The 105,743-nt window shown below is 72.6% G+C and carries 104 protein-coding genes, 1 pseudogene and 1 riboswitch; of the genes and pseudogenes, 55 read left to right on the top strand and 50 right to left on the bottom strand.

From position 1 onward, the window contains the following. Positions 1–119 precede the first annotated feature (119 nt). Positions 120–401, bottom strand: a complete 282-nt coding sequence (locus tag AC069R_RS22340) for a GlsB/YeaQ/YmgE family stress response membrane protein (RefSeq protein ID WP_478768555.1) — start codon at positions 399–401, stop codon at positions 120–122. 167 nt (positions 402–568) lie between these two features. On the opposite strand from AC069R_RS22340, the gene AC069R_RS22335 reads away from it, so the two are divergent. Continuing rightward, entirely contained in the window at positions 569–910 is a 342-nt protein-coding gene (locus AC069R_RS22335; RefSeq protein WP_478768585.1) for a DUF3099 domain-containing protein, read from the top strand. A gap of 208 nt (positions 911–1,118) precedes the next feature. Then, positions 1,119–1,337, top strand: a complete 219-nt coding sequence (locus AC069R_RS22330) for a hypothetical protein (protein ID WP_397986618.1) — start codon at positions 1,119–1,121, stop codon at positions 1,335–1,337. A gap of 66 nt (positions 1,338–1,403) precedes the next feature. On the opposite strand, the gene moaA is transcribed toward AC069R_RS22330, so the two are convergent. The 3 genes from moaA to AC069R_RS22315 form a co-directional block, all read right to left on the bottom strand. Then, positions 1,404–2,393 (bottom strand): GTP 3',8-cyclase MoaA, encoded by a 990-nt coding sequence (moaA, locus tag AC069R_RS22325; RefSeq protein ID WP_478768554.1) that lies wholly within the window; start codon positions 2,391–2,393, stop codon positions 1,404–1,406. 158 nt (positions 2,394–2,551) lie between these two features. Beyond that, entirely contained in the window at positions 2,552–4,180 is a 1,629-nt protein-coding gene (locus AC069R_RS22320) for a solute symporter family protein (protein WP_478768553.1), read from the bottom strand. Then, on the bottom strand, positions 4,177–4,575 hold the full coding sequence (locus AC069R_RS22315; RefSeq protein WP_478768552.1) for a DUF485 domain-containing protein: 399 nt from the start codon (positions 4,573–4,575) through the stop codon (positions 4,177–4,179). The genes AC069R_RS22320 and AC069R_RS22315 overlap by 4 nt, the downstream gene beginning before the upstream one ends. Before the next feature lie 271 nt (positions 4,576–4,846). On the opposite strand from AC069R_RS22315, the gene AC069R_RS22310 reads away from it, so the two are divergent. Both AC069R_RS22310 and AC069R_RS22305 read left to right on the top strand, forming a co-directional pair. Further along, positions 4,847–6,397: a S8 family peptidase gene (locus tag AC069R_RS22310; protein ID WP_478768551.1), complete on the top strand. Its 1,551-nt coding sequence runs from the start codon at positions 4,847–4,849 to the stop codon at positions 6,395–6,397. Positions 6,398–6,548: 151 nt separating this feature from the next. Further along, complete coding sequence (locus AC069R_RS22305) at positions 6,549–7,940, top strand: CoA transferase (protein WP_478768550.1); 1,392 nt, start codon at positions 6,549–6,551, stop codon at positions 7,938–7,940. A gap of 179 nt (positions 7,941–8,119) precedes the next feature. Here the strand turns inward: AC069R_RS22305 and AC069R_RS22300 are convergent, their stop codons facing one another. Next, positions 8,120–8,830, bottom strand: coding sequence for a VIT1/CCC1 transporter family protein (locus tag AC069R_RS22300; protein WP_478768549.1), 711 nt, complete (start codon positions 8,828–8,830; stop codon positions 8,120–8,122). Positions 8,831–9,008: 178 nt separating this feature from the next. On the opposite strand from AC069R_RS22300, the gene AC069R_RS22295 reads away from it, so the two are divergent. The 5 genes from AC069R_RS22295 (at position 9,009) to AC069R_RS22275 (ending at position 13,963) form a co-directional block, all read left to right on the top strand. Continuing rightward, on the top strand, positions 9,009–9,992 hold the full coding sequence (locus AC069R_RS22295) for a DEDDh family exonuclease (protein ID WP_478768548.1): 984 nt from the start codon (positions 9,009–9,011) through the stop codon (positions 9,990–9,992). Between the two features lie 205 nt (positions 9,993–10,197). Then, positions 10,198–10,431: a hypothetical protein gene (locus AC069R_RS22290; protein ID WP_020939201.1), complete on the top strand. Its 234-nt coding sequence runs from the start codon at positions 10,198–10,200 to the stop codon at positions 10,429–10,431. Positions 10,432–10,508: 77 nt separating this feature from the next. Further along, the gene (locus AC069R_RS22285) at positions 10,509–11,306 is read left to right on the top strand and encodes an SURF1 family cytochrome oxidase biogenesis protein (protein WP_478768547.1); all 798 of its coding nucleotides are present in this window, start codon (positions 10,509–10,511) and stop codon (positions 11,304–11,306) included. A gap of 81 nt (positions 11,307–11,387) precedes the next feature. Continuing rightward, the gene (locus AC069R_RS22280; RefSeq protein WP_478768546.1) at positions 11,388–13,202 is read left to right on the top strand and encodes a glycoside hydrolase family 15 protein; all 1,815 of its coding nucleotides are present in this window, start codon (positions 11,388–11,390) and stop codon (positions 13,200–13,202) included. Between the two features lie 5 nt (positions 13,203–13,207). Continuing rightward, a complete protein-coding gene (locus AC069R_RS22275; protein WP_478768545.1) occupies positions 13,208–13,963 on the top strand; it encodes an SDR family oxidoreductase in 756 nt (251 codons plus the stop codon). A gap of 183 nt (positions 13,964–14,146) precedes the next feature. Here AC069R_RS22275 and amaP read toward each other — a convergent pair whose 3' ends face one another. The 5 genes from amaP to AC069R_RS22250 all read right to left on the bottom strand — a co-directional run bounded on the left by amaP (position 14,147) and on the right by AC069R_RS22250 (position 16,434). After that, a complete protein-coding gene (gene amaP, locus AC069R_RS22270) occupies positions 14,147–14,737 on the bottom strand; it encodes an alkaline shock response membrane anchor protein AmaP (protein WP_478768544.1) in 591 nt (196 codons plus the stop codon). Continuing rightward, positions 14,734–15,339, bottom strand: coding sequence for a DUF6286 domain-containing protein (locus AC069R_RS22265; protein WP_478768543.1), 606 nt, complete (start codon positions 15,337–15,339; stop codon positions 14,734–14,736). Before AC069R_RS22265 ends, amaP begins: the two co-directional genes overlap by 4 nt. Beyond that, positions 15,336–15,701, bottom strand: coding sequence for a hypothetical protein (locus AC069R_RS22260; protein ID WP_478768542.1), 366 nt, complete (start codon positions 15,699–15,701; stop codon positions 15,336–15,338). Before AC069R_RS22260 ends, AC069R_RS22265 begins: the two co-directional genes overlap by 4 nt. Positions 15,702–15,706: 5 nt before the next feature. Continuing rightward, positions 15,707–15,883, bottom strand: a complete 177-nt coding sequence (locus AC069R_RS22255; protein WP_478768541.1) for a hypothetical protein — start codon at positions 15,881–15,883, stop codon at positions 15,707–15,709. Between the two features lie 77 nt (positions 15,884–15,960). Beyond that, entirely contained in the window at positions 15,961–16,434 is a 474-nt protein-coding gene (locus tag AC069R_RS22250) for an Asp23/Gls24 family envelope stress response protein (RefSeq protein WP_471067380.1), read from the bottom strand. An 87-nt stretch (positions 16,435–16,521) separates the two neighbouring features. Between AC069R_RS22250 and AC069R_RS22245 the strand changes: the two genes are divergently transcribed. Next, complete coding sequence (locus AC069R_RS22245) at positions 16,522–17,232, top strand: nucleopolyhedrovirus P10 family protein (protein ID WP_478768540.1); 711 nt, start codon at positions 16,522–16,524, stop codon at positions 17,230–17,232. Positions 17,233–17,247: 15 nt separating this feature from the next. Here AC069R_RS22245 and AC069R_RS22240 read toward each other — a convergent pair whose 3' ends face one another. The 3 genes from AC069R_RS22240 to AC069R_RS22230 form a co-directional block, all read right to left on the bottom strand. After that, a complete protein-coding gene (locus tag AC069R_RS22240) occupies positions 17,248–18,051 on the bottom strand; it encodes an enoyl-CoA hydratase/isomerase family protein (RefSeq protein ID WP_478768539.1) in 804 nt (267 codons plus the stop codon). Positions 18,052–18,168: 117 nt separating this feature from the next. Then, positions 18,169–18,390 carry a helix-turn-helix domain-containing protein gene (locus AC069R_RS22235; RefSeq protein ID WP_004002281.1) on the bottom strand — a complete coding sequence of 74 codons (222 nt, stop codon included), beginning with the start codon at positions 18,388–18,390 and terminating at the stop codon, positions 18,169–18,171. A gap of 335 nt (positions 18,391–18,725) precedes the next feature. Further along, positions 18,726–20,324, bottom strand: a complete 1,599-nt coding sequence (locus AC069R_RS22230; protein WP_397986601.1) for an ABC-F family ATP-binding cassette domain-containing protein — start codon at positions 20,322–20,324, stop codon at positions 18,726–18,728. Positions 20,325–20,546: 222 nt separating this feature from the next. Here AC069R_RS22230 and AC069R_RS22225 point away from each other — a divergent pair, with 222 nt between their 5' ends. Further along, positions 20,547–20,960, top strand: a complete 414-nt coding sequence (locus AC069R_RS22225) for a VOC family protein (protein ID WP_478768538.1) — start codon at positions 20,547–20,549, stop codon at positions 20,958–20,960. A 21-nt stretch (positions 20,961–20,981) separates the two neighbouring features. Here the strand turns inward: AC069R_RS22225 and AC069R_RS22220 are convergent, their stop codons facing one another. The 3 genes from AC069R_RS22220 to AC069R_RS22210 form a co-directional block, all read right to left on the bottom strand. Beyond that, entirely contained in the window at positions 20,982–22,544 is a 1,563-nt protein-coding gene (locus AC069R_RS22220) for a hypothetical protein (protein WP_478768584.1), read from the bottom strand. A 429-nt stretch (positions 22,545–22,973) separates the two neighbouring features. After that, positions 22,974–24,101 carry an alpha/beta hydrolase gene (locus AC069R_RS22215; protein WP_478768537.1) on the bottom strand — a complete coding sequence of 376 codons (1,128 nt, stop codon included), beginning with the start codon at positions 24,099–24,101 and terminating at the stop codon, positions 22,974–22,976. Positions 24,102–24,254: 153 nt separating this feature from the next. Continuing rightward, positions 24,255–24,935, bottom strand: a complete 681-nt coding sequence (locus AC069R_RS22210; RefSeq protein WP_478768536.1) for a class II aldolase/adducin family protein — start codon at positions 24,933–24,935, stop codon at positions 24,255–24,257. Between the two features lie 195 nt (positions 24,936–25,130). On the opposite strand from AC069R_RS22210, the gene AC069R_RS22205 reads away from it, so the two are divergent. From AC069R_RS22205 to cobI, 10 genes are all read left to right on the top strand, one after another. Beyond that, complete coding sequence (locus tag AC069R_RS22205; protein ID WP_478768535.1) at positions 25,131–25,886, top strand: lysozyme; 756 nt, start codon at positions 25,131–25,133, stop codon at positions 25,884–25,886. A 154-nt stretch (positions 25,887–26,040) separates the two neighbouring features. Beyond that, a complete protein-coding gene (locus AC069R_RS22200) occupies positions 26,041–27,303 on the top strand; it encodes an inorganic phosphate transporter (RefSeq protein ID WP_478768534.1) in 1,263 nt (420 codons plus the stop codon). A gap of 31 nt (positions 27,304–27,334) precedes the next feature. After that, positions 27,335–27,562, top strand: a complete 228-nt coding sequence (locus AC069R_RS22195) for a hypothetical protein (RefSeq protein ID WP_397986595.1) — start codon at positions 27,335–27,337, stop codon at positions 27,560–27,562. 205 nt (positions 27,563–27,767) lie between these two features. After that, a riboswitch (cobalamin riboswitch) is annotated at positions 27,768–27,910 on the top strand. Positions 27,911–28,009: 99 nt separating this feature from the next. Beyond that, positions 28,010–28,963, top strand: coding sequence for a cobalamin biosynthesis protein (locus AC069R_RS22190; RefSeq protein WP_478768533.1), 954 nt, complete (start codon positions 28,010–28,012; stop codon positions 28,961–28,963). Beyond that, complete coding sequence (locus AC069R_RS22185; protein ID WP_478768532.1) at positions 28,960–30,468, top strand: cobyric acid synthase; 1,509 nt, start codon at positions 28,960–28,962, stop codon at positions 30,466–30,468. Before AC069R_RS22190 ends, AC069R_RS22185 begins: the two co-directional genes overlap by 4 nt. Beyond that, entirely contained in the window at positions 30,465–34,118 is a 3,654-nt protein-coding gene (cobN, locus tag AC069R_RS22180; protein ID WP_478768531.1) for a cobaltochelatase subunit CobN, read from the top strand. Before AC069R_RS22185 ends, cobN begins: the two co-directional genes overlap by 4 nt. A 169-nt stretch (positions 34,119–34,287) precedes the next feature. Beyond that, positions 34,288–36,288 (top strand): putative cobaltochelatase, encoded by a 2,001-nt coding sequence (locus tag AC069R_RS22175; protein ID WP_478768530.1) that lies wholly within the window; start codon positions 34,288–34,290, stop codon positions 36,286–36,288. Next, a complete protein-coding gene (cobO, locus tag AC069R_RS22170; RefSeq protein ID WP_478768529.1) occupies positions 36,288–36,887 on the top strand; it encodes a cob(I)yrinic acid a,c-diamide adenosyltransferase in 600 nt (199 codons plus the stop codon). The genes AC069R_RS22175 and cobO overlap by 1 nt, the downstream gene beginning before the upstream one ends. Further along, positions 36,884–38,266 (top strand): cobyrinate a,c-diamide synthase, encoded by a 1,383-nt coding sequence (locus AC069R_RS22165; protein ID WP_478768583.1) that lies wholly within the window; start codon positions 36,884–36,886, stop codon positions 38,264–38,266. Before cobO ends, AC069R_RS22165 begins: the two co-directional genes overlap by 4 nt. Beyond that, positions 38,263–38,994, top strand: coding sequence for a precorrin-2 C(20)-methyltransferase (gene cobI / locus AC069R_RS22160; protein ID WP_397986589.1), 732 nt, complete (start codon positions 38,263–38,265; stop codon positions 38,992–38,994). Before AC069R_RS22165 ends, cobI begins: the two co-directional genes overlap by 4 nt. A 23-nt stretch (positions 38,995–39,017) precedes the next feature. On the opposite strand, the gene AC069R_RS22155 is transcribed toward cobI, so the two are convergent. Then, positions 39,018–39,749: a ZIP family metal transporter gene (locus AC069R_RS22155; protein ID WP_478768528.1), complete on the bottom strand. Its 732-nt coding sequence runs from the start codon at positions 39,747–39,749 to the stop codon at positions 39,018–39,020. A 143-nt stretch (positions 39,750–39,892) separates the two neighbouring features. Here AC069R_RS22155 and cobM point away from each other — a divergent pair, with 143 nt between their 5' ends. From cobM to cobC, 6 genes are read left to right on the top strand one after another with little or no spacing between them, the layout of a single operon-like run. After that, positions 39,893–40,759, top strand: a complete 867-nt coding sequence (gene cobM / locus AC069R_RS22150) for a precorrin-4 C(11)-methyltransferase (protein WP_478768582.1) — start codon at positions 39,893–39,895, stop codon at positions 40,757–40,759. Continuing rightward, positions 40,756–41,994 carry a precorrin-6y C5,15-methyltransferase (decarboxylating) subunit CbiE gene (gene cbiE / locus AC069R_RS22145; protein WP_478768527.1) on the top strand — a complete coding sequence of 413 codons (1,239 nt, stop codon included), beginning with the start codon at positions 40,756–40,758 and terminating at the stop codon, positions 41,992–41,994. Before cobM ends, cbiE begins: the two co-directional genes overlap by 4 nt. Beyond that, the gene (cobJ, locus tag AC069R_RS22140) at positions 41,991–43,694 is read left to right on the top strand and encodes a precorrin-3B C(17)-methyltransferase (protein WP_478768526.1); all 1,704 of its coding nucleotides are present in this window, start codon (positions 41,991–41,993) and stop codon (positions 43,692–43,694) included. Before cbiE ends, cobJ begins: the two co-directional genes overlap by 4 nt. Continuing rightward, positions 43,691–44,278, top strand: coding sequence for a precorrin-8X methylmutase (locus tag AC069R_RS22135; protein ID WP_478768525.1), 588 nt, complete (start codon positions 43,691–43,693; stop codon positions 44,276–44,278). The genes cobJ and AC069R_RS22135 overlap by 4 nt, the downstream gene beginning before the upstream one ends. Then, positions 44,275–45,198, top strand: coding sequence for a sirohydrochlorin chelatase (locus AC069R_RS22130; protein ID WP_478768524.1), 924 nt, complete (start codon positions 44,275–44,277; stop codon positions 45,196–45,198). Before AC069R_RS22135 ends, AC069R_RS22130 begins: the two co-directional genes overlap by 4 nt. Beyond that, positions 45,188–46,246 (top strand): Rv2231c family pyridoxal phosphate-dependent protein CobC, encoded by a 1,059-nt coding sequence (gene cobC / locus AC069R_RS22125; RefSeq protein ID WP_478768523.1) that lies wholly within the window; start codon positions 45,188–45,190, stop codon positions 46,244–46,246. The genes AC069R_RS22130 and cobC overlap by 11 nt, the downstream gene beginning before the upstream one ends. 342 nt (positions 46,247–46,588) lie before the next feature. Here the strand turns inward: cobC and AC069R_RS22120 are convergent, their stop codons facing one another. The 5 genes from AC069R_RS22120 to AC069R_RS22100 all read right to left on the bottom strand — a co-directional run bounded on the left by AC069R_RS22120 (position 46,589) and on the right by AC069R_RS22100 (position 51,291). Beyond that, positions 46,589–47,551, bottom strand: coding sequence for an SCO1860 family LAETG-anchored protein (locus AC069R_RS22120; RefSeq protein WP_478768522.1), 963 nt, complete (start codon positions 47,549–47,551; stop codon positions 46,589–46,591). A 159-nt stretch (positions 47,552–47,710) separates the two neighbouring features. Further along, positions 47,711–48,802 (bottom strand): amidohydrolase family protein, encoded by a 1,092-nt coding sequence (locus AC069R_RS22115; RefSeq protein ID WP_478768521.1) that lies wholly within the window; start codon positions 48,800–48,802, stop codon positions 47,711–47,713. 17 nt (positions 48,803–48,819) lie between these two features. Next, complete coding sequence (locus AC069R_RS22110; protein WP_478768520.1) at positions 48,820–49,614, bottom strand: amino acid ABC transporter ATP-binding protein; 795 nt, start codon at positions 49,612–49,614, stop codon at positions 48,820–48,822. Next, on the bottom strand, positions 49,611–50,444 hold the full coding sequence (locus AC069R_RS22105) for an amino acid ABC transporter permease (protein ID WP_478768519.1): 834 nt from the start codon (positions 50,442–50,444) through the stop codon (positions 49,611–49,613). The genes AC069R_RS22110 and AC069R_RS22105 overlap by 4 nt, the downstream gene beginning before the upstream one ends. Before the next feature lie 4 nt (positions 50,445–50,448). After that, complete coding sequence (locus AC069R_RS22100; protein WP_478768518.1) at positions 50,449–51,291, bottom strand: basic amino acid ABC transporter substrate-binding protein; 843 nt, start codon at positions 51,289–51,291, stop codon at positions 50,449–50,451. 159 nt (positions 51,292–51,450) lie between these two features. On the opposite strand from AC069R_RS22100, the gene AC069R_RS22095 reads away from it, so the two are divergent. From AC069R_RS22095 to thpD, 6 genes are all read left to right on the top strand, one after another. Beyond that, positions 51,451–52,551, top strand: a complete 1,101-nt coding sequence (locus AC069R_RS22095) for a pyridoxal-phosphate-dependent aminotransferase family protein (RefSeq protein WP_478768517.1) — start codon at positions 51,451–51,453, stop codon at positions 52,549–52,551. Positions 52,552–52,626: 75 nt separating this feature from the next. After that, positions 52,627–53,181, top strand: coding sequence for a DinB family protein (locus AC069R_RS22090; protein WP_478768516.1), 555 nt, complete (start codon positions 52,627–52,629; stop codon positions 53,179–53,181). A 255-nt stretch (positions 53,182–53,436) separates the two neighbouring features. After that, complete coding sequence (ectA, locus tag AC069R_RS22085) at positions 53,437–53,955, top strand: diaminobutyrate acetyltransferase (protein WP_478768515.1); 519 nt, start codon at positions 53,437–53,439, stop codon at positions 53,953–53,955. Between the two features lie 13 nt (positions 53,956–53,968). Beyond that, positions 53,969–55,240, top strand: a complete 1,272-nt coding sequence (ectB, locus tag AC069R_RS22080; protein WP_478768514.1) for a diaminobutyrate--2-oxoglutarate transaminase — start codon at positions 53,969–53,971, stop codon at positions 55,238–55,240. A 72-nt stretch (positions 55,241–55,312) separates the two neighbouring features. Next, positions 55,313–55,723, top strand: coding sequence for an ectoine synthase (locus AC069R_RS22075; RefSeq protein WP_397986574.1), 411 nt, complete (start codon positions 55,313–55,315; stop codon positions 55,721–55,723). 6 nt (positions 55,724–55,729) lie between these two features. Beyond that, entirely contained in the window at positions 55,730–56,623 is an 894-nt protein-coding gene (gene thpD / locus AC069R_RS22070; protein ID WP_478768513.1) for an ectoine hydroxylase, read from the top strand. Positions 56,624–56,694: 71 nt separating this feature from the next. Here the strand turns inward: thpD and AC069R_RS22065 are convergent, their stop codons facing one another. The 3 genes from AC069R_RS22065 to AC069R_RS22055 form a co-directional block, all read right to left on the bottom strand. Further along, entirely contained in the window at positions 56,695–57,747 is a 1,053-nt protein-coding gene (locus AC069R_RS22065; protein WP_478768512.1) for an aminotransferase class V-fold PLP-dependent enzyme, read from the bottom strand. Positions 57,748–57,857: 110 nt separating this feature from the next. After that, positions 57,858–58,577: a DsbA family oxidoreductase gene (locus AC069R_RS22060; RefSeq protein WP_478768511.1), complete on the bottom strand. Its 720-nt coding sequence runs from the start codon at positions 58,575–58,577 to the stop codon at positions 57,858–57,860. Positions 58,578–58,652: 75 nt separating this feature from the next. Further along, the gene (locus tag AC069R_RS22055; protein ID WP_478768510.1) at positions 58,653–58,781 is read right to left on the bottom strand and encodes an N-acetyltransferase; all 129 of its coding nucleotides are present in this window, start codon (positions 58,779–58,781) and stop codon (positions 58,653–58,655) included. Between the two features lie 310 nt (positions 58,782–59,091). Here AC069R_RS22055 and AC069R_RS22050 point away from each other — a divergent pair, with 310 nt between their 5' ends. From AC069R_RS22050 to AC069R_RS22040, 3 genes are all read left to right on the top strand, one after another. After that, positions 59,092–59,862 (top strand): IclR family transcriptional regulator, encoded by a 771-nt coding sequence (locus tag AC069R_RS22050; RefSeq protein WP_478768509.1) that lies wholly within the window; start codon positions 59,092–59,094, stop codon positions 59,860–59,862. Positions 59,863–59,940: 78 nt separating this feature from the next. Beyond that, complete coding sequence (locus AC069R_RS22045) at positions 59,941–60,411, top strand: GNAT family N-acetyltransferase (protein ID WP_478768508.1); 471 nt, start codon at positions 59,941–59,943, stop codon at positions 60,409–60,411. Between the two features lie 104 nt (positions 60,412–60,515). Then, complete coding sequence (locus tag AC069R_RS22040) at positions 60,516–61,973, top strand: peptidoglycan D,D-transpeptidase FtsI family protein (protein ID WP_478768507.1); 1,458 nt, start codon at positions 60,516–60,518, stop codon at positions 61,971–61,973. A 64-nt stretch (positions 61,974–62,037) separates the two neighbouring features. Here AC069R_RS22040 and AC069R_RS22035 read toward each other — a convergent pair whose 3' ends face one another. Beyond that, the gene (locus AC069R_RS22035) at positions 62,038–62,835 is read right to left on the bottom strand and encodes an HAD family acid phosphatase (RefSeq protein WP_478768506.1); all 798 of its coding nucleotides are present in this window, start codon (positions 62,833–62,835) and stop codon (positions 62,038–62,040) included. A gap of 233 nt (positions 62,836–63,068) precedes the next feature. Further along, the gene (locus AC069R_RS22030) at positions 63,069–64,232 is read right to left on the bottom strand and encodes a hypothetical protein (RefSeq protein WP_478768581.1); all 1,164 of its coding nucleotides are present in this window, start codon (positions 64,230–64,232) and stop codon (positions 63,069–63,071) included. A 137-nt stretch (positions 64,233–64,369) separates the two neighbouring features. On the opposite strand from AC069R_RS22030, the gene AC069R_RS22025 reads away from it, so the two are divergent. The 7 genes from AC069R_RS22025 to AC069R_RS21995 all read left to right on the top strand — a co-directional run bounded on the left by AC069R_RS22025 (position 64,370) and on the right by AC069R_RS21995 (position 71,799). Next, on the top strand, positions 64,370–65,206 hold the full coding sequence (locus AC069R_RS22025) for an NAD-dependent epimerase/dehydratase family protein (protein WP_478768505.1): 837 nt from the start codon (positions 64,370–64,372) through the stop codon (positions 65,204–65,206). Positions 65,207–65,546: 340 nt separating this feature from the next. Further along, positions 65,547–66,314, top strand: a complete 768-nt coding sequence (locus AC069R_RS22020; protein WP_478768580.1) for a DeoR/GlpR family DNA-binding transcription regulator — start codon at positions 65,547–65,549, stop codon at positions 66,312–66,314. 80 nt (positions 66,315–66,394) lie between these two features. Further along, positions 66,395–67,765, top strand: coding sequence for an ABC transporter substrate-binding protein (locus AC069R_RS22015; protein WP_478768504.1), 1,371 nt, complete (start codon positions 66,395–66,397; stop codon positions 67,763–67,765). Next, the gene (locus AC069R_RS22010; RefSeq protein ID WP_478768503.1) at positions 67,762–68,697 is read left to right on the top strand and encodes a carbohydrate ABC transporter permease; all 936 of its coding nucleotides are present in this window, start codon (positions 67,762–67,764) and stop codon (positions 68,695–68,697) included. The genes AC069R_RS22015 and AC069R_RS22010 overlap by 4 nt, the downstream gene beginning before the upstream one ends. Further along, entirely contained in the window at positions 68,694–69,518 is an 825-nt protein-coding gene (locus AC069R_RS22005; protein WP_478768502.1) for a carbohydrate ABC transporter permease, read from the top strand. The genes AC069R_RS22010 and AC069R_RS22005 overlap by 4 nt, the downstream gene beginning before the upstream one ends. After that, a complete protein-coding gene (locus AC069R_RS22000) occupies positions 69,515–70,504 on the top strand; it encodes a zinc-dependent alcohol dehydrogenase family protein (protein WP_478768501.1) in 990 nt (329 codons plus the stop codon). Before AC069R_RS22005 ends, AC069R_RS22000 begins: the two co-directional genes overlap by 4 nt. A 95-nt stretch (positions 70,505–70,599) precedes the next feature. Beyond that, positions 70,600–71,799, top strand: coding sequence for a TerD family protein (locus AC069R_RS21995; protein WP_478768500.1), 1,200 nt, complete (start codon positions 70,600–70,602; stop codon positions 71,797–71,799). A gap of 57 nt (positions 71,800–71,856) precedes the next feature. Here AC069R_RS21995 and AC069R_RS21990 read toward each other — a convergent pair whose 3' ends face one another. The 3 genes from AC069R_RS21990 to AC069R_RS21980 form a co-directional block, all read right to left on the bottom strand. Beyond that, on the bottom strand, positions 71,857–73,437 hold the full coding sequence (locus tag AC069R_RS21990; protein WP_478768499.1) for a TROVE domain-containing protein: 1,581 nt from the start codon (positions 73,435–73,437) through the stop codon (positions 71,857–71,859). A 253-nt stretch (positions 73,438–73,690) separates the two neighbouring features. Continuing rightward, positions 73,691–75,142 carry an alkaline phosphatase PhoX gene (locus AC069R_RS21985; RefSeq protein WP_478768498.1) on the bottom strand — a complete coding sequence of 484 codons (1,452 nt, stop codon included), beginning with the start codon at positions 75,140–75,142 and terminating at the stop codon, positions 73,691–73,693. A gap of 457 nt (positions 75,143–75,599) precedes the next feature. Then, positions 75,600–77,024, bottom strand: coding sequence for a hypothetical protein (locus AC069R_RS21980; protein WP_478768497.1), 1,425 nt, complete (start codon positions 77,022–77,024; stop codon positions 75,600–75,602). A 265-nt stretch (positions 77,025–77,289) separates the two neighbouring features. Here AC069R_RS21980 and AC069R_RS21975 point away from each other — a divergent pair, with 265 nt between their 5' ends. Beyond that, positions 77,290–79,113 carry an endonuclease/exonuclease/phosphatase family protein gene (locus tag AC069R_RS21975; RefSeq protein ID WP_478768496.1) on the top strand — a complete coding sequence of 608 codons (1,824 nt, stop codon included), beginning with the start codon at positions 77,290–77,292 and terminating at the stop codon, positions 79,111–79,113. Between the two features lie 10 nt (positions 79,114–79,123). Here AC069R_RS21975 and AC069R_RS21970 read toward each other — a convergent pair whose 3' ends face one another. From AC069R_RS21970 to AC069R_RS21945, 6 genes are all read right to left on the bottom strand, one after another. Continuing rightward, positions 79,124–79,861: an SRPBCC family protein gene (locus tag AC069R_RS21970; RefSeq protein WP_478768495.1), complete on the bottom strand. Its 738-nt coding sequence runs from the start codon at positions 79,859–79,861 to the stop codon at positions 79,124–79,126. A 10-nt stretch (positions 79,862–79,871) separates the two neighbouring features. Next, positions 79,872–80,492, bottom strand: a complete 621-nt coding sequence (locus AC069R_RS21965) for an ArsR/SmtB family transcription factor (protein WP_478768494.1) — start codon at positions 80,490–80,492, stop codon at positions 79,872–79,874. 99 nt (positions 80,493–80,591) lie between these two features. Continuing rightward, positions 80,592–81,140, bottom strand: a complete 549-nt coding sequence (locus AC069R_RS21960) for a DUF3618 domain-containing protein (RefSeq protein ID WP_478768493.1) — start codon at positions 81,138–81,140, stop codon at positions 80,592–80,594. After that, positions 81,137–81,562, bottom strand: a complete 426-nt coding sequence (locus AC069R_RS21955; protein ID WP_397987323.1) for a phage holin family protein — start codon at positions 81,560–81,562, stop codon at positions 81,137–81,139. Before AC069R_RS21955 ends, AC069R_RS21960 begins: the two co-directional genes overlap by 4 nt. A 60-nt stretch (positions 81,563–81,622) precedes the next feature. Then, the gene (locus AC069R_RS21950; RefSeq protein WP_478768492.1) at positions 81,623–82,318 is read right to left on the bottom strand and encodes a hypothetical protein; all 696 of its coding nucleotides are present in this window, start codon (positions 82,316–82,318) and stop codon (positions 81,623–81,625) included. Then, complete coding sequence (locus tag AC069R_RS21945) at positions 82,315–82,455, bottom strand: hypothetical protein (protein ID WP_397986552.1); 141 nt, start codon at positions 82,453–82,455, stop codon at positions 82,315–82,317. Before AC069R_RS21945 ends, AC069R_RS21950 begins: the two co-directional genes overlap by 4 nt. A 168-nt stretch (positions 82,456–82,623) precedes the next feature. Here AC069R_RS21945 and dapA point away from each other — a divergent pair, with 168 nt between their 5' ends. Continuing rightward, the gene (gene dapA / locus AC069R_RS21940; RefSeq protein ID WP_478768491.1) at positions 82,624–83,523 is read left to right on the top strand and encodes a 4-hydroxy-tetrahydrodipicolinate synthase; all 900 of its coding nucleotides are present in this window, start codon (positions 82,624–82,626) and stop codon (positions 83,521–83,523) included. A gap of 34 nt (positions 83,524–83,557) precedes the next feature. Continuing rightward, positions 83,558–84,064: an HAD domain-containing protein gene (locus AC069R_RS21935; RefSeq protein ID WP_478768490.1), complete on the top strand. Its 507-nt coding sequence runs from the start codon at positions 83,558–83,560 to the stop codon at positions 84,062–84,064. A gap of 52 nt (positions 84,065–84,116) precedes the next feature. Here the strand turns inward: AC069R_RS21935 and dapD are convergent, their stop codons facing one another. The 11 genes from dapD to AC069R_RS21880 form a co-directional block, all read right to left on the bottom strand. Further along, a complete protein-coding gene (dapD, locus tag AC069R_RS21930) occupies positions 84,117–85,103 on the bottom strand; it encodes a 2,3,4,5-tetrahydropyridine-2,6-dicarboxylate N-succinyltransferase (RefSeq protein WP_478768489.1) in 987 nt (328 codons plus the stop codon). 81 nt (positions 85,104–85,184) lie between these two features. Next, entirely contained in the window at positions 85,185–85,715 is a 531-nt protein-coding gene (locus tag AC069R_RS21925; RefSeq protein ID WP_478768488.1) for a TetR/AcrR family transcriptional regulator, read from the bottom strand. After that, complete coding sequence (locus tag AC069R_RS21920) at positions 85,715–86,038, bottom strand: DMT family transporter (protein ID WP_478768487.1); 324 nt, start codon at positions 86,036–86,038, stop codon at positions 85,715–85,717. Before AC069R_RS21920 ends, AC069R_RS21925 begins: the two co-directional genes overlap by 1 nt. A gap of 180 nt (positions 86,039–86,218) precedes the next feature. After that, a complete protein-coding gene (locus AC069R_RS21915) occupies positions 86,219–86,551 on the bottom strand; it encodes a metal-sulfur cluster assembly factor (protein ID WP_478768486.1) in 333 nt (110 codons plus the stop codon). Then, the gene (sufU, locus tag AC069R_RS21910; protein ID WP_037656711.1) at positions 86,548–87,015 is read right to left on the bottom strand and encodes a Fe-S cluster assembly sulfur transfer protein SufU; all 468 of its coding nucleotides are present in this window, start codon (positions 87,013–87,015) and stop codon (positions 86,548–86,550) included. Before sufU ends, AC069R_RS21915 begins: the two co-directional genes overlap by 4 nt. A gap of 17 nt (positions 87,016–87,032) precedes the next feature. Further along, complete coding sequence (locus tag AC069R_RS21905; RefSeq protein WP_478768485.1) at positions 87,033–88,289, bottom strand: cysteine desulfurase; 1,257 nt, start codon at positions 88,287–88,289, stop codon at positions 87,033–87,035. Further along, the gene (sufC, locus tag AC069R_RS21900; protein WP_128789526.1) at positions 88,286–89,050 is read right to left on the bottom strand and encodes a Fe-S cluster assembly ATPase SufC; all 765 of its coding nucleotides are present in this window, start codon (positions 89,048–89,050) and stop codon (positions 88,286–88,288) included. Before sufC ends, AC069R_RS21905 begins: the two co-directional genes overlap by 4 nt. 7 nt (positions 89,051–89,057) lie before the next feature. Beyond that, positions 89,058–89,375: a bifunctional 3-phenylpropionate/cinnamic acid dioxygenase ferredoxin subunit gene (locus tag AC069R_RS21895; protein WP_397986545.1), complete on the bottom strand. Its 318-nt coding sequence runs from the start codon at positions 89,373–89,375 to the stop codon at positions 89,058–89,060. Beyond that, the gene (sufD, locus tag AC069R_RS21890; protein ID WP_478768484.1) at positions 89,372–90,556 is read right to left on the bottom strand and encodes a Fe-S cluster assembly protein SufD; all 1,185 of its coding nucleotides are present in this window, start codon (positions 90,554–90,556) and stop codon (positions 89,372–89,374) included. The genes AC069R_RS21895 and sufD overlap by 4 nt, the downstream gene beginning before the upstream one ends. Before the next feature lie 57 nt (positions 90,557–90,613). Continuing rightward, a complete protein-coding gene (gene sufB / locus AC069R_RS21885) occupies positions 90,614–92,035 on the bottom strand; it encodes a Fe-S cluster assembly protein SufB (protein ID WP_355323241.1) in 1,422 nt (473 codons plus the stop codon). Continuing rightward, entirely contained in the window at positions 92,032–92,766 is a 735-nt protein-coding gene (locus AC069R_RS21880) for a helix-turn-helix transcriptional regulator (protein ID WP_478768483.1), read from the bottom strand. Before AC069R_RS21880 ends, sufB begins: the two co-directional genes overlap by 4 nt. A 182-nt stretch (positions 92,767–92,948) precedes the next feature. On the opposite strand from AC069R_RS21880, the gene AC069R_RS21875 reads away from it, so the two are divergent. The 4 genes from AC069R_RS21875 to AC069R_RS21860 are packed head-to-tail and all read left to right on the top strand — an operon-like array spanning position 92,949 to position 96,557. Next, positions 92,949–93,764: an AAC(3) family N-acetyltransferase gene (locus AC069R_RS21875; RefSeq protein WP_478768482.1), complete on the top strand. Its 816-nt coding sequence runs from the start codon at positions 92,949–92,951 to the stop codon at positions 93,762–93,764. 30 nt (positions 93,765–93,794) lie between these two features. Further along, the gene (locus tag AC069R_RS21870) at positions 93,795–94,718 is read left to right on the top strand and encodes an ABC transporter ATP-binding protein (RefSeq protein WP_478768481.1); all 924 of its coding nucleotides are present in this window, start codon (positions 93,795–93,797) and stop codon (positions 94,716–94,718) included. After that, a complete protein-coding gene (locus AC069R_RS21865) occupies positions 94,715–95,488 on the top strand; it encodes an ABC transporter permease (protein ID WP_478768480.1) in 774 nt (257 codons plus the stop codon). Before AC069R_RS21870 ends, AC069R_RS21865 begins: the two co-directional genes overlap by 4 nt. Before the next feature lie 58 nt (positions 95,489–95,546). Then, positions 95,547–96,557, top strand: a complete 1,011-nt coding sequence (locus AC069R_RS21860) for a COX15/CtaA family protein (protein ID WP_478768479.1) — start codon at positions 95,547–95,549, stop codon at positions 96,555–96,557. Between the two features lie 23 nt (positions 96,558–96,580). Here the strand turns inward: AC069R_RS21860 and AC069R_RS21855 are convergent. The 3 genes and pseudogenes from AC069R_RS21855 to AC069R_RS21845 all read right to left on the bottom strand — a co-directional run bounded on the left by AC069R_RS21855 (position 96,581) and on the right by AC069R_RS21845 (position 98,685). After that, a pseudogene (locus AC069R_RS21855) lies at positions 96,581–97,215 on the bottom strand (nucleotidyltransferase). Positions 97,216–97,318: 103 nt separating this feature from the next. Further along, positions 97,319–97,639, bottom strand: a complete 321-nt coding sequence (locus AC069R_RS21850; protein ID WP_397986537.1) for a hypothetical protein — start codon at positions 97,637–97,639, stop codon at positions 97,319–97,321. 89 nt (positions 97,640–97,728) lie between these two features. Then, positions 97,729–98,685, bottom strand: a complete 957-nt coding sequence (locus tag AC069R_RS21845; RefSeq protein ID WP_478768579.1) for a heme o synthase — start codon at positions 98,683–98,685, stop codon at positions 97,729–97,731. A gap of 435 nt (positions 98,686–99,120) precedes the next feature. Here AC069R_RS21845 and tkt point away from each other — a divergent pair, with 435 nt between their 5' ends. The 5 genes from tkt to pgl all read left to right on the top strand — a co-directional run. Further along, positions 99,121–101,208: a transketolase gene (gene tkt / locus AC069R_RS21840; protein WP_478768478.1), complete on the top strand. Its 2,088-nt coding sequence runs from the start codon at positions 99,121–99,123 to the stop codon at positions 101,206–101,208. A 33-nt stretch (positions 101,209–101,241) separates the two neighbouring features. After that, complete coding sequence (gene tal, locus AC069R_RS21835) at positions 101,242–102,360, top strand: transaldolase (RefSeq protein ID WP_478768477.1); 1,119 nt, start codon at positions 101,242–101,244, stop codon at positions 102,358–102,360. Position 102,361: 1 nt separating this feature from the next. After that, complete coding sequence (gene zwf / locus AC069R_RS21830; protein ID WP_397986534.1) at positions 102,362–103,900, top strand: glucose-6-phosphate dehydrogenase; 1,539 nt, start codon at positions 102,362–102,364, stop codon at positions 103,898–103,900. After that, complete coding sequence (gene opcA / locus AC069R_RS21825; RefSeq protein ID WP_478768476.1) at positions 103,897–104,982, top strand: glucose-6-phosphate dehydrogenase assembly protein OpcA; 1,086 nt, start codon at positions 103,897–103,899, stop codon at positions 104,980–104,982. Before zwf ends, opcA begins: the two co-directional genes overlap by 4 nt. Next, positions 104,979–105,743, top strand: a 765-nt coding sequence (gene pgl, locus AC069R_RS21820; protein ID WP_478768475.1) for a 6-phosphogluconolactonase, incomplete at its 3' end; no start/stop codon positions are given. The genes opcA and pgl, both read left to right, overlap by 4 nt.

Raw genomic sequence — 105,743 nt, 5'->3', positions numbered from 1 at the left:
GGCGGGCGGCTCGTCGCCACGGCCCCCCCCCCCCCCCCCCCCCCCCCCCCCCCCCCCCCCCCCCCCCCCCCCCCCCCCCCCCCCCCCCCGCGACCGCGGTACCCGGACCCGTCGAGTACTCAGACCCGCTGGCGTTTCCTCCTGCCCAGCGTCGCCATGTAGAGCGAGTCGACCACGGCGACGATGATGATCGCGGCCACCAGCTGGAAGATGTGGCGGCTCCAGTCGATGCCTCGGGTTTCGCGGACGTTCAGCGCGGCGGCGATCGCGTTGCCCGCGATGGCGCCCAGCATGCCGCAGAGAGTGGTCAGCCAGAGGGGGCTGTGCTGCCTGCCCGGAATGACCGCCTTGGCGATCACGCCCAGCACGAATCCCACGATGATCGCCCACAACCAGCCCATGGCTGCCTCCTCGTCCGGATCGACGTGAGCTTTACGCCAGTGTCGGCCGGGGCCTCCCGGCGCGCATGTCGGGTTCCGCCGCACGGCAGAGGGCGTTGCCGCAGGCAGCGGGCGACCCGGTCTCGTCGGCCGGGTGGACGCGGCGTACCGTAAGACCCGTGAAGGCGATGCGGAAGCAGCACGGCGACGGCGGCCAGGTGTTCCGGATCACCGGCGCCCGGACCGGTCTCGCCGAGGACGTGCGCGGCCGGCAGCGGCGGTACGTCATCTCGATGGGGATCCGTACGGTCGCGGTGATCCTCGCGGCCACCTTGTGGAATGTCGAACGGCCCTTCGCCATCGTGGCGTTGGTGGCCGGGGCGATCCTGCCCTATATCGCCGTGGTGATCGCGAACGCGGGGCGTGAGCGGCCGCCCTCCCTGCCCTCGACGTTCGTCACCGCGCCCGTGCGCCCGGTGATCGGGCCGCCGCGCGGCGAGGACGAGCAGCCCCCGCGTGATCAGGGCTGACGCGAAGGCAGTGGACGCCGGTCACACCGGATGCTCAAGAAAAGCTCAGAATCAATCACGCAGTTCCGGTGCCGGGCGACGGGTCTGCCGTGACATACTGCGTAAGCGCTCCGCATCCCCCGTCGGAGCGACGGACCGACGCCGGGCAGCTCCCCCCGTGGCTGCTCGGCGTCGCCTCGTTCTGCACCCGATCTGGTGAGACGAATCAGTGAGTGACGAGACCCCCATCTGCTCCGCCAAGGGCTGCCGCACCGCCGCCGTGTGGGTGCTGGCCTGGAACAATCCGAAGATCCACACGCCGGAGCGGCGCAAGACCTGGCTCGCCTGCGAGGAGCACCGCGAGCATCTGTCGACGTTCCTGGGTGTACGGGGGTTCCTGAAGGACGTCGTGCGGCTCGACGAGTGGGAGCGGCAGAGCGGGAGTTGACGCCCGCGGGCGGTCCGGGCACCGGCCCCTATGCCGCCCCCGTCGTCGTCCCCGTTGCCGCCGCGCTCAGCCGCCGATCGCCGACATCGGGCGGTCCGGCTGGACGAAGGACGGGTCGTCCAGGCCCGCGCCCGCCTTCTTGCCCCACATCGCCACGCGCCACAGGCGGGCGATCTCCTCGTCGGGCGCGCCGGAGCGCAGGGCGCCGCGCAGGTCGGTCTCCTCGGTGGCGAACAGACAGGTGCGTATCTGGCCGTCGGCGGTCAGCCGGGTGCGGTCGCAGGCCGCGCAGAACGGGCGGGTGACCGAGGCGATCACCCCGACCCGGTACGGGCCGCCGTCCACCAGCCAGCGCTCCGCCGGTGCCGAGCCGCGCTCGCCGGCGTCCTCGGGGGTGAGGTCGAAGCGGGTGCGCAGGGAGGCGAGGATGTCGCCCGCGGTGACCATGCCCTCGCGCTTCCAGCCGTGCTGGGGGTCCAGGGGCATCTGCTCGATGAACCGCAGCTCGTAGTCGTGTGCGATGGCCCAGGCCAGCAGGTCGGGGGCTTCGTCCTCATTGAGCCCCGGCATCAGCACGGTGTTGACCTTGACGGGGGTGAGGCCGGCCGCGCGGGCGGCGCGGAGTCCTTCGAGGACGTCCTTGTGGCGGTCGCGGCGGGTGAGGGTCTTGAAGACATCGGGGCGCAGGGTGTCCAGGGAGACGTTGACCCGGTCCAGGCCCGCCGTCTTCAGGGCGGCGGCGGTGCGGCCGAGGCCGATGCCGTTGGTGGTGAGGGACATCCGCGGGCGCGGGGCGAGGGCCGCGACGCGCTCGACGATGCCGACCAGGCCGGGGCGCAGCAGGGGTTCGCCGCCGGTGAAGCGGACCTCCTCGACGCCGAGCAGGCGCACCGCGATGTCGATGAGGCGGACGATCTCGTCGTCACTGAGCAGGTCGGGCTTGGCCAGCCACTGCAAGCCCTCCTCGGGCATGCAGTACGTGCAGCGCAGATTGCACCGGTCGGTCAGCGAGACCCTCAGGTCGGTGGCCACGCGGCCGTACGTGTCGATGAGCACGTGGGCCCCCTCCCTCGTCCATCGGTGATGTTTTCCCTGTCATCTGCGAGCCTACGTGACGCCACTGACAGCGGCACCGGCCCGATCGAACGAGGTGTCCGGCGGCCGCGTCGTAGGACCGTACAGGCCGCGGCCGCCGTACGACGGTCGTATGCGGGTCAGTGCGCGCCGGTCCCGGTCAGGGAGCGCACCTCCAGTTCCGCGTACTTGCCGGCGTCCGGCACCTCCTTCGACAGCAGGGTGCCCAGGGCGCCGAGCAGGAATCCGACGGGGATGGAGACGATGCCGGGGTTCTCCAGCGGGAACCAGTGGAAGTCGGTGCCGGGGAACATCGAGGCCGGGCTGCCGGAGACCACCGGGGAGAACAGCACGAGGCCGACCGCGGTGGCCAGGCCGCCGTAGATCGACCACAGGGCGCCGGCGGTGGTGAAGCGCTTCCAGAAGAGGCTGTAGAGGATGGTCGGCAGGTTTGCGGAGGCGGCGACGGCGAAGGCGAGCGCCACCAGCCCCGCCACGTTGAGGTCGCGGGCCAGGGCGCCGAGGACGATGGAGACCGCGCCGATGCCGACGCTCGCCCAGCGGGCCGCGCCCAGTTCCTGCCGTTCGGTGGCGCGTCCCTTCTTGATGACGTTCGCGTAGATGTCGTGTGCGAAGGAGGAGGACGAGGCGAGGGTGAGGCCGGCGACGACGGCGAGGATGGTGGCGAAGGCGACGGCGGAGATGGTGGCGAGCAGGACTGCGCCCCAGGTGGAGTCGGTCCCGCCGAGGTGCAGGGCGAGGAGCGGGGCGGCGGTGTTGCCCGCCTTGTTGGAGGCGGTGATCTCGGCGGGTTTGATCAGCGCGGCGGCGCCGAAGCCGAGGGCGAGGGTCATCAGGTAGAAGACGCCGATCAGGCCGATGGCCCAGATCACCGACTGTCGGGCGGCCTTGGCGGTGGGCACCGTGTAGAAGCGGATCAGGATGTGCGGCAGGCCCGCGGTGCCGAGGACCAGGGCGAGGCCGAGGGAGAGGAAGTCCAGCTTGGTGGTGCCGGTGGCGCCGTACTTCAGGCCGGGCCGCAGGAACGACGCGCCCTTGCCGCTGTTGTGGGCGGCCCGGCCGAGCAGGTCGGAGACGTCGAAGTGGAACTTCACCAGGACCAGGAAGGTCAGCAGGACGGCGCCGGTCATCAGCAGCACCGCCTTGACCATCTGGACCCAGGTGGTGCCCTTCATGCCGCCGATGGTGACGTAGACGATCATCAGGACGCCGACCAGGGCGACGATGCCGATCTTGCCCAGGTCGCTGGTGATGCCGAGGAGCAGGGAGACCAGGACGCCCGCGCCGGCCATCTGGGCGAGCAGGTAGAAGATCGACACCACGATGGTGGACACGCCGGCGGCCGTGCGCACGGGGCGCTGGCGCATCCGGTAGGCGAGCACGTCGCCCATCGTGTAGCGACCGCAGTTGCGCAGCGGTTCGGCGACCAGGAGCAGCGCGACGAGCCAGGCGACCAGGAAGCCGATGGAGTAGAGGAAGCCGTCGTAGCCGAACAGGGCGATGGCGCCGGCGATGCCGAGGAAGGACGCGGCGGACATGTAGTCGCCGGAGACGGCGAGGCCGTTCTGGAAGCCGGTGAACTGGCGCCCGCCCGCGTAGAAGTCGGCGGCGTCCCTGGTCTGGCGGCCCGCCCATGCGGTGATGACGAGGGTGGCGGCGACGAAGACGGCGAACAGGGTGACGATCAGCGTCCGGTGCTCGCTCGCCTCGCCTGCGGCCAGCAGGGCGCGGTGGGTCAGGGGGCTCATTCGGCGGCCTCCGTACAGGGCTTGGCGCCCTCCATGAGGGACTCGGTGCCTTCCATGCGGGACTTGATGGCCCGCGCCTTCGGGTCGAGCACGGCCGCGGCGTGCCGGGCGTACCACCAGGCGATGAGGAAGGTGGTGAGGAACTGGGCGAGGCCGAGGACCAGGGCGACGTCGAGGTTGCCCAGGACCCTGGTGCCCATGAAGTTCCCGGCGTAGTTGGAGAGCAGGACGTACAGCAGGTACCAGGCGATGAAGACGACGGTCAGCGGGAAGGCGAACGAGCGGTGTGCGCGGCGCAGTTCGGCGAAGTCCGCGCTGCGCTGCACCTCGGCGAACTCCTCGGTGGCGGGCAGGCCGGTCTTCGGGGTGGCGGGGGGCGGTGTCTCGGTGGCCACGGGTTCTCCTCGCGGGTGCGGTCGGGCAGGGCGGCCGGGGCTCGATGGTGCTAGCGCTCTTGGCCCGGGTCCACGGCGCCACGCGCAGGCGGATTCAAGTCCTACGAGTTCTTTCGCAAGCGATCCGCAAGCGATCTGATTGAGTCATTGCCAAGTCATTGCCGGTCATAGAGAGGACGGGTTAGGTTCCGCCTGCACCACTCGTCATGTACCTGCCCGAGCGCCGATCGGTGTTCGGGCAGCCCCTGTATCCGGATGAAGTGGAGAACCCATGGCTCGTCTGCGCCCCGGACGCCGGCCCGCGCTCGCCGTGCCGGCCGTGCTCTCGCTGACCGCCTCGCTCGGCTTCCTGCCCGCCACGGCCTCGGCCGCGCCCGCCCCGGCCACCACGGCGACGGCACGAGCGGCAGCGGGGACCCCGGCGGCGGCCGGCCCCGCCCTGTCGTACGTGGTCAACACCCGCACGGACCGCCGTACGCTCGCCTCGGTGCGCCGGGAGATCGGCCGCAACGGCGGGACACTGGTGGCCGGTTACGACCGGATCGGCGTGCTCGTCGCGCACTCCGCGAACCCGGACTTCGCCCGGCTGATCCGCGCGGTGCCCGGCGTGGCCTCGGCCGGTGCCACCCGGCACACCCCGCTGGCCTCCGCGTCCACCGCCGACATGGGCACGCCGCAGGTGCTCGGCGGCGCGCAGGCGGCCGCGGCCGGCGCGGCGGCGACCGGGGACCAGGACCCGCTGGAACCGCTCCAGTGGGACCTGCCCGCCATCAAGGCGGACAAGGCGCACGAGAAGACGCTGGGCAGCCCGAGGGTCACGGTCGGGGTCATCGACACCGGCGTGGACGACACCCACCCGGACATCGCGCCCAACTTCGACCGCGCCGCCTCCGTCAACTGCGTGTCGGGCAAGCCGGACACGACCGACGGGGCCTGGCGGCCCAGCGCCTCGGAGAGCCCGCACGGCACGCATGTGGCCGGCGAGATCGCGGCGGCGCGCAACGGTGTCGGCATGACGGGCGTGGCGCCGGGCGTGAAGGTGGCCGGCATCAAGGTGGCCAATCCGGACAGCTACTTCTACGCCGAGTCCGTGGTCTGCGGCTTCGTCTGGGCGGCCGAGCACCACGTGGACGTGACCAACAACAGCTATTTCACCGACCCCTGGTACTTCAACTGCACCACCGACTTGGACCAGAAGGCGCTGGTGGACGCCGTCGACCGGGCCTCGCGGTACGCGGAGCGGCGGGGCACGGTCAACATCGCGGCGGCGGGCAACGAGAATTACGACCTGGCCGCCCGCTCGATCACCGACCCGCAGTCGCCGAACGACGGCACCGCGTCGGACCGGGTGATCGACCCGCGCCGCTGCTTCGACATCCCGACCCAGCTGCCGGGTGTCGTGACGGTCGCGGCGACCGGCGCGAAGGGCCTGAAGGCGTCGTACTCCAACTACGGCCGGGGCGTCATCGACATCGCCGCGCCCGGCGGTGACTCGACGGCCTACCAGAAGCCGGCGCCCCCGGCGACCAGCGGTCTCATCCTGGGCACGCTGCCGGGCGGCAAGTGGGGCTACATGGCCGGGACGTCCATGGCGACCCCGCATGTGGCCGGTGTCGCCGCATTGATCAAGTCAACCCATCCGTACGCGTCCCCTGCTCTCGTCAAGGCACTGCTGTACGCGGAGGCCGACGCCACGCCGTGCACGGACCCGTACGACATCGACGGCGACGGCAAGGTCGACGCGGTGTGCCAGGGCCCGGCGAACCGCAACGGCTTCTACGGCCGGGGCATGGCCGACGCGCTGGCCGCGGTGACCGATTAGCGCCTCGTACGGGCGGGAGGTCCGCACGGTCCCGGCCGCCCGCCCGTACGGCGTAATCCGGCCGCCGCACGCACATCGACACGCCGCCGCACGCACAGCGGCACCGGGTCCACCATGGGGATTGATTGAATCAATAGTGCATAGTGCAGTCATGACGGATATCGCGTTCGCATGGACCGCGCTGGGCGGCGACCCCGCCCTGCTCCCTCGGGTGACGACGGTGGAGCGCCCCGGCCTCCTCGCGGCCCGCCTTCCCGTACGGCGGCTCGCGCGTGCCTGCGTCGGCGCGTGCGCCCTGGCCGCCGCCGAGCTGGCGGCCCGCCGGACCGGACGCGGCGAGGTGCCCGGAGTCCGGGTCGACGACGGCGCCGTGGCGGCGGCGTTCCACAGTGAGCGGCTGCTGCGGGTGGACGGGCGGGCGCCGGTCTCCTTCGCGCCGCTGTCGCGGTTCTGGCGCACGTCCGACGGCTGGGTGCGCACCCACGCCAACTACCCGCACCACCGGGCCCGGTTGCTCGACGCGCTGGGCCTGCCCGCGGACGCCGCGCCCGAGGCCGTGGCCGCCCAGCTCGCCGAGCGCACCGCGCGCGGGACCGAGGAGACGGTCACCGCCGCCGGGGGGCTCGCGGTGGCCCTGCGCACCCCGGCCCAGTGGCGGGCGACCGAACAGGCCGGCCAGGTGGCCGCCCGCCCGCTGGTGGAGCGCTCCCTGCTCGGCGCGGCCGCCGGGCGCCCGCTCCCGCCGCTCGACCCGGCCGCCGGGACGCTGCTGCCCGCCGCCGGGGTGCGCGTCCTGGACCTGACGCGGGTGCTCGCGGGCCCGGTCGCCACCCGCACCCTGGCCCTGCTGGGCGCGGACGTGCTGCGGGTGGACGCGCCCTGGCTGCCCGAACTCCCCGACCAGCACGCCGACACCGACTTCGGCAAGCGCTCCGCCACCCTGGACCTGGGCGCGCGAGGCGACACCCTGGAGGAGCTGCTGACCGGGGCGGACGTCGTGGTCACCGGCTACCGGCCGGGCGCGCTCGACCGCTTCGGCCTCTCCCCCGAGGTGCTGGCCGAGCGGCACCCCGGTCTGGTGGTGGCGCAGGTGTCGGCGTGGGGCGCGTACGGGCCCTGGCGGGGGCGGCGCGGCTTCGACAGCCTGGTGCAGGTCGCCACCGGCATCGCGGCGATCGAGGGTTCGGCGGAGGAGCCCGGCGCGCTGCCCGCGCAGGCCCTGGACCACGGCACCGGCTATCTGCTGGCGGCGGCCGTCCTGCGGGCGCTGACCGAGCGGTCGTACGACGGTGTGGGCCGCACGGCCCGGCTGGCGCTGGCCCGCACGGCGCTCTGGCTGATGGACGGGGTGCCGGGCGACGCCCCGCAGGACCGCGAGGCGGAGGATGCCGCGCACGGCTCCCCGGACGCCTGGCTCGCCGAGACCGGCAGTGCCCTCGGCCGGCTGCGGCACGCCCTGTCCCCGGTGAACTTCGCGGGCGGGCCCACCGCTTGGGCCCGGCCGCCGGCGCCCTGGGGCTCGGACCGCGCCGCCTGGGCGTGAGGCAGCGGCCCTCCGGGCGAGCGGAGCCGCCTCGACGTGCGGCCGGGGCGGCTCGACGTGCGGCCGGGGCGCGTGGGCCTGCGGCCGGGGCGCCTGAGCGTGCGGCCGGGGGCACTAAGACATGAGGGGCGGTCATTTCGCCGTGCAGATGGGCCGCTTGAGGCCGAAGTGCAGGACGGTCAGACGCCGACCGCTCCCAGCAGGCTACCCGCCGCGTACGTGACCGCCATCGCCAGCGCCCCGCCCCCCACGTTGCGCAGCACCGCCCGCCGGGGGGCGGCGGCGCCGAGGCGGGCGCTGGTCCAGCCGGTGAGGACGAGCGCGGCCAGCACGGAGACCACGGTCACCGGCAGCCGCCAGCCGGCCGGGGGCAGCACGATGGCCAGCAGCGGCAGCAGGGCGCCCACGGTGAAGGCGAGGAAACTCGCCCAGGCCGCGTGCCACGGGTTGGTCAACTCGTCGGGGTCGATGCCCAGCTCCACACTGGCGTGGGCGCGCAGCGCGTCCCGCTCGGTGAGCTGCTCGGCGGCCTCGCGGGCCACCTCCTCGGACAGCCCGCGCGCCTGGAGCATGTCGGTCAGCTCGCGCAGTTCGGCCTCGGGTTGCTCGCGCAGTTCCCGTTTCTCCACGGCCAGCGCGGCCAGCTCGGAGTCGCGCTGGGTGGAGACGGAGACGTACTCGCCCGCCGCCATCGACATCGATCCGGCGAGCAGTCCGGCCAGGCCCGCGGTGAGCAGGGCGGCGCGGCTCCCGGTCGCCCCGGCCACGCCGACGACGAGGCCGGCCGTGGAGACGATGCCGTCGTTCGCGCCCAGTACGGCGGCGCGCAGCCAGTTCAGCCGCGAGCCGAGCGCGCCGCCGTGGTTCTCCTCGTGCCTGGGTTCCGTCACAGCAGGGAGGATCGCACCCGCGGGCCTGCCCGCGCCGCCGCGACGCTCCAGCCGGTGACAACGGGCCCGGCGGTAAGGGCCGTTCGGCACGGGCGGGTTCCGGACCGGTACCCGCCCGTGCCGGACCGGGGGCCCTGCGGGGCGGAGATGTCGGTGGTGGCCCGTATCCTCAATGACCATGCTCGAAGACCGTGCGACCGCAGTGTCCTCCCCCACCCAGTGGCCGGCCGCGTATCCCCGGGGATACGCGGTCGTTGACGTGGAGACCACCGGCCTGGCCCGGCACGACCGGATCATCTCCGCCGCCGTCTACCGGCTGGACGCGCGCGGCGAGGTCGAGGACCACTGGTACACCCTGGTCAATCCGGAGCGCGATCCGGGGCCCGTGTGGATACACGGTCTGACGAGCGAGGTGCTGGAGGGCGCGCCGCTGTTCGCGGACATCGCCGAGGAGTTCGCGGCCCGCCTGGACGGCCGGGTGCTGGTCGCGCACAACGCGGTCTTCGACTGGCAGATGATCGCACGGGAGTACGCGCGCGCCGAGCGCCTCGCACCGGTGCGGCAGCGGCTGTGCACCATCGCGCTGTCGAAGGAGCTGGGGCTGCCGCTGCCCAACCACAAGCTGGAGTCGCTCGCCGCGCACTTCGGTGTGGTGCAGCAGCGGGCGCACCACGCGCTGGACGACGCGCGGGTGCTCGCGGAGGCGTTCCGGCCCAGCCTGCGGGCCGCGGCGGCGGGCGGCGTACGGCTGCCGCTGCTGGAGTGCCGCCCGCTGACGGAGTGGTCCGACACCCCGGTGCCCCGGCAGTCCTCCGGCGGCTACGGCGGCTACCGGGCGGGCAGTTGGCGCCCCGCCCGCAAAAGGCCCGCATGCCCCTATCCCAACCCAGGTCGCTATGAAGACGGCAAACCGCTCAAACAGGGCATGCGGGTGGCGTTCTCCGGTGACACCTCGACCGAGCGGGAGCTGCTGGAGGACCGGGCGACCGAATGCGGGCTGCATGTGGCGTCCAGCATCTCCCGGCTGACCAGCCTCCTGGTGACCAACGACCCCGACTCGGGCACCTCCAAGACGGTCAAGGCACGGCAGTTCGGCACGCCCGTCGTGGACGAGGCGGCGTTCGGGCAACTGCTGCGGGATGTCGAGCCCGCGGACGAGTAGGACCGCGGGCGGGTAAGGCGGGTGCCGCGGACAGGCGGGACCGGCGCCACGGACGGGTGAGGGCGATGCCACGGACGGGTGAGAGCGGCGCCGCGGAGGCGTGACGCGGACCTCACGGACGGGTGATCGTACGAAAGGGTGATTGACGCACGACTCACCCGGCGGCCGCTCGCCCGGATCCTCCCGACGGCTCACCCTGTGGCGCATGGCGAGATGCGAAGTTTGCGGCAATGACTACGGGATGACCTTCGAGGTCCACGCGCAGGGCGCGGTCCATGTCTTCGACTGCTTCTCCTGTGCGATCCACCGCATGGCCCCGATCTGCGAACACTGCCGGGTGCAGATCATCGGGCAGGGCGTGGAGGTGGAGGGCCACTGGTACTGCGGCGCGCACTGCGCCCGCGCGGAGGGCCGTACGGGCGTCGTCGACCGGGTGTGAGCCCGCGGACGTACGGCACCGGGTGTGACCCGGTACCCGCCTGAATGCACCCCGCGGCCCGGATGTACCGTCGTGGGGTGCATCGCTACCGCTTCCTGTTGTCCCTCCAGTGGGTCATCCTCACCATCGTCGCGATCGCGTTGATCCCGACGATGATCAAGCTGGGTTTCTGGCAGAAGCACCGCTACGAGGAGCGCACCGCGCGCAACGACCTCGTCTCCTCCGCGCTGCACGCCAAGCCGGTCCCCGTCGAGCGGCTGTCCTCGCCCGGACACGCCGTGACCCGGACCGAGAGGTACCGCACGGTCACCGCGACCGGCACCTTCGACACCGCGAAGACGGAGGTGGTCCGGCGCCGGACCAACGCCGACGGCGATGTCGGCTACCACGTCCTCACCCCGTTCGTCCTCACCGACGGCAAGGTGCTGATGGTCAACCGCGGCTGGATCGCCTCGGGCGCGTCCCAGACCGCCTTCCCGAAGATCCCCGCGCCGCCCGCGGGACGGACCACCATCAGCGGGCGCCTGATGGCCGACGAGACCACCGCGGCCAGCGGCATCAAGAACCTCAAGGGCCTGCCCGACCGGCAGATCATGCTGATCAACAGCACCGAGGAGGCGCACCGGCTCGGCGTGCCGGTGCTCGGCGGCTACATGGAGCAGACGGCGCCCGCGCCCAAGGGCGGCTCCCCGGAGCAGATCTCCGACCCCGGCACCGAGGACGCCCCGCTGAACTACGCGTACATGATCCAGTGGTGGCTGTTCGCGGCGGCCGTCCCGGTCGGCTGGTGGTTCCTGCTCCGCCGGGAGGTCCGGGACCAGGAGGAGGCCGCGGCGGCGCCGCAGCCGCAGGAGGGCGAACCGGCCGCGGTCTGAGGGCACGGGCGCGCGGCGTTGTTTTCACTCCCCCGGCGCACCACCTGATTGGCCCCCCGGTCCGCCGGGAAACCGCAACCCGTGAACGCCCGTAGCAGTGCCCGTATCGAGGACTACGCCCTCATCGGCGACGAGCAGACCGCGGCGCTGGTCGGCAGGGACGGCTCGATCGACTGGCTGTGCCTGCCCCGCTTCGACTCCGGCGCCTGCTTCGCCCGGCTGCTGGGCGAGGACGAACACGGCCACTGGCGGATCGCGCCCAAGGCGCCCGGCGGCGACGGCATCTGCACCCGCCGCGCCTACCGCCCCGACACCCTCGTCCTGGACACCGAGTGGGACACGCCCGACGGCACGGTCCGCGTCACCGACCTGATGCCGCAGCGCGAGCACGCCCCCGATGTCGTCCGGATCGTGGAGGGCGTCAGCGGCCGGGTCACCGTGCGCAGCACGCTGCGGCTGCGCTTCGACTACGGCTCGGTCATGCCATGGATGCGCCGCAGCGACGGCCACCGGGTGGCGGTCGCCGGCCCCGACTCGGTGTGGCTGCGCTCCGAGCCCGCGGTGCGCACCTGGGGCGAGGACTACGGCACCCACTCCGAGTTCACCCTCGGCGAGGGCGAGCGGGTCGCGTTCGTGCTCACCTGGCACCCCTCCCACGAGCGGCGCCCCCCGCTCATCGACCCGTACGAGGCCCTGGAGAGCAGCGTCACCGACTGGCGGCGCTGGGCCCGGCGCTGCCGGTACGACGGCCCGCACCGGGACGCCGTCGTCCGCTCCCTGATCACCCTCAAGGCGCTCACCTACGCCCCGACCGGCGGGATCGTCGCCGCGCCCACCACCTCGCTGCCCGAGCGGCTGGGCGGGGTGCGCAACTGGGACTACCGGTACTGCTGGCTGCGCGACTCCACCCTCGCCCTCGACGCGCTGCTCACCGCGGGCTACCAGGAGGAGGCCGAGGCCTGGCGCAACTGGCTGCTGCGCGCGGTCGCCGGCAACCCCGCCGCCCTCCAGATCATGTACGGCGTCGCGGGCGAACGGCGCCTCGGGGAGGCCGAGCTGCCCTGGCTGCCCGGCTTCGCCGGCTCCTCCCCGGTGCGCACCGGCAACGGCGCCGTGGAGCAGCTCCAGCTCGACGTGTACGGCGAGGTGATGGACTCGCTGTCGCTGGCGCGCGCCGCGGGCCTGCCCGTCCGGCCGCACATGTGGTCCATCCAGCGGGCGCTGATGGACTTTCTGGTCTCGGCGTGGCGGCAGCCGGACCAGGGCCTGTGGGAGGTGCGCGGCGGGCAGCGGCACTTCGTGCACTCCAAGGTGATGGTGTGGGTGGCCGCCGACCGGGCGGTCCGCACCCTCGAACAGCGCCAGGAGACCAGCGGTGACCTGGAAGGCTGGCGGCGGCTGCGGGAGGAGGTGCACCGGGAGGTCTGCGAGAAGGGCTACGACCCGGAGCGCAACACCTTCACCCAGTCCTACGGCTCCCGCGAGCTGGACGCCGCCCTGCTGCTCATCCCGCGCGTCGGCTTCCTGCCACCGGACGACCCGCGGGTGATCGGCACGGTCGACGCCATCCGCGCCGACCTCGCCCACGACGGCTTTCTGCGCCGCTACGACTCCGAGGAGGGCGGCGACGCGGTGGTCGACGGGCTGCCGGGCGGCGAGGGCGCCTTCCTGGCCTGTTCGTTCTGGCTGGTGGACGCGCTGCACCTGACCGGCCGCCCCAAGGAGGCGCGGGAGCTGTTCGAACGGCTGGTGCGGGTGACCAACGACGTGGGACTGCTGGCCGAGGAGTACGACCCCGGCGCGGACCGCCAGCTGGGCAACTTCCCGCAGGCGTTCAGCCATCTCGGACTGGTGAACTCCGCCCTCACACTGTTCGGGACGCAGGAGGCAGGATAGGGGTCATGGATCTTGGACTGAAGGACCGGGTGTACATCGTCACCGGGGCCACCCGCGGCCTGGGCAACGCGGCCGCGCGGCAGCTCCTCGCGGACGGCGCGAAGGTGGTGATCACCGGCCGGGACGAGCAGCGGGCCGCGGCGGCCGCCGCCGAACTGGGCCCGGACGCGCTGGGCGTGGCCATGGACAACGCCGACGAGCAGGCGCCCGAGCGGCTGATCGCGGCCGCCCGTGAGCACTTCGGCGGCTTCCACGGGGTGCTGGTGAGCGTGGGCGGCCCGCCGCCCGGCTTCGTCGCCGACAACACCGACGAGCAGTGGCGCGCCGCGTTCGAGTCCGTCTTCCTCGGCGCGGTGCGGCTCGCCCGCGCGGCGGCGGCCGAGCTGGACGAGGGCGGGGTCATCGGCTTCGTGCTGTCCGGCTCGGTGCACGAGCCGATCCCGGCCCTGACGATCTCCAACGGCCTGCGCCCCGGACTGGCCGGCTTCGCCAAGTCCCTCGCGGACGAGCTGGGCCCGCGCGGCATCCGGGTGCTGGGCCTGCTCCCGGCCCGCATCGACACGGACCGGGTGCGCGAGCTGGACTCCCTGTCCGCCGACCCGGAGGCCACCCGCGCCGCCAACGAGTCCCGGATCCCGCTGCGCCGCTACGGCACCCCGGAGGAGTTCGGGAAGGTCGCGGCCTTCCTGCTGTCCCCGGCGGCATCGTATCTGACGGGGATCATGGTGCCGGTGGACGGCGGGATGCGGCGCGGGTTCTGATCCGAGGGGGCCGCGCGGTGCTGATCTGGAGGGGGCCGCGCGGTTTTGATCTGAGGGGGGCCGCGCGGTGCTGATCCCGAACGGGCCCGCGCGGTGCTGATCCCGAACGGGCCCGCGCGGTGCTGATCCCGAACGGGCCCGCGCGGTGCTGATCCCGAACGGGGCCGCGCGGCCGGCGGCCCGTCAGGTGACCCGTTCCGCCCGGTGCCTGACCGCGCCGAGGCGGACGTCCGTCGGCAGGGCGGGCAGGCCCGCCGATTCGCGGGCGTGGGCCAGGGGCCCGGTGGTGAAGTCGGCCAGCGCCCTCGACGGGTCCACCTCGGGGGCCAGCCGCAGCCGGGCCCGCGCCCTGGGCTTCCTGCGCCGGCCACGCAGCCGTACCCGTGCGTGGGCGACGCCGGAGGCCGTGGCGGCCTCCTCGGCCAGGGCGCTCTCCAGTGCCCTGGCCCGCAGGACGGCGAAGGCGCCGTCGCCGGTGTCCACGCGGATCTCGGCGAGGCGGGGCCGGCGCAGGATCGCGCTCAGCCACCACAGGGCCAGCAGGACGAGGACGGCCAGGGCGGCGATGAGCGCCGGCCACCACCAGCGGGCCCCCCGGTAGCGGGTGCGCTCGGCGCGGCTGAGCAGGACGTCGTGCGGGCCGCCGTGGATCCACCAGGAGGGCGGCCGGACGCCGAGGCCGACGGCGAGGACCGCGCCGCCGAGGGCGAGCAGGATCAGTCCGGCCAGGGCGAGCAGGGCGCGGTTGAGTCCGCCGGAGCGCATCGCCGTCATCCCTTCCGCGGCGCCCGGACCACCCGCAGGGCGAGCCGGGGCGCATGGGTCAGGCCGAGGCCGTGGACCGCCTCGGTGAGGGTGGTGTCCAGGTCGGCGCGTACGTCGTCCGGTGCGCGGAAGTGCGAGACGGCGCGGACGGCGGCCTTGCGGCGGCGCATCCGCACCCGCACGGACCGTACGCCGGACACGTCCATGGCGCGATCGCGCAGCACCTGGGCCGCCGCGTCCCGCTGGAGCGCGGCGCGGACGTCCGGGTGCGGGCGGCGCATCGGCAGCAGGGAGCGCAGTCCCGGCGTGAGCGCGAGGGCGAGCAACCACAGGCCGACGGCCGCCGCGAGCGCCGCGCCGGCCAGCACCCAGGTGTCGTCCAGGGGCCGTTCGGCCAGCTCGCGGGCGAGGGCGCGGCGCCAGCGCATCGCGGGCCGGTGCGCGCGGACCGCGGCGATGTCGTAGAGCAGCAGGCCCGCGCCGGCCAGCAGCAGGACGGCGACGATGCCCGCGGGGACCCGGCGCGGCGCCCAGAAGCGACCGCTGCCGCCCGCGTCCGCGGGGGCGCCGGTGGTCTTGTCGAGGGTCGTGGCGGCCTCTGCCCGGCTCATCGGATCCTCCCGGCCCCGGCCGCCGACGGGTGCAGCCGCTCGACGCCGACGACGACCTCGGTGACCGTCATGTTCACCAACGCGCCCACCCGCTCGGTCACTTGGCGGCGCACGGCGGCGCAGCGGGCGCCGATGTCGCACGGGTAGCCGAGTTCGAGGTCGACGCGGACGCGGGCGGTGTCGTGGTGGACGGCCACCGTGGCGTGCGGCGGCCCGGCGGCGGCGGGCGGCGGGCCCACCGCCTCGCGGGCGGCCTGCGCGGCGACCTTCGCCACCACCCGGTCGGCGATACGGGTGGCGCCCCGTTCCGCGGGCGGCACCCGCGCGGGTGGCTGTCGTACCGCGTCGGTCCCGGTGGTCACGGCGCTCACCGCCGGTCGCGACCGAAAAAGTCGCCGAGGTCCAGATCGCCCTCCGCGAACCGGCCGACCACGAAGCCGACGGCGCCCAACGCCGCCACCAGCAAAAACGCGCCGAACCCGCCGAAGTACCCGGCGAACCCCAGCGCCATTCCGGCGATCAAGCCGACCATGGCCATGCTCATTCAGCGCTCCTCAGTCCGTCAGGTTCGTCAGGTGCACGAGGCAGTCCGTCGGGTGCACGAGGTCCGGGCGTGCCCGGTCACTGGATCCGGGGCTCCGGCTCGTCCTCGTCCTCCTCGTCGGGCAGCTTGACGTCGCTGACCGCGATGTTGACCTCGACGACCTCCAGTCCGGTCATCCGCTCGACCGCGGCGACCACGTTCTCGCGCACCGCGCCGGCGACCTCACGGATGGAGACGCCGTAGTCCACCACGATCTCCAGGTCGAGGGCGGCCTGCACCTCGCCGACCTCGGCCTTCACGCCGCGGGTCACCGACTTGGAGCCGCCGGGCACCCGGTCGCGCACGGCGCCGAGGGTGCGGGCGAAGCCGCCGCCCATCGCGTACACACCGATCACGTCCCGTGCGGCCAGACCGGCGATCTTCTCGACCACGCCGTCCGCGATGGTGGTCCGGCCACGGGTGGCCGCGTCCCCGCCACCGCGCCGGACGGCCTTCCGGGTCGACGTGTGCGGCTCGCCGCCGCCTTCGGGGGTCGTCGTCATGTCGGTCATCGCCGTACGTCCCTTTCGGTCGTCGTCCTTCGACCACCGTAAGCAAGGTTGCGCGACCGCGCGCCGGGGATGCGGCAGGCTGGAGGAATGACGGACGGGTGGACCAAGGTCGTACGGGACCATGTGGGGCTCGGCAGGCTGCTGCCGCTGGGCGGGCCGGAGGACGGCGCCTGGATCGCGGAGGACGCGGCGCGCGCGGCCCTGCGCCGGGCGGCGGCGGACGGCATGCCCGGTGTGCGGCTGGGCGCGCTGCGGATCGGGCTCGCCGACCCGTCGCGGGCCGCCGAGCCGGTCGTACCGGCTCCGCCGAGCGCGCTGCCACCGGGCTCCCTCCGGGTGACGGCCGACTGCACGGCGGGCTTCGCCGACCCGCTGCCGGAGACCGCCGCGCGGCTGCGGAAGCTGCTCGCGACGGCGGCGGCCGAGCGCCTCGGCCTGGTGGTGACGGAGGTGGATCTGCGGATCACGGATCTGCTGGAGCCGGACGGACGGCTCGTGGAGGTGCGGCCGCCGCAGCCGCCGGCGGCACAGGAGCCGGCGACGCTGTCCGAGGTGCGCGCGGCCGAGGCGGCCCTCGCGGTGCCGGGGGTGGTACGGCTGACCGGGCCGGGGCGGGCGGTGCACGTCGAGGAGCGGACGGACGGCACGGCCGCGCCGGCCCACCGCCATGTGCGGGTGGACCTCGCCACCGACGCGACCCACCGGACCGTGGAGGTGGCCCGGCGGGTGCGCGCGGCCGTACGGAACGCGCTGGAGGACAGACCGACGGTGGCCGTCCTGGTCACGTCGGTGGGATAGGGCTGCTGAGGGTGCTTATTCGCCGATGCCGGCCAGCTCCCGCAACCGGCGTGCCTGGGCCGCGCGCTCGGCGGCGCGCTGTTCGTCGTACGAACGGCCGGCCGCGCCGCTGAGCAGGGCCTTGGTCTCGACCACGGCGTCCCGCGGCGCGGCCAGCAGCGCGGCGGTCAGGTCGCGTACGGCGCCGTCGAGTTGCTCCGCCGGGACGGCCAGGTTGGCCAGGCCCGAGGCCACCGACTCCTGGGCGCCGACGAACCGCCCGGTCACGCAGATCTCCAGCGCGCGGGCATACCCGACCAGGCCGACCAGCGGGTGCGTGCCGGCCAGGTCGGGGACGATGCCGAGGCTGGTCTCGCGCATCGCGAACTGCACGTCGTCGGCGACGACCCGCAGATCGCAGGCGAGCGCCAGCTGGAAGCCGGCCCCGATGGCATGTCCTTGGACGGCGGCGACGGACACGATGTCATTGCGTCGCCACCAGGTGAACGCCTCCTGGAATTCGGCGATGGTCGCGTCGAGCCCGGCGTCGTCCCGGCGCGCGATATCGGTGAAGGTCGGCTCGCCCGGAATCCCCTCCGGGGTGAACATCTGCCGGTCCAGCCCCGCGGAGAAGGACTTGCCCTCGCCGCGCAGCACCACGACACGGACGGAGCCCGGCAGCAGCCGCCCGGCCTCGGCGAGCGCCCGCCACAGGGCGGGGCTCTGCGCGTTGCGCTTGGCCGGGTTCGTCAGCGTCACCGTGGCGAGCGCGTCGTCGACGGTGAGCCGTACGCCGTCCTTGTCGAGTACAGGAGCGAGGTCCTGGTCGGGCGTGGCCATGGGGCGCCTCCGATGGGTGCGGTCAGCGAAGCAGAGCTAAGTGACTGCACAGTAACCACCCGGCCGGTCGGAGCGCCGACCGGGTGGCCACCATCGAAGCCGATGGGCCGCCCGGAGTCAGGACGATGCGGCCTTCTTGCCCCGCGTCGCTCCGCCACGCCCTCGCAGCGTGACGCCCGACTCGCTGAGCATCCGGTGCACGAAGCCATACGAGCGGCCGGTCTCTTCGGCCAGTGCCCGGATGCTCGCACCGGAGTCGTACTTCTTCTTCAGGTCTGCCGCGAGCTTGTCGCGCGCGGCGCCGGTCACCCGGCTGCCCTTCTTCAGAGTCTCGGCCACCCGTGCCTCCTCATGGGAAGTGCGCTCTGGTCTCCTCATGATCACCCCTCCGGGGCCCGATGGCCACCCATTCGGCAAGGTCGGTGGGACATCGTTGTGACGACAGGAGCCGATCCGCACAAGCGGAATATCCGATTCCAGTGGTCGCCGTCGACAGGGCCGAACGGGTGGGTTCGCGAAGTACCAGGTCAGAGACGCGCCACGGCCGACCCCTTGCTGGACAAAGGATCGGCCGGGAAATCGGTGTACGACACACCCTGGTATGAGGAGATCTCACACAGATGGCGGATCACGGCTCGGCCGAATGATCCATACTCAGCGGATCGGACCGCCGGTCACGCCAGGGCGACGAGATCCGCGTAGTCGGAGCCCCACAGGTCCTCCACGCCGTCGGGCAGCAGGATGATCCGCTCGGGCTGGAGCGCCTCCACTGCGCCCTCGTCGTGGGTGACGAGGACGACCGCGCCCTTGTAGGTGCGCAGCGCGCCGAGGATCTCCTCGCGGCTGGCCGGGTCGAGGTTGTTGGTCGGCTCGTCCAGCAGCAGCACGTTGGCGGAGGAGACCACCAGGGTCGCGAGCGCGAGCCGGGTCTTCTCGCCGCCGGACAGGACGCCCGCGGGCTTGTCCACGTCGTCGCCGGAGAACAGGAAGGAGCCGAGCACCTTGCGGACCTCGACCAGGTCCATGTCCGGGGCGGCCGAGCGCATGTTCTCCAGGACGGTGCGCTCGGGGTCGAGGGTCTCGTGCTCCTGCGCGTAATAGCCGAGCTTGAGTCCGTGACCGGGGACGACCTTGCCGGTGTCGGGCTGCTCGACGCCGCCGAGCAGCCGCAGCAGGGTCGTCTTGCCCGCGCCGTTCAGACCGAGGATGACGACCCGCGAGCCCTTGTCGATGGCGAGGTCGACGTCGGTGAAGATCTCCAGCGAGCCGTACGACTTCGACAGGCCCTCGGCCATCAGCGGGGTCTTGCCGCAGGGCGCGGGCTCCGGGAAGCGGAGCTTGGCGACCTTGTCGGACTGGCGGACCGCCTCCAGACCGGAGAGCAGCTTGTCGGCGCGGCGGGCCATGTTCTGCGCGGCGACGGTCTTGGTGGCCTTGGCGCGCATCTTGTCGGCCTGCGCGTTCAGGGCGGCGGCCTTCTTCTCGGCGTTGGCCCGCTCGCGCTTGCGGCGCTTCTCGTCGGCCTCGCGCTGCTGCTGGTAGAGCTTCCAGCCCATGTTGTAGACGTCGATGTTGGAGCGGTTGGCGTCCAGGTAGAACACCTTGTTGACGACCGTCTCGACCAGGTCGACGTCGTGGGAGATCACGATGAAGCCGCCGCGGTAGGTCTTCAGGTAGTCCCGCAGCCAGGCGATCGAGTCGGCGTCGAGGTGGTTGGTGGGCTCGTCCAAGAGCAGGGTGTCCGCGTCCGAGAACAGGATCCGGGCCAGCTCGATACGGCGGCGCTGACCGCCGGAGAGGGTGTGCAGCGGCTGGCCGAGCACCCGGTCGGGCAGGTTCAGCGCGGCGGCGATGGTGGCGGCCTCGGCCTCGGCGGCGTACCCGCCCTTGGTGAGGAACTCCGTCTCCTGGCGCTCGTACTGCTTCATCGCCTTGTCGCGGGTGGCGCCCTTGCCGTTGGCGATCCGCTCCTCGTTCTCGCGCATCTTGCGCAGCAGCACGTCCAGGCCGCGGGCGGACAGGATGCGGTCGCGGGCGAGGACGTCCAGGTCGCCGGTGCGGGGGTCCTGCGGGAGGTAGCCGACCTCGCCGGAGCGGGTGATGGTGCCGGCCGCGGGCATGCCCTCGCCGGCCAGGCACTTGGTGAGGGTGGTCTTGCCTGCGCCGTTACGGCCGACGAGGCCGATGCGGTCGCCCTTGGCCACCCGGAAGGTGGCGTTCTCGATGAGGATGCGGGCGCCGGCGCGCAGCTCGATTCCGGTGGCGGAGATCACGGACAGACTCCTGGGCGTACAGAGGTTGGCGGGTGGGCGGCTGAGGACGTTCCCGCCGTCTAATGCGCGAGGAGAATGGCCATGGGAGAAGTCTAACGGGGCCGTGCAAGCCGTTTTCCCGTGTGCGGGCCTCGGGGTCTCGGGGCCGCATCCCCGGACGGCGGAGGGGGGAGAACTCTCCGGTGGTTCCGGAGTCCGGGAGTTCCGGGAGGAGTGATCCCTATGGCGTCGATGGGTGGGGGGCGGCCGGGCATCTGCCCCACGCTGCTGTACACGGACGCGAAGGCGGCGATCCGGCAGCTCACGGAGGGCCTCGGCTTCACCGAGCTGACCGTGTACGAGGCGGCCGACGGCACGGTGCTGCACGCCGAGCTGGTCCAGGGCAACGGCGCGGTGATGATCGCCTCCAGAAGCCGCGGCGGCCCGTTCGAGGCGGCGATGCGGGACGCCGGGCCCGCCGGGGTCTACGTCGTGGTGGACGACGTGGACGCCCATCACCGGCGGGCCGCGGCGCACGGTGTGGAGATCCTGATGCCCCCGACGGACCAGGACTACGGCTCGCGGGAGTACCTGGCGCGGGACGTCGAGGGCAACATCTGGAACTTCGGGACGTACGCGCCGGAGCTGGGCGTCTGAGCCGCCCTCCGGCGCGGCCCCTCAGCCGCCGGTGTGCACCTGGAACGCGGCCCGGCGCACGGCCTTGGCGAGGGCCGGGTCGGGGTGGGCGGCGGCGAGGGCGACCAGGACCTGCACGGTGCGCGGGTGGCCGACGGCGCGGACCTCGTCGAGCAGCCGGGGCACGGTGGGCTGCACCGCGGACTCCAGGTGCCGGACCAGCATCGGCGCCTCGCCGTGGTCGGCGACGGCCGCGGCGGTGTCCACCCAGAGCCAGGTGGCCTCCTCGCGGGTCAGCACCTCGTGGGCGTCCTCCGGGTCGAGGCCGTCGTGCTCGGCCAGCCACAGCAGGGCGTACGGCCGCAGCGTCGGCTCGTCGACGACCGCGCGCACCTCGGGCTCGGCGGGGGCGCCGACCACGCGCAGCGCCTCGAAGGCCAGCCCGCGCAGCAGGGCGTCCTCGCCGCGGGCGGCGTCGATCAGTTCGGCGACGGCGCTGCCGACGGTGCGGGCGGCGAGCCAGGCGCGGTACTCGGCGCGGGCCGCGTTGGGGCGCAGCTGGGCGCAGCCGCGCAGCATGTCCTCGGCGGACTGCTCGATGTTGCCGGCCGGGCTCTGCGCGGCCACGCAGATCTGCTCCAGCTTGACCCACACCGCCCAGCTGCCCAGCGGGGTGAGGGTGGCCTGGCCGGCGCCGCAGGTGAGGGCGCCGACGCTGGCGAGGGCGGCGAGCGCCCAGTCGAGGAGCGGCGCGAGGGAGGCGGTCGGGGCGTCCGGCGCCTTGGCGGGCCCTACGGTGGCTGGCGGGGCGACCGGGGTTCCGGCGGGACCGGAGGCGGCGGGCGGGGCGACCGGCGTCCCGGCGGGACCGGAGGCAGCCGGGGCGACCGGCGTCCCGGCGGGCGCGGTATCCGGGGTTCCGGCGGGCTGGGCAGCGGCGGGCGCGGTGTCCGGAGTTCCGGCGGGACCGGAGGCAGCCGGGGCGACCGGCGTCCCGGCGGGCGCGGCGGGCGCGGCGGGCGCGGCGGGCTCGGCGGGCTCGGCGGGCTCGGCGGGGGGCGCGATACCGGGGGTTCCGGTGGATCCGGTGGGCCCGGTGGGGGGCTCGGTGCCGGGCTCGTAGGAGACCTCGCAGCGTTCGGTGCGCAGTTCGATGACCCGCTGCTGGAGCAGGTCGAGCAGCTGCTCGACCGGGACGGGTCCGGCGGACAGCTGGAGGAAGGAGAGCACCTGCGGCATGGCGGAGACGGCCTCCGCGACGGCGGCCGGCTCGTGCCCCGCGGGTTCGGGCAGGGCGAGCGACCAGGCGTCGAAGAGGGCGACCCAGCCGCGCAGCACGGCGCTGTCGTCCCGGTCCCAGGCGCGCAGCCGCCAGCCGGGGCGCGCGCTGTCGCCGTGCACCTCGACCAGTCCGGCCAGGCGTGCGGTGTCCCAGTCGGCGCGGACCTGCTCGGGGGTGAGCCCGAGGTCGGCGGCGGCACGGTCGGCGGTGGCGGCGGAGAGGGTGGCCTTGCCGTCTGCGGTGGCGGCGTCACGGCCGGGGCCCAGGGCGTTGTCCGCCCAGCGGGCGACGCGGACCGCGCCGGCCAGCTGGGTGCGGGCCATTTTCGCCAGCTCGGCGGCGGCGGGGGTGCCCTCCGGCGGCCGGGGTGCGGCGCGGCGCGGGCGCCGCTGGTTCACAGCTCTGGGGGCGGCGGCCAGGGGTCGAGGTCGGACGAGTCGGAGCCTGGAGTCGCGCGGGATACGGGACGTCACAGGGGCAGTCTTCCGGTTGACGGTCCGAAAACCCAAACGGAATGTCACGGCGGGCGACGGGACGGGCCGACGCACCGGGTTCCGAAGGGGGTGGACCGGCGGGTTTCGGCCAACCGCATGGTCACAACCGGAAGGCCCCCGGCCGTCCGCCGCGCGCCCGGTGCGCCCCGGCGTACGCCGTCACATCGGCGGGGTCGCATCAGGCCGCGTCAGGTCACGACGACAAGGTCACCGCATCGGGTCGCGTCGGGTCACCCCAGCAGCGTCACACCAGCAGCGTCACATCAGCGGCGTCAGGAAGCGCCGCAGCCGCTCCTCGTACGCCTTGGGGTCCGGGTTCCACATCGCCGCGTGCGGGGCGTCCGGCACGGTGTGCAGGGCGACCCGGTCGGGGCGGCGGGCGGCGAGCAGCCGGGAGAACTCCCAGGGGGCGACCCGGTCGCCGGGGCCGTGGACGATCAGCGTCGGCACGGCGAGCCGCTCGGGGTCGGTGATCTCGGCGACCCGGTCGGCATGCAGCCCCGCGCGGCCCTGGGCGGCGCGGACCGCGAGCGGCAGCAGCGGGGCGGGGGTGTGCCGGGCGCGGGCGAGGGCGCGCAGCGTGGCCTCCCAGCTGAGCACCGGCGAGTCGAGGATCAGCCCGGCGACGCGGTCGCGCACGGCGGAGTGCTCGGCGGCGCGCAGCGCCATGGTGGCGCCGGTGGACCAGCCGAGGAGGACGACGCGGCGGGCGCCGTAGCGCACGGCGTAGCGGATCGCCGCGTCCACGTCGCGCCACTCGCTCTCGCCGAGGTGGTTCAGGCCGTCGGCGGGGCGGGGCGCGCCGAGGTCGCCGCGGTAGGCGAGGGCCAGCACCGGAAGGCGGCGGCCGCGCAGGAAGCCCATCACGTTCATGGTGTGCTCGCGGGTGGTGCCCAGGCCGTGCACGGCGATCACCCAGGTGTCCCGGTCGCCGGGCAGGAACCAGGCGGGCAGCGCGCCGAGTTCGCCGGGCACGTCCACGTCGGCGTGGTCGAGGCCGAGCGCGGTGCGCGGGTTGCCGACGTACAGGTTGGGGGTGAGCCACACCTGGTCGCCGGGTGCGAGGGTGCCGTGCGTCACGCCGTCCAGGCGGCGTACGACGGTGTCGGCGGTGTGCGCCGCCGCCCGCAGGACGGGCCCCACGACTGCGTGCGAACCGTCGCCCGCGAGGCCGTAGGTGCCGGGGCGCAGCGAGGCCAGGTCGCGGGTGAGCGTGATCTGGCCGGCCGCGGTGCCGTGCACGGTGAGCCGCGGTTCGGTGGGCAGCGGCCGGCTGCCGGACACCTTCAGCGCGACATCGCTGGCGAGCCGCCCGGCGGCCACGGATGCCAGGCCGGCGGCCACGACGGCGGTGACCGCGGCGGCGGTCGCTTTGAGGGGGCGCACGGCACCAGTGTCACGGGGGGTGCGGTGCCCGGCCAGTGGAGAGGCGGGGTGGAGTGATGGGGGGAGATACCGGGATGAAAGGTGCAGGGCCGAGGTCAGGTCGCGGAGCGGAGAGCTGAGCGGGGCGCCGCTCGGGGAGCTGTGGGACACGGGTCACCTCCGTTGGCCGTATCCCTTCAGGCGTTCCCCGACTTCGGCGAGTTGTGCCTCCGTCAGCAGAGACGGGGTCAGCCCCGGCACCGAGGAGGCGGTCAGCCAGAGCCGGCACATCCACTCCAGCTGGGCGGTGCGGTCGTACGCCTGGTCGAGGGTGGCGCCGTAGGTGAGGGTGCCGTGGTTCTGGAGGAGGCAGCCGGAGCGGCCGTCGAGGGCCTGGAGCATGTGCGCGGCCAACGCGTCGGTGCCGTAGGCGGCGTACGGCGCCACGCGTACGGGTCCGCCGAGGGCGGCGGCCATGTAGTGGACCAGCGGCAGCTCGGGCACCAGCATGGAGACCGCGGTGGCGTGCACGGCGTGGGTGTGGACGACCGCCTGTGCGCCGGTGGTGCGGTAGACCGCGAGGTGCATGGGCAGCTCACTGGTCGGCACCAGCGTGCCGAGCACCTGACGGCCGGTGAGGTCCACGCCGGTGATGTCGTCCGGGGTGAGCCGGTCGTAGGGCACACCCGAGGGGGTGACCAGTACCACGTCCCCGACGCGCGCGGAGACATTCCCGGAGGTGCCGACGACCAGCCCGTCGGCGACGCTCCGCCGCGCCGTCGCCACCAGCTCCGCCCACCGCCGGGCCGCTTCCCCGCCCGCTTCTCCGCCCGTCTCCCGCAGCTTGGAGGTCATGTCCGCGATCCTGCCAGCCGCTTGTACACCAGGTGGCCGGTCGCCGCATTTCCGCCCGCGGTTTCGCACCCCCAAAAGGGTGTATATCAGGCCAAACGCTAAAAATCTCCCCAGATTCAACGATCAGCGGCCCTTGAATGAGCCCTCCTGCCCGCCGGGCGATCCGGTCGTCCGTCATTTCCGGGGAGTTGGCACATGGCCCGTGACCGCATCCACCTCCGCCGCCGCGCCGGTGCCCTCGCGGCGACCGCGGCGGCACTCGCCCTGACCTGCGCCACCGCCGCCGCGGCCGGTCCCTCGGACCGGATCGCGAGCCTGCCGAAGGGGCACGACGTGTCGTCCCACCAGCGGAACGTGGACTGGCCGGCCGCCCGGTCCGGCGGGGCGCGCTTCGTCTACGTCAAGGCGACCGAGTCCACGGGCTACCGCAACCCCTATTTCGACCAGCAGTACGACGGTGCGCGCGACGCCGGGCTGATCCGCGGCGCCTACCACTTCGCGCTGCCCGACAGGTCCTCCGGCGCCCGGCAGGCCAGGTACTTCGTGGCGCACGGCGGCGACTGGCGGCCGGACGGCTGGACGCTGCCGCCCGCGCTGGACATCGAGTACAACCCGTACAGCGCGAAGCACCCCTGCTACAGGCTGGGCTGGAAGCGCATGAAGTCCTGGATCTGGTCGTTCAGCGACGAGGTGGTCCGCGAGACCGGCCGCCGTCCCGTGATCTACACCACGGCCCACTGGTGGAAGCAGTGCACCGGCGACAGCCACGCCTTCGCCTCCCGCCACCCCCTGTGGGTCGCCAGCCACGGCTCCTCGGGACCGGGCAGGCTGCCGGGCGGCTGGCAGTCCTGGACCTTCTGGCAGTACGCCACCGCGGGCCGGCTGCCGGGTGACCAGAATCTCTTCAACGGCAGTTCCAGCGGGCTGCGGACCTTCGCCGCGGGCTGGTAGCCCAAGGGGCGCATGGGCACGTCCGGTTCGGAGCGGGGAAGCGGAGCCGCACACCCCCGTTGCGGACACCCCCGTGCCCGCCCCAGTTCATCTTCCGTTCACCCAGGTTGCCTACGTTCATCCGGACAACGACCTCGAACGATTGCCTGGGTAAATGGAAAGCTTCTCGCTGATCCTCGCGATTGTGGTGGTTACCGCACTCGCGTTTGATTTCACGAACGGTTTCCACGACACCGCGAACGCGATGGCCACCACCATCTCCACAGGCGCGATGAAGCCGAAGCTCGCGGTAGCCATGTCCGCCACCCTCAACCTGGTGGGCGCCTTCCTCTCCGTGGAGGTCGCCAACACGATCTCCAAGGGTCTCGTCGACGAGAGCGGCATCCGTCCCGAAGTCATCTTCGCCGCCCTGGTCGGCGCGATCCTCTGGAACCTGCTGACCTGGCTGGTGGGCCTGCCCTCCAGTTCCTCGCACGCGCTGATGGGCGGTCTGATCGGCGCGGCCGTCGCCTCCGCCGGATTCGGCGCCGTGCACGGCGGCGTGCTGGTCACCAAGGTGCTGCTGCCCGCGGTCGCCGCGCCGGTCGTGGCCGGTGTCGCCGCGCTGGTGGCGACCCGGTTCTCCTACGCCGCCGGCGACAAGACCGGGGGCGAGGCCACCCGCAAGGGCTTCCGCGCCGGCCAGGTCGCCTCGGCCGCGCTGGTCTCCCTCGCGCACGGCACCAACGACGCGCAGAAGACGATGGGCGTCATCACCCTCGCGCTGATCGCGGGCGGTGCCATCGCCCCCGGCTCCAACCCTCCCACCTGGGTGATCCTTTCCGCGGGCCTGGCCATCGCGCTCGGCACCTACATCGGCGGCTGGCGCATCATCCGCACGATGGGCACGGGCCTGACCGATCTGGAGCCCCGTCAGGGCTTCGCCGCGCAGACCAGCGCCGCGACCGCCATCCTGGCCTCCTCCCACCTCGGCTTCTCCCTCTCCACCACCCACGTCGTCTCCGGCGCGGTGATGGGTGCGGGCCTCGGCCGCAAGGGCGGTGTGGTCCGCTGGTCCACCGCGACCCGGATGACCGTCGCCTGGGTGCTCACCCTGCCGGCCGCCGCGCTGGTCGGCGCGGGCGCCGAGGCCGTCACCGAACTCGGTGACGGGGGCACCGCCGCGGTCGCCGTCTTCCTGGTCGCCGCGAGCGCCTGGATCTACAAGCTGTCCCGGCGCGAGGTCATCGACCACACCAACGTGGTCGCCGAGCCGGCCGCGGAGCCGTCCGGCGTGGTGACCACCGCCATCGCCGCGGTGACCCCGCCGCCCGCCGGCTCGATCGCCGACGACCTGACGGCCACCATCCCCGCCCCCGCGCCGGTCCCGGCCGCCGAGCAGACGGCCTCCGCCGTCCCGCCGGCCGCCACCGTCTGACCCCCAGCCCGTTCACCAAGGAAGCAACCCCATGAAGATCGACTGGGCGGCCATCGGCTCCGTCTTCGGCGTCAGCCTCGCCTTCACGGTGGGCCTGGTGGTCCTGTTCACCCTCGGCATCAACGGCCTGGCCCGGCGCGAGAAGGCCGCGGCCGAGGGCGGCTCCGCCACGCTCGCCGTCACCGGCGCCTACGTCTGCTTCGCGGCCTGCGCGGCGGCGGTGGCGTACGGCATCCTCCTGATCGTCTCCAAGTCCTGAGCCGTCAGGGCCCCGCAGCGCCCTGACACCGAAAGCGTCCTGGCACCGAAAGGGCCCTGACCTCGAAGGTGTCACGGCCCGCACCACCCCGGCAGTCCCCCAGGCTCCCCTCCGCCACCCGCGGCAGGGGAGCCTTCGGCATGCCCGGCCACCCCGCGCGGTGTGGGGATCTGCACACTCCCGCAGGTCAACGGCAAGTTGACGGCCGTTCCGGGCGCATGGTGGACTGCCCACGCCATCTACGGCAGCAGGAGAGGAAGCCGGTGCGAATCCGGCGCGGTCCCGCCACTGTCACCGGGGAAGAACCCCCGGAGAGCCAGGAACTCTCGCCGCCGGATCACGTCGAACCAGGGCGCGGACACCCTGAGTGAGGACACATCGCCATGCTCGGCTGCCGAACGACCAGTACCAGGACCACTGTCGCGGTGCCCACGGCCGGCTGAGCCGATGGCCGCCGATCGCAGTTACGCGTACGGCGCCGCCGCCGGACTCCTCGGCGACCTCCTCCTCGGCGATCCCCGCCGCGGGCATCCGGTCGCCGCGTTCGGGCGTGCGGCCGCCGCCGTGGAAGGCGCGTTGTGGCACGACCACCGCGGCTGGGGCGCCCTGCACACCACCGTGTGCGCCGGTGGCGCCGTCGCGCTCGGAGCGCTGGCCGCACGCGTCGCCCGCCCCTCCCCCACCGCCGCCGTCGCCCTGACCGCCGCGGCCGCCTGGTCCGTCGTCGGCGGCACCTCCCTCGCCCGCGAGGCGCGGGCGATCGGCCGCGCCCTCGCGGCCGGGGACGTCGAGGCGGCCCGCGCCCGGCTGCCGCACCTGTGCGGCCGGGACCCGCAGGCGCTGGACGCCGACGGGATCGCGCGGGCCGTGGTCGAGTCGGTCGCCGAGAACACCTCCGACGCGGTCGTGGGCGCCCTGGTGTGGGGCGCGGCCGCCGGGGTGCCGGGGCTGCTCGGCTTCCGGGCCGTCAACACCCTGGACGCGATGTCGGGTCACAAGTCCCCCAGGTACCGCCGCTTCGGCTGGGCGTCCGCGCGCCTGGACGACGTGGCCGGCTGGCCGGGGGCCCGGCTGACCGCCGTACTCGCCGCCGCGGCCGGACCCGATCCGCGCGGCGCCGTACGGGCCTGGCGCGCGGACGCCCGCCGGCATCCGAGCCCCAACGCCGGTCCCGTGGAGGCCGCTTTCGCGGGCGCCCTCGGTGTGCGCCTGGGCGGCACCCTCTCCTACGGCGGCCGGACCGAGCACCGTCCCGTGCTCAACGGCGTCACGGGGCGGGCCGTCCGGGTCCCCGACATCGAGCGCGCGGTACGGCTCTCCCGCCGCGTCGGCCTGCTCGCGCTCGGCACCACACTCGCCGCGCGCCACCTCGTCAACGGGCTGAAGGGACGCGGGAAGTGAACGGTGGTCTCCTCGTCGCCGGCACCACCTCCGACGCAGGCAAGAGCGTCGTGACGGCCGGGATCTGCCGGTGGCTGGTGCGCCAGGGCGTGAAGGTCGCGCCGTTCAAGGCGCAGAACATGTCCCTGAACTCCTTCGTCACCCGCGAGGGCGCCGAGATCGGGCGCGCCCAGGCCATGCAGGCCCAGGCCTGCCGGATCGAACCGACCGCGCTGATGAACCCGGTGCTGCTCAAGCCGGGCGGCGAACAGAGCAGCCAGGTGGTGCTGCTGGGCAGGCCGGTGGGCGAGCTGAGCGCGCGCGGCTACCACGGCGGGCGCCAACAGCGGCTGCTGGGAACGGTTTTGGACTGCCTGGCCGAGCTGCGCGGGCAGTACGACGCGGTGATCTGCGAGGGCGCGGGCAGCCCGGCCGAGATCAATCTGCGCCGCACCGACATCGTCAACATGGGCATCGCGCGCGGCGCCCGGCTGCCCGTGCTCGTCGTCGGCGACATCGACCGCGGCGGCGTCTTCGCCTCCTTCTTCGGCACCCTCGCCCTGCTCTCGCCCGAGGACCAGGAACTGGTCGCCGGGTTCCTGGTGAACAAGTTCCGCGGCGATGTCTCGCTGCTGGAACCGGGCCTGGACATGCTCAAGGGCCTCACCGGGCGCCCGGCGTACGGCGTGCTGCCCTTCCAGCACGGTCTCGGCATCGACGAGGAGGACGGCCTGCGCGTCTCGCTGCGGGGCGCGGTGCGCGAGTCGGCCACAGCTCCCCCGCTCGGCGCGGACGTGCTGCGCGTCGCCGTCTGCGCGATCCCGCTGATGTCCAACTTCACGGACGTGGACGCGCTGGCCGCCGAACCCGGCGTCGTGGTGCGCTTCGTGGACCGCCCGGAGGAGCTGGCCGACGCCGATCTGGCCGTCGTCCCCGGCACCCGCGGCACGGTCCGGGCGCTGCGGTGGCTGCGCGAGCGCGGCCTCGCCGGCGCGCTCGCCCGCAGGGCCGCCGAACACCGGCCCGTGCTCGGCATCTGCGGCGGCTTCCAGATCCTCGGCGAGCACATCGAGGACGAGGTCGAGTCGCGGGCCGGGGCGGTCACCGGACTCGGACTGCTGCCCGTGCGGGTGCGCTTCGCCCGCGAGAAGACCCTCGCCCGCCCCCGTGGGCAGGCCCTCGGCGAACCGGTCGAGGGCTACGAGATCCACCACGGCGTCGCCCGGATCGACGGCGGCGAAGCCTTCCTGGACGGCTGCCGGGTGGGCACCACCTGGGGCACCCACTGGCACGGCGCACTGGAGTCGGACGGCTTCCGCCGGGCCTTCCTGCGCGAGGTGGCCGCCGCCGCGGGCCGCCGCTTCGTGCCCGCGCCGGACACCTCCTTCGCCGCGCTGCGTGAGAAGCAGCTCGACCGGCTCGGCGACCTGATCGAACAGCACGCGGACACGGACGCGCTGTGGCGGCTCATCGAGTCCGGCGCGCCGCAAGGACTGCCCTTCATCCCACCGGGAGCGCCCGCATGAGCACAGTGTTGTTGTTGTCCACCGCCGACACCGATCTGCTGGCGGCGCGGGCGTGTGGCGCCGGCTATCTGATCGGCAACCCCACCCGCGTCGACGTCGCCGGGGAGCTGCCGCGGCTGCTGGCCGGCGCCGACCTCGCCGTCGTACGCCTCCTCGGCGGCAAGCGCGCCTGGGAGGACGGGCTGGCCGCGCTGAAGGCGTCCGGTGTCCCGGCGGTGCTGCTGGGCGGCGAGACGGTGCCGGACGCGGAGCTGATGGCCGAGTCGACCGTGCCCGCCGGGGTGGTGGCGGAGGCGCTGCGCTACCTGGTCGAGGGCGGCCCGGACAATCTGCGGGAGCTGTCCCGGTTCCTGTCCGACACCGTGCTGCTGACCGGCGAGGGCTTCGAGGAGCCGCGCCGGATGCCGGAGTACGGCGTCCACGGCGCCTACGAGATCCAGGACGGCCGCCCGACGGTGGGCGTGCTGTTCTACCGGGCCCATGAACTCAGCGGCAACACCGCCTTCGTGGACACCCTGTGCGCGGCGATCGAGGCTCAGGGCGCCAACGCCCTCCCGGTGTACTGCGGCTCGCTGCGCGGCGCGGACGCCGGGCTGTACGAGCTGCTGGGCCGGGCCGACGCGCTGGTGGCCACCGTGCTCGCGGCCGGCGGCACACACGCCTCCGAGGCGTCGGCGGGCGGCGACGAGGAAGCCTGGGACATCGGCGCCCTCGCGGATCTCGACATCCCTGTGCTGCAAGGGCTCTGCCTCACCTCCTCGCGCGCCGCGTGGGACGCGTCGGACGCCGCGCTCTCCCCCATGGACGCGGCGATGCAGGTCGCCATCCCGGAGTTCGACGGCCGACTGATCACCGTGCCGTTCTCCTTCAAGGAGCAGGGCCCCGACGAGGTCCCGGTGTACGTCGCCGACCCCGAGCGGGCCGCGCGGGTCGCCGGGATCGCCGTGCGCCACGCGCGCCTCGGGTACAAGCCGAACGCCGCCAAACGCGTCGCCCTCGTCTTCACCGCGTACCCGACGAAGCACTCCCGCGTCGGCAACGCGGTCGGCCTGGACACGCCCGCGTCGGCGGTCCGGGTGCTGGACGCGCTGCGGGACGCCGGGTACTCGCTGACCGAATACCCCTCCGGCGGCGACGAGTTGATCCACCGGCTGATCGAGGCCGGCGGGCACGACGTGGAGTGGCTGACCGAGGAGCAGCTGGCCGCCGCGCCCGCGCGGGTGCCGCTGGCCGACTACCGGGCCTGGTTCGAGAGGCTCGACCCCGAGCTGCGGGAGGCGATGACCGAGGCGTGGGGCGAGCCGCCGGGCAACCTGTACGTGGACGGCGACGACATCGTGCTCGCCTCCCTTCGGTTCGGCAACGTGGTCGTGATGATCCAGCCGCCGCGCGGCTTCGGCGAGAACCCGATCGCGATCTACCACGACCCCGACATGCCGCCCTCCCACCACTACCTGGCGGCCTACCGCTGGCTGGAGCACAGCTTCGGCGCGGACGCGATCGTGCACATGGGCAAGCACGGCACCATGGAGTGGCTGCCGGGCAAGGGCCTCGGCCTGTCCCGCGGCTGCGCGCCGGACGCGGTGCTCGGCGAACTCCCGCTGATCTACCCGTTCATCGTCAACGACCCCGGCGAGGGCACCCAGGCCAAGCGGCGCGGGCACGCCACCGTGGTGGACCACCTGGTGCCGCCGATGGCCCGCGCCGACACCTACGGCGACCTCGCCAAGCTGGAACAGCTGCTGGACGAGTACGCGCTCGTCTCCGACCTCGACCCGGCGAAGGCGCCGGCCGTCCGCGCCCAGATCTGGACCCTGGTCAAGGCCGCCGAGCTCCACCACGACCTGCATGTGGACGAGCAGCCGGACGACGAGGCGTTCGACGAGTTCGTGATGCACATCGACGGCTATCTGTGCGAGATCAAGGACGTGCAGATCCGCGACGGGCTGCACATCCTCGGCGGCGGCCCGGTCGGCGAGCCCCGCGTCAACCTCGTCCTCGCCGTGCTGCGCGCCTCCCAGGTGTGGGGCGGCCGGGCGAATGCGCTGCCCGGCCTGCGGGCCGCTCTCGCCGAACATTTCGGGCTGGTGGAGAAGGAGTTGCTGGCCGGGCCGGGCGCGCCCGTGAAGGTGCCGGTGGAGCTGACGGACCTGGTGGCGGGGCCGGCGCGGACGGCCGCCGACGCGATCGATCTGCTGGAGGGGCTGTGCCGGCGGATCGCGGAGGGCATGGAGGCGCGCGACTGGGCGCGCGAGGCGGTGCGGGGCGTCGTACGGGGCGTGCTCGGCGGTGTCGAACTCCCGGACGCGGTGGCCGTGCTGGAGTTCGCCTGCGACGAGGTCGTGCCCCGGCTCGCGCGCACCACGGACGAGATCGGGCACATCCTGCGGGCGCTGGACGGCGGTTACGTCCCGGCGGGCCCGTCCGGTTCGCCGACCCGCGGCCTGGTGAACGTGCTGCCGACCGGCCGTAACTTCTACTCCGTCGACCCCAAGGCGATCCCGTCCCGGCTGAGCTGGGAGGTCGGGCAGTCGCTCGCGGACTCGCTGGTGCAGCGGTATCTGGCCGACACCGGCGCGTACCCGAAGTCCGTCGGCCTGACGGTCTGGGGCACGTCCGCGATGCGCACCCAGGGCGACGACATCGCCGAGATCCTGGCGCTGCTGGGCTGCCGTCCGGTCTGGGACGACGCCTCGCGCCGGGTGACCGGCTTCGAGGTGATCCCGCCGGCCGAGCTGGGGCGCCCGCGCATCGACGTCACGGTCCGCATCTCCGGCTTCTTCCGGGACGCGTTCCCGCACGTGGTCGGGCTGATCGACGACGCGGTGCGCGCGGTGGCCGAGCTGGACGAGCCGGCCGAGGCCAACTACGTACGGGCGCACGTGGACGAGGACAGCGCCGGGCACGGCGACCGGCGCCGGGCCACGGCCCGCATCTTCGGCTCCAAGCCGGGCGCGTACGGCGCGGGGCTGCTGCCGCTGATCGACGCGCGGAACTGGCGCTCGGACGCGGACCTCGCCGAGGTGTACGCGGTGTGGGGCGGCTACGCGTACGGCAGGGGCCTGGACGGGCGGGCGGCGCGCGGGGACATGGAGACGGCGTTCAAGCGGATCGCGGTGGCGGCGAAGAACGTCGACACGAGAGAGCATGACATCGCGGACGCCGACGACTACTTCCAGTACCACGGCGGCATGGTCGCCATGGTGCGGCACCTGACGGGGGCCAACCCCGAGGCGTACGTGGGCGATTCGGCCGTGCCGGACCAGGTGAAGACGCGCACGCTGGGCGAGGAGACGCACCGCGTCTTCCGGGCGCGGGTGGTCAACCCGCGCTGGATGGCGGCGATGCGCCGGCACGGGTACAAGGGCGCCTTCGAGATGGCGGCGACCGTGGACTACCTGTTCGGGTACGACGCCACGGCGGGCGTGGTGGACGACTGGATGTACGAGAAGCTGTCCGCCGAGTACGTCTTCGACCCGGAGAACAGCGCCTTCATGCGGCAGTCGAATCCCTGGGCTCTGAGAGGCGTCACCGAACGCTTGCTGGAGGCCGCCGACCGGGGCCTGTGGGCGGAGCCGGACCAGGAAACCCTGGACCGGCTCCGGGCGACCTACCTCAAGCTTGAGGGAGATCTGGAGGGAGACGAGTGATCTCCCGGGGAAACCCCGCAGCGGCGGGGACCACACCGAGTAGGACTTGGACCCGGAGAAACGGGACGGACCACCCCCGCAGCGGCAGGGAGCACGCCGCTACTTTGACCGGCCATCGGCCTGGCCACGGGCCGCTCCACCCTGATCCACCCGAAGGAGTGATCACCGCATGAGCACGCCCTATCCCTTCACTGCTGTCGTCGGGCAGGACGATCTGCGGCTGGCCTTGCTGCTCAACGCCGTCAGCCCCGCGGTCGGTGGAGTCCTGGTCCGGGGCGAGAAGGGCACCGCGAAGTCGACGGCGGTACGGGCCCTGTCCGCGCTGCTGCCCGCGGTGGCCGTGGTGCCCGGATGCCGGTTCTCCTGTGATCCGGGGGCGCCGGATCCGGGGTGCCCGGACGGGCCGCACGAAGCGGGGCCCGGTGCCGAACGGGCCGCGCGGATGGTCGAGTTGCCCGTCGGCGCCTCGGAGGACCGGCTGGTCGGGGCGCTGGACATCGAGCGGGCGCTCGCGGAGGGCGTGAAGGCGTTCGAGCCGGGCCTGCTGGCCGACGCGCACCGCGGGATCCTGTACGTGGACGAGGTCAACCTCCTCCACGACCACCTGGTCGACCTGCTGCTGGACGCGGCGGCGATGGGCGCCTCGTACGTGGAGCGCGAGGGCGTGTCCGTGCGGCACGCCTCGAAGTTCCTGCTCGTCGGGACCATGAACCCGGAGGAGGGCGAGCTGCGGCCGCAGCTGCTCGACCGGTTCGGGCTGACCGTGGAGGTCGCCGCCTCGCGGGAGCCGGACCAGCGGGTGGAGGTCGTACGACGGCGCCTCGCGTACGACGACGACCCCGCCGCCTTCGCCGCGCGCTGGGCCGGCGAGGAGGCCGCCGTACGGCAACGGATCGTCGCGGCACGGGAGTTGCTGCCCCAGGTGCGCCTGGGTGACGCGGCGCTGCGGCAGATCGCGGCGACCTGCGCGGCCTTCGAGGTGGACGGCATGCGCGCCGACATCGTGATGGCGCGCACGGCGACCGCGCTGGCGGCGTGGGCGGGGCGGACCGACGTGCTCGCCGAGGATGTGCGCCAGGCCGCGCTGCTGGCCTTGCCTCATCGTCGGCGTCGTGCGCCCTTCGACGCCCCCGGACTCGACGAGGACAAGCTGGACGAGACGCTGGAGCGGTCCGCCGGGCAGGACGGGGACGGCGACGACGATCCCGACGGCCCCGGCGGGGGCGGGCAGCCCGCGCCCGAGTCCGGTCCCGAGGGCGGCGGGGACTCCGCCGCGCGGCCCGAGGCCGGTGAGGGCGGGGAGTCGCGGCCCGCCGGTGCCGGTGCGGGTGAGCAGGCTCCGGTGCGGGCGGCCGAGCCGTTCCGGACCAAGGTGCTCAGCGTGCCCGGCATCGGGGAGGGTGCCGCCGGGCGGCGTTCGCGGGCGCGGACCGAGCACGGGCGCACCACAGGCGCGCGGCGACCGCAGGGCGCCCTGACCAAGCTGCACCTGGCGGCGACCGTGCGGGCGGCGGCGCCGTACCAGCGGGCACGGGGGCGCAGCGGGCCGGGGCTGGTGATCCGCCGGGACGATCTGCGGCAGGCCAGCCGGGAGGGGCGCGAGGGCAACCTCGTGCTGTTCGTCGTGGACGCCTCGGGGTCGATGGCGGCCCGGCAGCGGATGGGCGCGGTGAAGGGTGCCGTGCTGTCGCTGCTGCTCGACGCGTATCAGCGGCGGGACAAGGTGGGTCTGGTGACCTTCCGGGGCTCGGGCGCGGACGTGGCGCTGCCGCCGACGTCCTCGGTGGACGCGGCGGCCGTACGGCTGGAGTCGCTGCCCACGGGGGGCCGTACCCCGCTCGCGGCCGGGCTGCTCAAGGCGCACGAGGTGCTGCGGGTGGAGCGGCTGCGGGATCCGGCGCGGCGGGCGCTGCTGGTCGTCGTCACGGACGGCCGGGCCACGGGTGGTCCGGAGCCGGTCGCGCTGGCCGGGCGGGCGGCGCGGCTGTTCGCGGCCGAGCAGGTCGCCTCGGTGGTCGTGGACTGCGAGTCGGGGCCGGTGCGGCTCGGGCTTGCCGGGCAGCTCGCGGGTGAACTCGCCGGTACGGCGGTCACGTTGGACGAGTTGCGGGCGGACGCGATCGCCGGGTTGGTGCGGGATGTGCAGGGGACGTCGAGGAGGGCCGCGTAGTGCCGCAGGGACAGCCGAGTGTCGTACCGGACGACGGTCTGACGACCCGTCAGCGTCGTAACCGGCCGCTGGTCGTGGTGCACACGGGCGTCGGCAAGGGGAAGTCGACCGCCGCGTTCGGGCTGGCGCTGCGGGCCTGGAACCAGGGGTGGCCCATCGGGGTGTTCCAGTTCGTCAAGTCGGCGAAGTGGAGGGTCGGCGAGGAGAACGCGCTGCGGGTGCTCGGTGCCTGTGGCGAGGGCGGCCGCGTGGACTGGCACAAGATGGGCGAGGGCTGGTCCTGGGTGCAGCGGGACGCGCAGCTGGACAACGAGGAGAAGGCGCGGGAGGGCTGGGAGCAGGTCAAGCGGGACCTGGCGGCCGAGACGTACCGGTTCTACGTGCTGGACGAGTTCGCGTACCCGATGCACTGGGGTTGGGTGGACACCGAGGAGGTCGTTCAGGTGCTGCGCGACCGGCCCGGCACCCAGCATGTGGTGATCACCGGGCGGAACGCGCCGGCCGCGCTCGTGGATTTCGCGGATCTGGTGACCGACATGTCCAAGGTCAAGCACCCCATGGATGTGGGGCAGAAGGGGCAGAAGGGCATCGAGTGGTGACATCGTCGGTGCCCCGGCTGGTCATCGCCGCGCCCTCGTCGGGCAGCGGCAAGACCACCGTGGCCACGGGGCTGATGGCCGCGTTCGCCGCGCGGGGGCTCGCCGTGTCCCCGCACAAGGTCGGGCCGGACTACATCGACCCCGGATACCACGCGCTGGCGACCGGGCGGCCGGGGCGGAACCTGGACGCGTACCTGTGCGGACCGGAGCTGGTCGCGCCGCTGTTCCTGCACGGGGCGCGGGGGTGTGACCTCGCCGTGGTCGAGGGCGTGATGGGGCTGTACGACGGTGCGGCCGGGGAGGGTGAGCTGGCGTCCACCGCGCACGTGGCGAAGCTGCTGGGGGCGCCGGTGGTGCTGGTGGTGGACGCGTCCGCGCAGTCGCGGTCGGTGGCGGCGCTGGTGCACGGGTTCGTGTCCTGGGATCCGGGGGTGCGGGTCGGGGGCGTGATCCTGAACAAGGTGGGGTCCGGGCGGCACGAGGAGTTGTTGCGGGAGGCGCTGGACTCCGTGGGGGTGCCGGTGCTGGGCGCGCTGCGGCGGGCGCGGCCGGTGGAGACGCCGTCGCGGCATCTGGGGCTGGTGCCGGTGGCCGAGCGGCGGGCGCTTGCGGTGGACGCCGTTTCGGAGATGGCGGCGCTGGTGTCCCGTGGCTGCGACCTGCCCGCACTGGAGCGGCTGGCGCGCACCGCGGGGCCCGTCCCAGGCGACCCCGCCCCCTGGACCCCCGCCTTGCCGCCCACCCACGACCACCTGTCTCGGCCGGCTGAAAGGCCCAGACCCAGAATCGCCGTCGCCGGAGGTCCCGCCTTCACCTTCTCCTACGCCGAGCACGCCGAGCTGCTCACCGCCGCCGGAGCCGAGGTCGTCGTCTTCGATCCGCTGCGGGACGAGGAACTGCCCGACGCAACCGCCGGGTTGGTCATCGGTGGCGGGTTTCCCGAGGTGTACGCGGCCGAGTTGTCCGGCAATGAGCCGTTGCGCAAGGCCGTCGCCGAACTCGCCGCGGCCGGGGCGCCGATCGCGGCCGAGTGCGCCGGACTGCTGTATCTGTGCCGGGAGTTGGACGGCCGTCCGATGTGCGGCGTGCTGGACGCCACCGCGCGGATGGCGGAGCGGCTCACGCTCGGGTACCGGGACGCCGTGGCCGTCGGGGACAGCGCGCTGGCCGCCGCCGGGACGCGGATGCGGGGGCACGAGTTCCACCGCACCGTGGTGGAGCCGGGAGCCGGTGCCGTGCCCGCCTGGGGGATCCGGGGCCGGCAGCGGCGGGCCGAGGGTTTTGTACAGCGGGGCGTGCACGCGAGTTATCTGCACACGCACTGGGCGTCCGAGCCCGGCGTGGCCCGTCGGTTCGTGGAGAGGTGCCGGACGTCATGAGCAGCAGGCTGATCGGTGTCGGGGTCGGCCCCGGAGACCCGGAGCTGGTGACCGTGAAGGGGGTCAACGCGCTGCGGGCGGCCGAGGTGGTCGTCGTACCCGTGATGGACAGCGGGGAACGCGGGCGGGCCGAGGCGACCGTGGCGCACTACGTGTCCGGCGAGAAGATCGTCCGCGTGGTGTTCGCGCTGAACGAGCGGAGCGACCGGGCGCGCCGGGAGGCCGCCTGGGACGCGGCGGGCGCGCGGGTCGCGGAGCTGCTGGGGCGGCACGGCTCGGTCGCGTTCGCCACCATCGGGGACCCGAACGTGTACTCGACGTTCACGTATCTCGCGCAGACCATCGCGGAGCTGGTGCCGGGCGTCGTCGTGGAGACCGTGCCGGGGATCACCGCCATGCAGGATCTCGCGGCGCGCTCCGGTGCCGTGCTGACCGAGGGCACCGAGCCGCTGACGCTGGTGCCGGTGACGGCGGGCGCGGCGGTGCTGGAGGAGGCGCTGGCCGGTCCGGGGACCGTCGTGGCGTACAAGTTCGGGCGGCAGGCCGCCGAGGTCGCCGGGGCGCTGGCGCGGGCCGGGCGGCTCGACGACGCGGTGTGGGGTTCGGCGCTGGGGCTGCCGGAGGAGTCGGTGCGGCCCGCGGCGGAGCTGGACGGTTCGCCGCTGCCGTATCTGTCGACGCTGATCGCGCCGCCGCGGCGGGACGGCGGGCGGGGCGGGAAGCTGTGAGCGGTGTCCGGCGGCCGGCGCGGTCAGCCGGAGATGCCGACCACCAGCCAGATGAACGCGGCTCCGGCGACCGTGCACAGCAGGGTGGAGCGGGCGGGGTGCTCGTGGTGGGCCTCGGGCAGGATCTCGGCGGCGGCGAGGTAGAGCAGGACGCCGCCGAAGAGGCCGAGATAGCCGCCGAGCACCGGTTCGGGAATGTGGAAGAAGACGGTCGACAGCGCGCCGATCAGGGGTGCGCAGGCGTCCGCGACCAGCATGCCGATGGCGCGGCGGCGGGCGTTGCCGTACAGGCTGGTGATGGTGAAGGTGTTGAAGCCGTCGGCGAAGTCGTGGGCGATCACGGCGAGCGCGACGGCCGTGCCCATGCCGCCGCCGACCTGGAAGGCGGCGCCGATCGCGACGCCGTCCATGACGCTGTGGCCCACCATGGCGCCGGCCGCCGTGAGGCCCACCTCGGGCGCCCGGTGGTGGTCGTGCTCGTCCCCGCCGTGGGCGGCCTGGCGCGCGGCGAGGGTGCGTTCCACGAGGTGGGCCAGGAGGAAGCCGGTCACGAACAGCAGCAGGGCCGCGGGGACGCCGAAGATCTCGCGGTCGGCGGCGCGCAGCGCCTCCGGCAGCAGGTCGAGGCCGACCACGCCCAGCATCAGACCGCCGGCGAGTCCCAGAACGAGATGCCGACGGTCGGTCACTCGCTGAGCCGTCCAGCCGCCGGCCAGCGTCATCAGGAACGCGCCGAGCGCGACGAAGACCGCCATAGGCACTTGCTATCCGATGAAGGCGCCTTCGCGCACATCGGGCACCTCGCATATCGCCTCGCATTCTGACATTTCACCCCGCTACTGCCGTGTGCTTTCCGTACGAGAGGACTTTTCCGATGGCCGACGCTTCCGCAGATCCGATGGCCGACGCCCCCACAGGTCCGGCGGCCGAGGCCCCCGCGGAGGCGCCCGCCGGGGCGCCCCTCGGCAAGGTGACCTTCGTCGGAGCGGGCCCCGGCGCCGCCGATCTGCTGACCTTCCGGGCCGCGCGGGCGATCGCCGAGGCGGACGTGGTGATCTGGGCGGCGAGCCTGGTGCAGGCGGAGGTGCTGGAGCACGCGCGCGCCGACGCGGAGGTGCTGGACTCGGCGGCCATGTCCCTGGAGCAGGTCGTCGCGGTCTACGCGCGGGCGCACGCCGAGGGCCTGAAGGTGGCACGGATCCACTCCGGCGATCCGGCGCTGTGGGGCGGCACCCAGGAGCAGCTGGACCGGTGCGCGGAGCTGGGCATCGCCACCGAGGTGGTGCCCGGCGTGTCGGCGTTCTCCGCGGTGGCCGCCCTGGCCGGGCGCGAGCTGACGATCCCCGAGGTCGCGCAGTCCGTCGTGCTGACCCGGCTCGGCGGCGGCAAGACGCCGATGCCGCCCGGCGAGGAGGTGCGCGAGTTCGCCCGGCACGGCACCACGATGGCGGTGTTCCTGTCGGCGGCGCGCAGCGGTCAGCTGGTGCGGGAGCTGCTGGAGGGCGGCTATCCCACGTCCACGCCGGTGATCGTCGCCTACCAGGCGACCTGGCCTCAGGAACTGGTCGTGCGGTGCACGGTCGGCACGCTGGAGGAGACGGTCAAGGAGCACAAGCTCTGGAAGCACACGCTGTTCCTGGTCGGGCCCGCGCTGGCCGCGCGGGGCACCCGCTCGCACCTGTACCACCCCGGTCACTTCCACGGCTTCCGCAAGGCCGACCCGCAGGCGCGGCGGGAGCTGCGCGAGCGGGGGGCGGGCAGGTGATCACCGTCGTCGGTACGGGGACCGGGGCGCCGCTTCCCGAGGACGTGGCGGACGGCGCGGCGCTCGTCGTCGGCGGGCGGCGGCATCTGGACGCGGTACGGCTGCCCGCCGGGGCGGAGCGGGTGGTGCTCGGGCCGCTGGCGCCCGCCCTGGACACCATCGCCGGATATGTCGCCGAGGAGCTGCCGGTCCTTGTGCTGGCCTCCGGGGACCCCGGTTTCTTCGGGATCGTCCGGGCGCTCGGCGAGCGCTTCGGGCCCGAGCTGCTGTCGGTGCGGGCCGGGGTCTCCTCGGTGGCCGCCGCGTTCGCCCGGCTCGGGCTGCCCTGGGACGACGCGGTGGTGGTCAGCGCGCACGGCAGGGATCTGCGCACGGCCGCGAACGTCTGCCGCGCGCATCCGAAGGTCGCGGTCCTCACGGGTCCGGGCGCGGGCCCGGCCGAACTGGGCGCCGCGCTGGCCGGGCGGGACCGGACCCTGGTGGTGGCCCGCGCGCTGGGCGACCCGGAGCACGAACGCGTGGAGCGGGTGACGCCCGCGCAGGCGGCGGCGCGGGACTGGGGTACGGCGGTGAGCGTGGTGCTGTGCCTGGCGGAGCCCTCGGCGCCGGGCCCGCTGCGCACCGTCGCCGGGGTGCCCGCGGGTCCTGCCGGATGGGCCCTGCCGGAGGCCGGGTTCGCCCACCGCGATTCCATGATCACCAAGTTCGAGGTGCGCGCGCTCGCGCTGGCCCGGCTCGGGCCCCGGCTCGGGGATCTGGTGTGGGACGTCGGCGCCGGGTCCGGGTCGGTCGCGGTGGAGTGCGCGCGGCTCGGTGCGGCCGTGGTCGCGATCGAGAAGGCCGCGGACGGGGTGGCCCGGATCCGGGAGAACGCGCGCGCCCACGGCGTGGAGGTGGACGTCGTGCACGGCAGGGCGCCCGAGGCGCTGGCCGCGCTGGCCGACGACCCGGACGCCGTGTTCATCGGCGGCGGGGGCGCCGGGCTGCCCGCCGTGATCCGGGCGTGCGCGCGGCGTGCGCGCCGGTCCGTGGTGGTGGCCATGGCCGCCCTGGACCGGGTGCCCGCGGCCCGCGAGGCGCTGACCGGCGCCGGCTTCGGCTGCGACGGCGTGCTGCTCCAGTCCGCGCGGCTCGCCCCGCTGCCGGGGGACGTGACCCGGCTCGCGGCGACCAACCCGGTGTTTTTGCTCTGGGGCGTCAGAACCCCCGCAACCGTAGAAGGAGTTGACCAGTGATCGGCCTGATTTCCGCCACCGCGGCGGGGGCGGCGGCACGGGACCGGCTGGCCGCGGCCTGGCCGGACCGTACGCGGGTGTACGAGGGACCGGCCGGGGAGGCGGTACGGACCGCGTTCGCCGAGTGCGAGCAGCTGGTGTGCTTCCTGGCGACGGGCGCGACGGTACGACTGCTCGCGCCGCTGCTCGCCGGCAAGGCGGCCGACCCCGGTGTGGTCTGTGTGGACGAGGGCGGCCGGTTCGCGGTGTCGCTGCTCGGCGGGCACGGCGGCGGCGCCAATGAACTCGCGCGCGAGGTGGGCGGGTTGCTGGGAGCCGAGCCGGTGGTGACCACCGCCACGGACGCCGTCGGGCTGGCCGGCCTCGACACGCTCGGCCTGCCCTGCGAGGGTGCGGTCGCCGCCGTGTCCCGCGCCCTGCTGGACGGCGAACCGGTCGCGCTCGTGCGGGAGTCGGCGTGGCCGCTGCCGCCGCTGCCGGTCGCGCCGCAGGGGTCGTACACGATCCGGCTCACCGACCGGGACGTCGAACCCGGCGAGCGCGAGGTGCTGTTGCGGCCGCCGTCCCTCGTCGTCGGGGTCGGCGCGTCCAGGGGCGCGCCGGTGGACGAGGTGCTCGGGCTGGTCGAGGAGACGCTGCGGGAGGCGGGGCTGTCCCCGCGGTCCGTCGCCGAACTCGCCACCGTGGACGCCAAGTCCGGGGAGCCGGGCATCGTGGGGGCGGCCGAGCGGCTGGGCGTGCCCGTGGTGACGTACTCCGCCGGGGAGCTGGCCGCCGTCGAGGTGCCCAACCCCTCCGCCGCGCCGCTCGCGGCCGTCGGCACCCCCTCGGTCGCCGAGGCCGCCGCGCTGCTCGGCGGCGGTGAACTCCTCGTCCCCAAGCGGAAGTCGGGCGCCTCCCCGGCGATGGCGACCTGCGCCGTGGTGCGCCGGCCGGGGCGCGGGCGGCTCGCGGTGATCGGGCTCGGACCCGGCGCCCGCGATCTGCTCACCCCGCGCGCGACGGCCGAGCTGCGCCGGGCCTCGGTGCTGGTCGGGCTCGACCAGTACGTGGACCAGATCCGCGATCTGCTGCGGCCCGGCACCCGCGTGCTGGAGTCCGGGCTCGGCGCCGAGGAGGAGCGGGCCCGCACCGCGGTGGAACAGGCCCGGCGGGGGCACGCGGTCGCGCTGATCGGCAGCGGGGACGCGGGCGTGTACGCCATGGCCTCGCCCGCGCTCGCCGAGGCGTCCGACGACATCGACGTGATCGGGGTGCCCGGAGTGACGGCCGCGCTGGCCGCCGCCGCGATCCTGGGCGCGCCGCTGGGCCACGACCACGTCTCCATCAGCCTCTCGGACCTGCACACGCCGTGGGAGGTCATCGAGCGGCGGGTGCGGGCGGCGGCCGAGGCGGACCTCGTGGTCACCTTCTACAACCCCCGCTCGCGGGGCCGCGACTGGCAGCTGCCGAAGGCGCTCGGCATCCTCGCCGAGCACCGCGCGCCGGCGACGCCCGTGGGTGTCGTGCGCAACGCCTCGCGGCCGGACGGGTCGAGCCGGGTCACCACGCTCGCCGGGCTCGATCCGGCGAGCGTGGACATGATGACGGTCGTCACCGTGGGCAACACCGCGACCCGGACCGTCGCCGGGCGCATGGTGACCCCGCGCGGCTACCGCTGGCAGAGCGGGCAGCCGCGGGAGACCGAGGAGGCCCGGTGAACCGGATCGTGCACCCCATCGAGCAGGAGTCCTTCCGGCGGCTGCGCGCCCGCCTGGACACCTCCCACCTCCCGCCGCTGACCCGCGCGGTGGTGGAGCGGGTCATCCACTCCGCCGCCGACCTGGAGTACGCGAGCGACCTCGTCCTGGCCGAGAGCGACCTGGTGCCGGCGCATGCCGCGCTGCACGCCGGGGCGCCGGTCGTGGTGGACGTGGAGATGGTCGCCGCCGGCATCACCCGGCGCCGGACCGTGTGCCGGCTGAAGGACGCCACGTCCGGTCCGGGCCTTACCCGTTCGGCGCATGCGATCCGGCTCGCCTACGAGGAGGTCGGGCCCGGCGCCCTGTGGGTGATCGGCTGTGCGCCGACCGCCCTGGAGGAGCTGCTGACCCTGGACGCCGACCCGGCGCTCGTCATCGGCCTGCCCGTCGGCTTCGTCGGCGCGGCCGAGTCCAAGGCCGCGCTGCGCGAAAGCGGGCTGCCCGCCGTGAGCAACGTGTCCGAGAAGGGCGGCTCGGCGGTCGCGGCCGCCGCGCTCAACGCCCTGCTGTACCAACCGATTCCGTCCGAGGAGACCCTGTGAACACCCCGCCCGCCCTGCTCATCGCCGGCCATGGCACCCGTGACGACGCCGGAGCCGAGGCGTTCCGCGCCTTTGTGCGGGAGCTGGGGCGCCGCCGTCCCGACCTGCCCGTCGCGGGCGGCTTCATCGAGCTGTCCCCGCCGCCGCTCGGCGACGCGGTGGCCGAGCTGGTGGAGCGGGGCGTACGCCGGTTCGCGGCCGTGCCGCTGATGCTGGTGTCCGCCGGGCACGCCAAGGGCGACATCCCGGCCGCGCTGGCCCGTGAGAAGGAGCGGCATCCGGGCATCTCGTACACCTACGGCCGCCCGCTGGGCCCGCACCCGGCGCTGCTGGACGTGCTGGAGCGGCGCCTGGACGAGGTGATCGGCGACCAGGACCGCGCCGAGGTGACCGTGCTGCTGGTCGGCCGCGGCTCCACCGACCCGGACGCCAACGCGGAGGTGTTCAAGGCGGCCCGGCTGCTGTGGGAGGGCCGGGGGTACGCCGGGGTGGAGACGGCGTTCGTGTCCCTCGCGGCGCCGGACGTGCCGAGCGGCCTGGACCGCTGCGCGGCGCTGGGGGCGCGGCGGATCGTCGTGCTCCCCTACTTCCTGTTCACCGGGATCCTGCCGGACCGGGTGCGGCGGCAGACCGAGGAGTGGGCCGCCGCGCACCCGGAGACCGCCGTGTCCTCGGCCGATGTCATCGGTCCCGAGCCGGAGTTGCTGGACCTGGTGCTCGAACGGTACGAGGAGGCGGTCCAGGGTGATCTGCGGATGAACTGCGACTCGTGCGTGTACCGGATCGCGCTGCCGGGCTTCGAGGACAAGGTGGGCCTGCCGCAGCAGCCGCACTTCCACCCGGACGACGACGACCACGGCCATGGGCACGGTCACGGGCACCACCACCACGGCGGACACACGCACAGCCATGCCCACTGAGGACTCCCCCGGCTTCGACCTGCGCCATCACGGGGACGCCGAGGTACGGGACGACGGCGCGGCGCTGGTCGACCTCGCCGTCAACGTACGGGCGGACACGCCCCCGCCGTGGCTGCGGGACCGGATCGCCGCCTCCCTGACCTCCCTCGCGGCCTACCCGGACGGGCGGGCCGCGCGGGCGGCGGTGGCGGCGCGGCACGGGCTGCCGGTGTCGCGGGTGCTGCTGACCGCGGGCGCGGCTGAGGCGTTCGTGCTGCTCGCGCGCGCCCTCAAGGTCCGCCAACCGGTCGTCGTGCACCCGCAGTTCACCGAGCCGGAGGCGGCGCTGCGGGACGCCGGGCACACGGTGGAGCGGGTGCTGCTGCGGCCCGAGGACGGCTTCCGGCTGGATGCCGCGCTGGTGCCGGAGCGGGCCGACCTGGTGGTGATCGGCAATCCGACCAACCCGACGTCGGTCCTGCACCCGGCCGCGGTGATCGCCCGGCTCGCCCGGCCCGGACGGGTGCTGGTGGTGGACGAGGCGTTCATGGACGCGGTGCCGGGCGAGCGGGAGGCGCTGGCCGGGCGGACCGACGTGCCCGGTCTCGTGGTGCTGCGCAGCCTCACCAAGACCTGGGGGCTCGCGGGTCTGCGCATCGGCTATGTGCTGGCCGAGCCCGAGATCGTCGCCGGGCTGGAGCGGGCCCAGCCGCTGTGGCCGGTGTCCACCCCGGCGCTGGCCGCGGCCGAGGCGTGCGTGTCGCCGCGCGCCCTGGCGGAGGCGGGGCACGCGGCGCACCGCCTCGCGGGCGACCGGGCGCACCTGGTCGCCGGCCTGTCCGCGCTGGCGCCCCGCGGGGTGCGGGTCGCGGGACCGGCCGAGGGCTCCTTCGTGCTGGCCCGCGTCCCGGCGGCGGCCACCGTACGGCGCCGACTGCGCGACCTCGGCTACGCCGTGCGCCGCGGGGACACCTTCCCCGGCCTCGGACCCGACTGGATCCGCCTCGCCGTCCGCGCCCGCCCCACGACGGACGCCTTCCTGACCGCGCTGTCGGCGGCCCTCGCCTGACGGGGGCCGCCCCGGCCACGGGGGACACCAAGTCCGCGCCGGAGCACGGGCGTCGGCGGAGGTGGGAGGGCGGAGGTGGGAGGGCGGATGCGGGGCAGCGGACGCGCGACGGCGGACGCCGGACGCCGGATGCGGGGCTCCTGACGCGGCGCGCCGGATACCGGACGCGCGACGGCGGACGCGGGACGCCGGATGCCGGAGGCGCGACAGCGGACGCGCGGAGGCGGACGCGCGACGGCGGCGGACGCGCGGAGGCGGACGCGCGGAGGCGAACCGCCGGGCGGGACCGGCGAGGCTCCCCCGGCCTCTCCGGTCCCGCTCCGCACCTCCCCCTGCCGTCGGTCAGCTCCTGCGGCGGCGGGTCAGCAGCACCGCGCCCCCGCCCGCCGCCAGCAGCGCCACCGCGCCGCCCGCGATGTACGGCGTGGCCGGGTTGCCGCCCGTCTCCGCGAGGTTGGTGTCCGAGGCGCCGCCCTGCGGTTTCACGTCGGAGACCGGGGCGGCGTCGGACTTGGTGCCGGAGGCCGAGCCGGGCTTGGTGCCGGAACCGGGATCGTGGCGCTGCGTCGGGGGCTTGGCGGGCGGGGCCATCGGGGACTCGCAGGTCGCCTTGGCCAGCGTGACCGTGCCCTCGACGTCCGCGACGTTCAGCTTCAACGGGTTGACGGACACCTTCAGTTGCAGCGCGGTCGCCGCCGCCGTACGGGAGGTGGTGCTGTGCTGCGCGAGGTCGAGGCGGACCTCGCCGACGCCGGGCACCTTGACCTCGGCCGGGCCCCCCGCGGTGACCGTGATCCGGCGGCCGAGGACGGTGACCGTGCCGAGGATCTTCGCGTCGGCGCTGGGCATCTTGCCCACCTCGCAGGTGGCCTGCGCAGTGACGGTGTCCACCTCGATCAGGGACAGCAGGGGCAGGCCGGGGACGTGCAGCTTGGCGTGCACGAGGCGGACGGAGCCCTCGGCGCGCCGGGCGGTGACGGTGGCACGGGACTGGGCCACGTCCGCGCTGAGGACGGTGAACGGATCGCCGCCCGCCACCCCGTCGAGCCGGGCGGACAGGGCGGTCCGGTCGGCGCTCCGCGGTGCCTCGACCTCGTTGAGGGAGACGGCGAGCGGCACGTCGATGGACTTGTCGAGCAGGGACACGTCGAGCCCGGTGTGCAGGACGGAGGCGGTGGCGCGGCCGGGGTTCTCGGTCGCGTGCGCCGCGCCCGCGCCCAGGACGGCGGGCGCGGTGGCCAGCGCGGTGACGGTCGCCGCGGCGGCCAGACGGCGCACGGGCATACGGAAGTTGGTGCTGTTCAAGGCGGTGGGACCCCCCACTTGAATTGCTTGGGACCCGTCAACCTTGTCGTCAGTGTGGGTGAACGGTCAGCAAACCTCGGTCACTTCACTCAAACGTGGAAATTCCGCACACCTCTTCGAATCGCCATGCACACGCGTTCCCTCCCGTGGCCGCCGCCGCTACTCCACCACCGCCCCGTTCAGCACCACCCGCCGCGGCGCCGCCAGCACTCCCACGTCGGCCCGCGGGTCCCCGTCGTACACCACGAGGTCCGCGGGCGCGCCCTCCTCCAGGCCGGGCCGTCCGAGCCAGGCGCGCGCGGACCAGCTGGTCGCCGCGAGCGCCTCGACGGCCGGGATGCCCGCGGTGACCAGCTCGGCGACCTCCGCCGCGACCAGGCCGTGCGGCAGCGAACCGCCGGCGTCGGTGCCGACGAACACCGGGATCCCGGCGTCGTACGCGGCGCGCACGGTGTCGTAGCGCCGCTCGTGCAGCCGGCGCATATGGGCCGACCAGGCGGGGAACTTGCTCTCGCCGCCGGCCGCGAGCTGCGGGAAGGTGGCGATGTTGACGAGGGTGGGGACGATGGCGACGCCCCGCTCGGCGAACAGCGGGATCAGGTCCTCGGTGAGGCCGGTGGCGTGCTCGATGCAGTCGATGCCCGCCTCGACCAGGTCGCGCAGCGAGTTCTCGGCGAAGCAGTGCGCGGTGACGCGGGCGCCCAGCCGGTGGGCCTCGGCGATCGCGGCCTCGACCGCCCCGCGGGGCCAGCAGGGGGAGAGATCGCCCACCTCGCGGTCGATCCAGTCGCCGACCAGCTTGACCCAGCCGTCGCCGCGCCGGGCCTCTCGGGCGACGTAGGCGACGAGGTCGTCCGGCTCGATCTCCCAGGCGTAGTTGCGGATGTAGCGGCGGGTGCGGGCGATGTGCCGGCCGGCCCGGATGATCTTCGGCAGATCGGCGCGGTCGTCGATCCAGCGGGTGTCGGAGGGCGAGCCCGCGTCCCGGATCAGCAGGGTGCCCGCCTCCCGGTCGGTGAGCGCCTGCTTCTCGGCGGTCTCCGCGTCGACCGGGCCGTGCGCGTCCAGGCCCACATGGCAGTGGGCGTCGACCAGGCCGGGCAGCGCCCAGCCCTCGACGGTCCGGATGTCGCGGGCCCCGGCGGGACGGTCGTACGACACCCGGCCACCGACCACCCACAGCTCGTCGCGTACGTCCTCGGGCGTCACGAGGACCCTGCCCTTCACATGCAGCACCGGCTGATCGCTCATACCGGCACCTTAGAGGGCTACACCCGCCCGGTTCCCCCCGCGTCCGGAAGGTCCTCCTCCACCTCGGCCATCGCCGGGTCGAGGAGGCGGGAGAGGAAGTGCCGGGTGCGCTCGTGCCGCGGGGCGCCGATGACCTGCTCGGGGCGCCCGTCCTCCACGATCACCCCGCCGTCCATGAAGACGACCCGGTCGGCGACCTCGCGCGCGAAGCTCATCTCGTGGGTGACGACCATCATCGTCATGCCGTCCCGCGCGAGGGACCGCATCACCGCGAGCACGTCGCCGACCAGCTCGGGGTCGAGCGCCGAGGTCGGCTCGTCGAACAGCATCACCTCGGGGCCCATGGCGAGCGCGCGGGCGATGGCCACGCGCTGCTGCTGACCGCCGGAGAGCGCGGAGGGGTGGGCGTCGGCCTTCTCCGCGAGGCCCACGCGGGCCAGGTTCTCGGCGGCCACGCGCGCGGCCGTCGCCTTGTCCCGGCCCAGCACCCGGCGCTGCGGCAGGGTGAGGTTCCCGGTGACGCTGAGGTGCGGGAAGAGGTTGAACTGCTGGAAGACCATGCCGATCCGGCGGCGGACGGCGTCGATGTCGACGTCCGGGTCGGTGATCTCGGTGCCGCCGACGAAGACCTGCCCCCCGGTGGGCTCCTCCAGCAGGTTCACGCAGCGCAGCAGCGTGGACTTGCCGGAGCCGGACGGGCCGATGACGCAGACGACCTCGCCCTGGCCGATCTCCAGGTCGATGCCGCGCAGCACGTGGTTGTCGCCGAAGGACTTGTGCAGCCCCTGGACGCGGATCTCGGGGGTGGTCACCTGGTCTCCTTGAGGGCCTTGCGCTCCATGCGGCGCACGACGAGGCCGAGCGGGATCGTGATCAGCAGATAGCACAGGCCCGCGACCAGGATCGGCGTGGAGTTGGCGGTCTGGCTGGCCAGGTCGTTGCCGAACTTGGACAGTTCGCGCTGCTCCAGGGTGACCCCGAGGAACAGCACCAGCGAGGAGTCCTTGAACAGCTGGACGAGTTCGTTGGTCAGCGGCGGCAGGATGATGCGGAAGGCCTGCGGCAGGATGATCGAGACCATGGCCCGCGCGGGCGAGAACCCGAGCGAACGGGCCGCCTCCGTCTGCCCCTTGGGCACGGCCTGGATGCCGGCGCGGATGGTCTCGGCCATGTAGGCGGCGGAGACCAGGCCGAGCGCGACGGCGACCTTGCCGTAGGTGCCGCCCGGATACTGGACGGTCGGGAAGGCCAGCGGCACGCCGACGCCCACGAAGATGAAGATCAGCAGCGCGGGCAGGCCGCGGAAGATCTCGATGTAGATGCCGGCGAGCCAGCGGTAGGGGCCCACGGAGGACAGCCGCATCAGGGCGAGGACCATGGCGAGGGCCAGGCCGACGACGAACCCGGACAGCGTGTACAGCACGGTGTTCTTCAGGGCGACCGTGATGAGGTCGGGGAACAGCTGCTTGGCGATGCCGGGCTGTGCGAACTGGTTCTGGAGCCGCCCCCAGTCCGCGGTGAGCGCGAAGGCGATCACCGCGGCGGCGAGGAGGGCGTACTGGGCGCCGCGCGAGAGCTTGCGCTTCTGCGTGCGCGACAGCCCCGTGCGCTTCGGCTGGATGCCGGTGTCCGTGTCGGCCATGGGGTCAGGAACCGGCCGGGGAGGCGACGGAGGCGTCGTACGGGCCGATCCACTTCTCGTAGATCTTCTTGTAGGTGCCGTCCGCCTTGGCGTCCTTGAGGGCCTTGTTGATGGCGTTCAGCAGGGGCTTGTTGCCCTTCTTGACCGTGAAGCCGTACTGCTCGCCGGTCTTCAGGTTGTCGACGACCTTGAACTTGTCGGCGTTGGCCTTGTCCTTCAGCCAGCCCTGGACCACCGGGTAGTCGATGACGACGGCCTGGACCTGACCGGTGCGCAGGCCGTTGAGGACCGCGTCGGAGGAGGCGAAGGAGACCGGGTCGAGGCCCTTCTTCTTGGCGAAGTCCTCGCCGGTGGTCTGCGCCTGGGCGCCGATCTTCTTGCCCTTGGCGCCGGCCAGCGAACCGATGCCGCTGTTCTTGGCGACCAGCACGGCCTGGGTGGCCTCGAAGTACGGGTCGGAGAAGTCGACGTTCTTCGCGCGCTCGGGGGTGATGGTCATACCGGCGGCGGCCACGTCGCACTGGCCGGAGTTCAGGAAGGCGCCGGTCTTGAAGTTCTCGAACGGCGTGTCCACGATCTGCTGCTTGACGCCGAGGTCCTTGGCGACGAGGTCGATCAGGGAGACGTCGAAGCCCTGCACCTTGCCGCCGACCACCGACTGGAACGGCGGGTAGGGCAGGTGGGTGCAGGTGGTGAGCCGGCCGGCCTTGGCCAGGTGGACACCGCCCGCCACGGTCTGCCCGCTCCCCGAGCCGCCGGAGGAGCAGCCCGCCACGACGAGCACGAGGCCCGCGGTCGCGGTGGTGGCGGCCAGCAGGCGGGTCCGGCGTCCGAGGGGCGTTTTCATGGGGGAAGTCTCCTGAGGGGGGAAGGATAGGTTCCGATTATAAGGAAATGTTTGGGTATCTCAAACCAAACCCATGGCCTTGGGGGGCCTGGACCTAAGATCGGGGGGAGCAGACCGCTGCGACCCCCGCGAACCGCCCGACGAAGAGAGAGCACCGCCGTGACGCACCCCCTCCTCGACCTGCCCCCGCTGACCGCGCGGCGCTTCGCCGCCATCGAGGACCGGGTGGCCCGGCTGCTGGACACCCGGCAGGACGTGCTGATCACCCAGGGCGAGGCGCTGCTGCCGCTGGAGGGCGCGATCCGCGCCGCCGCCGGTCCGGGCACGGTGGCGCTGAACGTGATCACCGGCCCCTACGGGCAGACCTTCGGCGACTGGCTGCGGGACGCGGGCGCGACCGTGTACGACCTCGCGGTCCCCTTCCACACGGCGGTGCGGGCGGAGCAGATCCGTGCCGCGTTCGCCGAGCACCCGGAGATCGACTTCGTCTCGCTGGTGCACGCGGAGGCGGCGACCGGCAACACCAACCCGGTCGCGGAGATCGGCGCGGCGGTACGGGAGCAGGGCGCGCTGTTCTATCTGGACGCGGTCGCCTCGGTGGGCGCGGAGCCGGTGCTGCCGGACGCGTGGGGCGTGGACCTGTGTGTGATCGGCGCGCAGAAGGCGATGGGCGGCCCGGCGGGCGTGTCGGCGATCTCGGTGAGCGAGCGGGCCTGGGCCCGGATGGCGGCGAACCCGAACGCGCCGCGCCGCTCCTACCTCTCGCTGCTGGACTGGAAGGAGCGCTGGCTGGACGCCGGCCGCACGGCGCTGCCGCACGCCCCGGCGCAGCTGGAGATGCTGGCGCTGGACGCCTGTCTGGAGCGGATCGAGGAGGCCGGTCCGGACGCGGTGATGGCCCGCCACTGGCGTGCGGCCGAGGCGACGCGGGCGGGGGCGCTGGCCCTCGGCGGCGGCCTGGAGCCGTACGTCCACGACGCCGCGGACGCCGCCCCGGTCGCCACTACCCTGCGCGTCCCGCCGTCGCTGACGGCCTCCGCTCTGGTCGCCGCCGCGCTGGCCGCCGATCCCGCGCTCCCGCTGGCCGCGGGCGGCGGCGCCCTGGCCAAGGAGATGATCCGGGTCAACCACTACGGCCCCGACGCCACCGAGTCCGCCGTCCAGGCCGCGCTGGCCGCCCTGGGCACGGCCCTCGCCGCACAGGGCGCCACGGTGGACCCGGCCGCCGCGCGCCGGGCCGCGGAGCAGCCCTGGCGCTGACCGCCACCAGGTCCCGGCGACGGCCCGTGCCCCGAGGCGCGGGCCGTTGTCGTACCCGGCTGCCATGCTGCCCCCATGACCACCGATCACACTCCGCACCCCGCACCCGCCGTGCGGCCCCCGGCCCTGCCCGACGGCCGCCCGGTCCCCCTGCCGACCGGCCCCGAGCGCCCCATGCTGGAGAGCTGGCTGGACTTCCACCGGGCCACGCTGGAGCTGAAGTGCCGCGGCCTGTCCGACGGGCAGGCGCGGACCGCCTCGGCCGAGCCCTCGGAGCTGACCCTGCTGGGCCTGGTGCAACACCTCGCGGAGGTCGAGCGGACCTGGTTCCAGCGGGTGCTGGCCGGGCTCGATGTGCCGCCGGTGTTCGAGGAGGAGTCGGGTTACGCCCTGGACCCGGCGCGCGGGCTGGACGAGGCGCTGGCCGTCTGGCACCGGGAGATCGCGCGCGGCCGCGAGCTGTGCGCCGGGCGGCCACTGGAGGCCACCGGACGGATCGCCGACGGGCCGATGGCGGGGGCGGAGGTCAGTGTGCGGTGGGTGCTGATCCACCTCGTCGAGGAGTACGCCCGGCACAACGGACACGCGGACATTCTCCGTGAACGAATCGACGGTGTCACCGGAGCCTGAATTCAATTTAGTTTCACAATTCCCGCCAATTTCCCGGATGGCAGCTTCCCATAGTCTTCTGCCCGCTTTTTGCGAGGCTAAACGGGGCAGTTTTCCGGGAGGTTTCCGACGGTTTCGACGGTGTGACACACTCCACAGGGCGGGCGTTTTGCCCCACTTTGCCGTGGGGCAATCCGGGCATCTTGTACCACGCGTCGAATTATGCCTCAGTCACGGTCGTGCATTTCTTAATTCACCTCGCTAAATTCGTGCCGCATGACTGCCGCACCCGCAGACCTACTCATAGACCGACCGGCAACAGCCGACGGCGCCGCGCTCTGGCGCCTCGCCAAAGACTCCGGAAAGCTCGACCTCAACTCGTCCTACAGCTATCTGCTGTGGTGCCGGGACTTCGCCGGCACCTCGGCGGTGGCGCGTGGTGCGGACGGCACGCCCGTCGGATTCGTCACCGGCTACGTGCGGCCCGACCGCCCGGACACCCTGCTCGTCTGGCAGGTCGCCGTGGACCCCGCGTACCGCGGTCACGGCATCGCCGCCGCCCTGCTGGACGGACTGACCGCGCGGCTCGCCGCCGAGCGCGGAGTCACCGGCGTCGAGACCACCATCACGCCCGGCAACACCGCATCCGAGCGGCTGTTCACCTCGTTCGCCGAGCGGCACGGCGCGCACCTCACCCGCGAGGTGCTGTTCCCCGCCGAGCTGTTCCCTGACGGCCCGCACGACAGTGAAGTCCTGTACCGCATCGGCCCGTTGACCGATTCCCCCGCCCACTGAGGAGCGCATCACCGTGACCATCACCCAGCCCGACCTCAGCGTCTTCGAGACCCTCGAATCCGAGGTGCGCAGCTACTGCCGCGGCTGGCCCACCGTGTTCGACCGCGCGCAGGGCAGCCGGATGTACGACGAGGACGGCCATGCCTACCTCGACTTCTTCGCCGGTGCCGGATCACTCAACTACGGCCACAACAACCCGGTGCTCAAACGGGCGCTGATCGATTATCTGTCGCGGGACGGGGTCACCCACGGCCTGGACATGTCGACCACGGCCAAGCGCTCGTTCCTCCAGACCTTCCAGGACCTGGTGCTGCGCCCGCGCGACCTGCCGTACAAGGTCATGTTCCCCGGCCCGACCGGCACCAACGCCGTGGAGTCGGCGCTGAAGCTGGCCCGGAAGGTGAAGGGCCGCGAGGCCATCGTGTCCTTCACCAACGCCTTCCACGGCATGTCCCTGGGCTCGCTCGCGGTGACCGGCAACGCCTTCAAGCGGGCCGGCGCCGGCGTCCCGCTGGTGCACGGCACCCCGATGCCGTTCGACAACTACTTCGACGGGACCGTCCCGGACTTCCTGTGGTTCGAGCGGCTGCTGGAGGATCAGGGCTCCGGTCTGAACAAGCCGGCCGCGGTGATCGTGGAGACCGTGCAGGGCGAGGGCGGCATCAACGTGGCCCGGCCCGAGTGGCTGCGCGCGCTCAAGGAGCTGTGCGAGCGGCAGGACATGCTGCTGATCGTCGACGACATCCAGATGGGCTGCGGCCGTACCGGCGCCTTCTTCTCCTTCGAGGAGTCCGGGATCACCCCGGACATCGTCACGGTGTCGAAGTCCATCAGCGGCTACGGCCTGCCGATGTCGCTGTGCCTGTTCAAGCCCGAGCTGGACGTCTGGGAGCCGGGCGAGCACAACGGCACCTTCCGTGGCAACAACCCCGCGTTCGTCACCGCCGCCGCAGCCCTGGAGACCTACTGGACCGACGGCTCGGCCATGGAGAAGCAGACCCGCACCCGCGGCGAGCAGGTCGAGCAGGCGCTGATCTCCATCACCGAGGAGAACCTCGCCGACGTCAAGGAGTACCGCGGGCGCGGGCTGGTGTGGGGCTTGGAGTTCCACGACAAGGACCGCGCCGGACGCATCGCGCGGCGGGCCTTCGAACTGGGGCTGCTCATCGAGACCTCGGGACCGGAGAGCGAGGTCGTCAAGCTGCTGCCGGCCCTGACCATCACCCCCGACGAGCTGGACGAGGGTCTGAGCATGCTCGCCCGCGCCGTGCGGGAAACCACCTGAACCACCTGAACCACCTGAACCACCTGAAGCAGTCCGTCTGACCGCAACGTCCGACCAGGAGGAAGCACCACCGTGATCGTCCGATCGTTCAAGGACATCGAAGGCACCGACCGGCACGTCAAGTCCAAGTCGGGCACCTGGGAGAGCAAGCGCATCGTCCTGGCCAAGGAGCGGGTCGGCTTCTCCGTGCACGAGACCATCCTGTACGCGGGGACCGAGACGCACATGTGGTACGCGAACCACATCGAGGCCGTCGTCTGCACCAAGGGCGAGGCCGAGCTGACCGACCGCGAGACCGGGAAGACGTACACCATCACGCCCGGCACCATGTACCTCCTGGACGGGCACGAGCGGCACACGCTGCGTGTCAAGGAGGACTTCCACTGCGTCTGCGTGTTCAACCCGCCCGTGACCGGGCGGGAGGACCACGACGAGAACGGCGTCTACCCGCTGCTCACCGAGCCCGAGCCCGAGGAGGTGTGAGGAATCATGACCACCGCCACCGTGAAGGACCTCTACCCGACCCGCGGCGCCACCGAGGTGACCGTCCCCCGCCAGGACCCCGTGCTGTGGGGTGCCCCGGACACTCCGGGGCCGATCGCGGCGGCCGAGCTCCAGTCGTACGAGCGTGACGGCTTCCTCGCCGTCGACCAGCTGATCGGGCCCGACGAGGTCGAGGTCTACCGGCAGGAGCTGGACCGGCTGGTCACCGACCCGGCGATCCGCTTCGACGAGCGCTCCATCGTGGAGCCGTCGTCCCAGGAGATCCGCTCGGTCTTCGAGGTGCACCGGATCAGCGAGGTGTTCGCGGGCCTGGTGCGCGACGAGCGCGTGGTCGGCCGGGCCCGCCAGATCCTCGGCTCGGACGTGTACGTCCACCAGTCGCGGATCAACGTCAAGCCGGGCTTCGGCGCGAGCGGCTTCTACTGGCACTCGGACTTCGAGACCTGGCACGCCGAGGACGGTCTGCCGAACATGCGCACGGTGTCCGTCTCGATCGCGCTGACCGAGAACTACGACACCAACGGCGGTCTGATGATCATGCCGGGGTCGCACAAGACGTTCCTGGGCTGCGCCGGCGAGACGCCCAAGGACAACTACAAGAAGTCGCTCCAGATGCAGGACGCGGGCACCCCGTCCGACGAGGCGCTCACCGAGCTGGCGGGCGAGTACGGCATCAAGCTGTTCACCGGCAAGCCGGGCTCGGCCACCTGGTTCGACTGCAACTGCATGCATGGCTCCGGCGACAACATCACGCCGTTCCCGCGCAGCAACGTCTTCATCGTGTTCAACAGCGTGGAGAACGCGGCGGTGGAGCCGTTCGCCGCGCCGGTGCGCCGGCCGGAGTTCATCGGCGCGCGCGACTTCACCCCGGTGCGGTAGGCGCTCCCGATCACCGGGCCGGGCCTTCACGTGTGGGACGGGAGGCCCGGCCCGGTCATGTCACGGGGGGCCTATCCGGCCAGCGCGTCGAGCAGCCGGTCCACGTCCGCCGCCGTGTTGTACAGGTGGAAGGACGCGCGCAGATTGCCCGCCCGGTCGGACACCTGGATGCCGGCGCGGCCCAACTCGGCCTGCCTCGCGCCGAGTCCGGGCACGGAGACGATCGCCGAGCCGGGCGCGGGCAGCGGCTCCTGCCCCAGCCGGGCGAGTCCGTCCCTGAAGCGGTCGGCGAGCGCCAGGTCGTGCGCGTGGACGGCGGCCACGCCCAGCTCCTCGATCAGGGTGAGCGAGGAGTACACCCCGCTGTAGGTGAACAGGCCGGGGCTGACGTCGAACCGGCGGGCGGAGCGGGCGAGTTCGGCGACCGGGCCGTAGCAGCTGTCCCAGGGGTGCTCGGCCGCGACCCAGCCCGCGAGCAGCGGGGTCAGCCCGCCGAGGGCCTCGGGGACGACGAGGAACGCGGCGCCGTGCGGGCCGAGCAGCCACTTGAAGGTGGTGGTGACGGTGTAGTCGTAGCCGTCCGCCTCGATGGGCAGCCAGCCGGCGGCCTGGGAGAAGTCCACGTAGGTGCGCGCGCCGTGGGCGCGGGCCGCGGCGCGCAGGGCGGGCAGGTCGGCGATCCGGCCGTCGGCGGACTGCGCGGCGCTGACCGCGACCAGCGCGGTGCCGGGGCGCACGGACTCGGCGAGCCGCTCCAGCGGTACGGCGCGCACCTTGAGGTCGCCGCGCACGTGGAAGGGGTTCACCACGGAGGTGAAGTCGTCCTCGGCGGTGAGGACTTCGGCGCCCGCGGGCAGGGAGGCCGCGATCAGGCCGGTCTGCGCCGCGACCGAGGGACCGGCCGCCACCCGGCTCACCGGGACGCCGGCCAGGCGGGCGAAGGCGGCGCGGGCGCGTTCGACGTCCTCGAACAGCGGGTCCAGCGGACGGCCCGCGGCCCGGATCGCCATCGCCTTCTGGAGCGCGGTGAGGGTACGGGCCGGGAGCAGACCGCTGGTCGCGGTGTTCAGGTAGGTGTTCTCCGGGCGGAACTCGGCGCGGACGAGGCTCTCGAAGGTCTCCATGAGCCCACTGTGCGGCTCGGGAAGGTCCCCGTCCATCGCGTCTTGCTACGGGAACGGGCCAAGGGCTGCTTATACGACCGCACCGAGCTGGGGTTTCGTACCCCGCCCGGTCAGCCCTTCGGCGGCACCGCGCATCCGTCCGGCCCGCAGGCCGCGGCGTCGCCCTGATCGACCGGCTTCAGCGGGGCACGCTCGCCCCAGGCCTGGCCGAGCGCCTGGGTGAAGACCTCGGCGGGCTGGGCGCCGGAGACGCCGTACTTCCGGTCGAGCACGAAGAAGGGGACGCCGTTCGCGCCCAGCTCGGCGGCCTCGCGCTCGTCCTCGCGCACGGCGTCGGCGTATGCCCGCGGGTCGGCGAGCACCGCGCGCGCCTCGGCCGCGTCGAGCCCGGCCTCGGTAGCCAGTTCGACCAGCCGCTCGTCGCCCTCGGCGAAGACGGACCGCTCCTCGGCGAAGTTGGCCCGGTACAGGACCTGGAGCAGCGCGTCCTGCCGGCCGCGGTCCTTGGCCAGGTGCAGCAGGCGGTGCATGTCGAAGGTGTTGCCGTGGTCGCGGCCTCGGGTGCGGTAGTCCAGGCCCTCGGCGGCGGCCTGGGCGCCGAGGTTGTCCTCGCCGGCCTCGGCCTGCGCCTCGCTCATGCCGTACTTCCTGGTCAGCATGGTGAGCACGGACTCGACATCGCCCTTGGCGCGGCCGGGGTCCAGCTCGAAGGAGCGGTGCACCACCTCGACGTCCTCCCGGTGCGGGAAGGCGGCGAGCGCCTTCTCGAAGCGGGCCTTGCCCACGTAGCACCAGGGGCAGGCGATGTCGCTCCAGATCTCGACGCGCATGTCTTCGGCTCTTTCCAGGTCGTACGGGTACGGAGGCGATCTCCGCCAAGTACGTGAACATTCAAATGCCGCGGCTCATTCCCCGGAGGGCACGGTGTACTGCAGAAACAGGTGGTGGTCCCCCGCGGCGGGCGGGTTCACCGGGTCCGGCACCCAGCCCAGCCGGGCGTAGAAGCCCTGGGCCCGCAGGTTGTCCACGTGCACGTCGAGCACCGCCGTACGCCGCCCGCCACTCCCCCACGCATGCCGCGTGCAGCACCGTACCGATGCCGCCCCGCCAGTGATACGAAGAACGCGCGCGCAGGTGCAGCGCGGTGATGGTCTCGGCCTCGGCGGGCAGCGCGGGGCGGATCTTCAGGGTGTTTCCGGGTTCGCTGGTCATGGGGCGGGGGACGCCGTGCCCGTGTCGGTGATTCCCGGAGGTTCTTTACACTGAACGCCGTCTGCGAGGCTGGACGTTCTGGCTCGGAGGCGACGGATCTCGGTCCTCGTCGAAGCGGAGGGGTCAAGGGCGATGACGGCAGGCGACGCAGGCGGGGCGCAGGTCAAGTCCGCGGTACGGACGGTCGAGCTGCTGGAGTACTTCGCCGGCCGCCCCGGCATGCACTCCCTCGCGGCCGTGCAGGAGGCCGTCGGCTACCCCAAGTCCAGCCTGTACATGTTGCTGCGCACGCTGGTCGAGCTGGGCTGGGTGGAGACGGACGCGACGGGCACGCGGTACGGCATCGGGGTGCGGGCGCTGCTCGTGGGCACCTCGTACATCGACGGCGACGAGGTGGTGGCCGCCGCCCGGCCGGCCCTGGACCGGCTGGCCGAGGACACCACCGAGACCATCCACCTGGCCCGGCTCGACGGCACCAGCGTGGTCTACCTCGCCACCCGCCCCTCCCAGCACTACCTGCGCCCCTTCACCCGCGTCGGGCGCCGCCTCCCCGCCCACTCCACCTCCCTCGGCAAGGCGATCCTCGCCACGTACCCCGACGACCAGGTGCGCGCGCTGCTGCCGCCGGAGCTGCCCGCGCTCACCGAGCACACCGTCACCGACCGGGAGCGGCTGATCGAGGAGCTGCGCCGGGTGCGGGAGCAGGGCTTCGCCGTCGACCGCGAGGAGAACACGGTGGGGCTGCGCTGCTTCGGCGTCGCGCTCCCGTACCGCACCCCCGCCCGCGACGCCGTCAGCTGCTCGGTGCCGGTGGCCCGGCTGACCCCCGCCCGTGAACAGGCGATCAGAAACGCGCTGTTCGAGGCCCGCGACCGGCTGGCCCTGGCCACGCGCAGGCTCTGAGCGCGGGACGCGCCCGGACGGCGGGCCGGGCGCGGCGGGCCCCGGCGCGGCGGTCGTACCGCCGTAGTCTCGGGCACCATGGAGATCGCGCTGCGGACCGTTCGCGACGAGGACCTGCCGCTGTTCTTCCGGCACATGACCGACCCGGTGGCCCTGCGGATGGCAGCGTTCGGCCCCCCGGACCCGGCCGACCGGCACGCCTTCGAGGCCCGGTTCAAACGGATCCGCGCGTCCTGCGACGTCCTGCGCACGGTGGTGGCCGACGGGCGGGTGGCCGGCAGCGCGGCGGTCTACGGGGAGCCCGGCGAGCGCGAGGTGACGTACTGGATCGACCGCGCCTACTGGGGCCGGGGCGTGGCGACGGCCGCGCTGTGCGCCCTGCTCGCCGAGGTCCCCGAGCGGCCGCTCTACGCGCGGGCGGCGGCCGACAACGCCGCCTCGCTGCGGGTGCTGGCCAAGTGCGGCTTCCGCGAGTCCGTCCGGGCACGGGGCTTCGCCAACGGCCGGGGCGCGGAGATCGAGGAGATCGTGCTCGTCCTGGACGCGTAAGAACGGGATGAACGGGGGTGCTTGGGATGAACGGGACATGAGAAATACGGCCGCCGGGGAACGTTCGTGCCCTTCCCGGTCGTCTTCCGTGCGGGATGAACGGGATGAACAAGACGATCAGGCGAGCCTCCGTCTTCACACTGCTGCTCGTGATCGCCCTGCTGGCCAGGGCGACCTGGGTGCAGTTCTACGACGGCAAGGCCCTCGCGGACGACACGAACAACCGGCGCAACGCGATCGAGACGTACTCGCGGCCGCTCGGGAACATCATCGTGGCCGGAAACGCCATCACCGGCTCGGCCCGGACCAAGGGAGGCGACCTCGCCTACAAGCGCACGTACAAGGACGGCAAGCTGTACGCGGCGGTGACCGGCTACGCCTCGCAGGCGTACGCGCCCACCCAGCTGGAGGGCATCTACGCGGATCTGCTCAACGGCACGGATCCGGGCCTGAAGACGGTGATGGACACCCTCACCGGTGAGCGCGCCGACCCCGGCGACGTGATCACCACCATCGACCCGGCGGTGCAGAAGGCCGCCTATGAGGCGCTCGGCGACAAGAAGGGCGGGGCCGTCGCCATCGACCCGAAGACCGGCCGCATCCTGGCCGCGGTCTCGACACCGTCGTACGACCCCTCGGCCCTCACCGACGCGAACACCGCCGGCGGCGCCTGGAAGCGGCTGAACGCGGACCCGGACAAGCCGCTGACCAACCGCGCGCTGCGCCAGCCGCTGCCGCCCGGCTCGACGTTCAAGCTGGTCGTGGCCTCGGCCGCGCTGGAGAGCGGGCTGTACAAGAGCGTGGACGAGCACACCGACAGCCCCGACCCGTACCGGCTGCCGGGCACGGTGACCGACATGCACAACGAGAACCGCTCGGCGCCGTGCCGCAACGCCCCGATCCGGGTGGCGCTCCAGTACTCCTGCAACAACGTCTTCGCCAAGATGGCCGTCGATCTCGGCCAGGACAAGGTGCGGGCGATGGCGGAGAAGTACGGCTTCAACGACGACCACCAGGACGTGCCGGTGCGCGCCTACACGAGCGTGTACCCGAAGGACATGAACGCGTCCTCGACCGCGCTGACCGGCATCGGGCAGTACAACGTCACCGCGACCCCGCTCCAGATGGCCATGGTCTCCGCGGCCATCGCCAACGGCGGCGAGCTGCCCTCGCCGCACATGGTGTCCCGGACCGTGGACAGCGGCGGCGACGTGGTGCACGACTACGACGCCGACACCGGCTCCAAGCGGATCATCAGCGCCCGGACCGCGGCCCAGCTCCAGTCCGCCATGGAGACGGTGGTCAAGGACGGCACCGGCACCAACGCGCTGATCGACGGCGTGACCGTCGGCGGCAAGACCGGCACCGCGCAGCACGGCGAGAACAACAGCAAGACGCCGTACGCCTGGTTCACCTCGTTCGGCAAGTCCGACAGCACCGGCAAGGAGGTGGCCGTCGCGGTGATGGTCGAGCAGTCGGACGCGGCGCGCTCGGAGGTCAGCGGCAACGGGCTGGCGGCGCCGGTGGCGCGGGCGATGATGGCGGCGGCGCTGAAGAAGTGAGCGCGGGCGCACCGGTGCCGGACGGGCACCGGTGCGCCGGCCTCCGGCAAAGGTCCGGGAGACCTCAGCCGACGAAGTACGTGGGGTTCGGCAGCTTGTACGTACGGCCGGAGTAGCCGCCGTCCAGGTCCGAGTACTGGTCGCCGAAGTCGGCGATGATCCGGTAGCCGAGGTCCTTCTCGATGTGCTCGCGGGTACCGGCCTTGTACTGGACGGTCGTGCACGTCCAGGTGCCCGGCGTGGCGCAGTCCTTCAGGTAGGCCGGCGGGTTGGCCGAGTCCTTGAGGAACATGTGGGCGGCGTCCAGGTTGACGTCGGCGCCGACCTTCTTCAGGTTGGTGACCGCGGCCGCGCGCTGGGCCTCGGTGAGACCGGAGTTGTAGAAGACCGTGACGCCCTTGGCCGCGGCGTACCGCACCAGCTCGGGGCTGCCGAAGACGGCGGGCCGGTTGGCCTGGTTGACGTAGTCGTTCCAGGTGGCCGAGTTGTAGCCGTAGTTGTTGCGCTTCTCGTAGTCGAGGCTCAGCAGCAGCGTGTCGTCGATGTCGAACATGACGGCCGGCTTCTGGTGGTGCGCACGCGCGGTACGGGCGGCCCGGTCGATGTACTTCCTGGCGTCCGCGTCGATCCGCGCCAGGTCCTTGGCGTACGGGCTGGTCGGCGACGCCTGGTAGACGCCGTTGCTGTCGGCGGTCGTGCCGTAGTAGGTGTCGATGTCCTTCGTCAGGAGCCCGATGTTGTAGGGCTCGTGCGTGGAGTTGGCCGTCGACTGACCGGCCGTGGCCGCGCCCGCGCCGTACAGGGCGGCACCGGCGACGACACAGGCGGCGCCGGCGGCGGCCGCTCTGAGGGACTTCCGCATGGATTCTCCGGATCTGGTGGCTAGAGTGATTGACCAGGTCACGGACTGTCTACGCGCATAACTAGCGGTACCGCGAGGCCTGTTATCCGATCGATACGGACGCCTTTTTCCAGCCACGTCCGGGCGCCGCTCCGGAACGCCGGGTTCCGGGGCGCGGACCGGGACATCTCGGGCCGACCGCTACCCGGCCGCGCCACGACGACCTGCGCCCCTGGTCCAAACGGGCGGCTCCGTCAGTGCGCCGCCAGCGCCTCGCGCACCGCCGTGAGGTCCCCGTCCGAGGCCAACCCGGCGTGATACAAACGCAGTTCGGTGGCTCCGGCCGACCGTGCGCGGGCCGCGTCCGCCGCGAGGGTGCGGGGGCTGCCGCCCATCCCGGAGACCACGGTGAAGTTGGCGGCCAGCACATGCCGTTCGCCCGCATGCGCGGCGAAGGGCGCGAGGAGGTCCGTGCCCGCGGTGCAGGGGACCACGACGCCGTCGGCCACGGAGAGGATGTGGGCGGGATCGACGCCCGCGTTCGCGCCGCAGTGCTCGGGGACGGGGTCGGCGTGCAGCAGGACCTGGAACCCGGCGGGCGCGGCGGCGCGTACGGCGGCCACGGCCCGCTCCTGGAGGGTGCGGGCGGCCGTGTTCCGCCAGGCCCGGACGGTGGCGGCCCGCTCCTCGCCGAGCAGTTCCGCCACCATCGGCAGCCCGCGGTCGGCCGCCGCGCCCCGCCACAGCGGCTCCAGCGCCGCCCGCACGGCCGAGGCCAACTCCCCGGCGTCCAGGCCGTGTTCGCCGTAGCCCGTGCGGCAGGAGGGGCAGAAGCACAGGGACATCAGGTACTCCCCGGCCTCGCCCAGGGGCACGCCGGAGATCTTGTCGTGGGCGTGCAGGTGCGGCAGTCCGTACCAGCCGAGCGACTCCAGCTCGGTGCCCCGCGCGCCGGGGCGTACGGCGGCCTCGGCGGCGAGGTCGGTGAGGTAGGCGCGGGTGGCCTCCTGGGCGATGCAGGGCGCCCAGGGGTAGCGGTCACCGTAGGCGTTGACGACGGAGGTGTCCGGATGGTCCGCGCCCAGGCGGGAGTTGTGGGCGAGGACGACCCAGGTGTGGACGGCGAGACCGGCGTCGGCGAGCGCCCGCGCGGCCTCGCCGTGGGCGTCGCCGGGGGCCCAGCGGCCGGCCGGGCGGGGGCGCAGCGCGCGGCCGGTCCAGCGGTCGCCCGGCGGGTAGAGGACGGCCGCGTGCTCGGCGGTGACGATGCGGTGGCGGGGGTGGCGCGGGGTCAGGGCGCGGGTGGAGTGGTAGGCGGCGGCGAGGGTCACCTGCTCGACGCCGAGCCCGGCGATGCGGGCGGGGGCGTCGGGGTCCCCGTTGACGTCCCAGGGGTAGACGAACGCGGCGGCCTTCACCCGGACTCCTCCAGCGTACATTCTTGTGACCGTCGTCCATATTCATGAACGGCCTCACGCTAGGGGCCCCGCGGGGGAGGGTCAAGGACGATGAACTCCGGTCCCGCGCACGGCCCCTGACCCGAAGGAGACCGAGGATGCCCGCACCCCGTACCGTCCTGCTCACCGGTGCCGCCGGCCGGATCGGCACCCTGATGCGCTCCCTGCTGCCCCAGTACGGCTACACCCTGCGCCTGTTCGACGTCCGGCCCGTCGCGGACGCGCCGGACGCGATCACCGCCGGCCTCGGGGACACGGAGGCGCTGCGCGAGGCGGTGCGGGGCGTGGACGCGGTGCTGCATCTGGCGGGCATCTCGCTGGAGGCGCCCTTCGAGAAGATCCTGAGGTCGAACATCGAGGGCACGTACCGCCTGTACGAGGCCGCGCGCGAGGCCGGCGTGCCCCGGATCGTGTTCGCCTCCTCCAACCACGCCGTCGGCTTCACCCCGGTACCGCGCCCCGGCGAGCCGCGGATCCCGGTCGGCACCCCGCACCGCCCGGACACCTTCTACGGCCTGTCGAAGTCCTTCGGCGAGGACCTGGCCCAGCTCTACTGGGACAAACACGGCCTGGAGACCGTCTCGGTACGCATCGGCTCCTGCTTCCCGGAGCCGGACAGCGTGCGCGGCCTGTCCATCTGGCTCAGCCCGGCCGACGGCGCCCGCCTCTTCCACGCGGCCCTGACCGCCGAGGGCGTCGGCCACACCGTGGTCTACGGCTCCTCCGCCAACACCCGCCTGTGGTGGGACCTGAGCAGCGCGCGGGCCCTCGGCTACGAGCCGCGGGACGACTCGGAGCCGTACGCCGCGAAGCTCCTCGCCGAGCAGGACGAGCCGGGCGCCGCCGGCCCACTCGATCCCGCCGACTCCGCCGGCCCCGCCGAGCGGCTGCTGGGGGGCCGCTTCATCACCGACCCGCCGGTCTGGCCGTACTGAGCCGCACGCAACCGCACGGAACCGCACCGAGCCGCACCACGCCGTACCGAGCCACACGGCACCACACCGCGCCGAGCCGTACCGCGGCCGTACCCCGCCGTGCCGATACGGACGTACGGGCGCCGAACGGGCCCGTAGGCCGCCGTATACGGGCACGCGGGCCGCCCGTTTCCCCTCCGGCCCGCGCCGCCGCGCAGGTCCGCGGCGGGCACCGCGCCCGGCAAACGGGCCCAAGCGGGCAGCATCGGCCGGGCAACAAGCCTGGTCAGGGCGGCGGACCGGCGGTACAACTTCCCCCATGGGCCCGAACGGGCAGTTCCGCGGGGAGGCGGGTGACGAGATGACCGGAACGGCGGAGGAACGCCGCCGCGAGATCGTGCGGGCCGCGCGGGCCACCGGCGCGGTCGATGTCACCGCGCTCGCCGCCCGGCTGGGCGTGGCCAAGGAGACCGTCCGGCGCGACCTGCGCGCCCTGGAGGACCACGGGCTGATCCGCCGCACCCATGGCGGGGCCTACCCGGTGGAGAGCGCCGGCTTCGAGACCACGCTGGCGTTCCGGGCCACCAGCCAGGTGCCCGAGAAGCGCCGGATCGCCGCCGCGGCGGCCGAGTTGCTGGGCGACGCCGAGACCGTCTTCGTCGACGAGGGCTTCACCCCCCAGCTCATCGCCGAAGCCCTGCCCAGGGACCGGCCGCTGACCGTGGTCACCGCGTCCCTGCCGGTCGCGGGCGCCCTCGCCGGGACGGACCACATCCAGGTGCTGCTCCTCGGCGGCCGGGTGCGGGCCGGCACGCTGGCCACCGTGGACCACTGGGCGACGACGATGCTGTCCGGCTTCGTCCTCGACCTCGCTTACGTCGGCGCCAACGGCATCTCCCGCGAACACGGCCTGACCACGCCCGATCCGGCGGTCGGCGAGGTCAAGGCGCGGGCGCTGCGGGCGGCGCGGCGCGCCGTGTTCGCGGGCGTGCACACCAAGTTCGGCGCGGCGAGCTTCTGCCGGTTCGCGGACGTCGGCGCGCTGGAGGCGATCGTGACCAGCACCCTGCTCCCCGCGGCCGAGGCCCACCGCTACGCCCTGCTGGGCCCGCAGGTCATCCGGGTCTGAGATCCCCGAACCCCGTCCCACCCATGGGCATGCCCGCCCACCGAACACCCCTTATCTCCCCATACATCCAGGAGTGATCCATGCGCACCCCGAGCCGACGGAGGCCACGAGCCGTGCTCGTCCTGGCCGCCGCAGGGACGCTGCTCACCCCCCTGCTGTCCGGCTGCTGGGTCGGCGCGGGCGGCGGCGGATCCGGCGGCGACTCGATCAACGTACTGATGGTCAACAACCCCCAGATGGTGGAGCTCCAGAAGCTCACCGCCTCGCACTTCACCAAGGAGACCGGCATCAAGGTGAACTTCACCGTGCTGCCGGAGAACGACGTCCGCGACAAGATCAGCCAGGACTTCGCCAACCAGGCGGGCCAGTACGACGTCGCCACCCTCTCCAACTACGAGATCCCGATCTACGCCCGCAACGGCTGGCTGCGCCCGATGGACGCCTACGTGGCGAAGGACCCGTCGTACGACGAGAAGGACATCCTCGCGCCGATGCGCCAGTCCCTCACCGGCGACGACGGCAAGCTCTACGGGCAGCCCTTCTACGGCGAGTCGTCCTTCCTGATGTACCGCAAGGACGTGTTCGCGGCGAAGGGCCTGACCATGCCCGCCCACCCCACCTGGCAGCAGGTGGCCGACCTCGCCGCGAAGGTGGACGGCGCGAAGCCCGGCATGCGGGGCATCTGCCTGCGCGGGCTGCCCGGCTGGGGCGAGATGGCGGCGCCGCTGACCACGGTCGTGAACACCTTCGGCGGCACCTGGTTCGACAAGGACTGGAAGGCCCGGCTGGACTCGCCCGCCTTCGAGAAGGCGACGAAGTTCTACGTCGGCCTGGTCCGCGCGCACGGCGAGTCCGGGGCCGCGCAGTCCGGGTTCGCCGAGTGCCTGAACGACATGACGCAGGGCAAGGTCGCCATGTGGTACGACGCCACCTCCGCGGCCGGCTCCCTGGAGGCGAAGGGCTCCCCGGTGAAGGGCAAGCTCGGCTACGCCCCCGCCCCCGTCGAGCGGACCGCGTCCTCCGGCTGGCTCTACACCTGGGCCTGGGGCATCCAGCACGCCTCCCACAACCCCGACAAGGCATGGAAGTTCGTCTCCTGGGCGTCGGGCAAGGAGTACGAACAGCTGGTCGGCGAGACCAGCGGCTGGCCGGACGTGCCCGCGGGCAAACGGGCTTCGACGTACGAGAACGCCGACTACCGGCAATCGGCCGCCGCCTTCCAGGAGATGACCCGCCGGGCCATCGAGAGCAGCCGCCCGAACGACCCCGGTGTGCAGCCGCGGCCCGCGCCCGGCATCCAGTTCGTCGACATCCCCGAGTTCACCGACCTCGGCACCAGGGTCTCCCAGGAGATCAGCGCGGCCATCGCCGGACGCCAGTCGGTCGACACGGCCCTGAAGAAGTCCCAGCAGCTCGCCGAGAAGATCTCCAAGGAGTACGAGGGACGATGACCACCACCACCGCCCCCGGCGTGGCCGCCCCCGCCCGGCCGCTGAAACGGCCCCCGGCCCGGCTGCGCGCCTGGGCCATCCGGGCCCCGCTGCTCCCCGCCCTCGTCTTCATGATCGCGGTCACCCAACTGCCGTTCGTGGCCACGCTGGTGATCTCGTTCTTCGACTGGAACGCCCTCTACCCCAAGGCCCGCCGCTTCACCGGCCTCGCCAACTACCGCCAGGTGCTCACCGACGCGGACCTGCGCCACTCGGTGTGGACGACCGTGCTGCTCACGGTGGCCGTGGTGCTGGCCAGCCTGGTGCTGGGACTGCTCCTCGCCCTGCTCCTGGACCGGCGCTTCCCCGGCCGGGGCGTCGTCCGCACCCTGCTGATCGCGCCCTTCCTGGTGGTCCCGGTGGCCGCCGCGCTGCTGTGGAAACACGTGCTCTACAACCCCGAGTACGGCCTGCTCAACGGGCTGCTGCACTACGTGGGCGGCCCCCAGCCGGACTGGATCTCGCGCACCCCGCTGCTCGCGGTGGAGGCGTCCCTGGTGTGGCAGTGGACGCCGTTCATGATGCTGATCCTGCTGGCCGGGCTGCAGAGCCGGGACCGGGAGCAGATCGAGGCGGCTCGGGTGGACGGCGCGGGCGACTGGCAGATCTTCCGCCATCTCACCCTGCCCCACCTGCGCCGCTACCTCGAACTGGGCGCGCTGCTCGGCTCGATCTACATCGTGCAGAACTTCGACGCGGTGTTCACCCTCACCTCCGGGGGCCTCGGCACGGCGAACCTGCCGTACACCGTCTACCAGAGCTTCTACCAGGCGCACGAGAACGGTCTCGCCTCGGCCGCGGGGGTCCTGGTCGTCATCGGCTCGCTCGTCATCGCGACCTTCGCGCTGCGCGTGGTCTCGTCCCTGTTCCGTGAGGAGGTGGCCCGCTCATGACCGCGCTGAAACGCCACGGTCCGGGCCTCGTGGCCTGGCTGGCCGGCATCGTGTTCTTCCTGCCCATCGCCTGGATGGCGCTGACGTCCTTCCACTCCGAGCAGGACGCGGCGACCAACCCGCCGTCCTTCGGCGCCGCCCTCACCCTGGACGGCTACCGCGAGTTCTTCGGCGTCGGCGGCGGGGCGAGCCCCTGGCCCGCGCTGATCAACTCCGGTGTGGCGTCGGTGGTTTCCACGCTGTGCGTGCTGCTGCTCGCGCTGCCCGCCGCCTACGCGCTGTCGATCCGGCCGGTGCGCAAGTGGACGGACGTGCTGTTCTTCTTCCTGTCCACGAAGATGCTCCCGGCCGTCGCGGGGCTGCTGCCGATCTACCTGTTCGCCAAGGACACCGGGACGCTGGACAACATCTGGCTGCTGGTCGTCCTCTACACCGCGATGAACCTGCCGATCGCGGTGTGGATGATGCAGTCCTTCCTCGCCGAGGTGCCGGTCGCGGTCATCGAGGCGGCGCGGGTGGACGGCGCCCGGCTGCCGACGATCCTCGCCCGTGTCGTCGCCCCCATCGCGCTGCCCGGCATCGCGGCGACGGCGCTGATCTGCTTCATCTTCAGCTGGAACGAGCTGCTGTTCGCCCGTGTGCTCACCGGCGTGGTCGCCGAGACCGCGCCCGTCTTCCTGACCGGCTTCATCACCAGCCAGGGCCTGTTCCTGGCCAAGGTGTGCGCCGCGTCGCTCGTCATCTCCCTGCCGGTGCTCGCCGCGGGGTTCGCCGCCCAGGACAAGCTGGTCCAGGGCCTGTCGTTGGGAGCCGTGAAATGAAGGCCGCCGTCATCGAGTCACTGGGCCGTGCCGTCGTCACCGAGGTCCCCGACCCGGCGCCGGGACCCCGCGAGGTCGTCGTCGAGGTCGCCGCGTGCGGGTTGTGCGGCACCGATCTGCACATCCTCCAGGGCGAGTTCGCGCCCAAGCTGCCGATCGTGCCGGGCCATGAGTTCGCCGGCACGGTGGTCGCCACCGGCGCTCAGGTCACCGAGGTGACGACCGGCGACCGGGTGGCCGTCGACCCGTCCCTGTACTGCTACGAGTGCCGCTACTGCCGCAACGGCCACAACAACCTGTGCGAACGCTGGGCCGCGATCGGCGTGACCACGGCCGGCGGGGCGGCGCAGTACGCCGTCGCCCCCGTCGCCAACTGCGTCAAGCTGCCCGAGCACGTACGCACCGAGGACGCGGCCCTGATCGAACCGCTGTCCTGCGCGGTGCGCGGCTACGACGTGCTGCGCTCCCGGCTCGGCGCCCACGTCCTGATCTACGGCTCCGGGACCATGGGCCTGATGATGCTGGAGCTGGCCAAGCGCACCGGCGCGGCCAGCGTGGACATGGTGGACCTGAACCCGGCCCGCCTGGACACGGCCCGGCTGCTCGGCGTCTCGGGCGCGGCGGCCGGCGCGGACGAACTCGACCGGCCGGGCGGCTGGGACGTGGTGGTGGACGCGACGGGCAACGCGGCGGCGATCCAGGACGGTCTGGGCCGGGTGGCGAAGGCGGGCACGTTCCTCCAGTTCGGGGTCGCCGACTACGCCACCCGCGTGCAGATCGACCCGTACCGCATCTACAACCAGGAGATCACGATCACCGGTTCGATGGCGGTGCTGCACAGCTACGAGCGGGCGGCGGAACTCTTCGCGGGCGGCGTCCTCGACCCGGACGTCTTCATCAGCGACCGGCTCCCGCTGGAGCGGTACCCGCAGGCGCTGGAGCAGTTCGCGGCGGGGGTGGGACGGAAGATCGTCGTCGTGCCGTGATGGTCGTGCCGTGCGGGTGTGCCCTGGGCGACGGGTGACGCCGGTGGTAAGGGAACGGTAAAGCGGTTTCGTTCGTTACCCCCCACATGACAGCTATGACCCCTGGCTCGAACGTTCCGCTCTCCGCCGCGCGCATCACGGTGGACGTGGCCGCTCCGGTGCGGCTGGACGTCTCGGGCCTGCTGCTCACGGGCGACGGCAAGGTGCGCTCGGACGACGACTTCATCTTCTACAACCAGCCGTCCGGACCGGGTGTGGCCTACCGGTCCGGCGGCGGTACCGCGCCCGACGCGATCACGGTCGACACCGCGGCCGTGCCGCCGGACATCGAGAAGATCGTGGTCACGGCCAGCCCGGACGCGGCCGGCCAGACCTTCCAGGGCATCGAGCCGACGGCCACGATCCGCGACGCGGACGGCGGCGCGGTGCTGGCCACGTTCACCCCGCCGCAGCTCGGCACCGAGACCGCGCTCGTGGTCGTGGAGATCTACCGCCGCGGCGGCCAGTGGAAGGCCCGCGCGGTCGGCCAGGGGTACGCGAACGGGCTCGCGGGCATCGCGACGGACTTCGGCGTCACGGTGGAGGAACCGGCGGCGGCTCCGGCGGCGCCGCAGCAGCCGGTGGCTCCCCCGCCGCCGGTGGCACCGCCGGTGGCCCCGCCGGTGCCCGCCGTGCCGCCGGCTGCTCCCCCGGCTGCGGCCCCGGCTCCGGGCGCGGGGAAGATCAGCCTGGACAAGGGCCGGGTCAGCCTCCAGAAGAACCAGACGGTGTCGCTGGTCAAGGGCGGCCGGCCGCTGCTCTCCCAGGTGCGGATGGGCCTCGGCTGGGAGCCGGCGTTCCGCGGCGGCGACATCGACCTCGACGCCTCCGTCATCGCCTACGGCCCGCAGCGCAACCACATCGACAGCTGCTACTTCGGCAAGCTCACCATCCTCAAGGGCGCGGTCAAGCACTCCGGCGACAACCTCACGGGCGAGGGCGCGGGCGACGACGAGGTGATCGTGGTCGACCTCGGCCGCATCCCCCAGGAGGTCACCGGACTCGTCTTCACGGTCAACTCCTTCACCGGCCAGAAGTTCACCGACGTCGCCAAGGCGTACTGCCGCCTGGTGGACGCCGCGACGGAGGAGGAGCTGGTCCGCTTCGACCTCACTCAGGCCGAACCCCAGACCGGCGTGATGATGGCCAAGCTGGTCCGGCAGTTCTCGGGCGAGTGGGAGATGACCGCGATCGGCGACTTCGTGAAGGCGCGGACGGTCCGCAACATGGTGGACCCGGCGGCGAAGGCCCTCTGACGCCGGGCGTGGGGGCGCCGGGGCCGCTCGCGCGGCTCCCCGCGCCCCTCCGGGCCGCTACTGCCAGGGCCAGCGCGCGTCCCGCGCCGCCTCCAGCAGCGGGATCATCCGGAAGGCGGAGTCCGACAGACCGCCGAAGGTGTGCCGGTGGGCGGAGCCGGAGGGCCCGTGACCGGCGCGGTAGCCCTCCAGGTTCCAGGTGTAGACCGGCACGTCCGCGGGGATCTGGTCCGCCGGCTCGCCGTGGCGGTCCCCGGCGTACTGCTCGTCGGTGACGATCACCACCCGGTCGTGGCCGCGGTAGTGCCGCCGGATCGCCCCGGTGGTGTCCGTGCCCCCGAGGTCCCCGAACCGCTCCAGGACCCTGAGCACGGACTCCCCGCGCCGGAAGGCGACCTGCGCGCTCGTCGATCCGAACTCCACCAGGTCCGCGGACGCGGCCCGCACCGCCAGTGCCGTGCCGAAGACCGCCGCCGCGTCGGCGCGGGTCAGCCGGGAACCGGTCCCGGACGCCGCCCAGAACATGGACCCGGACCGGTCGACCAGGACGAGCGTGCGCCCCGGCAGCGCGGGCACGTTCGCCAGCGAGTGGCCGAGCGCCCGCTCCAGCGGGTACGCCCACCGCAGCGAGGGCGCGTGCTGGTACGCGGCGAGGTAGCGGAAGGGGAACTGCCGCGAGCGCGCCACCTCTTCGGGGTCGCTGATCCGGGCCGCGACCCGCTCGGCCACGGAGTCGGACACCCCCGCCTCGTCGAAGTTGCGGAGGTTGCGCACGAGCGCCATCGCGCCCATGGACGGGATCACCGCCTCCCAGGCCGCCTTGTCCAGCGGGCCCTGGAGCCAGCCGGCCAGCGCCTCCCAGGTGATCCCGGCCGCCGCGAGCCGCTCGGCGCCGTCCGGTGAGGTGACGACCGCCCGCCGCTCGGCGACCGGCAGCGCCATCAGCTCACGGCGGGCGGTGAGCATGGGCAGCGCGGCCGGCGGCACTGCCGTCTCCGGGTGGTGGCGCCGGTCGAGCGCGTACCGGAACAGCTCGCCCTGCCAGGGCTTGTCCGGGTCCGGCGAGGCGTGCACGAGGTTGAGGATGTCGCCGAAGCGGTAGCCCTTGGACGCGGTGTCGTACTTCAGCAGCGCCTTGGGGTGGTACAGCCGCCGTACGGCGTCCGCGATCCCCCGCTTGACGGGCTTGGGCACGGCGCGGCCGTACCGCGACACCCAGTAGGCGAGCAACTCGCCCGGTTCGTCGGGCCGTTGCAGTACGTGGTCCACGACCTGCCGGCCGGCGGGTCCGCCGGTCGCGCCCGCGGTCAGCCGCGCGTGCACGTACTCGGCGGCGCCCACGATGGACGCCGTACGCATGTTGCCCTCGCCGCGCAGCCAGCGCAGCAGTCCGGCGGTCCACTCGGGGTCGCGCACGGCGAGGTCGCGCACGAGCCGGGCGAAGCGGTCGTCGCGGTCCTCGCCGGACTCGTAGAAGGTGTCCTGCGAGACGAGATGGGAGACGGCGAGGAGGAAGAGTTCCGAACGCGCGTCGCGCTCGCGGCCGTCGGCGCCCTCGTGGGTGCGCAGGGTGCGGCCGGTCGTGGTCACCGCGGAGCGCGGCTGCGCCTTGACGGCACGCGTGTTGAATCGCGCCATGGTGAATTCCCCCGAATTCCGACACCCTCGGGTGCGTGAAAGAAGTGCGGTGTCCAGAGATCAAGGGCGGCTGAACCGACGGCTGGCGCTCTGCCACTGAGCTACCCGGCACCGAGTGCCGATGGCGGGAGTCGAACCCGCGGCCTCCACCTCGAAGAAAGGAAGTAGGTCCTGCCTGTCGCACCTGGACAGGCAGCACTCTAGGCGGACGGCCGCGGGTCGGGCGAGCGAATTAATCGACCCTCTGCGGGCCTTACTTCTTCTGCCGCTTCCAGGGCCCGGTGATGGCGACCATGATGCCCGGTGTCTGGATGTTGGCGTACAGGGTCCGCCCGTCGGGCGAGAAGGTGACGCCGGTGAACTCGCTGTACTCCGGCTCCTGTTCGGTGCCGATGTACAGCTCGTTGCGCGCGATCGGGTAGGTGCGGCCGCTGTCGGTGGCGCCGAACAGATGCTGGACGCCCTCGCCGTCCTCGGCGATGACCAGACCGCCGTACGGCGAGACGGTGATGTTGTCCGGGCCGTCGAACGCGCCGTCCTTGCCCGGATCGGGGTTCACGCCGAGCAGCACCTTGAGGGTGAGGGTCCGGCGCCGGGGGTCGTAGAACCAGACCTGGCCGTCGTGCTGGAGGGGGCTCTCCGCGCGGGCGAAGGAGGAGACGACGTAGACGCCGCCGTCACCCCACCACATGCCCTCCAGCTTGCGGGCGCGGGTGACCTGGCCCTCGCCGAACTGCTTGCGGGTGGAGACCTGCCGGGCGTCGCGGTCGGGCACGTCCACCCAGTCGACGCCGTAGACCGTGCCGGTCCTCGTGGCGCGGGAGAGGTCGTCCACGAACCGGCCACCGGAGTCGAAGCACTTGAAGGCCTGGAGCACGCCGGCGTCGTCGGCGAGGGTGCGCAGCCTGCCGCGGCCGTGGCGGAACCCGGCCGGCGGGGTCCAGCGGTAGAGCAGGCCGTTGGGGCCCGCGGCGTCCTCGGTGAGGAAGAGGTGGCCGCGCTTGGGGTCGACCACGACGGCCTCGTGGGCGTACCGGCCCAGCGCCTTGACCGGCTTGGGGGCGCGGTTGGCCCGGCGGTCGGCCGGGTCCACCTCGAAGACGTAGCCGTGGTCCTTGGTCATGCCGTTCTGGCCGGCCTTGTCCTCGGTCTCCTCGCAGGTCAGCCAGGTGCCCCAGGGGGTGTTGCCGCCCGCGCAGTTGGTGGAGGTGCCGGCGATGCCGACCCACTCGGCGACGTGGTCGCGGCGCACCTCGACCACCGTGCAGCCACCGGCCGCGGCGGGGTCGTACACCAGGCCCTCGGTGAGCGGCACCGGGTAGGTCCACTTGGCGCGCGGGCCCGCCAGTTCGTGGTTGTTGACGAGGAGGGTGGTGCCGCGGGGGCCCTCGAAGGTGGAGGTGCCATCGTGGTTGGACGGCGTGAACTCGCCGGACTCCAGGCGGGTCCTGCCGCTGTAGGTGATGATCTGGTAGCTGAAGCCGGCGGGCAGCGCGAGGATGCCCTCGGGGTCGGACTCCAGGGGGCCGTAGCCGACGGCGGGATGGCCATCGCCGTGGCCGTGGCCGTGGGCCGGCGCGGTGTCGGTCTCCGTGGACGCGAGGGCGTTCGGCGCGGTGGCGAGCACGCCGGCGCTGCCCGCCAGGGCGATCCCGGCACCGGTGATCGCGGAGGTTCTGGCGAAGTCCCTGCGGGTGAGCGACATGGTGTCTCCTGTGACGGATGGGTGTGCCGTGGAGGGCGGCGGACCTCGTTCGGCGCACACGCTCCCGGCGGTGCCTGAACGGCAGTTGAACGCGGGGCCACCACAGCCACCCATGTTCAAGAAACCGTATGCACCACCCCAAGGACAAACCAAGCACCACGGCGGACCGACGTGACGGCACGGCTCGCACCGCCGATCACCGCGCGGAGCGCGTACGGTTTCCCGCCGCACGGAGCGCGTACGGCTTCCGCCACACAGAGCACGTACGGCTGCTACCGCACAGCGGCCCGGCCGTCCCCTCCCTCCACCGCGACGGCGCCCAGCCACCCCACCAGCGGCCGACGGCCTCGGCCCCGCACGGCCACCCGGCCCGCCCCGCCCGCCACTGCCACCGGGCCGCGCTCACCCCGCTACAACCGCCCACCTCACCCCAGCTCGGGTCACCCCGCCCCGCCGCTCAACCCCCCTGCTGCGACCGCGCCTTGAACGCTGCCTTGCGGGCCTGCTTGGCCACCTTCTTGTCCGGGTGCAGCCGTCCCATCGCCTCCAGCACCTCGGCCGTCGCCGGGTGCTCCACCCGCCACGCGGCCGCGAAGAATCCGCTGTGCTGCTCGGCCAGCCCCTCCACCAGGGCCTGCAGCTCCTCGGAGTTGCCCTCGGCGGCCAGTTGCGCGGCGACGGTGTCGATGGTCAGCCAGAACACCAGGTCCTGGGAGGGCGCCGGCACATCGGCCGCGCCCCGCTCGCTCAGCCACACCCGTGCGAGGCCGCCGAGTTCGGGATCGTCCAGCACCTCCCGCAGCGCGGGCTCCGCCTCCCCGCCGACCAGGGACAGCGCCTGCTGGCAGCACAGCCGGCGCAGCGGCCCCCCGGCGTCGGTGCCCCGCGCCGCGGCCAGCAACTCCCGCGCGGCGGCGAGCGGTTCGCGCCGGTTCAGCCACAGCTCCGTCTCGGCGAGAGCGGCGGAGGCACCGAACGCGGCGGTGCCGTCGAGCAGCACGTCCGCCCCCTTGTCGGCGAGTTCGCCGACCACCGGGGCCTCGAAGCCGGCCTCCATCAGCCGCGCCCGCAGCCCGTAGGCGCCGAGCGGGGTGAGGCGCACCATGCCGTAGCGGGAGACATCGGCCTCCTCCACCGGCGCGGCCGGTTCCTCGTCGGCGTCGGCCATCAGCGCCTCGTCCACCGGCCGGTACTCGACCAGGCCGACCGGCTCCAGCGTCCGGAACTGGTCGTCCAGGCGCATCATCGCGTCGGAGACCTGCTCCAGGACGTCATCGGTTGGCTCGCCCATGTCGTCCGGCACGATCATCGACGCGGCGAGGGCGGGCAGCGGGACCGGCTGCTCCCCGGCGCCGTCCTCACTCACCGTCAGGAGGTAGAGGTTGCCGAGCACCCCGTCCAGGAACGCGGCCTCGGCCTCGGGGTCCCAGTCGAGTGACGCGAAATCGATCTCGCCGCCCTCGTCCAGCGCGTCCACCAGATCGTCCAGATCGGGCACGCTCGCGTCGGCCAGCACGGTCTCCAGCGCGGCGAGCCACACCGTGAGGATCTCCTGCGGGGAGCCGGTGAGCAGGGCCAGCGCCTCGCCCGCCCGGACCGTTCCGCGCTCCTCGTCGGCGATCTCGACCAGGCCGGAGTCCAGCGCCACCCGCCAGGCCTCGGCGGCGTAGGCGGCCGCGTCGTCGCCGGTCAGTCCGAGCTGTTCGGCGGCGGCGGGGAGCTGTTCCTCGACGAGGCTGCCGCCCGCGTCCACCCGAGTGCCGGGCCCGGCCCAGCGGGCGAGCCGGGCCGCGCGCGAGAGCAGGGGCGTCGACAGCGCGGCGTGCGCCAGCTCCGCTTCGGGATGCAGCCGTACGGGCGGCAGGGGGGAGCTGTCTGACATCGGCTGGATCTCCTCGGACCGTGAAACGTGCTCAGCCCCTCAGCCTAGACGGGTTTGGCCCCATGCCGCCCGGTTCATCTTCCCGTCAACCCCGGTACATGGCCGAAACCTTGACAAGTCCCGGCCGCAGGCTGGAGATTGACGCGCGTAGAAGTCGGGAGAACGATCGTTCACTCGGCCCTATGCGTGTCACGGAGGGCAACAGCCCCCACACGCACCCGAACCACCTCGTCCCGGCGCCCCGTAACATCCCCGGAGGGATCCCTTGCCGAGCAGGTCCACCGCGCGTCTCGCCGCGCTCACCGTCGCCGCCGTTTGCTCCGCCGCGTCGGCCGTCGTCCTCACCTCTCCCGCGCACGCCGACGCGGTGCGCATCCACGACATCCAGGGCACCACCCGCCTGTCGCCGTACGCCGGGCAGAAGGTTTCGGACGTGCCGGGCATCGTCACGGCCACGCGCACCTACGGCTCGTCCAAGGGCTTCTGGTTCCAGGACGCGACGCCCGACGACAACCCCGCCACCAGCGAGGGCATATTCGTCTACACCAGCTCGACGCCGAAGGTCGCGGTCGGCGACTCGGTGACGGTGACCGGCACGGTCTCCGAGTACGTCCCCGGTGGTGCCGCCTCCGGTGAGCAGTCCGTCACGGAGATCACCAAGCCGACCGTCACCACCGTCTCCACCGGCAACGCCGTCCCGGCGCCGGTCGTCATCGACGCCCGGTCGGTGCCGGGCCGGTACACGCCGGGGGGCGACCCCGCCGACGGCGGCTCGATCAACAACCTGCCGCTCCAGCCCAAGAAGTACGCCCTGGACTACTACGAGTCCCTTGAGGGCATGAACGTCCAGGTGAACAACGCCCGTGTGGTCACCGCCACCGACCCGTACAGCGAGCTGTGGGTCACGGTGAAACCGTACGAGCACCGCGACAGCCGCGGCGGCACGGTCTACGGGTCCTACGACTCGCAGAACACCGGCCGTCTCCAGATCCAGTCGCTGGGCGCCACCACCGACTTCCCGAAGGCGAACGTCGGCGACACCCTGACCGGCACCACCACCGGCCCGCTGGACTTCAACCAGTACGGCGGCTACACCCTGGTCGCCGGCCGGCTCGGGACGCTCAAGAGCGGCGGGCTCCAGCGCGAGACCACGAAGAAGCAGACCGCCAGGCAGCTCGCGGTCGCGACGTACAACGTCGAGAACCTCGACCCGTCGGACAAGACGTTCGACCAGCACGCCGCCGCCATCGTGCACAACCTCCAGTCCCCCGACATCGTGTCCCTGGAGGAGATCCAGGACGACAACGGCGCCACGGACGACGGCACGGTCGACGCGAGCGTCACCGTGAACAAGCTGATCGACGCGATCGTCGCGGCGGGCGGCCCGAAGTACGACTGGCGCTCCATCAACCCGGTCAACGACAAGGACGGCGGCGAGCCGGGCGGCAACATCCGCCAGGTGTTCCTGTTCAACCCCGAGCGGGTGTCCTTCGTGGACCGCGCGGGCGGCGACTCCACCACCGCGGTCGGCGTCGTCAAGGAGCACGGCAAGGCTCAGCTGACCGCCTCGCCGGGCCGGATCGACCCGGCCAGCACCGCCTGGCAGGACAGCCGCAAGCCGCTGGTCGGCCAGTTCGTCTTCCAGGGCAAGACCGTCTTCGTGATCGCCAACCACCTGATCTCCAAGGGCGGCGACCAGAGCCTGACCGCGCAGTACCAGCCGGTCACGCGCAGCTCGGAGACCCAGCGCCACGCGCAGGCGCAGGAGGTCAACGCGTTCGTCAAGGACATCCTGAAGATCCAGAAGAACGCGAACGTGCTCGCCCTCGGCGACATGAACGACTTCGAGTTCTCCGGCACCGCGAAGATCCTCGAAGGTGACGGCGAGCTGTGGTCGGCGATCAAGTCGCTGCCCAGGAGCGAGCGTTACACCTACGACTACGAGGGCAACTCGCAGGTCCTGGACCAGATCCTGATCAGCCCGTCGGTGCGCCGCGACGAGTTCCAGTACGACAGCGTGCACATCAACTCGGAGTTCAACGACCAGATCAGCGACCACGACCCGCAGGTGCTGCGCTTCCGCCCCTGACCCCGGCGGTTCAGGACTGGCTGAACACCCCGTTCAGCCAGTCCTGCCAGGCGGTCCCGGCCGCCCCGGCATCGGCGTCCGGCGCGAAGTCGTGCACGCTGACGCCGAGCGGCGCGCCCCAGCGGCCCCGGCCGAAGAGGCGGACGAGGGCGCTGCCGGTGCGCAGCCCGACGAACTCCGGTGTCCGGTAGTCGAGTACGGCGTCCAGGGTCCGCCCGCCGGGTCCGCGGACCTGCACCTTCGTCCCCGCTCCCGCGTCGTCCGGCAGCCCGAGGGCGCGGGCCGCGGCTGCGAGCGCCTCCGGTACGGCCGAGGAGGCGGGCCCGGTCGCCTGCGCGAAGGCGACCGGGGCGGGCGCGAAGTGCGTCAGGTACGCGCGCAGGGTGTGCAGATAGAAGTCGGTGTGCTTGTTCGCGCCGTCGTACTGGGTGTCCCAGTCGTCGGTGAAGATCCCGCTGTGGACGTAGCGCACGAAGGCGCGGCGGCCCTCGTCGCGGGGTTCGATGGTGTGGTCGAGCTGGTTGAGCGACTGCGTGGGCATGCCCACGTCCTCGCTGCGGTTGACGTAGCGGTGGGGCGGTTCCCAGACCACGACGGTCGAGCCGAAGGGGCCCCGGCCGCCCTCGCGCGGCTCGGGCGGGTCCATCGGCCACAGATAGCCCGCGGTCCCGGTGGTGACCGCCGCCCACACCCGCTCCGGCGGGACATCGACCTCGAACTCGCGGACGATCTCGAATTCCTTGCTCATGGCGGGGCTCCTACTCGGCTTCCGGTGCGGGTTCCAGGGCGGCCGGCCGGTCCTTGACCGCGGGGTGCAGGGCGACGACGATCCGGTGGTCCCGGCCACCCTCGGCGTCCGGGGCGTCGTACTTGCGGATCAGGGCGGTGACACCCGCCGTCAGCTCCTGCACGAAGGCCGCGCGGTCGGCGGCGGAGGCGAACCGCACCCCGCCGTCCAGGGCGTACGTCGCGAGCGGCTTGCGGGCCCTGGCCGCGCCATTGATCAGCGCCCCGACATCACGCACCAGGCGGGCGCCGAGCGCCAGCAGCCAGCGCGCGGACAGCTGGTCCCGGAAGCGGTCCGGGTCCGGCTGCACGGCGGGCAGGGCGGCGGGCGAGATGACGTACGACGCGGCGCTCGCCCGCATCAGCCGCTCGGTGACATTGCCCTTGCGGCGCTCCCCGGCCAGCTCGACCAGTCCGTGCCGCTCCAGCGTCTTGAGGTGGTAGTTCACCTTCTGCCGGGGCAGTCCGACCTTGCCGGCCAGCATCGCGGCCGACGCGGGTCCGGCGGCCAGTTCGGCGAGCAGCCGGGCCCGGACGGGGTCCAGCGACACGGCCGCGGCCTCGGGGTCCTCGATCACGGTCACATCCAGCATGCGCTCACCCTCCCACCGAAAACTTTTTTCGTCCAGGCGGACGGAGTTTTCGGTGAGAGGGTGAGCCAGGTGCCGGAAGCCCTCCGGAGGCCGGGTCGGTCAGCAGCCGCGCCGGCGCCTGAGCATCCCGGCCGCGATCAGGGCGACCGTCCCGGCGGCGGCCGCCATCAGCACCGGCCGCGGCAGCCCGCGCAGGCCCTCGGCGGCCTTGCGGGCGGGCGGCGCGAGCTGCCGCTGGGCCACGGCGGCCTTGTCCTGGACGCGGTGCCCGGCCTCCAGCGCGCGGTCGCGCAGGGGCTGGCCGTCGGGCCGGCCGCTCCGGCTCTGGAGGGTGTGCCCGGTGCGCGCGGCCGTCCCCTGCACCGCGTGGCCCGCCTGCGCGGCGCGTCCCTTCACGGCGTGCGCCGCGTGCGCGGCCCGGTCCTGGGCGCCGTGCCCGGCCTGGGAGGCGCTGGAGCGCAGCTGCACGGTCATGGCGCCGGCCTTGTCCTTCAGATCGGCGGCCCGCGCCCGCGCCCGGCCCTTCACATCGGCGCGGCCCACCAACTGGGCCACGGTGTCGCCGAGTTGGTTCCGGGTCTGCGCGATCTGCGCGCGCAGCTCGTCGGGGCCCTTGGCGCCCGAACCGTGCGGGGTCCTGTGGGTCATCGATGTGCCCTTTCCTTGATCACGTCGACATCGGCCCGGACACTGCCCAGGGTCTCCTCGGGCATGGGCGAACCGGCGCGGCGCAGCTGGGCGCGTCCGGTGACGGCCAGGACGGCGGCCGCGGCGAACAGCAGGGCCGCGACGATCAGCGCCGACGCCCACAGGGGCAGCACCAGGGCGAGGGCGGCGGTGGCCGCGCCGGCCAGCACGATCAGTCCGACGTAGCCGAGGGCGCCCGCGGCGCCCAGCATGCCGCCGCCGCGTCCGGCGCGCTTGCCCTTCTGGGCCAGTTCCGCCTTGGCGAGGGCGACCTCCTGCCGCAGCAGCTGGGAGAGCTGCTCGGTGGCGCGATTGACGAGTTCCCCCGTGGAGGGGTGTCCGTCGACTGCGGGGCGCGTAAGCGGTCGTGTGTGCGAGGTCATGGTCACGGTGTCCCGCCTCCTTCCTGTACGGAACATCCGGGTACCCAGGGCCGGGGCGCGTCAGCCCTGCTCGGCTCCCCCGGTCCCGCGGTCGCCGAGCCGCGCGAGCTGGGACTGGAACCAGTCGAGCCTGGCCTGCAACAGCGCTGCCTCGGCGACCAGTTCGGGCACCCCCATCCCGGCGCCCGGCACCGGCTCGGCGACGTTCCCGGCCGGGACGCCGCCGTCCGCCCGCACCCGCAGGCCCTCCCCGGCGAGCCGGGCGAACTGCGCGAGGGTGACGGACGTACGACCGCGTGCACAGCCCGCGCAGCCGGGGGCCAGGGCGCGCCAGCCGGGCCGGCCCCAGCCGGCGTCGGCCAGCAGGACCGCGGTGGCGCCGCAGGCGCAGAGGCCCGCGGTGGCGGTGCGCACCCGCTGGCGGGCGTAGCGGAATCCGCGCTCGAAGCGGATGTAGGAGCCGAGCACGGAGACTTCGAGCAGCAGCGCGGTGCGGTGCTCGGCGGTGCAGCGCAGGGCGTCGGCGGCGGCGCGGTCGTGGACGCAGTGGAAACCGCAGTCGCACAGGCGCGCGGGCGGGCGGTGCCTGCGGCCGTAGACGCAGGACGCCTGGTCGAGAACCCCGTACGGAAGCGCGCCGCCGAGCGACACCCCGGTGAACCCTGCCCGAGTGCCGTCCTGGGACAGCACCGGGTGGGCGATCTTGTAGCCGGTCGGCGGCTCCGTGGGGCGTTCCACCGGGAGCCGCAGTTTCATCGGCCGGCCGGAACCTCTTCGCGGGCCGGCTCGGCCGGTGCGGGACGGGCGTCCGCCACGGGCTGCCGGGTCTCTTCCTCGTGGATCCGCGGCCGCTCCTCGGCGACCCCGGTGGCCAGTGCCTTGCCGAGCTTCATGGTGCCTCCATGGCTGACGTCGGTGATGACCCTTCGCCCATAGTGACCCATGAACGGCCGAGTTGGACACACGACCTTGCGCCACACTCGAACGTGTAAGCAAACTTACCGATACTCCGAAGAAAAATTAAGTAGAGCTACGCGGATGACCTGCCGACACTAACGGGTATGACGATCACACACCGCCCCTCCCCCTTCGGCCGCGTCCTCTGCGCGATGATCACCCCGTTCACCGAGGAGGGCGCGCTGGACCGGGCCGGCGCGCAGGAACTGGCCGCGCACCTGGTGGCGGAGGGCTGCGAGGGGCTGGTCCTCAGCGGCACCACGGGCGAGTCGCCGACCACCAGCGACGCCGAGAAGGCGGAACTGATCACGGCCGTACGGGAGGCGGTCGGCGCGCGGGTCCCCCTGATCGCGGGCATCGGCACCGCCGACACCCGGCACACCGCCGAACTGGCCCTCGCGGCCGAGAAGGCGGGCGCCGACGCCGTCCTGGTCGCGCCGCCCTCCTACAGCAGGCCGCCGCAGGACGCCGTCGCCGCCCACTTCCGCGCCATCGCCGACGCGAGCGGACTGCCGGTCCTGCTCTACGACATCCCGGCCCGCACCGGCACCCGCATCGCCCCGGAGACGATCCTCCGCCTCGCCGAACACCCCCGGATCGCCGGCGTCAAGGACTGCTCCTACGACTTCCTCGGCACCCAGAAGGTGCTGGCGCGGACGGACTTGGCCTATTACGCGGGCTGCGACGAACACAACCTCGCCCTCTACGCCGTCGGCGCGGCCGGGTGTATCAGCACCGTGGCCAACGCCGCCCCGCGCCCCATCCGCGCCGTCCTCGACGCCTTCGACGCGGCCGACACCGCACGGGCGCGGCAACTCCAGCTCAGGACAACGCCGTTGATCGAGTCGATGATGTCCGCGGGCCTGCCCGGAACGGTCACCGCCAAGGCCCTCCTGTCCCGGCTCGGCCTGCCCGCGGGCCCGGTCCGCGCCCCGCTGCTGCCCGCCTCCCCGAAGGTGACGGCCCAACTGCTCGCACGGCTCGAAGAACTGACCGAATCCTGATCCGCGCTCCCCCCGCCTGCCGTACCGTGTCCCCGTGAGCCGCCCCCTGCTGTTCCTGGACGTCGACGGTCCCCTGAACCCGTACGCGGCCGAGCGGGAGCACCCGCCCGAGGGGTATACGACGATCCGGGTACCCCTGGCCGCCCGTCGTCCCCTGCGGGTCTGGCTGAACCCGGCCCACGGCCCGGCGCTGCTGGCCCTCGGCTACGAGCTGTGCTGGGCGACGACCTGGATGGCCGAGGCCAACCACTGGATCGCCCCCACCCTCGGGCTGCCCGAACTGCCGTACGTCGACTTCGGTACGGGCCTGTTCGCGTACCGGCCCGACGGGGTGCACTGGAAGACGGAGGCGATCGTGGCGTACGCCGGGGGCCGGCCGTTCGCCTGGGTGGACGACGAACAGAGCACTGAGGACGCGGTGTTCGTGGCCGACCACCACCCCGCACCGGCCCTGCTGCACCACGTGAACCCCCGCATCGGCCTGCGCGAGGGCGACTTCACGGCACTGAGGGAGTTCGCGTCCGGCCTGTCCCCCGCATGACCGAGCGCCCCGCACCGCGGGGGCGAGGGGCGCTCGGGGCGTACGAGGCAGGTCAGTTGTGGCTGTGCAGGATGTCGTTCAGGCCGCCCCAGACCGCGTTGTTCGGGCGGGCCTCGACGGTGCCGGTCACCGAGTTGCGGCGGAAGAGGATGTGCGAGGCGCCGCTCAGGTCGCGGGCCTTGACGATCTGGCCGTCGGGCATGGTGACGCGGGTACCGGCGGTGACGTACAGACCGGCCTCGACCACGCACTCGTCGCCGAGGGCGATGCCGACGCCCGCCTCCGCGCCGATCAGGCAGCGCTCGCCGATGGAGATGATCACATTGCCGCCGCCGGACAGGGTGCCCATGGTGGAGGCGCCGCCGCCGATGTCCGAGCCGTCGCCGATGACGACACCGGCGGAGATGCGGCCCTCGACCATCGAGGTGCCGAGCGTGCCGGCGTTGAAGTTGACGAAGCCCTCGTGCATCACGGTGGTGCCTTCGGCCAGGTGCGCGCCCAGCCGCACGCGGTCGGCGTCGGCGATGCGCACGCCCTTGGGGGCCACGTAGTCCGTCATGCGGGGGAACTTGTCGATCGAGGTGACCTGGAGGTGCAGGCCCTCGGCGCGGGCGTTCAGCCGCACCTTCTCGATGTCGTCCACGGCGACCGGGCCGAGCGAGGTCCAGGCGACATTGGCGAGGTGGCCGAAGATGCCGTCCAGGTTCAGGCCGTGCGGCTTGACCAGGCGGTGCGAGAGCAGGTGCAGGCGCAGGTAGGTGTCGTGCGCGTCCAGCGGCTTCTCGTCCAGCGAGGCGATGACCGTACGGACCGCGACCACCTCGACGCCCCGGCGGGCGTCCGGGCCGGTCGCCGCGGTCGCGCCGCCGCCCAGCAGCTCCGCGGCGCGCTCCGCGGACAGCCGCTCGGTGCCGGCCGGGCCCGGCTCCGCGACCAGCTCGGGCGCGGGGAACCAGGTGTCGAGGACGGTGCCGTCGGAGGCGATCGTGGCGAGGCCGGCGGCGACGGCGCCGGTGGTACGGGAAGCAGTGTCGGTCATGGGACAAAACCTAACGTGGCACGGGGTGCGGGGGCGAACCGTGTCTCACGTGCCGGTCGGCTTCGCACGGCCGGGCCGTGTTCAGCCGATCACCCGCCGGAGCGCCTCCCGCGCGTACCCCTCGTCGTACGACCCGCCGGTCAGCAGCACCTGGAGGCAGATCCCGTCCATCAGGGCGAGCAGCGCCCGTGCCGTCACCGCGTCGACGCGGGCGGACAGGCGCGCGGCCGTCTCCTCGGTCCACCGGGCGGCGACGGGCCGCAGGGCCGGGCGGCGCAAGGCGGCGAGGTACAGCTCGTACTCCAGCTCCGCGCCGGGGCGGTCGCCGTTCAGCCAGTCGCCGAGGACGCGGGCGAGCCCGGCCGCGAGGTCGGCGTCGTCCAGCACCCCGCTGCCGTCGAGCACCCCGGCGAACCCCTCGTTCGCCTGGCACAGGGCGGCCACCAGCAGGTCGTCGAGGGTGGCGAAGTGGTACGTGGTGGAGCCGAGCGGCACATCCGCCTCCGCGGCGACGGTGCGATGGCTCAGCCCGGCGAGCCCGTCCCGTCCGGCCACCCGGAGCGCCGCGTCGATGATCCGCTGCCGCCGGTCGGGGTCGTAACGCCGCGCCATCAGTGGCTCGCCCCGCCAAGGTTCAGCACCACCACTCCCCCGATGATCAGCAGGATCCCGGCGACCTTCACCGCGCTGAGCCCCTCCCCGAACAGCAGCAGCCCGAGCACGGCGATGGCCGCGGTCCCCACCCCGGACCAGATCGCGTACGCCGTACCGATCTGCACCGTCTTCAGCGTCTGCGCCAGCAGCAGGAAGGACACCAGATACCCCAGCGCCGTCACCAGCGAGGGTCCGAGCCTGCTGAAACCGTGGCTGTACTTCATCGCCGTCGTGGCGGTCACCTCGGCGGCTATGGCACCGGCGAGCGTCAGATATCCCATGCGGACGAGCGTACATATGACTGTGTACGGCCGTACATAACGACTGTACGACGAGTCGGCGAACACAAGGCGGCGGGCGACGGGCGGCGCGGCCTCGGGGCATGCGAAGCCCCAGGGCATGCGAAAGGGGCCGCGGCATTCCTGCCATGGCCCCTCGCGCAAGCCCTCTGCCGGACGTGGTCAGACGTTGAAGCCCAGCGCGCGCAGCTGCTCGCGGCCCTCGTCGGTGATCTTGTCCGGGCCCCACGGCGGCATCCAGACCCAGTTGATCCGGAGCTCGTTGACGATGCCGTCCGTGGCGGACTTGGCCTGGTCCTCGATGACGTCCGTCAGCGGGCAGGCCGCGGAGGTCAGGGTCATGTCCACGGTGGCCACGTTGGAGTGGTCCACGTGGATGCCGTAGATCAGGCCGAGGTTGACGACATCGATGCCCAGCTCGGGGTCGACCACGTCCATCAGGGCCTCGCGGAGTTCCTCCTCCGAGGCCGGCTTCATCTCGACGGTGTCGCTCATGCGGTCTTCCTTTCGGCTTCGGCGCCACCCAGCGCCTGGGCCGTCGCGTCCTTCCACGCCATCCAGCTCAGGAGGGCGCACTTGACCCGCGCGGGGTACTTGGAGACACCGGCGAACGCGACCGCGTCCTCCAGCACCTCCTCCATCGCGTCGTCCGGCTCGATCTTGCCCTTGGACTGCATCAGCTCCAGGAAGGTCTCCTGGATCTTCTGCGCGTCGGGCAGGTCCTTGCCGACGAGGAGTTCGTTCAGTACGGAGGCCGAGGCCTGGCTGATGGAGCAGCCCTGGCCCTCGTACGAGACGTCCGCGATCTTCGTGCCGTCGTACTTCACGCGGAGGGTGATCTCGTCGCCGCACGTCGGGTTCACATGGTGCACCTCGGCGTCGCCATCCCGGAGACCACGCCCGTGCGGGTTCTTGTAGTGGTCCAGGATGACTTCCTGGTACATGGAGTCCAGCTTCACGGTTTTCGACACGCCTCTCAGCCGAAGAAGTTCCGTACGTGCTCCAGGCCGTCGACCAGAGCGTCGATCTCGGCCGGCGTGGAGTACAGATAGAACGACGCTCGCGTGGTCGCGGGAATTCCGTAGCGCAGGCAGACCGGACGGGCGCAGTGGTGGCCGACGCGGACCGCGATGCCCTGCTCGTCCAGGACCTGGCCCACGTCGTGCGGGTGGATGTCGCCCAGGGTGAAGGAGATCGCGGCGCCCCGGTCCTCGGCCGTGGTCGGGCCGATGATCCGCAGATCGGGGACCTGGGCCAGGCGCTCCACCGCGTACTGGGTGAGGGCGTGCTCGTGCGCGAGGATCTTCTCCATGCCGATCGACTGGAGGTAGTCGATCGCCGCGCCCAGACCGACGGCCTGCGCGATCGGGGGCGTGCCCGCCTCGAACTTGTGCGGCGCCGGAGCGTACGTCGAGGAGTGCATCGAGACGGTCTCGATCATCTCGCCGCCGCCCAGGAACGGCGGCAGGTCCTCCAGCAGCTCCTGGCGGCCCCACAGCACGCCGATGCCGGTCGGGCCGCACATCTTGTGGCCGGTGAAGGCCACGAAGTCGGCGCCGAGGGCCTGTACGTCCAGCGGCATGTGCGGCGCGGCCTGGGAGGCGTCGACGCACACCAGCGCGCCGACCTCCTGGGCGCGGCGCACTATCGCCTCGACCGGGTTGACGGTGCCCAGGATGTTGGAGACCAGCACGAAGGAGACGATCTTGGTCTTCTCGGTGATGATCTCGTCGATGTTCGACAGGTCCAGGCGGCCGTCGTCGCTCAGGCCGAACCACTTCAGCTTCGCGCCGGTGCGCTGCGCGAGCAGCTGCCACGGCACGATGTTGGAGTGGTGCTCCATCTCCGTGATGACGATCTCGGTCTCGTGGTCGACCCGGTAGGGCTCGTCGGCCCAGCCCAGCATGTTGGCCACGAGGTTGAGGGACTCGGAGGCGTTCTTGGTGAAGATCACCTCGTCGCGGCTGGGGGCGTTGACGAACTCCGCCACCTTGTCGCGCGCGCCCTCGTAGAGTGCCGTGGCCTCCTCGGCGAGGACGTGCACGCCACGGTGGACGTTGGCGTTGTAACGCTCGTAGTACTCGTTGAGGGCGTCCAGTACCTGGCGCGGCTTCTGGCTGGTCGCCGCGTTGTCCAGGTACACGAGCTTCTTGCCGTCGTGGACCACACGGTCCAGGACGGGGAAGTCCTTGCGGATCGCCTCGGTGTCGAGGAGGCCCGACAGCTGTGTCACGCGGATGCGCCACCCTTCACGTATGCCTCGTAGCCCTCGTTCTCCAGCTTGTCCGCGAGCTCCGGGCCGCCGGATTCGACGATGCGGCCGGCGGCGAACACGTGCACGTGGTCGGGCTTGATGTAGCGCAGGATGCGCGTGTAGTGCGTGATCAGCAGGGTGCCGACCTCGCCCGTCTCGCGGACGCGGTTGACGCCCTCGGAGACGATGCGCAGCGCGTCGACGTCCAGGCCCGAGTCGGTCTCGTCCAGGATCGCCATCTTCGGCTTGAGCAGTTCGAGCTGGAGGATCTCGTGGCGCTTCTTCTCACCGCCGGAAAAGCCCTCGTTGACATTGCGCTCGGCGAAGGCGGGGTCCATGTGGAGACGCTCCATGGCCTCCTTGACCTCCTTCACCCAGGTGCGCAGCTTCGGGGCCTCGCCGCGCACGGCGGTGGCGGAGGTGCGCAGGAAGTTGGAGACCGAGACGCCGGGGACCTCGACCGGGTACTGCATGGCCAGGAACAGGCCGGCGCGGGCGCGCTCGTCGACGGACATCTCCAGGACGTCCTCGCCGTCGAGCAGCACGGTGCCCTCGGTGATCGTGTACTTGGGGTGACCGGCCAGCGAGTAGGCGAGGGTCGACTTGCCGGAGCCGTTGGGGCCCATGATGGCGTGCGTCTCGCCCTGCTTCACGGTCAGGTCGACGCCCTTGAGGATCTCCTTCGTGGCGTTGTCGGCCTCGACGGTGACGTGCAGGTCTCGGATTTCAAGCGTTGCCATGGATGCCTCAGGACTCCTGGGTGAGGGAGACGAGCACGTCGTCCCCTTCGATCTTTACGGGGTAAACGGGGACGGGGCGCGTCGCGGGGAGGCCGGACGGCTTGCCGGTGCGCAGGTCGAACGCGGAGCCGTGCAGCCAGCACTCGATCTGGCAGTCCTCCACCTCGCCCTCGGAGAGCGAGACATTCGCGTGGGAGCAGATGTCGTAGATCGCGAACACCTCCCCCTCGGTGCGGACGACCGAGACCGGCGTGCCGTCGAGTTCCACCCGCTTGGGGGTGCCCTCCGTCAGCTCGCTCAGCCCACAGGCGCGTACGAAACTCATGCGACCGAGGCCTCCAGCTCCTGCTCGATCCTGACGAGCAGGCGCTCCTCGATGTCGGCGACGCCGATCTGCTGGACGAGTTCGGCGAAGAAGCCGCGGACCACCAGACGGCGGGCGTCCTGCTCGGGGATGCCGCGGGCCATCAGGTAGAACAGCTGCTCGTCGTCGAAGCGGCCGGTGGCGGAGGCGTGACCGGCGCCGACGATCTCACCGGTCTCGATCTCCAGGTTCGGCACCGAGTCGACGCGGGCGCCGTCGGTGAGAACCAGGTTGCGGTTCATCTCGTAGGTGTCGGTGCCCTCGGCCTTGGCCTCGATGAGCACGTCGCCGATCCAGACCGCGTGCGCGTCGTCGCCCTGGAGCGCGCCCTTGTAGACGACGTTCGACTTGCAGTGCGGGGTGTTGTGGGTGACCAGCAGGCGGTGCTCCTGGTGCTGGCCCGCGTCGGTGAAGTACAGGCCGTACAGCTCGGCCTCGCCGCCGGGGCCCGCGTAGGAGACGCGCGGGTGCAGTCGTACGAGGTCGCCGCCGAAGGTGACGACGACCGACTTGAAGGACGCGTCCCGGCCGATCAGCGCGTTGTGCTGGGCGGTGTGGACGGCCTTGTCGTCCCAGTCCTGGACGGAGACGACGGTCAGCTTGGCGCCGTCGCCCAGCACGAATTCGACATTGGCCGCGAGCACCGCGTCACCGGTGTGGTCGATGACGACCACGGCCTCGGCGAAGGCGCCCAGCTCGATCACCTGGTGGGCGAAGGCGGTGCCGCCCTGGCCGTGCACGGCGATGCGGACCGGCTCGGTGAGCACGGTCTCCTTGGGCACGGTCACGACCGAGGCCTGCTCGAAGGCGGAGTACGCCTGGGCGGCGACCCGGTCCACGGGGGTGCCGGCCCGGCCGAGGCGCGCGTCGTCGCGGCCCACGGTCTCGACGACGACGCCCTCGGGGGCCTGCACGTCGACCTTCACGCCGTCACCGGTGGCGACGGCGGTGCCGTCGTGCAGCCCGCGCAGGCGCTCCAGCGGGGTGAACCGCCACTCCTCCTCGCGGCCGTGCGGGACGGGGAAGTCCGCGACGTCGAAGGACGGGGGGACGCTCATGCGCGTGGCGACGGTCGACTCCGCGGCGACCGCGATCGAGCCCGTGGTGGTCGCGCCCACGGGGATGTTCTGAGCCTCAGCCATGGCTGTCGTATTGCTCGCTTTCTCAGGTCAGTGGCGTGATGGTGGGGCGGTGGGCGGTCAGCCGACCGCGCCCTCCATCTGGAGCTCGATCAGCCGGTTGAGTTCGAGCGCGTACTCCATGGGCAGCTCCTTGGCGATCGGCTCGACGAAGCCGCGCACGATCATCGCCATCGCCTCGAACTCGGTCAGACCGCGGCTCATCAGGTAGAACAGCTGGTCCTCGGAGACCTTGGAGACGGTCGCCTCGTGGCCCATGGACACGTCGTCCTCGCGGACGTCGACGTACGGGTACGTGTCGGAGCGGGAGATGGTGTCCACGAGCAGCGCGTCGCACAGCACGTTCGACTTGGAGCCGTGGGCGCCCTCGCCGATCTCGACCAGACCGCGGTACGAGGTGCGGCCGCCGCCGCGCGCCACGGACTTCGACACGATGTTGGACGAGGTGTTCGGCGCCATGTGGACCATCTTGGAGCCGGCGTCCTGGTGCTGGCCCTCGCCCGCGAAGGCGATGGACAGGGTCTCGCCCTTGGCGTGCTCGCCCATCAGGTAGACGGCCGGGTACTTCATCGTCACCTTGGAGCCGATGTTGCCGTCGATCCACTCCATGGTCGCGCCCTCGTACGCCACGGCGCGCTTGGTGACCAGGTTGTAGACGTTGTTCGACCAGTTCTGGATGGTCGTGTAGCGGCAGCGGGCGTTCTTCTTGACGATGATCTCGACCACGGCGCTGTGCAGCGAGTCCGACTTGTAGATCGGCGCGGTGCAGCCCTCGACGTAGTGCACGTAGGCACCCTCGTCGACGATGATCAGGGTCCGCTCGAACTGGCCCATGTTCTCCGTGTTGATACGGAAGTAGGCCTGGAGCGGGATCTCCACGTGCACGCCCTTCGGCACGTAGATGAAGGAGCCGCCGGACCACACGGCGGTGTTCAGCGCGGCGAACTTGTTGTCACCGGCCGGGATGACCGTGCCGAAGTACTCCTTGAAGAGTTCCGGGTGCTCCTTGAGCGCGGTGTCGGTGTCCAGGAAGATGACGCCCTGCTCCTCCAGGTCCTCGCGGATCTGGTGGTAGACGACCTCCGACTCGTACTGGGCGGCCACGCCGGCGACCAGGCGCTGCTTCTCGGCCTCGGGGATGCCCAGCTTGTCGTAGGTGTTCTTGATGTCCTCGGGCAGGTCCTCCCAGGACTCCGCCTGCTTCTCCGTGGACCGCACGAAGTACTTGATGTTGTCGAAGTCGATGCCCGAGAGGTCGGAGCCCCAGTTCGGCATGGGCTTCTTCTCGAACAGCTTCAGGCCCTTGAGGCGCAGCTTGGTCATCCACTCCGGCTCCGACTTCTTGCCGGAGATGTCGCGGACGACGTCCTCGTTCAGTCCGCGCCGGGCGGAGGCGCCGGCCACGTCGGAGTCGGCCCAGCCGTATTCGTACTTGCCCAGGCCCTCGAGCTCAGGGTGGGCAGTCTCCGTGGGGAGAGTCATGCGGGGTTCCTCCCGGCCGTGCTTGCAGGTGCGTCAGTGGAAATCTTGGGAATGAACGTCGTGCAGACGCCGTCGCCGTGCGCGATGGTCGCCAGTCGCTGGACATGGGTACCCAGCAGCTCGGCGAAGATCTCCGTCTCCGCCTCGCACAGCTGCGGGTACTGCTCCGCGACATGGGCGACCGGGCAGTGGTGCTGGCAGAGCTGCTCGCCGACCGGTGCGCTGCGCGCCGTAGCAGCGTACCCGTCCGCGCTCAAGGCCTTGGCCAGTGCTTCCGCGCGCTTGTCCGGGCTCGCGCTCTCGATCGCCCGGCGGTACGCCCTCGCCTGGGCGGCGATCCGGGCGCGGGCGAAGGCGGAGACCGCGCCGGGCCCGCCCTCGTGCTCGGCGATCCAGCGCAGCGCGTCCGCGGCCAGCTTGTCGTACGACTGGTCGAAGGCGTCGCGGCCGCAGTCGGTGAGCGCGAAGACCTTGGCGGGGCGGCCGCGCGTGCGCGTGCCGTACACCCGCTGTTCCCGGGCCTCCACCACGTCGTCCGCGGCCAGTGCGTCCAGATGGCGCCGGACGGCCGCCTGGGTCAGGCCCAGCCGGCCCGCGAGTTCGGCGACGGTCGAGGGCCCGTGGTCCAGGATGGATCGCACGACGCGGTTGCGCGTGGAGCGCTCACCGGTCGCGAACTCCTCCTGCGGGGCCCCCGTGAGGGCCTCCCGAGCCTCGTCGACGTTTTTCACAACGCCATTGTTGCGTAATTCATCCGGGCCTGACAAGCGCCGTGCGGATCATCGACGGTGCCCTGCATCACTTAGGTCTACCTAATCTGACCTGCGGAAATGATCTCTGATCGATCATCCGGAGCCCGGCCGCCGAGGAATCCGGTGGCGCCTCACCCGCCCGTCCGGAAGACTCCCCGGCCATGGCCACACCCCCTCCCACCGGGCCTCTTGTCACGCGGGACGACATCGCCGCCGGGCTGCGGATGCTCGGTGTCACCCCCGGCGAGACTCTTCTCGCACATTCGTCCCTGAGTTCCCTCGGATGGGTGAACGGCGGGGCCGTGGCGGTCGTCCAGGGGCTCCTCGACGCCCTCGGTCCCCACGGCACCCTGGTCGTCCCCGCCCAGTCCGCCGACCTCTCCGACCCGGCCCTGTGGGGGAACCCGCCGGTGCCCGAGCAGTGGTGGGACCGGATCCGGGCCACCATGCCGCCGTACGACCCCCGCACCACCCCCACCCGCGGCGTCGGGGTGATCCCGGAGACCGTGCGGACCTGGCCCGGCGCAGTGCGCAGCGCGCACCCGCAGACCTCCTTCGCGGCCGTCGGCCCCCGCGCGCGGGAGATCACCGAGGCCCACGCCCCCGACTGCCGGCTCGGCGAGCGAAGCCCGCTGGCCCGCCTGGAGGAACTGGGCGCCCGCGTCCTGCTGCTCGGCGCGGGCTACGACACCTGCACCGCCTTCCACCTGGCCGAATACCGCGTGCCCGGCCCGCTCGTCCGGGTCGGCAGGCCCGCGCCGGGCGGCGGCTGGGAGACGGTGACCGAGGTGTCGATCACCTCCGAGCCGTTCGGGGAGCTGGGCCGCGACTTCGAGCGGGCGCGTCCCGTCGTACGGGGCGAGGTGGGCGCCGCCGACGCCCGGCTGTTCCCAGTGGCGGACGCCGTGGCCTACGCCGAGGAGTGGCTGAGGGCCCGCCGGTCCCCCGCGCGCGGCTTCCCGCACCCCCGCGACTGATCGGCGAGTGCTCTCCCTAGACTCGGGTCCATGCGAAGTGAGCCTGTCGTCCAGGTCCAGGCCCTGGTGAAGCGGTACGGCACGAAGACCGCGGTCGACGGCCTCGACCTGGAGGCCGGGGCGGGCGTGACCGCCGTTCTCGGACCCAACGGCGCCGGCAAGACCACGACGGTCGAGACCTGCGAGGGGTACCGGAAGCCGGATTCCGGCACGGTGCGCGTCCTGGGCCTCGACCCCGTGCGGCAGTCGGCCGAGCTGCGGCCCCGGATCGGCGTGATGCTCCAGTCCGGCGGCGTGTACTCCGGCGCCCGCGCGGACGAAATGCTGCGCCATGTCGCCAAGCTGCACGCCCACCCGCTGGACGTGCCCGCCCTGATCGAACGGCTCGGCCTCGGCAGCTGCGGCCGCACCTCCTACCGCCGGCTCTCCGGCGGCCAGCAGCAGCGCCTCGCGCTCGCCATGGCCGTCGTCGGCCGCCCGGAACTGGTCTTCCTGGACGAGCCGACCGCCGGCCTCGACCCGCAGGCCCGCCGGGCCACCTGGGACCTGGTGAAGGACCTGCGCGCCGACGGCGTCTCGGTCATCCTCACCACGCACCACATGGACGAGGCCGAACAGCTCGCCGACGACGTCGCGATCATCGACGGCGGCAAGGTCATCGCCCAGGGCTCCCCGGAGGAGCTGTGCAAGGGCGGCGCCGAGAACACCCTGCGCTTCACCGGCCGCCCCGGCCTCGACGTCGGCTCCCTGCTCAAGGCGCTCCCGGACGGCTGCACGGCCGCCGAGCTGACTCCGGGCGCCTACCGGGTCGTCGGCAGGATCGACCCGCAGCTGCTGGCCACCGTGACCTCCTGGTGCGCCCAGCACGGGGTGATGCCGGACCGCATCTCGGTCGAACGGCACACCCTGGAAGACGTCTTTCTCGAACTGACCGGCAAGGAGCTGCGCTCATGACCACCGCGCCGGGTACGTACGCGCCCAAGCCGGGGGCCGCGCCGCTGCCCCGCATGATCGCGGCGCAGGCGGCCCTGGAGACGAAGATGCTGCTGCGCAACGGCGAGCAGCTGCTGCTGACGGTCGTCATCCCCACCCTGCTGCTCGTGCTGTTCAGCTCCGTGGACATCGTGGACACCGGCAAGGGCAAGGCCGTCGACTTCCTCGCGCCGGGCATCCTCGCCCTCGCCGTGATGTCGACCGCGTTCACCGGGCAGGCCATCGCCACCGGCTTCGAGCGCCGCTACGGCGTGCTCAAGCGGCTCGCCGCCTCGCCGCTGCCGCGCTGGGCCCTGATGACCGCTAAGACGGCGTCCGTGCTGGTCACCGAGGTGCTTCAGGTGATCCTGCTGACGGTGATCGCCCTGGCGCTCGGCTGGTCCCCGCACGGCGACCCCGCCGCCGTACTCCTGCTGCTGATCCTCGGCACCGCCGCCTTCTCCGGGCTCGGGCTGCTGATGGCCGGCACCCTGAAGGCGGAGGCGACGCTGGCCGCGGCCAACCTGGTGTTCCTGCTGCTGCTCGTCGGCGGCGGGGTCATCGTGCCGCTGGACAAGTTCGGCGCGGCCGGTCAGCACGTCCTGGGTCTGCTGCCCATCTCCGCGCTCTCCGGCGGCCTGCGGGACGTGCTCCAGCACGGCGCCGGAATGCCCTGGGGGGACCTCGGGATCCTCGCGGTGTGGGCGGTCGTGGGGCTCGCGGCGGCGGGGAAGTTCTTCCGCTGGGAGTGAGCGACGGCACGGCGCCGGACGGGACCCTCGTGAAAGCGTGCACAAGCGGCGGCCTACGATGGTGGGCGTGCCAAAGCTGAACCGCGCCGACGCCGTAGCGGCCCTGCGTAATCCGCTCGCCTTCATCGCCGACCGCTGGACCCCGAAACCGGGGACCGTGCAGCGGGCGGCCCTCGCCGCGCTCGTGATGTCGGTGGCCATCGTCGTCACCGGCGGTGCCGTGCGGCTGACCAGCTCGGGCCTCGGCTGCCCGACCTGGCCCGAGTGCACCGACGGCTCGCTGACGCCGACGCAGGCGCTGAGCTATCACAGCGCCATCGAGTTCGGCAATCGCATGCTGACCTACGTGCTGTGCGCGGCGGTCGGCTGGGCGATCGTCGCCGCCCGCTCCGAGAAGCCGCGCCGTCGGGGCCTGACCCGGCTCGGCTGGGCGCAGTTCTGGCTGGTGATGGGCAACGCGGTGCTCGGCGGCATCGTGGTGCTGGTCGGCCTCAACCCGTACACCGTCGCCGCGCACTTCCTGCTGGCGGCCGCGCTGACCACGGTCGCCCTGGTGATGTGGCAGCGCACCCGCGAGGGCGACGCGGCCCCCCGGCCGCTGGTCGGCAAGGCCGTGGTGCAGCTGGTGTGGTTCCTGGTGGTCGCGGCCGTGCTGCTCATCGCGGTCGGCACGGTGGTCACCGGCGCGGGCCCGCACGCGGGCGACTCCAGCGATGTGCAGCGCATCCCGATCGACTGGGAGACGGTGGCCAAGCTGCACGCGGTGCTCGCGTGGATCGTGGTGACGCTGACGTTCGCCCTGTGGTTCATCCTCAAGGCCGTCGACGCCCCGCACGGCCCGCTGGCCCGCACTCGGGAGCTGTTCCTGATCCTGCTGGCTCAGGGCATCATCGGCTACGTCCAGTACTTCACGCACCTGCCCGAGCTGCTGGTCGGCGTCCACATGCTCGGTTCCTGCCTGGTGTGGATCGGCGTCCTGCGGGTCCTGCTGGCGCTGCGCGAGCGCCCGGAGGCGGAGCTCGGGATGCCCGAGCCCGCGGCCGGGGCCACGGTTCCCACGAACGCCTGACGCACCCCCTCGATCGGCCTCGCTCACTTGTACCCGGCGACCAGCGCGTCGATCGCCGGGCCCAGATAGGCGCGGGTCAGTTCGGCGCGCCGGGTGAGCCAGGTGTCGTCACCGGCCAGAACGGGATCCCCGTACCGCCTGCGGGTGATGTCCTCGACGACCTCGGCGGGCGCGCCGCGGTCCGGCAGCTCGGCCAGGGCCTCCCGCTTGGAGATCAGCCGTCCCCCGCACAGGGTCACGGTCGCCCTGAGCGAAGGTCAGCAGCCCGAGGTCGCCCCAGATGTCCTGGCGCCTCCCCGTGCAGCACCCGGCCGAAGGCGTGCAGCTCGCGCCGGGTGACGGGGGTGACCGGGCGGCGCAGCACATGGCCGTGCGCCTGGGTGAGATGCGCCCAGCCCGGATCGTCGAGGTCGGCTGGGGCGAGACAGCCACAGTGCAGCTTCGCGGCGAGCGGCTCCCGGCGCAGCCGCCGGTGCGGGGATACGACCCGTCGTACGGTCTTCAGACCCGGCGGCGCCGGAAGCACCGCGATCAGATCGAGATCGCTGCGACCCTCCTGGTAGTCACCGCCGGCGAGCGAGCCGTGCGCCCGGACGGCACGGGGGCGCAACGGTGTGAGGGCGTCGAGAAAACATCCGGGCAGGGCTTTTGTCCGCATGCCGCCCAGTGTGGCGCTCCCCCTGGGGCGCGCGGGGCGGTATTCGGCATACGGCTGCGCCGCGCGGGCGCACACCGCGGCGCTCCCGTGGCCGGCTCGTGGATCAGCCCCCGAGCTGGATCCCCGCCATCCGCTTCCACTCGTACGGCCCGGTCGTCACCTTCGCCGCGAACTCCCCGTCAAACGCCTCGTGCACGGTGATTCCGGCCTTCGCCACCGCCTGTTCGGCGATCGCGTAGGAGGGGGCCACCACATCGCCCCAGCCGCCGTCCTCGCCGACGAGCACGATTCGCGCCCCGCGCTCACCGATGTACGCCACCTGCCCCTCCGCGCCGCCGTGGGCCTTGGAGAAGGCGCTGATCCTCCGGGCGAGCCGGGCCACCGTGCGCTCGGCCTTCGCGTCAACCTGCTGCGTGTCTGCCATGCCTGGATGCTACCGACGAGTAGATCAAACGGCGACGGGAGGGGTGCGTGGCCTTGACCACGCGCCCCTCCCGCCGGGAAGCAGGTGCGTCAGCGCAGGAACGGGTCCACCGCGACGGCGACGAAGAGGATCGACACATAGGTGATCGACCAGTGGAACAGCCGCATCTCCTTGAGCTTCGCGCCGGTGACCTCGGCCTTCGCCCGGTTCTGGAGCCCGTGCGCCTCCCAGAGCCAGAAGCCGCCGGCCGCGAGGGCCACGACCGTGTAGAACCAGCCCGTGTACCCCAGCGGGGTGAGCAGCAGCGAGACGGCGACCATCACCCAGCTGTAGATGACGATCTGCCGGGCCACCACCTTGTTGGAGGCGATCACCGGGAGCATCGGCACTCCGGCGCGCGCGTAGTCGTCCTTGACCTTCATCGACAGCGGCCAGTAGTGCGGCGGCGTCCAGAAGAACATCACCAGGAAGAGGATGACCGGTGCCCAGGACATCGAGTCCGTGACCGCGGACCAGCCGATCAGCACCGGCAGACAGCCCGCGATGCCGCCCCAGACGATGTTCTGCGCGGTGCGGCGCTTGAGGATCATCGTGTAGACGACGACGTAGAACAGCAGGGCACCCAGCGACAGCCAGGCGCTGAGCCAGTTGACGGTGAGCCCGAATAGCAGCGTGGAGACGACCCCGAGCGCGATGCCGAAGGCCAGGCACTCGCGCGGGCTGACCATGCCGGTCACCAGCGGCCGCTGCGAGGTGCGGTCCATGACGGCGTCGATGTCGCGGTCGATGTACATGTTCAGCGCGTTGGCGCCGCCCGCGGAGAGGTAGCCGCCGAGGCAGGTCAGCAGCACCAGCTTCAGGTCGGGCACACCCTGCTGCGCCAGGAACATCACCGGCACGGTGGTGATGAGCAGCAGCTCGATGATCCGCGGCTTGGTCAGCGCCACGAATGCCTTGACACGGGCCCCGAACGGCCGGTGGGCCGGGCTCGGGTTCGTACCACCGAGCACGGCAGCTGGACGGGATTCGACGGCCGTCACGCACACCCCTGACAGAGACATCCCAGCGAGCCTCCCCCGGATGAGGTCTTCATAAGGGCTCGCGCGTACCACGCCACTTTAGACGTTGCCCATACCCCGGCCTTCGCGGGGGTGGGGTCGTGTTGGCGGTCACACGGACGGGCTCCCGCGGGAGTCCCGTCGACTTCCCGGAACACCCCTTTATCAGAGATCCCAAAAGAGGCCCCCCACCACTCTTTTGAGCGGTCAGATGAGCACCCCTTTATTCATGTGCCAAATGCCGTCTCGCCCAGTCGGGAGGCGGATCCCGTCGATGCCCGGCAGTCTGGAAACACCCGCGAAAACGCACGTCCTTACGAGGGTAGGCTCGACAACGTCCGGCGGGCAGAAGCACGCCGGCGGCCGGGTGGGCGCGTGCCCCAGGACCGGCGAACGACATGTGGAGAGGAGCCCTGACCCAGGGTGAGCACCAAGCCGACCACCACAGACCTTGAGTGGACCGACCTGGACCAGCGGGCCGTGGACACCGCCCGAGTCCTGGCCGCCGACGCCGTACAGAAGGTCGGCAACGGCCATCCCGGTACGGCGATGAGCCTGGCCCCCGCCGCCTACACCCTCTTCCAGAAGGTGATGCGGCACGACCCGGCCGACCCGGAGTGGGTGGGGCGCGACCGCTTCGTGCTGTCCGCCGGCCACTCCTCCCTGACCCTCTACACCCAGCTCTACCTGGCCGGCTTCGGCCTGGAGCTGGCGGACCTGGAGTCCTTCCGCACCTGGGGCTCGAAGACTCCGGGCCACCCGGAGTACGGGCACACCAAGGGCGTCGAGACCACCACGGGCCCGCTGGGCCAGGGTGTGGCCAACGCGGTGGGCATGGCGATGGCCGCCCGCTACGAGCGCGGTCTGTTCGACCCGGAGGCCCCTCAGGGCGAGTCGCCGTTCGACCACTTCATCTACTGCATCGCCGGTGACGGCTGCCTCCAGGAGGGCATCTCCGCCGAGGCGTCCTCGCTGGCCGGCCACCAGAAGCTCGGCAACCTGATCCTGCTGTGGGACGACAACCACATCTCGATCGAGGGCGACACCGAGACGGCCGTCTCCGAGGACACCGTCAAGCGCTACGAGGCCTACGGCTGGCATGTGCAGCGCGTGGAGCCGAAGGCGGACGGCGACCTGGACCCGGCGGCGATCTACGCCGCGATCCAGGAGGCCAAGCAGGTCACCGACCGGCCCTCCTTCATCGCGATGCGCTCGATCATCGCCTGGCCGGCCCCGAACGCCCAGAACACCGAGGCCGCGCACGGCTCGGCGCTCGGCGCGGACGAGGTCGCGGCCACCAAGCGCGTCCTCGGCTTCGACCCGGAGAAGTCCTTCGCCGTCGAGGACGACGTGATCGCGCACACCCGCAAGGCCCTGGAACGCGGCGCCCGCGCGAAGGCCGAGTGGGAGAAGGCGCTCCAGGTGTGGCGGGACGACAACCCCGAGCGCGCCGCCGAGTTCGACCGCATCGCCAAGGGCGAGCTGCCCACCGGCTGGGAGGAGAAGATCCCGGTCTTCGAGCCCGGCAAGTCGGTCGCCACGCGTGCCGCCTCCGGCAAGGTGCTCCAGGCGCTCGGCCCGGTGATCCCCGAGCTGTGGGGCGGCTCCGCCGACCTCGCCGGCTCCAACAACACCACGATCGACAAGGCCAGCTCCTTCCTGCCCGAGGGCAACCCGCTGCCGGAGGCCGACCCGTACGGCCGTACGATCCACTTCGGCATCCGCGAGCACTCCATGGGCGCCGAGCTGAACGGCATCACGCTGCACGGCAACACCCGTGTCTACGGCGGCACCTTCCTCGTCTTCTCCGACTACATGCGCAACGCCGTGCGCCTGTCGGCCCTGATGCACCTGCCGGTGACGTACGTGTGGACGCACGACTCCATCGGTCTCGGCGAGGACGGCCCCACCCACCAGCCGGTCGAGCACCTGGCCTCGCTGCGCGCCATTCCGGGCCTGAACATCGTGCGCCCGGCGGACGCCAACGAGACCGCGATCGCCTGGCGCGAGGTCCTCAAGCGCTACACCAAGGAATACGGCAAGGGCCAGCCGCACGGCTTCGCGCTGACCCGCCAGGGCGTGCCGACGTACGAGCCCAACGAGGACGCCGCGAAGGGCGGTTACGTCCTGTTCGAGGCGGAGGGCGGCGAGCCCGAGGTCATCCTGATCGCCACCGGCTCCGAGGTGCACGTGGCCGTCGAGGCGCGTGAGCGGCTTCAGGCCGACGGCGTTCCGACGCGGGTCGTGTCCATGCCGTCGGTCGAGTGGTTCGAGCAGCAGGACCAGGGGTACCGGGACTCCGTGCTGCCGCCGTCCGTGAAGGCCCGTGTCGCCGTGGAGGCGGGGATCGGGCTGACCTGGCACAAGTATGTCGGGGACGCCGGCCGCATCGTTTCCCTGGAGCACTTCGGTGCGTCCGCCGACGGCAAGGTCCTCTTCCAGGAGTTCGGCTTCACCGCGGAGAACGTGGCCGCGAAGGCCCGGGAATCCATCGCCGCCGCCCAGCGCTGACGCCCATATACGACACGTAGGAGATGTAATTCCATGACAGACGCACTCAAGCGCCTTTCCGACGAAGGCGTCGCGATCTGGCTGGACGACCTGTCGCGCAAGCGGATCACGTCCGGCAACCTCGCCGAGCTGATCGACCAGCAGCACGTCGTGGGCGTCACCACGAACCCGACGATCTTCCAGAAGGCGATCTCGCAAGGCGACGGCTACGACCAGCAGGTCTCCGACCTCGCCGCCCGCAAGGTCACCGTGGAAGAGGCCATCCGCATGATCACCACGGCGGACGTCCGCGACGCCGCCGACATCCTGCGCCCGGTCTTCGACGCCACGGACGGCCAGGACGGCCGGGTCTCCATCGAGGTGGACCCCCGCCTCGCGCACAACACCAAGGCGACCGTCGCCGAGGCCAAGCAGCTGGCCTGGCTGGTGGACCGCCCCAACACCCTGATCAAGATCCCGGCCACCCAGGCGGGTCTGCCGGCGATCACCGAGGTCATCGGCCTGGGCATCAGCGTCAACGTCACGCTGATCTTCTCCCTGGAGCGCTACCGCCTGGTCATGGACGCGTACCTCTCCGGCCTGGAGAAGGCCAGGGAGCGCGGCCTGGACCTGTCGAAGATCCGCTCGGTGGCGTCCTTCTTCGTGTCCCGCGTGGACACCGAGATCGACCGCCGCATCGACGAGATGGGCACCGACGAGGCCAAGGCGCTGCGCGGCAAGGCCGGCGTGGCCAACGCGCGCCTCGCCTACCAGGCGTACGAGGAGGTCTTCTCCTCCGACCGCTGGAACGCGCTGGAGAACGCGGGCGCCCACAAGCAGCGTCCGCTGTGGGCCTCCACCGGTGTGAAGGACCCGGCGTACAAGGACACCATGTACGTCGAGGAACTGGTCGCGCCGAACACGGTCAACACCATGCCGGAGGCCACCCTGGAGGCCACCGACGACCACGGCGAGATCCGCGGCGACGCGGTCACCGGCACCTACGCCGAGGCCCGCGCCGACCTGGACGCGCTGGAGAAGATCGGCATCTCGTACGACGAGGTCGTACAGGTGCTGGAGGACGAGGGCGTCGACAAGTTCGAGACGTCCTGGAACGACCTGCTGAAGTCCACCCAGGCGGAGCTCGAGCGCCTCGCTCCTTCGGAGGGCTGACTTGTCACCCGTTTCGGGATCCGGAGCGAACCCGCTCCGTGACCCGGCCGACCGACGGCTCCCGCGCATCGCGGGGCCGTCGGGTCTGGTCATCTTCGGGGTCACGGGCGACCTGTCGCGCAAGAAGCTGATGCCCGCGGTGTACGACCTCGCCAACCGGGGTCTGCTGCCGCCGGGCTTCTCGCTGGTGGGCTTCGCCCGCCGCGAGTGGGCGAACGAGGACTTCGCGCAGGAGGTCCACGACGCCGTCAAGGCGCACGCCCGTACGCCGTTCCGTGAAGAGGTCTGGCAGCAGCTCATCCAGGGGATGCGCTTCGTGCAGGGCACCTTCGACGACGACGAGGCGTTCGAGCGGCTGCGCTCCACCATCGAGGAGCTGGACAAGGCGCAGGGTACGGGCGGCAACTTCGCCTTCTACCTGTCGGTGCCGCCGCGCTCCTTCCCGGTGGTCATCCAGCAGCTGAAGAAGCACGGACTGGCCGACCAGTCCGGCGGTTCCTGGCGGCGCGCGGTCATCGAGAAGCCGTTCGGGCACGATCTGAAGTCGGCCGAGGAACTGAACGCCATCGTGCACGAGGTGTTCGCCCCGGACCAGGTCTTCCGGATCGACCACTACCTCGGCAAGGAGACCGTCCAGAACATCCTGGCGCTGCGCTTCGCCAACACGATGTTCGAGCCGATCTGGAACCGGTCCTTCGTGGACCATGTGCAGATCACCATGGCCGAGGACATCGGCATCGGCGGCCGGGCCGGCTACTACGACGGCATCGGCGCCGCCCGTGACGTCATCCAGAACCACCTGCTCCAGCTGCTCGCGCTGACCGCGATGGAGGAGCCCGCCTCCTTCGACGCGCAGGCGCTGGCCGCGGAGAAGACCAAGGTGCTCGGCGCCGTACGGCTGCCGAAGGACCTGGGCAAGGGCACCGTGCGCGGACAGTACGCGGCGGGCTGGCAGGGCGGCGAGAAGGTCATCGGCTACCTCGAAGAGGACGGCATCGACCCGAAGTCGAAGACCGACACGTACGCGGCGATCAAGGTGGGCATCGACAACCGCCGCTGGGCGGGCGTCCCGTTCTATCTGCGCACCGGCAAGCGGCTCGGCCGCCGGGTGACGGAGATCGCCGTCGTCTTCCAGCGGGCCCCGCACTCCCCCTTCGACCACACGGCGACGGAGGAGCTGGGACAGAACGCGATCGTGATCCGCGTCCAGCCGGACGAGGGCATCACGGTCCGCTTCGGCTCCAAGGTGCCGGGCACCTCGATGGAGATCCGGGACGTGTCCATGGACTTCGCCTACGGCGAGTCGTTCACGGAGTCCAGCCCGGAGGCGTACGAGCGGCTGATCCTGGACGTGCTGCTCGGCGACGCCAACCTCTTCCCGCGCACGGAGGAGGTCGAGCTGTCCTGGAAGATCCTCGACCCGATCGAGCAGTACTGGGACAAGCACGGCAGGCCCGCGCAGTACCAGTCGGGCACCTGGGGCCCCGCCGAGGCGGACGAGATGCTCGCACGAGACGGACGGAGCTGGCGCAGGCCATGAAGATAGACCTGACCGACACCACCGCCGGCGAGATCAACAAGGCGCTCGTGCGGGGGCGCCGGGCCATCGGCACCCCCGCCGTCGGCATGGTCCTGACCCTCGTCATCGTCACCGACGAGGAGAACGCGTACGACGCGCTGAAGGCCGCCGACGACGCCTCGCTGGAGCATCCCTCGCGCACGCTGGTGGTCATCAAGCGGATCTCCCGCACCCCGCGCGACCGCACCACCTCGCGCCTCGACGCCGAGGTGCGGGTCGGCGCGGACGCCGGCACCGGCGAGACGGTCATGCTGCGGCTGTACGGCGAGGTGTCCCAGCACGCCGACTCGGTCGTGCTGCCGCTGCTGCTGCCGGACGCCCCGGTGGTCGTGTGGTGGCCGGTGAACGCCCCGCTGGACCCGGCCAAGGACCCGCTCGGCGCGCTGGCGCAGCGCAGGGTCACCGACACCTACGCCGCCGAGGAGCCGGTACGGGAGCTCGCGGCCCGCGCCGCCGCCTACACCCCCGGCGACACCGATCTGTCCTGGACCCGGATCACGCCCTGGCGCTCGATGCTGGCGGCCGCCCTGGACCAGGTCACCTGCGAGGTGCAGGCGGTCGAGGTGGAGGGCGAGGAGTTCAACCCGAGCTGCGAGCTGCTGGCGATGTGGCTCGCGGACCGGCTGGACGTGCCGGTACGGCGCTCCCCGTCCGCGGGACCCGGCCTGACCGGCGTCCGCATGGAGACCACCTGCGGCCCGATCACCCTGGACCGCGCGGACGGCTCACTGGCCACGCTGTCCATCAAGGGGCAGCCGGCGCGGGCGGTGGCGCTCAAGCGGCGCGACACCGCCGAGCTGATCGCGGAGGAGCTGCGCCGGCTGGACCCGGACGACACCTACGCGTCGGCGCTGCGGTACGGGGTGGACCGGCTGCACACGGTTCCGGAGCAGGGGGCCGACGAGGCGCCCGCCGGGACTGCCGGCGAGGGGACCGGGGTCGCCGAGCCGGCGCCCGTCGAGGAGGCGGCCAAGGCGCCCGCGAAGAAGGCGGCGTCCAGGACCGCGAAGAAGGCACCCTCCAGGAAGGCGACGGCGAAGTGAGCACCCCCCAGCTGGTCGTCCACCGCGACAAGGAACTGATGGCCCAGGCCGCCGCGGCCCGCCTGATCACGAAGATCGTGGACGCGCAGGCCTCCCGTGGCACCGCGTCCGTGGTCCTCACCGGCGGCCGCAACGGCAACGGCCTGCTGGCCGCCCTGGCCGCGGCCCCGGCACGGGACGCCATCGACTGGACCCGTCTGGACCTGTGGTGGGGCGACGAGCGCTATCTGCCCGAGGGCGATCCGGAGCGCAATGTCACCCAGGCACGCGCGGCCCTGCTGGACTCCGTCCCGCTGGATCCGGCGCGGGTGCACGCCATGCCCGCCTCCGACGGGCCGTACGGCACGGACGTCGAGGCGGCGGCCGAGGCGTACGCGGCGGAGCTGGCGAAGGCGGCCGGGCCGGAGAACCACGGCTCGGTGCCCACCTTCGACGTGCTGATGCTGGGCGTCGGCCCGGACACCCATGTGGCTTCGCTCTTTCCGGAGCTGCCGGCTGTCCGGGAGACCGAGCGGGCGGTGGTGGGCGTGCACGGCGCGCCCAAGCCGCCGCCGACCCGGATTTCGCTCACCCTGCCCGCGATCCGCTCGGCCCGTGAGGTCTGGCTGCTCGCGGCGGGCGAGGACAAGGCGGAGGCGGCGGCCATCGCCCTGTCCGGCGCGGGCGAGATCCAGGCCCCGGCCGCGGGGGCGAGGGGGGGGGGGTGCGGTCGTTCTGGCAGCGGTGGGTTCCGCCGCGCGATCCCCTCTTCGGTGGGGGGT

The organism is Streptomyces sp. NPDC043952 (assembly GCF_056435325.1).
Note: the sequence above shows the minus strand (reverse complement) of the source record. Positions and strands in the feature narration are given on the sequence as shown.

Excerpts from the sequence above, each read along its gene's own strand:
- AC069R_RS22340 (WP_478768555.1), bottom strand. The coding sequence starts at position 401 with ATGGGCTGGTTGTGGGCGATCATCGTGGGATTCGTGCTGGGCGTGATC.
- AC069R_RS22335 (WP_478768585.1), top strand. The coding sequence starts at position 569 with ATGCGGAAGCAGCACGGCGACGGCGGCCAGGTGTTCCGGATCACCGGC.
- AC069R_RS22320 (WP_478768553.1), bottom strand. The coding sequence starts at position 4,180 with ATGAGCCCCCTGACCCACCGCGCCCTGCTGGCCGCAGGCGAGGCGAGC.
- AC069R_RS22310 (WP_478768551.1), top strand. The coding sequence starts at position 4,847 with ATGGCTCGTCTGCGCCCCGGACGCCGGCCCGCGCTCGCCGTGCCGGCC.
- AC069R_RS22305 (WP_478768550.1), top strand. The coding sequence starts at position 6,549 with ATGACGGATATCGCGTTCGCATGGACCGCGCTGGGCGGCGACCCCGCC.
- AC069R_RS22295 (WP_478768548.1), top strand. The coding sequence starts at position 9,009 with ATGCTCGAAGACCGTGCGACCGCAGTGTCCTCCCCCACCCAGTGGCCG.
- AC069R_RS22290 (WP_020939201.1), top strand. The coding sequence starts at position 10,198 with ATGGCGAGATGCGAAGTTTGCGGCAATGACTACGGGATGACCTTCGAG.
- AC069R_RS22275 (WP_478768545.1), top strand. The coding sequence starts at position 13,208 with ATGGATCTTGGACTGAAGGACCGGGTGTACATCGTCACCGGGGCCACC.
- amaP (WP_478768544.1), bottom strand. The coding sequence starts at position 14,737 with ATGACGGCGATGCGCTCCGGCGGACTCAACCGCGCCCTGCTCGCCCTG.
- AC069R_RS22265 (WP_478768543.1), bottom strand. The coding sequence starts at position 15,339 with ATGAGCCGGGCAGAGGCCGCCACGACCCTCGACAAGACCACCGGCGCC.
- AC069R_RS22255 (WP_478768541.1), bottom strand. The coding sequence starts at position 15,883 with ATGAGCATGGCCATGGTCGGCTTGATCGCCGGAATGGCGCTGGGGTTC.
- AC069R_RS22250 (WP_471067380.1), bottom strand. The coding sequence starts at position 16,434 with ATGACCGACATGACGACGACCCCCGAAGGCGGCGGCGAGCCGCACACG.
- AC069R_RS22245 (WP_478768540.1), top strand. The coding sequence starts at position 16,522 with ATGACGGACGGGTGGACCAAGGTCGTACGGGACCATGTGGGGCTCGGC.
- AC069R_RS22240 (WP_478768539.1), bottom strand. The coding sequence starts at position 18,051 with ATGGCCACGCCCGACCAGGACCTCGCTCCTGTACTCGACAAGGACGGC.
- AC069R_RS22225 (WP_478768538.1), top strand. The coding sequence starts at position 20,547 with ATGGCGTCGATGGGTGGGGGGCGGCCGGGCATCTGCCCCACGCTGCTG.
- AC069R_RS22220 (WP_478768584.1), bottom strand. The coding sequence starts at position 22,544 with ATGGCCCGCACCCAGCTGGCCGGCGCGGTCCGCGTCGCCCGCTGGGCG.
- AC069R_RS22210 (WP_478768536.1), bottom strand. The coding sequence starts at position 24,935 with ATGACCTCCAAGCTGCGGGAGACGGGCGGAGAAGCGGGCGGGGAAGCG.
- AC069R_RS22205 (WP_478768535.1), top strand. The coding sequence starts at position 25,131 with ATGGCCCGTGACCGCATCCACCTCCGCCGCCGCGCCGGTGCCCTCGCG.
- AC069R_RS22200 (WP_478768534.1), top strand. The coding sequence starts at position 26,041 with ATGGAAAGCTTCTCGCTGATCCTCGCGATTGTGGTGGTTACCGCACTC.
- AC069R_RS22195 (WP_397986595.1), top strand. The coding sequence starts at position 27,335 with ATGAAGATCGACTGGGCGGCCATCGGCTCCGTCTTCGGCGTCAGCCTC.
- AC069R_RS22190 (WP_478768533.1), top strand. The coding sequence starts at position 28,010 with ATGGCCGCCGATCGCAGTTACGCGTACGGCGCCGCCGCCGGACTCCTC.
- cobN (WP_478768531.1), top strand. The coding sequence starts at position 30,465 with ATGAGCACAGTGTTGTTGTTGTCCACCGCCGACACCGATCTGCTGGCG.
- AC069R_RS22175 (WP_478768530.1), top strand. The coding sequence starts at position 34,288 with ATGAGCACGCCCTATCCCTTCACTGCTGTCGTCGGGCAGGACGATCTG.
- cobI (WP_397986589.1), top strand. The coding sequence starts at position 38,263 with ATGAGCAGCAGGCTGATCGGTGTCGGGGTCGGCCCCGGAGACCCGGAG.
- AC069R_RS22155 (WP_478768528.1), bottom strand. The coding sequence starts at position 39,749 with ATGGCGGTCTTCGTCGCGCTCGGCGCGTTCCTGATGACGCTGGCCGGC.
- cobM (WP_478768582.1), top strand. The coding sequence starts at position 39,893 with ATGGCCGACGCCCCCACAGGTCCGGCGGCCGAGGCCCCCGCGGAGGCG.
- cobC (WP_478768523.1), top strand. The coding sequence starts at position 45,188 with ATGCCCACTGAGGACTCCCCCGGCTTCGACCTGCGCCATCACGGGGAC.
- AC069R_RS22115 (WP_478768521.1), bottom strand. The coding sequence starts at position 48,802 with ATGAGCGATCAGCCGGTGCTGCATGTGAAGGGCAGGGTCCTCGTGACG.
- AC069R_RS22105 (WP_478768519.1), bottom strand. The coding sequence starts at position 50,444 with ATGGCCGACACGGACACCGGCATCCAGCCGAAGCGCACGGGGCTGTCG.
- AC069R_RS22100 (WP_478768518.1), bottom strand. The coding sequence starts at position 51,291 with ATGAAAACGCCCCTCGGACGCCGGACCCGCCTGCTGGCCGCCACCACC.
- AC069R_RS22090 (WP_478768516.1), top strand. The coding sequence starts at position 52,627 with ATGACCACCGATCACACTCCGCACCCCGCACCCGCCGTGCGGCCCCCG.
- ectA (WP_478768515.1), top strand. The coding sequence starts at position 53,437 with ATGACTGCCGCACCCGCAGACCTACTCATAGACCGACCGGCAACAGCC.
- thpD (WP_478768513.1), top strand. The coding sequence starts at position 55,730 with ATGACCACCGCCACCGTGAAGGACCTCTACCCGACCCGCGGCGCCACC.
- AC069R_RS22065 (WP_478768512.1), bottom strand. The coding sequence starts at position 57,747 with ATGGAGACCTTCGAGAGCCTCGTCCGCGCCGAGTTCCGCCCGGAGAAC.
- AC069R_RS22060 (WP_478768511.1), bottom strand. The coding sequence starts at position 58,577 with ATGCGCGTCGAGATCTGGAGCGACATCGCCTGCCCCTGGTGCTACGTG.
- AC069R_RS22050 (WP_478768509.1), top strand. The coding sequence starts at position 59,092 with ATGACGGCAGGCGACGCAGGCGGGGCGCAGGTCAAGTCCGCGGTACGG.
- AC069R_RS22045 (WP_478768508.1), top strand. The coding sequence starts at position 59,941 with ATGGAGATCGCGCTGCGGACCGTTCGCGACGAGGACCTGCCGCTGTTC.
- AC069R_RS22040 (WP_478768507.1), top strand. The coding sequence starts at position 60,516 with ATGAACAAGACGATCAGGCGAGCCTCCGTCTTCACACTGCTGCTCGTG.
- AC069R_RS22035 (WP_478768506.1), bottom strand. The coding sequence starts at position 62,835 with ATGCGGAAGTCCCTCAGAGCGGCCGCCGCCGGCGCCGCCTGTGTCGTC.
- AC069R_RS22025 (WP_478768505.1), top strand. The coding sequence starts at position 64,370 with ATGCCCGCACCCCGTACCGTCCTGCTCACCGGTGCCGCCGGCCGGATC.
- AC069R_RS22020 (WP_478768580.1), top strand. The coding sequence starts at position 65,547 with ATGACCGGAACGGCGGAGGAACGCCGCCGCGAGATCGTGCGGGCCGCG.
- AC069R_RS22015 (WP_478768504.1), top strand. The coding sequence starts at position 66,395 with ATGCGCACCCCGAGCCGACGGAGGCCACGAGCCGTGCTCGTCCTGGCC.
- AC069R_RS22010 (WP_478768503.1), top strand. The coding sequence starts at position 67,762 with ATGACCACCACCACCGCCCCCGGCGTGGCCGCCCCCGCCCGGCCGCTG.
- AC069R_RS22005 (WP_478768502.1), top strand. The coding sequence starts at position 68,694 with ATGACCGCGCTGAAACGCCACGGTCCGGGCCTCGTGGCCTGGCTGGCC.
- AC069R_RS22000 (WP_478768501.1), top strand. The coding sequence starts at position 69,515 with ATGAAGGCCGCCGTCATCGAGTCACTGGGCCGTGCCGTCGTCACCGAG.
- AC069R_RS21995 (WP_478768500.1), top strand. The coding sequence starts at position 70,600 with ATGACCCCTGGCTCGAACGTTCCGCTCTCCGCCGCGCGCATCACGGTG.
- AC069R_RS21990 (WP_478768499.1), bottom strand. The coding sequence starts at position 73,437 with ATGGCGCGATTCAACACGCGTGCCGTCAAGGCGCAGCCGCGCTCCGCG.
- AC069R_RS21985 (WP_478768498.1), bottom strand. The coding sequence starts at position 75,142 with ATGTCGCTCACCCGCAGGGACTTCGCCAGAACCTCCGCGATCACCGGT.
- AC069R_RS21980 (WP_478768497.1), bottom strand. The coding sequence starts at position 77,024 with ATGTCAGACAGCTCCCCCCTGCCGCCCGTACGGCTGCATCCCGAAGCG.
- AC069R_RS21970 (WP_478768495.1), bottom strand. The coding sequence starts at position 79,861 with ATGAGCAAGGAATTCGAGATCGTCCGCGAGTTCGAGGTCGATGTCCCG.
- AC069R_RS21965 (WP_478768494.1), bottom strand. The coding sequence starts at position 80,492 with ATGCTGGATGTGACCGTGATCGAGGACCCCGAGGCCGCGGCCGTGTCG.
- AC069R_RS21960 (WP_478768493.1), bottom strand. The coding sequence starts at position 81,140 with ATGACCCACAGGACCCCGCACGGTTCGGGCGCCAAGGGCCCCGACGAG.
- AC069R_RS21955 (WP_397987323.1), bottom strand. The coding sequence starts at position 81,562 with ATGACCTCGCACACACGACCGCTTACGCGCCCCGCAGTCGACGGACAC.
- AC069R_RS21950 (WP_478768492.1), bottom strand. The coding sequence starts at position 82,318 with ATGAAACTGCGGCTCCCGGTGGAACGCCCCACGGAGCCGCCGACCGGC.
- AC069R_RS21945 (WP_397986552.1), bottom strand. The coding sequence starts at position 82,455 with ATGAAGCTCGGCAAGGCACTGGCCACCGGGGTCGCCGAGGAGCGGCCG.
- dapA (WP_478768491.1), top strand. The coding sequence starts at position 82,624 with ATGACGATCACACACCGCCCCTCCCCCTTCGGCCGCGTCCTCTGCGCG.
- dapD (WP_478768489.1), bottom strand. The coding sequence starts at position 85,103 with ATGACCGACACTGCTTCCCGTACCACCGGCGCCGTCGCCGCCGGCCTC.
- AC069R_RS21925 (WP_478768488.1), bottom strand. The coding sequence starts at position 85,715 with ATGGCGCGGCGTTACGACCCCGACCGGCGGCAGCGGATCATCGACGCG.
- AC069R_RS21920 (WP_478768487.1), bottom strand. The coding sequence starts at position 86,038 with ATGGGATATCTGACGCTCGCCGGTGCCATAGCCGCCGAGGTGACCGCC.
- AC069R_RS21915 (WP_478768486.1), bottom strand. The coding sequence starts at position 86,551 with ATGAGCGACACCGTCGAGATGAAGCCGGCCTCGGAGGAGGAACTCCGC.
- sufC (WP_128789526.1), bottom strand. The coding sequence starts at position 89,050 with ATGGCAACGCTTGAAATCCGAGACCTGCACGTCACCGTCGAGGCCGAC.
- AC069R_RS21895 (WP_397986545.1), bottom strand. The coding sequence starts at position 89,375 with ATGAGTTTCGTACGCGCCTGTGGGCTGAGCGAGCTGACGGAGGGCACC.
- sufD (WP_478768484.1), bottom strand. The coding sequence starts at position 90,556 with ATGGCTGAGGCTCAGAACATCCCCGTGGGCGCGACCACCACGGGCTCG.
- sufB (WP_355323241.1), bottom strand. The coding sequence starts at position 92,035 with ATGACTCTCCCCACGGAGACTGCCCACCCTGAGCTCGAGGGCCTGGGC.
- AC069R_RS21875 (WP_478768482.1), top strand. The coding sequence starts at position 92,949 with ATGGCCACACCCCCTCCCACCGGGCCTCTTGTCACGCGGGACGACATC.
- AC069R_RS21870 (WP_478768481.1), top strand. The coding sequence starts at position 93,795 with ATGCGAAGTGAGCCTGTCGTCCAGGTCCAGGCCCTGGTGAAGCGGTAC.
- AC069R_RS21865 (WP_478768480.1), top strand. The coding sequence starts at position 94,715 with ATGACCACCGCGCCGGGTACGTACGCGCCCAAGCCGGGGGCCGCGCCG.
- AC069R_RS21860 (WP_478768479.1), top strand. The coding sequence starts at position 95,547 with ATGGTGGGCGTGCCAAAGCTGAACCGCGCCGACGCCGTAGCGGCCCTG.
- AC069R_RS21850 (WP_397986537.1), bottom strand. The coding sequence starts at position 97,639 with ATGGCAGACACGCAGCAGGTTGACGCGAAGGCCGAGCGCACGGTGGCC.
- tal (WP_478768477.1), top strand. The coding sequence starts at position 101,242 with ATGACAGACGCACTCAAGCGCCTTTCCGACGAAGGCGTCGCGATCTGG.
- opcA (WP_478768476.1), top strand. The coding sequence starts at position 103,897 with ATGAAGATAGACCTGACCGACACCACCGCCGGCGAGATCAACAAGGCG.